This window comes from Vibrio sp. QJM3NY_35 (genome assembly GCF_057785915.1).
In genome coordinates this window covers 862832-978174 of sequence record NZ_CM173508.1, presented here as the reverse complement: position 1 = coordinate 978174, position 115343 = coordinate 862832, and the positions used below count along the sequence as shown (strand labels likewise).

General features: G+C 44.5%; 106 protein-coding genes and 5 pseudogenes (2 of these 111 running past the window's edge). 61 read left to right on the top strand and 50 right to left on the bottom strand.

Translation table 11 applies throughout. The annotated features are described in order from the left end of the window. The 3 genes from glgX to AC3CH3_RS19810 form a co-directional block, all read left to right on the top strand. Positions 1 to 1677, top strand: partial view of a glycogen debranching protein GlgX gene (gene glgX, locus AC3CH3_RS19820; RefSeq protein WP_488538193.1) — the 3' portion only. It extends 297 nt beyond the left edge of the window; 1677 of the gene's 1974 nt are visible here — the last part of the coding sequence; its start codon lies beyond the left edge, outside the window; it ends in the stop codon at positions 1675 to 1677. 241 nt (positions 1678 to 1918) lie between these two features. Next, on the top strand, positions 1919 to 3661 hold the full coding sequence (locus tag AC3CH3_RS19815; protein WP_488538192.1) for a sensor domain-containing diguanylate cyclase: 1743 nt from the start codon (positions 1919 to 1921) through the stop codon (positions 3659 to 3661). 138 nt (positions 3662 to 3799) lie between these two features. Continuing rightward, on the top strand, positions 3800 to 4522 hold the full coding sequence (locus tag AC3CH3_RS19810) for a tRNA (adenine(22)-N(1))-methyltransferase (RefSeq protein ID WP_488538191.1): 723 nt from the start codon (positions 3800 to 3802) through the stop codon (positions 4520 to 4522). 108 nt (positions 4523 to 4630) lie between these two features. Here AC3CH3_RS19810 and yihG read toward each other — a convergent pair whose 3' ends face one another. Then, positions 4631 to 5575: a 1-acylglycerol-3-phosphate O-acyltransferase, YihG family gene (yihG, locus tag AC3CH3_RS19805; protein WP_488538190.1), complete on the bottom strand. Its 945-nt coding sequence runs from the start codon at positions 5573 to 5575 to the stop codon at positions 4631 to 4633. 337 nt (positions 5576 to 5912) lie between these two features. Here yihG and AC3CH3_RS19800 point away from each other — a divergent pair. The 3 genes and pseudogenes from AC3CH3_RS19800 to AC3CH3_RS19790 all read left to right on the top strand — a co-directional run bounded on the left by AC3CH3_RS19800 (position 5913) and on the right by AC3CH3_RS19790 (position 8279). Continuing rightward, positions 5913 to 6663, top strand: a pseudogene (locus AC3CH3_RS19800) (ferredoxin--NADP reductase). 62 nt (positions 6664 to 6725) lie between these two features. Further along, on the top strand, positions 6726 to 7058 hold the full coding sequence (locus tag AC3CH3_RS19795; RefSeq protein WP_019827017.1) for a TehB family protein: 333 nt from the start codon (positions 6726 to 6728) through the stop codon (positions 7056 to 7058). A 225-nt stretch (positions 7059 to 7283) separates the two neighbouring features. After that, positions 7284 to 8279 (top strand): 2-hydroxyacid dehydrogenase, encoded by a 996-nt coding sequence (locus AC3CH3_RS19790; protein WP_019827018.1) that lies wholly within the window; start codon positions 7284 to 7286, stop codon positions 8277 to 8279. A gap of 100 nt (positions 8280 to 8379) precedes the next feature. On the opposite strand, the gene AC3CH3_RS19785 is transcribed toward AC3CH3_RS19790, so the two are convergent. From AC3CH3_RS19785 to AC3CH3_RS19775, 3 genes are all read right to left on the bottom strand, one after another. Then, entirely contained in the window at positions 8380 to 9252 is an 873-nt protein-coding gene (locus AC3CH3_RS19785) for a patatin-like phospholipase family protein (protein ID WP_019827019.1), read from the bottom strand. A 243-nt stretch (positions 9253 to 9495) separates the two neighbouring features. Beyond that, entirely contained in the window at positions 9496 to 10947 is a 1452-nt protein-coding gene (gene katE2 / locus AC3CH3_RS19780) for a catalase KatE2 (RefSeq protein WP_019827020.1), read from the bottom strand. Positions 10948 to 11147: 200 nt separating this feature from the next. Continuing rightward, complete coding sequence (locus tag AC3CH3_RS19775; protein ID WP_488538189.1) at positions 11148 to 12317, bottom strand: glycerate kinase; 1170 nt, start codon at positions 12315 to 12317, stop codon at positions 11148 to 11150. Positions 12318 to 12743: 426 nt separating this feature from the next. Between AC3CH3_RS19775 and yiaK the strand changes: the two genes are divergently transcribed. From yiaK to AC3CH3_RS19710, 13 genes are all read left to right on the top strand, one after another. Continuing rightward, positions 12744 to 13745 (top strand): 3-dehydro-L-gulonate 2-dehydrogenase, encoded by a 1002-nt coding sequence (gene yiaK, locus AC3CH3_RS19770; protein ID WP_017630173.1) that lies wholly within the window; start codon positions 12744 to 12746, stop codon positions 13743 to 13745. Positions 13746 to 13769: 24 nt separating this feature from the next. After that, a complete protein-coding gene (locus AC3CH3_RS19765) occupies positions 13770 to 14258 on the top strand; it encodes a TRAP transporter small permease (RefSeq protein WP_017630172.1) in 489 nt (162 codons plus the stop codon). Next, a complete protein-coding gene (locus AC3CH3_RS19760) occupies positions 14258 to 15538 on the top strand; it encodes a TRAP transporter large permease subunit (protein WP_488538188.1) in 1281 nt (426 codons plus the stop codon). The genes AC3CH3_RS19765 and AC3CH3_RS19760 overlap by 1 nt, the downstream gene beginning before the upstream one ends. A 21-nt stretch (positions 15539 to 15559) precedes the next feature. Continuing rightward, positions 15560 to 16534, top strand: coding sequence for a DctP family TRAP transporter solute-binding subunit (locus tag AC3CH3_RS19755; RefSeq protein WP_265973070.1), 975 nt, complete (start codon positions 15560 to 15562; stop codon positions 16532 to 16534). Positions 16535 to 16628: 94 nt separating this feature from the next. After that, positions 16629 to 17339, top strand: coding sequence for an L-ribulose-5-phosphate 4-epimerase (locus tag AC3CH3_RS19750; protein ID WP_488538187.1), 711 nt, complete (start codon positions 16629 to 16631; stop codon positions 17337 to 17339). 10 nt (positions 17340 to 17349) lie between these two features. Then, positions 17350 to 18192 carry a Cof-type HAD-IIB family hydrolase gene (locus tag AC3CH3_RS19745; RefSeq protein ID WP_488538186.1) on the top strand — a complete coding sequence of 281 codons (843 nt, stop codon included), beginning with the start codon at positions 17350 to 17352 and terminating at the stop codon, positions 18190 to 18192. A gap of 8 nt (positions 18193 to 18200) precedes the next feature. Further along, on the top strand, positions 18201 to 18689 hold the full coding sequence (locus tag AC3CH3_RS19740) for a NanQ anomerase/TabA/YiaL family protein (RefSeq protein ID WP_488538185.1): 489 nt from the start codon (positions 18201 to 18203) through the stop codon (positions 18687 to 18689). Continuing rightward, positions 18689 to 20182, top strand: a complete 1494-nt coding sequence (locus AC3CH3_RS19735; RefSeq protein ID WP_488539074.1) for an FGGY-family carbohydrate kinase — start codon at positions 18689 to 18691, stop codon at positions 20180 to 20182. The genes AC3CH3_RS19740 and AC3CH3_RS19735 overlap by 1 nt, the downstream gene beginning before the upstream one ends. Beyond that, complete coding sequence (locus AC3CH3_RS19730; RefSeq protein ID WP_017630168.1) at positions 20175 to 20819, top strand: 3-keto-L-gulonate-6-phosphate decarboxylase UlaD; 645 nt, start codon at positions 20175 to 20177, stop codon at positions 20817 to 20819. Before AC3CH3_RS19735 ends, AC3CH3_RS19730 begins: the two co-directional genes overlap by 8 nt. A gap of 7 nt (positions 20820 to 20826) precedes the next feature. After that, positions 20827 to 21585: an IclR family transcriptional regulator gene (locus AC3CH3_RS19725; protein ID WP_017058872.1), complete on the top strand. Its 759-nt coding sequence runs from the start codon at positions 20827 to 20829 to the stop codon at positions 21583 to 21585. A 9-nt stretch (positions 21586 to 21594) separates the two neighbouring features. Continuing rightward, positions 21595 to 22464, top strand: a complete 870-nt coding sequence (locus AC3CH3_RS19720) for an L-ribulose-5-phosphate 3-epimerase (protein ID WP_061032100.1) — start codon at positions 21595 to 21597, stop codon at positions 22462 to 22464. A gap of 10 nt (positions 22465 to 22474) precedes the next feature. After that, positions 22475 to 22798: a hypothetical protein gene (locus tag AC3CH3_RS19715; RefSeq protein WP_488539073.1), complete on the top strand. Its 324-nt coding sequence runs from the start codon at positions 22475 to 22477 to the stop codon at positions 22796 to 22798. 90 nt (positions 22799 to 22888) lie between these two features. Further along, positions 22889 to 24088 carry an MFS transporter gene (locus tag AC3CH3_RS19710; protein ID WP_488539072.1) on the top strand — a complete coding sequence of 400 codons (1200 nt, stop codon included), beginning with the start codon at positions 22889 to 22891 and terminating at the stop codon, positions 24086 to 24088. A gap of 211 nt (positions 24089 to 24299) precedes the next feature. On the opposite strand, the gene AC3CH3_RS19705 is transcribed toward AC3CH3_RS19710, so the two are convergent. The 3 genes from AC3CH3_RS19705 to AC3CH3_RS19695 form a co-directional block, all read right to left on the bottom strand. Next, on the bottom strand, positions 24300 to 24437 hold the full coding sequence (locus AC3CH3_RS19705; protein WP_012600138.1) for a hypothetical protein: 138 nt from the start codon (positions 24435 to 24437) through the stop codon (positions 24300 to 24302). 238 nt (positions 24438 to 24675) lie between these two features. Continuing rightward, positions 24676 to 25347 carry a ribulose-phosphate 3-epimerase gene (gene rpe / locus AC3CH3_RS19700; RefSeq protein WP_102492335.1) on the bottom strand — a complete coding sequence of 224 codons (672 nt, stop codon included), beginning with the start codon at positions 25345 to 25347 and terminating at the stop codon, positions 24676 to 24678. Positions 25348 to 25383: 36 nt separating this feature from the next. Then, the gene (locus tag AC3CH3_RS19695; RefSeq protein ID WP_048609861.1) at positions 25384 to 25983 is read right to left on the bottom strand and encodes an HAD family hydrolase; all 600 of its coding nucleotides are present in this window, start codon (positions 25981 to 25983) and stop codon (positions 25384 to 25386) included. A gap of 246 nt (positions 25984 to 26229) precedes the next feature. Here AC3CH3_RS19695 and AC3CH3_RS19690 point away from each other — a divergent pair, with 246 nt between their 5' ends. Next, positions 26230 to 26439 carry a hypothetical protein gene (locus tag AC3CH3_RS19690; RefSeq protein WP_009845895.1) on the top strand — a complete coding sequence of 70 codons (210 nt, stop codon included), beginning with the start codon at positions 26230 to 26232 and terminating at the stop codon, positions 26437 to 26439. Between the two features lie 162 nt (positions 26440 to 26601). Here AC3CH3_RS19690 and AC3CH3_RS19685 read toward each other — a convergent pair whose 3' ends face one another. The 6 genes from AC3CH3_RS19685 to AC3CH3_RS19660 form a co-directional block, all read right to left on the bottom strand. Next, a complete protein-coding gene (locus tag AC3CH3_RS19685) occupies positions 26602 to 27483 on the bottom strand; it encodes an L-ribulose-5-phosphate 3-epimerase (protein ID WP_017096285.1) in 882 nt (293 codons plus the stop codon). Positions 27484 to 27491: 8 nt separating this feature from the next. Then, entirely contained in the window at positions 27492 to 28139 is a 648-nt protein-coding gene (locus AC3CH3_RS19680) for a 3-keto-L-gulonate-6-phosphate decarboxylase UlaD (protein ID WP_009845897.1), read from the bottom strand. Between the two features lie 4 nt (positions 28140 to 28143). Next, entirely contained in the window at positions 28144 to 28965 is an 822-nt protein-coding gene (locus tag AC3CH3_RS19675) for a pyridoxal phosphatase (protein WP_171350649.1), read from the bottom strand. 111 nt (positions 28966 to 29076) lie between these two features. Beyond that, the gene (locus tag AC3CH3_RS19670; RefSeq protein WP_488539071.1) at positions 29077 to 29775 is read right to left on the bottom strand and encodes an L-ribulose-5-phosphate 4-epimerase; all 699 of its coding nucleotides are present in this window, start codon (positions 29773 to 29775) and stop codon (positions 29077 to 29079) included. Positions 29776 to 29785: 10 nt separating this feature from the next. Further along, positions 29786 to 30253 (bottom strand): PTS sugar transporter subunit IIA, encoded by a 468-nt coding sequence (locus AC3CH3_RS19665; RefSeq protein ID WP_102279862.1) that lies wholly within the window; start codon positions 30251 to 30253, stop codon positions 29786 to 29788. 66 nt (positions 30254 to 30319) lie between these two features. After that, entirely contained in the window at positions 30320 to 32158 is a 1839-nt protein-coding gene (locus tag AC3CH3_RS19660; RefSeq protein ID WP_269983038.1) for a PTS ascorbate-specific subunit IIBC, read from the bottom strand. Positions 32159 to 32497: 339 nt separating this feature from the next. Here AC3CH3_RS19660 and ulaR point away from each other — a divergent pair, with 339 nt between their 5' ends. The 4 genes from ulaR (at position 32498) to AC3CH3_RS19640 (ending at position 35438) form a co-directional block, all read left to right on the top strand. Continuing rightward, complete coding sequence (ulaR, locus tag AC3CH3_RS19655; RefSeq protein WP_017064005.1) at positions 32498 to 33253, top strand: HTH-type transcriptional regulator UlaR; 756 nt, start codon at positions 32498 to 32500, stop codon at positions 33251 to 33253. A gap of 120 nt (positions 33254 to 33373) precedes the next feature. Then, a complete protein-coding gene (gene ulaG / locus AC3CH3_RS19650) occupies positions 33374 to 34441 on the top strand; it encodes an L-ascorbate 6-phosphate lactonase (RefSeq protein ID WP_048660966.1) in 1068 nt (355 codons plus the stop codon). Positions 34442 to 34509: 68 nt separating this feature from the next. After that, positions 34510 to 34752 (top strand): hypothetical protein, encoded by a 243-nt coding sequence (locus tag AC3CH3_RS19645; protein ID WP_019827032.1) that lies wholly within the window; start codon positions 34510 to 34512, stop codon positions 34750 to 34752. 206 nt (positions 34753 to 34958) lie between these two features. Further along, positions 34959 to 35438 carry a hypothetical protein gene (locus AC3CH3_RS19640; RefSeq protein ID WP_488539070.1) on the top strand — a complete coding sequence of 160 codons (480 nt, stop codon included), beginning with the start codon at positions 34959 to 34961 and terminating at the stop codon, positions 35436 to 35438. Positions 35439 to 35509: 71 nt separating this feature from the next. Here the strand turns inward: AC3CH3_RS19640 and AC3CH3_RS19635 are convergent, their stop codons facing one another. From AC3CH3_RS19635 to AC3CH3_RS19605, 7 genes and pseudogenes are all read right to left on the bottom strand, one after another. Then, positions 35510 to 37741 (bottom strand): hypothetical protein, encoded by a 2232-nt coding sequence (locus tag AC3CH3_RS19635; protein ID WP_488539069.1) that lies wholly within the window; start codon positions 37739 to 37741, stop codon positions 35510 to 35512. Between the two features lie 431 nt (positions 37742 to 38172). Then, the gene (locus AC3CH3_RS19630) at positions 38173 to 38511 is read right to left on the bottom strand and encodes a Fis family transcriptional regulator (RefSeq protein WP_488539068.1); all 339 of its coding nucleotides are present in this window, start codon (positions 38509 to 38511) and stop codon (positions 38173 to 38175) included. A 199-nt stretch (positions 38512 to 38710) separates the two neighbouring features. Continuing rightward, positions 38711 to 39139, bottom strand: a pseudogene (locus tag AC3CH3_RS19625) (Gfo/Idh/MocA family protein); the annotation flags it as partial. Then, positions 39131 to 39259: pseudogene (locus AC3CH3_RS19620) on the bottom strand (antibiotic biosynthesis monooxygenase); the annotation flags it as partial. The pseudogenes AC3CH3_RS19620 and AC3CH3_RS19625, both read right to left, overlap by 9 nt. Positions 39260 to 39347: 88 nt before the next feature. Beyond that, a complete protein-coding gene (locus AC3CH3_RS19615) occupies positions 39348 to 40541 on the bottom strand; it encodes a winged helix-turn-helix domain-containing protein (RefSeq protein ID WP_488539067.1) in 1194 nt (397 codons plus the stop codon). A gap of 34 nt (positions 40542 to 40575) precedes the next feature. Beyond that, positions 40576 to 41223 (bottom strand): DsbA family oxidoreductase, encoded by a 648-nt coding sequence (locus tag AC3CH3_RS19610; RefSeq protein ID WP_488539066.1) that lies wholly within the window; start codon positions 41221 to 41223, stop codon positions 40576 to 40578. Positions 41224 to 41402: 179 nt separating this feature from the next. Continuing rightward, the gene (locus tag AC3CH3_RS19605; RefSeq protein WP_488539065.1) at positions 41403 to 42200 is read right to left on the bottom strand and encodes a Cof-type HAD-IIB family hydrolase; all 798 of its coding nucleotides are present in this window, start codon (positions 42198 to 42200) and stop codon (positions 41403 to 41405) included. 267 nt (positions 42201 to 42467) lie between these two features. Between AC3CH3_RS19605 and AC3CH3_RS19600 the strand changes: the two genes are divergently transcribed. From AC3CH3_RS19600 to arsB, 5 genes are all read left to right on the top strand, one after another. Then, on the top strand, positions 42468 to 43631 hold the full coding sequence (locus AC3CH3_RS19600) for a glycosyltransferase family 2 protein (RefSeq protein ID WP_029405757.1): 1164 nt from the start codon (positions 42468 to 42470) through the stop codon (positions 43629 to 43631). Continuing rightward, positions 43628 to 44281: an START domain-containing protein gene (locus AC3CH3_RS19595; protein ID WP_488539064.1), complete on the top strand. Its 654-nt coding sequence runs from the start codon at positions 43628 to 43630 to the stop codon at positions 44279 to 44281. The genes AC3CH3_RS19600 and AC3CH3_RS19595 overlap by 4 nt, the downstream gene beginning before the upstream one ends. Positions 44282 to 44315: 34 nt before the next feature. Further along, positions 44316 to 44723 (top strand): glycine zipper family protein, encoded by a 408-nt coding sequence (locus AC3CH3_RS19590; protein ID WP_488539063.1) that lies wholly within the window; start codon positions 44316 to 44318, stop codon positions 44721 to 44723. Positions 44724 to 44919: 196 nt separating this feature from the next. Then, complete coding sequence (locus AC3CH3_RS19585) at positions 44920 to 45261, top strand: ArsR/SmtB family transcription factor (protein WP_488539062.1); 342 nt, start codon at positions 44920 to 44922, stop codon at positions 45259 to 45261. 125 nt (positions 45262 to 45386) lie between these two features. Next, positions 45387 to 46442: an ACR3 family arsenite efflux transporter gene (arsB, locus tag AC3CH3_RS19580; protein WP_488539061.1), complete on the top strand. Its 1056-nt coding sequence runs from the start codon at positions 45387 to 45389 to the stop codon at positions 46440 to 46442. Between the two features lie 101 nt (positions 46443 to 46543). Here the strand turns inward: arsB and AC3CH3_RS19575 are convergent, their stop codons facing one another. After that, the gene (locus AC3CH3_RS19575) at positions 46544 to 47434 is read right to left on the bottom strand and encodes a LysR family transcriptional regulator (RefSeq protein WP_488539060.1); all 891 of its coding nucleotides are present in this window, start codon (positions 47432 to 47434) and stop codon (positions 46544 to 46546) included. Between the two features lie 127 nt (positions 47435 to 47561). Between AC3CH3_RS19575 and AC3CH3_RS19570 the strand changes: the two genes are divergently transcribed. From AC3CH3_RS19570 to glpD, 5 genes are all read left to right on the top strand, one after another. Continuing rightward, entirely contained in the window at positions 47562 to 47993 is a 432-nt protein-coding gene (locus AC3CH3_RS19570; protein ID WP_488539059.1) for a PACE efflux transporter, read from the top strand. 447 nt (positions 47994 to 48440) lie between these two features. Further along, entirely contained in the window at positions 48441 to 49295 is an 855-nt protein-coding gene (locus tag AC3CH3_RS19565) for an MIP/aquaporin family protein (RefSeq protein ID WP_488539058.1), read from the top strand. Positions 49296 to 49354: 59 nt separating this feature from the next. Continuing rightward, complete coding sequence (gene glpK / locus AC3CH3_RS19560) at positions 49355 to 50875, top strand: glycerol kinase GlpK (protein WP_102478795.1); 1521 nt, start codon at positions 49355 to 49357, stop codon at positions 50873 to 50875. A gap of 292 nt (positions 50876 to 51167) precedes the next feature. Beyond that, positions 51168 to 51953, top strand: coding sequence for a DeoR/GlpR family transcriptional regulator (locus tag AC3CH3_RS19555; protein WP_004732237.1), 786 nt, complete (start codon positions 51168 to 51170; stop codon positions 51951 to 51953). Between the two features lie 270 nt (positions 51954 to 52223). After that, complete coding sequence (gene glpD, locus AC3CH3_RS19550) at positions 52224 to 53783, top strand: glycerol-3-phosphate dehydrogenase (protein WP_488539057.1); 1560 nt, start codon at positions 52224 to 52226, stop codon at positions 53781 to 53783. Positions 53784 to 54045: 262 nt separating this feature from the next. On the opposite strand, the gene AC3CH3_RS19545 is transcribed toward glpD, so the two are convergent. From AC3CH3_RS19545 to AC3CH3_RS19505, 9 genes are all read right to left on the bottom strand, one after another. Next, positions 54046 to 54282: an HP1242/YdcH family protein gene (locus tag AC3CH3_RS19545; RefSeq protein WP_017067743.1), complete on the bottom strand. Its 237-nt coding sequence runs from the start codon at positions 54280 to 54282 to the stop codon at positions 54046 to 54048. A gap of 221 nt (positions 54283 to 54503) precedes the next feature. Next, on the bottom strand, positions 54504 to 54626 hold the full coding sequence (locus tag AC3CH3_RS19540; RefSeq protein ID WP_277815630.1) for a hypothetical protein: 123 nt from the start codon (positions 54624 to 54626) through the stop codon (positions 54504 to 54506). Between the two features lie 237 nt (positions 54627 to 54863). Then, positions 54864 to 55559 (bottom strand): aspartate/glutamate racemase family protein, encoded by a 696-nt coding sequence (locus AC3CH3_RS19535; RefSeq protein ID WP_019827052.1) that lies wholly within the window; start codon positions 55557 to 55559, stop codon positions 54864 to 54866. A 161-nt stretch (positions 55560 to 55720) separates the two neighbouring features. After that, complete coding sequence (locus AC3CH3_RS19530) at positions 55721 to 56704, bottom strand: HAD family hydrolase (RefSeq protein ID WP_488539056.1); 984 nt, start codon at positions 56702 to 56704, stop codon at positions 55721 to 55723. Positions 56705 to 56855: 151 nt separating this feature from the next. Further along, positions 56856 to 58100: an NADH:flavin oxidoreductase/NADH oxidase family protein gene (locus AC3CH3_RS19525; protein WP_488539055.1), complete on the bottom strand. Its 1245-nt coding sequence runs from the start codon at positions 58098 to 58100 to the stop codon at positions 56856 to 56858. 175 nt (positions 58101 to 58275) lie between these two features. Then, complete coding sequence (locus AC3CH3_RS19520; RefSeq protein WP_488539054.1) at positions 58276 to 59706, bottom strand: DUF1254 domain-containing protein; 1431 nt, start codon at positions 59704 to 59706, stop codon at positions 58276 to 58278. A 72-nt stretch (positions 59707 to 59778) separates the two neighbouring features. Further along, positions 59779 to 61317, bottom strand: a complete 1539-nt coding sequence (locus AC3CH3_RS19515) for a sulfatase-like hydrolase/transferase (RefSeq protein WP_488539053.1) — start codon at positions 61315 to 61317, stop codon at positions 59779 to 59781. A 186-nt stretch (positions 61318 to 61503) separates the two neighbouring features. Beyond that, positions 61504 to 62400 (bottom strand): LysR family transcriptional regulator, encoded by an 897-nt coding sequence (locus AC3CH3_RS19510; RefSeq protein WP_019827058.1) that lies wholly within the window; start codon positions 62398 to 62400, stop codon positions 61504 to 61506. Between the two features lie 17 nt (positions 62401 to 62417). After that, a complete protein-coding gene (locus tag AC3CH3_RS19505) occupies positions 62418 to 63569 on the bottom strand; it encodes an anaerobic sulfatase maturase (protein ID WP_488539052.1) in 1152 nt (383 codons plus the stop codon). Positions 63570 to 63811: 242 nt separating this feature from the next. On the opposite strand from AC3CH3_RS19505, the gene AC3CH3_RS19500 reads away from it, so the two are divergent. From AC3CH3_RS19500 to nfsA, 3 genes are all read left to right on the top strand, one after another. Continuing rightward, complete coding sequence (locus tag AC3CH3_RS19500; RefSeq protein WP_488539051.1) at positions 63812 to 65212, top strand: DUF1254 domain-containing protein; 1401 nt, start codon at positions 63812 to 63814, stop codon at positions 65210 to 65212. A gap of 132 nt (positions 65213 to 65344) precedes the next feature. Beyond that, positions 65345 to 66457 carry an OmpP1/FadL family transporter gene (locus tag AC3CH3_RS19495; protein ID WP_488539050.1) on the top strand — a complete coding sequence of 371 codons (1113 nt, stop codon included), beginning with the start codon at positions 65345 to 65347 and terminating at the stop codon, positions 66455 to 66457. A gap of 124 nt (positions 66458 to 66581) precedes the next feature. Further along, positions 66582 to 67304 (top strand): oxygen-insensitive NADPH nitroreductase, encoded by a 723-nt coding sequence (gene nfsA, locus AC3CH3_RS19490; protein ID WP_488539049.1) that lies wholly within the window; start codon positions 66582 to 66584, stop codon positions 67302 to 67304. Between the two features lie 81 nt (positions 67305 to 67385). On the opposite strand, the gene AC3CH3_RS19485 is transcribed toward nfsA, so the two are convergent. Further along, positions 67386 to 68915, bottom strand: coding sequence for a phospholipase D family protein (locus AC3CH3_RS19485; protein ID WP_488539048.1), 1530 nt, complete (start codon positions 68913 to 68915; stop codon positions 67386 to 67388). Positions 68916 to 69122: 207 nt separating this feature from the next. After that, positions 69123 to 69692, bottom strand: coding sequence for a TetR/AcrR family transcriptional regulator (locus AC3CH3_RS19480; RefSeq protein ID WP_019827069.1), 570 nt, complete (start codon positions 69690 to 69692; stop codon positions 69123 to 69125). 60 nt (positions 69693 to 69752) lie between these two features. On the opposite strand from AC3CH3_RS19480, the gene AC3CH3_RS19475 reads away from it, so the two are divergent. The 3 genes from AC3CH3_RS19475 (at position 69753) to AC3CH3_RS19465 (ending at position 71097) form a co-directional block, all read left to right on the top strand. Further along, positions 69753 to 70319 (top strand): dihydrofolate reductase family protein, encoded by a 567-nt coding sequence (locus tag AC3CH3_RS19475; protein ID WP_488539047.1) that lies wholly within the window; start codon positions 69753 to 69755, stop codon positions 70317 to 70319. 139 nt (positions 70320 to 70458) lie between these two features. Beyond that, a complete protein-coding gene (locus AC3CH3_RS19470; RefSeq protein WP_488539100.1) occupies positions 70459 to 70599 on the top strand; it encodes a hypothetical protein in 141 nt (46 codons plus the stop codon). A gap of 207 nt (positions 70600 to 70806) precedes the next feature. Beyond that, the gene (locus AC3CH3_RS19465) at positions 70807 to 71097 is read left to right on the top strand and encodes a putative quinol monooxygenase (RefSeq protein WP_017062386.1); all 291 of its coding nucleotides are present in this window, start codon (positions 70807 to 70809) and stop codon (positions 71095 to 71097) included. 120 nt (positions 71098 to 71217) lie between these two features. On the opposite strand, the gene AC3CH3_RS19460 is transcribed toward AC3CH3_RS19465, so the two are convergent. Continuing rightward, entirely contained in the window at positions 71218 to 72099 is an 882-nt protein-coding gene (locus AC3CH3_RS19460) for a LysR substrate-binding domain-containing protein (protein WP_488539046.1), read from the bottom strand. A gap of 281 nt (positions 72100 to 72380) precedes the next feature. Here AC3CH3_RS19460 and AC3CH3_RS19455 point away from each other — a divergent pair, with 281 nt between their 5' ends. After that, complete coding sequence (locus tag AC3CH3_RS19455; protein WP_017062388.1) at positions 72381 to 73568, top strand: MFS transporter; 1188 nt, start codon at positions 72381 to 72383, stop codon at positions 73566 to 73568. 70 nt (positions 73569 to 73638) lie between these two features. On the opposite strand, the gene AC3CH3_RS19450 is transcribed toward AC3CH3_RS19455, so the two are convergent. The 5 genes from AC3CH3_RS19450 to AC3CH3_RS19430 form a co-directional block, all read right to left on the bottom strand. Beyond that, positions 73639 to 74202, bottom strand: coding sequence for a sugar O-acetyltransferase (locus AC3CH3_RS19450; RefSeq protein WP_488539045.1), 564 nt, complete (start codon positions 74200 to 74202; stop codon positions 73639 to 73641). Positions 74203 to 74414: 212 nt separating this feature from the next. Further along, a complete protein-coding gene (locus tag AC3CH3_RS19445; protein ID WP_488539044.1) occupies positions 74415 to 75413 on the bottom strand; it encodes a LacI family DNA-binding transcriptional regulator in 999 nt (332 codons plus the stop codon). Between the two features lie 99 nt (positions 75414 to 75512). After that, complete coding sequence (locus AC3CH3_RS19440) at positions 75513 to 76952, bottom strand: 6-phospho-beta-glucosidase (RefSeq protein WP_488539043.1); 1440 nt, start codon at positions 76950 to 76952, stop codon at positions 75513 to 75515. A gap of 134 nt (positions 76953 to 77086) precedes the next feature. Then, a complete protein-coding gene (locus tag AC3CH3_RS19435; RefSeq protein WP_488539077.1) occupies positions 77087 to 77611 on the bottom strand; it encodes a hypothetical protein in 525 nt (174 codons plus the stop codon). A gap of 51 nt (positions 77612 to 77662) precedes the next feature. Then, positions 77663 to 78052, bottom strand: a complete 390-nt coding sequence (locus AC3CH3_RS19430) for a VOC family protein (RefSeq protein ID WP_065675922.1) — start codon at positions 78050 to 78052, stop codon at positions 77663 to 77665. Positions 78053 to 78249: 197 nt separating this feature from the next. Here AC3CH3_RS19430 and AC3CH3_RS19425 point away from each other — a divergent pair, with 197 nt between their 5' ends. Further along, positions 78250 to 79149: a DMT family transporter gene (locus AC3CH3_RS19425; protein ID WP_488539042.1), complete on the top strand. Its 900-nt coding sequence runs from the start codon at positions 78250 to 78252 to the stop codon at positions 79147 to 79149. On the opposite strand, the gene AC3CH3_RS19420 is transcribed toward AC3CH3_RS19425, so the two are convergent. Continuing rightward, complete coding sequence (locus tag AC3CH3_RS19420) at positions 79146 to 80048, bottom strand: LysR family transcriptional regulator (protein WP_488539041.1); 903 nt, start codon at positions 80046 to 80048, stop codon at positions 79146 to 79148. The genes AC3CH3_RS19425 and AC3CH3_RS19420 overlap by 4 nt on opposite strands. Positions 80049 to 80237: 189 nt before the next feature. On the opposite strand from AC3CH3_RS19420, the gene AC3CH3_RS19415 reads away from it, so the two are divergent. Further along, positions 80238 to 82310 (top strand): alkyl/aryl-sulfatase, encoded by a 2073-nt coding sequence (locus tag AC3CH3_RS19415; protein ID WP_488539040.1) that lies wholly within the window; start codon positions 80238 to 80240, stop codon positions 82308 to 82310. 321 nt (positions 82311 to 82631) lie between these two features. Further along, positions 82632 to 83456: an SDR family NAD(P)-dependent oxidoreductase gene (locus AC3CH3_RS19410; RefSeq protein ID WP_488539039.1), complete on the top strand. Its 825-nt coding sequence runs from the start codon at positions 82632 to 82634 to the stop codon at positions 83454 to 83456. A gap of 19 nt (positions 83457 to 83475) precedes the next feature. Here the strand turns inward: AC3CH3_RS19410 and AC3CH3_RS19405 are convergent, their stop codons facing one another. Then, entirely contained in the window at positions 83476 to 84177 is a 702-nt protein-coding gene (locus AC3CH3_RS19405) for a lipoate--protein ligase family protein (protein WP_029405403.1), read from the bottom strand. 227 nt (positions 84178 to 84404) lie between these two features. Here AC3CH3_RS19405 and AC3CH3_RS19400 point away from each other — a divergent pair, with 227 nt between their 5' ends. The 3 genes from AC3CH3_RS19400 (at position 84405) to AC3CH3_RS19390 (ending at position 87947) form a co-directional block, all read left to right on the top strand. After that, positions 84405 to 85304, top strand: coding sequence for a homocysteine S-methyltransferase family protein (locus tag AC3CH3_RS19400; RefSeq protein WP_488539038.1), 900 nt, complete (start codon positions 84405 to 84407; stop codon positions 85302 to 85304). Positions 85305 to 85417: 113 nt separating this feature from the next. Further along, complete coding sequence (locus AC3CH3_RS19395) at positions 85418 to 86428, top strand: Gfo/Idh/MocA family protein (protein ID WP_488539037.1); 1011 nt, start codon at positions 85418 to 85420, stop codon at positions 86426 to 86428. A gap of 10 nt (positions 86429 to 86438) precedes the next feature. Beyond that, positions 86439 to 87947, top strand: a complete 1509-nt coding sequence (locus tag AC3CH3_RS19390; RefSeq protein WP_488539036.1) for an SgrR family transcriptional regulator — start codon at positions 86439 to 86441, stop codon at positions 87945 to 87947. Between the two features lie 88 nt (positions 87948 to 88035). Here AC3CH3_RS19390 and AC3CH3_RS19385 read toward each other — a convergent pair. From AC3CH3_RS19385 to AC3CH3_RS19360, 6 genes and pseudogenes are all read right to left on the bottom strand, one after another. Continuing rightward, a pseudogene (locus tag AC3CH3_RS19385) lies at positions 88036 to 89131 on the bottom strand (HDOD domain-containing protein). A 235-nt stretch (positions 89132 to 89366) separates the two neighbouring features. Then, complete coding sequence (locus tag AC3CH3_RS19380) at positions 89367 to 90422, bottom strand: alcohol dehydrogenase family protein (RefSeq protein WP_488539035.1); 1056 nt, start codon at positions 90420 to 90422, stop codon at positions 89367 to 89369. Continuing rightward, positions 90419 to 90937 carry a TetR/AcrR family transcriptional regulator gene (locus tag AC3CH3_RS19375; RefSeq protein ID WP_019821681.1) on the bottom strand — a complete coding sequence of 173 codons (519 nt, stop codon included), beginning with the start codon at positions 90935 to 90937 and terminating at the stop codon, positions 90419 to 90421. Before AC3CH3_RS19375 ends, AC3CH3_RS19380 begins: the two co-directional genes overlap by 4 nt. A 178-nt stretch (positions 90938 to 91115) precedes the next feature. Continuing rightward, complete coding sequence (gene uxuA, locus AC3CH3_RS19370) at positions 91116 to 92303, bottom strand: mannonate dehydratase (RefSeq protein WP_488539034.1); 1188 nt, start codon at positions 92301 to 92303, stop codon at positions 91116 to 91118. 207 nt (positions 92304 to 92510) lie between these two features. Then, complete coding sequence (locus AC3CH3_RS19365; protein ID WP_488539033.1) at positions 92511 to 93293, bottom strand: FCD domain-containing protein; 783 nt, start codon at positions 93291 to 93293, stop codon at positions 92511 to 92513. 104 nt (positions 93294 to 93397) lie between these two features. Further along, positions 93398 to 94381, bottom strand: a complete 984-nt coding sequence (locus AC3CH3_RS19360) for a TRAP transporter substrate-binding protein (protein WP_488539076.1) — start codon at positions 94379 to 94381, stop codon at positions 93398 to 93400. A 300-nt stretch (positions 94382 to 94681) separates the two neighbouring features. Between AC3CH3_RS19360 and AC3CH3_RS19355 the strand changes: the two genes are divergently transcribed. From AC3CH3_RS19355 to AC3CH3_RS19315, 9 genes are all read left to right on the top strand, one after another. Then, the gene (locus tag AC3CH3_RS19355) at positions 94682 to 95194 is read left to right on the top strand and encodes a TRAP transporter small permease (RefSeq protein WP_488539032.1); all 513 of its coding nucleotides are present in this window, start codon (positions 94682 to 94684) and stop codon (positions 95192 to 95194) included. A 15-nt stretch (positions 95195 to 95209) separates the two neighbouring features. Next, the gene (locus AC3CH3_RS19350) at positions 95210 to 96517 is read left to right on the top strand and encodes a TRAP transporter large permease (protein WP_488539031.1); all 1308 of its coding nucleotides are present in this window, start codon (positions 95210 to 95212) and stop codon (positions 96515 to 96517) included. A gap of 96 nt (positions 96518 to 96613) precedes the next feature. Further along, positions 96614 to 98077, top strand: coding sequence for a fructuronate reductase (locus AC3CH3_RS19345; RefSeq protein WP_488539030.1), 1464 nt, complete (start codon positions 96614 to 96616; stop codon positions 98075 to 98077). Positions 98078 to 98089: 12 nt separating this feature from the next. Next, positions 98090 to 99502, top strand: coding sequence for a glucuronate isomerase (gene uxaC, locus AC3CH3_RS19340; RefSeq protein WP_488539029.1), 1413 nt, complete (start codon positions 98090 to 98092; stop codon positions 99500 to 99502). Between the two features lie 3 nt (positions 99503 to 99505). Beyond that, on the top strand, positions 99506 to 100498 hold the full coding sequence (locus tag AC3CH3_RS19335) for a sugar kinase (RefSeq protein WP_488539028.1): 993 nt from the start codon (positions 99506 to 99508) through the stop codon (positions 100496 to 100498). Positions 100499 to 100507: 9 nt separating this feature from the next. Beyond that, positions 100508 to 101134 carry a bifunctional 4-hydroxy-2-oxoglutarate aldolase/2-dehydro-3-deoxy-phosphogluconate aldolase gene (locus AC3CH3_RS19330; RefSeq protein ID WP_488539027.1) on the top strand — a complete coding sequence of 209 codons (627 nt, stop codon included), beginning with the start codon at positions 100508 to 100510 and terminating at the stop codon, positions 101132 to 101134. A 130-nt stretch (positions 101135 to 101264) separates the two neighbouring features. Continuing rightward, entirely contained in the window at positions 101265 to 101768 is a 504-nt protein-coding gene (locus AC3CH3_RS19325) for a YgjV family protein (protein WP_488539026.1), read from the top strand. A gap of 272 nt (positions 101769 to 102040) precedes the next feature. After that, on the top strand, positions 102041 to 104089 hold the full coding sequence (locus tag AC3CH3_RS19320; protein WP_488539025.1) for a glycoside hydrolase family 3 protein: 2049 nt from the start codon (positions 102041 to 102043) through the stop codon (positions 104087 to 104089). Between the two features lie 59 nt (positions 104090 to 104148). Continuing rightward, positions 104149 to 104529 (top strand): hypothetical protein, encoded by a 381-nt coding sequence (locus AC3CH3_RS19315; protein WP_019819910.1) that lies wholly within the window; start codon positions 104149 to 104151, stop codon positions 104527 to 104529. Positions 104530 to 104804: 275 nt separating this feature from the next. Here the strand turns inward: AC3CH3_RS19315 and AC3CH3_RS19310 are convergent, their stop codons facing one another. Further along, entirely contained in the window at positions 104805 to 105752 is a 948-nt protein-coding gene (locus AC3CH3_RS19310) for a LysR family transcriptional regulator (protein ID WP_017061092.1), read from the bottom strand. A 126-nt stretch (positions 105753 to 105878) separates the two neighbouring features. Here AC3CH3_RS19310 and add point away from each other — a divergent pair, with 126 nt between their 5' ends. Together add and AC3CH3_RS19300 are read left to right on the top strand one after the other, a co-directional pair. After that, complete coding sequence (gene add, locus AC3CH3_RS19305; RefSeq protein WP_017057784.1) at positions 105879 to 106877, top strand: adenosine deaminase; 999 nt, start codon at positions 105879 to 105881, stop codon at positions 106875 to 106877. Between the two features lie 118 nt (positions 106878 to 106995). Further along, the gene (locus AC3CH3_RS19300; RefSeq protein ID WP_488539024.1) at positions 106996 to 107550 is read left to right on the top strand and encodes a sugar O-acetyltransferase; all 555 of its coding nucleotides are present in this window, start codon (positions 106996 to 106998) and stop codon (positions 107548 to 107550) included. 43 nt (positions 107551 to 107593) lie between these two features. On the opposite strand, the gene AC3CH3_RS19295 is transcribed toward AC3CH3_RS19300, so the two are convergent. Next, complete coding sequence (locus AC3CH3_RS19295; protein ID WP_488539023.1) at positions 107594 to 108529, bottom strand: helix-turn-helix domain-containing protein; 936 nt, start codon at positions 108527 to 108529, stop codon at positions 107594 to 107596. Positions 108530 to 108857: 328 nt separating this feature from the next. On the opposite strand from AC3CH3_RS19295, the pseudogene AC3CH3_RS19290 reads away from it, so the two are divergent. After that, positions 108858 to 110101: pseudogene (locus AC3CH3_RS19290) on the top strand (membrane dipeptidase). 281 nt (positions 110102 to 110382) lie between these two features. Then, positions 110383 to 111090, top strand: coding sequence for a GntR family transcriptional regulator (locus tag AC3CH3_RS19285; protein WP_019819915.1), 708 nt, complete (start codon positions 110383 to 110385; stop codon positions 111088 to 111090). Positions 111091 to 111210: 120 nt separating this feature from the next. Here the strand turns inward: AC3CH3_RS19285 and AC3CH3_RS19280 are convergent, their stop codons facing one another. Both AC3CH3_RS19280 and AC3CH3_RS19275 read right to left on the bottom strand, forming a co-directional pair. After that, positions 111211 to 112305: a carbohydrate porin gene (locus AC3CH3_RS19280; protein ID WP_488539022.1), complete on the bottom strand. Its 1095-nt coding sequence runs from the start codon at positions 112303 to 112305 to the stop codon at positions 111211 to 111213. A gap of 755 nt (positions 112306 to 113060) precedes the next feature. Next, a complete protein-coding gene (locus AC3CH3_RS19275) occupies positions 113061 to 114260 on the bottom strand; it encodes an enolase C-terminal domain-like protein (RefSeq protein WP_488539021.1) in 1200 nt (399 codons plus the stop codon). 260 nt (positions 114261 to 114520) lie between these two features. Here AC3CH3_RS19275 and AC3CH3_RS19270 point away from each other — a divergent pair, with 260 nt between their 5' ends. Continuing rightward, on the top strand, positions 114521 to 115343 hold the 5' portion of the coding sequence (locus AC3CH3_RS19270) for a PTS transporter subunit EIIC (protein ID WP_488539020.1). Its footprint extends 611 nt past the window's final position; the window shows 823 of its 1434 coding nt (coding positions 1–823); it begins with the start codon at positions 114521 to 114523; its stop codon lies off the right edge, out of view.

Sequence of the window (115343 nt, the reverse complement as noted above, 5' to 3'; positions counted from 1 at the left end):
TATACCAATGAAAAAAGCTTTGCTATGGCGAAATGTGTCGTTGTTGATGACACCTTCGATTGGCAAGATGTAGAAAAGCCACACATTAGCCGCGAAGATACCGTTCTTTTTGAAACGCATGTAAAAGGTTTATCTCAACTGCACCCAGAAGTGGCAGCCAATACTAAAGGGCGCTACTTAGGGTTAGTGAGCCCTGAAATGCTTGCGTTCTACAAACAGCAAAATATCAACTCTCTACAGCTTCTACCCGTTGCTGCGTGTATGCATGAACCTCATCTCTTGGACATGGATAAAGTGAACTATTGGGGTTACAACCCATACTTGTTCATGGTGCCAGATCCACGCTACGCAGAAAAAGACGCCGTTAATGAACTCAAAACCGCCATTCGTGAACTTCACCGAAATGGCATCGAAGTCATTCTAGACGTGGTGTACAACCACACGGCAGAAGGTGGCGAAGGTGGTACAACCTTCAATCTCAAAGCGCTAGATAGCCGCTACTACATTAAACATGGCTGTCATTACGCGAATTTTACGGGTTGTGGTAACACCGTTGATCTCACCCACCAGCCAGCACTCAACTTAGTGATGGATACGCTTCGCTACTGGGTAAGTGAATTCCAAGTCGACGGCTTCCGTTTTGATTTGGCTGCAACACTGGGGCGAGAAGGCGATAACTACAATCCTGAGGCTGCTTTCTTCAAAGCCGTTGCTCAAGATCCTGTGCTTAAAGAGACTAAACTCATCGCAGAACCGTGGGATATCGGCCCGAATGGCTACCAAGTGGGTAATTTCCCGCTAGGCTGGAATGAGTGTAACGACAAACTACGAGACATCACACGTAGCTTCTGGCGTGGTGATCAAGGCTACCTAAAAGAGTTTGCAACCCGTTTGATGGGGTCACGTGACATCTACAGTGCTGCGCACTGGCCGTATAAATTAACCGTCAACTACATCACTTATCATGATGGTTTCACCATGCAGGATCTTGTTTCTTACAAGCATAAGCACAACGAAGAGAATGGTGAGAACAACCGCGATGGACACGGTGACAACCGTTCTGAAAACTACGGTGTTGAAGGTGAAACCGAAAACCTGTTAGTTATCGCGACACGTGAAAAGCAGAAACGTAACTTCATGGCGAGCCTGCTGTTTGCTTTTGGTATTCCTCATATTTTGACGGCCGATGTGTTATCTCATACTCAAAAAGGTAACAACAACGCTTACTGCCAAGATGGCGTGACCAGCTGGCTTAACTGGGAAGATTCAGAGCGCAAAACTTACTTCAAGACTTGGTTATCTGAAATGATCTCTGCTCGTCAGCAATACATGGTGCCGTTTATTAAGGCATTCAGTGGCGAAAAGCGTAACTCTAACCGCATCTTCTGGAGCCGTGTCGATGGCACACTTATGGAACATGACGACTGGAACCGCTTAAGCTCAGTAGCTTTGCATTTAGGTATTGGCAAAGAGGGCGACGAGTTAATTTATCTTATCAACCAAACCAACGCCCCTGCACGCTTCGCATTACCTAAGGATCGCGATCAAAACTGGGTGACCATTTGTGATACTAACCTGAGAAATGTAAAACCAGGTCATGCTGAAGGTGAAATGCTGTTATCGCCAACTTCGATGGCTATTTTGCATTATTCGCCAGGTAAGACTGAGTCAAGCTAAGTCAGCTCAATAAAACACCAAAAACCATAAAGGCCAGTTATATTTATAACTGGCCTTTTTGTTAGCTGAATATCACAAAACTCATTCTTTTATATGGAATCATTTGCATTGCTGTGATTAAGAAAACTGTTTAGTATGGCCGTACTATAAAAATGAATCTATTACGTCTTTGGATATCATGGCTTTACCTAAAACATTAATTCGGCTTTTTAAACCATACATTATTTTATTAACTGGAGGGATGCTCTATCTTGCTGTGGCTCAGCTTGAAAAAGTAGAAACAGCAGCAACAGAACAATCATCAACAAACATTCGTATCGCAAGCTCTACCATTCGTTCCAACATCGAAGCCACATTCGGCAAACTCTATTTTTTAGAAACCAGTCTAGGCTTACCTAAAACGGCTCCAATCGGTGATAAAAAATTCAGGGAGTTGAGCGATAATATTCTAAAAAGAACACCAAACTTCTCTGATATCGTTCGTTACCAACCACAATCCCAACAATATATATCAAGTCGTGGATTACCTCTTTCCCATGAACAAATCGACTCCATAAAATGGAACTCAATAGACAGTGTGGTTGAGGATTTCTACATCTCTTCGATTTACCAAAAAGCAGATGGTCGTTGGGTATTCGCAGTTAAACACACGGCGGAAAGATTAAATGAAGAAATATGGATTGAGTTTGACCTTCTACACACCACACAAGGGTTAAGAGACTTAAAAACGCTTAATCACGGCTATGTGTTTGTCGTTGACCGAGCAACAGAACGACTGGTCTTCCATCCAGATCCAAAACGTATCGGATCTAAATCAGTCAGCTATCACGCAGGTATCAGTCACCAACTCTCACAAGGTGAAACCGTTGGTAAACACGAATATTACTATCAAGATAACTTCAAAATATCGGTGTTTGACGCTGACAACAGCTTGAATTGGGTATTCATCGCAGGCACCGATCGCCACGATATCTTAACCAGCTCACACCAGTTTACTTTAACTGGCTTGGTGCTTGGTTCACTGCTTCTATTGTGGATTGGCGCAAACTATTTGGCTTATCGTTTGAACGTGTCCTTATCGCAACTGAATAAAGTCGATGATCTTGTAAGCTTTAAGCGAGAGTTAAAATCCATACTGGACAGCTTCACCTACCAAAAAGGCATTCAATTCTGTCTCTATCAGCCTGAGAACCACGCATTCAGTACCATCGACTATCACGGAAACAAGTCAACGGTACATTGTGACAAAGCCCTTGCAGAGCGATTTACACCGGACACCATGGCTTACCGAAGTGGTAAGTACGCAGACCCATTAGCGTGTAAACTCAAAATACACCAACGTCATTACTGTATTCCTTTGCACTCTCGCAAGCAGTTGATCGCAGTGCTATACGTAAACGCAAACTTACCGATCAGCCAGAGTATTCTGCGAATGATCCGAGATTACACTGAGGTCTCTTTGTCTAACTTACTGCTTCAACATCAATTGAGTAGCAAAGATCTGATGACGCAGTTAGACAATAAGAGCAGTTTCAGTATCGCCATCGAAAACTACGTGAGCGAGCCCGATACCTATGTTGCTCTGCTTGATATCGATAACTTTGACCATGTAAACCGAGCCTACGGTGAAACGGTGGGCGACAAGATGATCAAGCTGACTGCAGAATCAATTCGAAGTTACTTCCCCAAGCCAAAGGGACTTTGCTTGGCACGTGTAGGAGGAAAGGAGTTCGCGGTATTGTTCAAAGCCAATGATGTAAAAGATGCAAAATTCCAGCTAGACCAGTGCAGAGTCGGAATCGCGGAGAAAACCATCGTCACTCCAGATATCACCTTATCACTAGGGGTTAGTGTGGGGTATTCGCAAATAGAAGGCGAAACAGACTCAGCTTTAGCGCTGGCGGAACAAGCAAAGCTTATCGCACAACAACTTGGTAAGAACCGAGTGGAAGGCCATATCAGAGCCGTTGCCAAAGCATCGTAAACCTATACTAACAATTCTGTAGCCATCACACACCGCAAAGCACCTAGGATTCACACCCTAGGTGCTTTTGTTTTTCTAGAAAGTCATTACAATGCGCTTTCGATAAGACAACATCCCTTTTCTAACGACGCGAACCTTATGAAGCTAAGTAACCGACTGCAAACTCTCCACTCCCTTGTCAGCAATGACTACCAACATATTTGGGACTGTTGTTGTGATCATGGCTTTTTGGGTGTTCAACTGTTGTCGGATAATAAAGCGCCTCAGATTCACTTTGTCGATATAGTCCCGTCTCTGATGAATGAATTGGAAGGCAAGCTAACTCGTTACTTTCCCCAAGGTGAAACGGTAGAGCAAAAGGTCACTAGCCAATGGCAAGTTTACTGCTTAGATGTGGCAGCGATTCCATTGGAAAAGCACACTGGCAGACATCTAGTCATTATCGCTGGTGTGGGTGGCGATCTAACTCAGAAATTAGTCGATGATATTCACCGTCAACACCCTGACAAAGCGATCGATTTCTTGCTTTGTCCGGTGCATCAACAATTCGAGCTAAGAAGCCATTTAAAGGCGCTCAATTTTAGTCTTGTTGATGAAGTGTTGATTGAAGAGAACCGTCGTTATTACGAGATTTTATTGGTGAGCAATAACCAAGGCGAGGCAGAAAAGAGCCAAACCATTAGCGAGATATCAAACGTCGGTGACAAGATCTGGACACCAAGCTGTGATGAACAAGTGAAGGTATCACAGCAATACAAAGCCAAAACATTGCAGCACTACTTACGTATCCATCAAGGACAAGAGAAGCAAGGCAAACCGAGCCAAGTGAAGCACATCATTGATGCATACCAAGCTATTTGACGGTAGTAAACACTAACTTTATCGCTTACCCTGACACCGCGATTCAATAAAAAAGCCGATAGTTCAATGAACTATCGGCTTTTTTGATGCTATCTGTTTGATTTGATCTTACTGCTCTTGCTTCTTATGAACCGTATCAAGCCCATCAATCGTTTCAGCCTCACGGAGCGTATCAACCCCATAAACCGTATCAAGATAGGCGTCTTTCTCTTTCCACGTGTTATTCAACCAACTGTAGAAACGGCGCTTAAACGCTTTATCTTCAAAGTAATTACCGTTTACGTTCTCATCCATCGGATGCAATTTAATACGCACCACGACCTTGGTCATTTTGCCTTTTAGCATATCTTCAAACGGATAAGTCTGGTTTTCTGGATAAGCCAGAGTGACATCAACAATGCCATCTAAGATTGGTCCCATTGCCGATAGTGCAAATGCTACACCACCAGTTTTAGGCTTCAATAGGTGTCGGTAAGGGGTTTTCGCTGTCGCCAGTTTCTCGTGATTGGCACGCGTTCCTTCAACAAAGTTAACCAAGGTTGTCGGTGCAAGCTTGAACTTAGTACACGCTTTGTTGATTGCATCGAAATCATCATTACGACGTTCTGGGTTACGCAGCAAAAACTCACGCGAGTGACGTCTCATGAAGGGCATATCTAGCCCCCAACATGCCAACCCAACAAAAGGGACATACAGCAATTCATGCTTAAGGAAGAACTTAGTCATCGGCATCTTATCTTTCAAGATAGAAGACAGAATAACAATATCTGCCCAGCTAAGATGATTCGACATCATCAAATACCACTGTTTAGTCGAGATATCTTCCCCGCCTTCGACTTGCCACTCGATGTCGTTGTTCACGTTCAACATCCAAAGGTTGAGCGAAGCCCAGCACCAAAATGTGAAGTTAGCTAAACGAGTACACGACTTCTGCACAACAGAGATTGGCAGAATCAGTTTGATGAGGCCAAAGAAGCTCACGGTAAACGCAGTCATTGCGGTATTGATGGTCACGAACAATACGTTCAAGGCCATACGAAGATTATCAAGCATAAAACACGGCTATATTGAGATCGAAAGCCGCCATTATACGCATCTACAAATTATTCTCTTTAGTTATTAGTGCAATACTTCAGGGGTCAAACCACTCTGCAGACTTTGCTAAAGCTCGGCTCTAGATCCCCAAAACAACGCACCACGCAGATAACAATTACACATTCGAGTCATTTTGACCAGCTTGTAGAGTGTCTTTTTGACACAATAACAGTTAATTTCATTCGCAAAACCAGTATTGATAAGCATTCTCATTATTGGCATGCTACATGCAACTCCAAAGTGTAAATAGTTGAGTATCCTTAATGAGATAACTTCTCTTCTTAAAGGTGATGATATGACAGATATTCCTCATGGTTTGGTAACCGGAAAAATCCTACACAAGACAGAATGGACAGATCAATTGTTCTCACTCCAAGTCAGTGCTCCTGTCTCCCCTTATCAGGCGGGTCAGTTTACTAAGCTCGGCTTACTCAATAGTGAGGATGAGTTCGTGAGACGTGCTTATTCCATGGTGAATGCGCCGGAACATGAGCAAGGTCATCAGCATCTAGAGTTTTTGATTATTAAGGATCAAAACGGTCAGCTCTCTCCTCAGCTTCATGACATTGGATGAGATCCCAGAGATCGCCGACGATCTATGGATGCTTTCAACCGGAACCGCGGTTGGCCCATTCATCTCAATGCTCGAAAGCATGCAGCTCCAACAACAGAATGGATTGGCTTCAGAAAAAGCCGCGTCATTCAACAACCTTGTATTGGTTCATGCCGTAAGAACAGAACAAGACCTGACTTATCGAGACCGTATCACTCAACTCGTCGATCACTTTCAAGGGAAACTTAAATATGTGCCAATTATTTCTAGAGAATCAGTCACCGGAACTTTGCGCGGACGAATCCCAAGCTTGTTACTTGGAGGCGACCTTGAGCAAGCCGCGTCTGTCGCTTTCAATCAAACCCGCAGTTTCTTCTACCTTTGCGGCAATCCGCAAATGGTTCGTGACACAAGTGAAGCACTAACCAGCTTAGGTTTCGAAAAGCACTTACGTAGAAAGCCTGGTCAATTCAGTAGTGAAAACTATTGGTAAAGATTGCTCACCTACGACAGAGAAGTACCCATTTTAAAGAACAGTCAGATAAGAGGTTTTATATGAGTCATTTACGTATTCCGTCACACTGTAAAATCCAACGTTCAACACCGTTTTTCACCAAAGACAATATACCAGCAGCACTCCTCAACCATCACAACACCGCAGAGGGTGTCTTTGGTCAGATCTGCGTAATGGAAGGTACAGTGACCTTCTATGGTTTTGCTGATATTGAAGCAACAGAACCAGAAAAAGTGATCACAATTGAAGCCGGGCAATTTGCCACCAGTCCACCTCAATATTGGCATCGAGTGGAACTGAGTGACGACGCACAATTCAACATTAATTTCTGGTCAGAAAAAGAGACCAAGAAGATGTTCAACACTCGAAAGTAAGATCCATTCGATATTCATGAACTTATAAGCAAGCTACTTCGTAATGTGATTTTTAATGTTCAATAAGTGGAGATAAAAGACCAAATAACCTTAATAATTACAATGACTAATGGTGATAGACAAGAGAAAAAAACTCTAGCACACTGAACAGAGTTATTAGTTTTAGCCCGATTTTAGATTAATAAAACAGACGGGTTATTTATATTTTAGGTAAGAGAGGAAGCCATGCTCAACATTGCTTTTTTTAGCTCAAAATCATACGACGAAAAATCATTCAACCTTGCGAAAGGCGAACTCAACGCTGAGTTTCATTTCCATGATTTTCGCCTCACTACAACCACGGCAAAAATGGCGCACGACAACGAAGTGGTGTGTGCATTTGTAAACGACGACCTATCGCGAGACGTGCTAGAGATTCTTGCACAAGGCGGCACCAAGCTGATTGCAATGCGCTGTGCGGGTTTTGATAAAGTCGACCTAGGCGCAGCCAAAGAGTTTGGCCTGCAAGTGGTTCGCGTTCCTGCTTATTCACCAGAATCGGTAGCTGAACACACGGTCGGCATGATGATGTGTTTGAACCGTAAACTGCACAAGGCATACCAACGAACTCGTGATGCGAACTTCTCCCTTGAAGGCTTGGTCGGCTTTAACTTCCACGGTAAAACCGTTGGTGTGATTGGTTCAGGTAAGATTGGCTTAGCAACGATGCGCATTCTGAAGGGTTTGGGCATGAACATCCTATGTTATGACCCATATCCAAACCCATTAGCCGTTGAACTAGGTGCTAAATACGTGGAATTGGATGAGCTTTATCAAGAGTCTGATGTGATTTCTCTGCACTGCCCAATGAGCAAAGAGAACTACCATCTTTTGGATGCGACTGCATTTGAGAAAATGAAAGATGGCGTGATGATCGTTAACACCAGCCGCGGTGAACTGTTAGATTCAACCGCAGCAATCGAAGCACTGAAACAGAGTAAGATTGGCGCGCTTGGCCTTGATGTGTATGACAACGAGAAAGAGCTGTTCTTCCAAGACAAGTCTAACGATGTGATTGTGGATGACGTGTTCCGTCGCCTATCTGCTTGCCATAACGTGCTGTTCACAGGTCACCAAGCTTTCTTGACCAAAGATGCACTGTTCAACATTGCCAATACAACCCTAACCAGCGTTGACGCTTTCTTTGCAGACAACACCAGCGGCAACGAACTCGTTCAATAACGAGCTGATTTAAAAACAGACTAGCTCTACAAATACAAAGCCACGCTATTCCTAAGTGAACAGCGTGGCTTTTTGGGTTATCCCAATATAGAAAACAGAACTAGATGCAGAAGTGGCAATCCTCGATGTCTAATCCGTAAGTACCTTTTCGAATAGCCAGATGCTCTTCCCCTGCCTTCACGCCCATCTCATAACCTGCATCCAAGGTACTTTGAACCATAGTCAGTCGCTTAACCGCGAACGTTTCCGGTGGCGCAATCACCTTAATGGTCGCATCTTTTGGAGGGTTACGAATGAACTCCAAAGACTGGTTGTAGTTTTCAGCACGTACCGCCATCGACTCCGCAATGTTTGGGAATTTCTTTAACAGTTTTTTCAGCATCCACTGATACTTCTGCGGCTTCATTCGGTAGCTCAATGGGTGAGATAGAATCACGGTAATATCACGCGCACCACGGCGATAAGCTTCACGAACTGGAATTGAATCGGCTACACCACCATCTGTATAACAGCCGCCAGAGAAGCACGGTGTTTCACGGTAAGCGATAGGTAAGGCCGTTGTTGCTTCAACCACATTAGAAAGGTTTTCTGGCTTAATGTGATAGTAATCGGCACTGCCTGTATCCACATTCGTCACAGCGGCAATCAGTGGGATACTTGAAAACATCTCACCACAATCCAGTGGATAGCGTTGGTTTGATTCATTCCACAACCACTTCACGTCTACCAAGTTACCACCCTTGGCAAAACGAGTTGGGTTGAAGAAGGTTTTATCGGTCGCCATCGTGGTGATCACGTTGTAGCTGCGTTTTGGCGCTTGAGATAAGTAACCAACCAAATTGGATACGCCCGCAGATACGCCAATGGCAAAATCATAAGGACGGAAATCGTCTTCCATAAAGGCGTCTAACACTCCGGCAGCGAAGATGCCTCTCATTGCCCCACCTTCAACGATTAATGCGCTTTTACTCATCTCAAACTCTACTACTTTATAAACTGATAGCCGTAGGATAATCCCGTCCGTCTTATAAAGATAATGGGATAGATTTATCAATTCGATAGGCAAAAGCTATTAATAGAAAAAGCGATAAATTTCAATAAATTGACGTGACTGACACGGTTTTCCTAGTACATACCCCCATTACACAGCGCGATCAAAAAAGGCCATTGAGTAATTCACTCAACGGCCTTTCATTTAACTAATCAAGCTTTTTGATTACGACTTAAATTCGCTTACATCAATTTCAAGCAGTTTACCAATGCCTTCGCCATATGCAGGGTCGGCTTTGTAACAGTGTCTTAGGTGACGCAGTTGAATCTCTTTAGGTACGCCGCCTAGGTTGCGAGCTGTGTTATCAAACAGAATCGCTTGTTTTTCTGGTGTCATTAGGCGGAACAGGTCACCCGGTTGCGAGAAGTAATCTTCATCTTCGCGATGATCCCAGTGTGCTGCTGCACCATCAAGGTTCAATGCTGGTTCTGCAAAATCAGGTTGCTCTGCCCATTGGCCTTCGTTGTTTGGCTCATAGCCTAATGTGCTACCAAAGTTACCGTCAACACGCATCGCACCATCACGGTGGTAGCTGTGTACAGGGCAACGAGGTGCGTTCACTGGGATGTGCTGATGGTTAACACCCAAACGGTAGCGCTGAGCATCACCGTAAGCAAACAGACGACCTTGTAGCATCTTGTCTGGCGAGAAGCTGATACCTGGAACTACGTTAGCAGGGTTGAATGCTGACTGCTCAACTTCAGCGAAGAAGTTCTCAGGGTTGCGGTTAAGCTCTAGCTCACCCACTTCAATCAATGGGTAGTCTGCATGAGGCCAGATCTTAGTAAGATCGAATGGGTTGTAAGGTACTTTCGCTGCGTCCGCTTCTGGCATCACTTGAACTTTAAGTTTCCATTTCGGGAAGTCTTGGTTATCGATGCTTTCTAGCAGATCACGTTGGTGACTTTCACGATCTTCGCCGATCAGCTTCGCTGCTTCAGCATCCGACAAGTTCTTAATACCTTGCTGAGATTTGAAGTGGAATTTAACCCAAAAACGCTCATTATCACTGTTGATAAAGCTAAATGTGTGGCTACCAAAACCGTGCATGTGGCGGTAAGTAGCTGGGATACCACGATCACTCATTACGATAGTGATTTGGTGAAGTGCTTCAGGCAGAGAAGTCCAGAAATCCCAGTTGTTCTTCGCGCTACGCATGTTAGTACGTGGGTCACGTTTCACTGCATGATTTAGATCTGGGAATTTAAGAGGATCGCGTAAGAAGAACACAGGCGTGTTGTTACCCACCATGTCCCAGTTACCTTCTTCGGTATAGAATTTCAATGCAAAACCACGAATATCACGCTCAGCATCAGCTGCGCCACGCTCGCCTGCTACTGTCGTAAAGCGTGCAAAAAGGTCGGTTTTCTTACCAACTTCAGAGAACAGTTTTGCCTTGGTGTATTTGGTAATATCGTGGGTCACGGTAAATGTACCGTAAGCACCTGAGCCTTTTGCGTGCATGCGACGCTCTGGAATCACTTCACGATCAAAGTGAGCCAATTTCTCTAAAAACCAAACATCTTGTAGAAGCTGTGGGCCGCGTTTGCCCGCCGTTTGAACATTCTGATTATGAGCAACAGGACAACCCGCAGCTGTAGTTAGTTTTTTACTCATGGTCTATTCCTTAAGGTAAAAGATATCGCATCGTTGCCATATCTTCGATTTAAGTGGATTCAATACTTTAAAAACCACTAAAATAATATGGATAAAAAATAGACCTGAGTGACCAGAAAATATAATCGTTTATATTTATCGTTGCTATCTATAAAACCTATCGAACAGGTGAGTTAACTAAGCCTTTGTATCACCGAACTTTATTTAAGAATTGCATGACCTAACTTCAGCGTCGAAGCTATATTTCTTGCCGTTCTAGTTAAGTTCAATTCAGCTTCTCGTAGTACTTGCTCGAGTGACTGTGGAGAGCGCACAGTCCCGAACAAACTGCTCATTTCACCGTAAAGCGCTTCGACTTCAGTGCCCAGTGATCCGGCAATACCTATGGTTGGAATACCTTGTAAACTTGCACGCTTGGCAATGCCATAAGGTGTCTTTCCTTGCAAGGTTTGGTTGTCCATTTGTCCTTCGCCCGTAATCACAAGGTCGGCACCTTTCAATATCTCATCAGCTTGTAATACATCAAGTACCATCTCAATACCCGGCTTAATCTGCATGTTGAATAGCAAGCTGAGTCCCATCGGCGTACCACCCGCCGCGCCATAACCAGTGCGCTTGTTAACCGGCTCCTCACCACCGACACAACCCTGCATTTCAGCGATTCGAGCAAAATTCGCTAGCGCCTTATCAAGCATCAAGACTTGTTCAGGTGCTGCTCCTTTTTGTGGGCCGAATATATGGCTAGCACCATTTTCACCACACAGCGGATTATCCACATCGCACGCGACGATCAACTCGATATCCGCGCAGCGTGAATCTAGATCGGTAAGATCAATAGATACTAACTCCGCTAACGCAGCACCACCTCGGCTAAGCTCTTGCCCTGTATCATCTGACAGTGTCCCACCTAACGCTTGTACAATGCCTGCACCACCATCATTGGTAGCACTGCCACCTAATCCAAGAATAATGGTTTGAGCGCCCTGTTCTATCGCTTCTAATATCAGTTGCCCAGTACCGAAAGAAGAGGCAACCAAAGGGTCACGCTGGCCTGGAGTCAGTAGGTCCAATCCAGATGCAGCAGCAATTTCAATCAGTGCGGTTTTGTTTGGGTTGCTATCGGATGGCTTAAGCATCGCCCATTCAGCATTAACCAATGCGCCCAACGGCCCTTCCACTTGATGTGTTTGCTTTTGCCCCGCCAAGCCTTGCAGCAACACATCAACAGTACCTTCACCGCCATCGGCTAAAGGCAAGGTCACATAGTCAGCGTCAGGGAAAATTTCACGAAAGCCCTTTTCAATACACGCCGCCACCGATACCGCCGATAACGATTCTTTAAACGAGTCTGGTGCAATAACAATTTTCATAGAAGTTGGCTCCAAAACTTAACGAGATCTACCAAGAAATAATTCCAAAACAACAAAACCACTATATAGAAGACAGCTCAACTGTGCGTATTTCACTCTCTGAATTTGACCACTCCCTCAGATTTCAGCGCCACTATTTTATATTCAGTAAAGTTACTGTTTGCTCGAATTCCATAATTTGACAAATTTATTCCCGCGAAATTATCGAATTTCATTCGATTTAGTCTTAGAAACCAGATCCTGAACACGCTTTTTGTTTCGCATTGCGGAATTATAAAATCTTTTTGTCCCGTTTTTTAACCGCTTAACACTTATTAGAGAAAAACTTAATAAGGAAATATTTCGCAACTTTGCTCACAGAATATTTTCGGAATAAAAACAATAATTCATTCCGCATTATGGAATATAACTTATCGGAGAGCACTGATGCCTTTAGTATCTACAGAAAAACTACAACAAGAATATGAACGAATCCTTTTGGCTCGCGACATGAAACCAGAGATGGCAACCAAGCTTGCAGCAGGTTTTGTTGAAATGGCAAACGAAGGCACTTACTCACATGGCATCAACCGTTTTCCGGTATTCATTGACCAAGTAGACAAAGGCCAAATCAAATTAAATGCTGAACCAGAATGCGTTAATAGCATGGGTGCATTAGAGCAGTGGGATTGCAACTACGGACCAGGTGTTCTTAACGGTCTTATCTGTGCAGAACGAGCAATGGAATTAGCGCGTGACTACGGTATTGGCATGGTCGGCATGCGTAATTCGAACCACTGGATGCGCGGCGGAGCTTATGTATTAAAAATGGCTCGTGAAGGTTTCGCAGGGATTGCATCAACAAACTCAATCGCAGTAATGCCAGCTTGGGGTGGTAAAGATCACCGTGTTGGTTCGAATCCTCTAATCATGGCAGTAGCTGGCGATCCACCTGTTGTTGTTGATTGCTCAATGACTCAATTCTCTTACGGCCAACTTCAAAACTTCGTCCTTGCTGACAAAGAACTGCCTGTCGTAGGTGGCTTTGATGACAACGGTGAACTCACTAAAGACCCACATGTACTTTGGGAAAATAAACGTCTACTTCCAATGGGCTTTTGGAAAGGGTCATCAATGGCAATCGTGCTAGACATGATGCTAACAGCCATTACTGGCGGCCACTCAGTACCCGCACTAACTGAAGATATGGGTGGTGAGTTTGGTGTGTCTCAATTCCTTATCGCTATCGACCTAAGCAAGACAATGGACGAAAGCACTTACGCACAAGAGATGAAGCGCATTCGTGACTACGTACTTGAATCAGAGCCTGCAGAAACCGGCTCAGTGATGATTGCTGGTTCTGAAATTGAAAACTTCATCAAGAAACACGAAGCAGCTGGCGGCATTGAAATCAACGATGGAATTTGGGAACAGATTACATCTCTGTAATTAGCCAAAGGTAGGGAAAGCTTTATGCAAAGTGTATTTAAGAGTATTTGGAAAAGTATCGATGTCATCATGGCGGTCATTCTGACTTGTATGATTGTTCTCGTATTTACAAACGTAGTTTTACGCTACGGCTTTTCTTCTGGTCTTCGTCCCTCTGTAGAACTATCTCGCCTTGGTCTTGTATGGATTGTCATGCTCGGTGCAGCCGTTGTGCTGCGCCGAGGTGAACACCTCGCGGTTTCGGAATTTTCTGAACGACTATTCCCTAAAGCAGTCCCCGTACTAAGACGTATTTGTTGGGTAATTGTATTGATATCAGTCGGCATGCTTTACGTCGGTTCATACCGTCAAATGATGTCTAACTGGTCAGATATTTCTCAACTAACAGGGCTTCCTTCAGCGTTATTTTACTTAGCTGGCGTGGTGTCAGGCGTGTTAATGGGTGTGATTGCCTTTGTGCGAATCTTCAAACCAGACTGGCAGCTAGATAGCTTAGAAGAGGAGAAAGAATAATGACGTTAGCCATTTTCTTATCGGTATTGATTGTCTCAATCTTACTTGGTCTTCCTGTCGCATTTGCACTGTTGTTGTCTTCAATAGCGTTGATGTTTCATATGGACTTCTTTAGTGCAGACATTCTTGCGCAGTCTTTAATTAATGGTGTCGACAGCTTCACTCTGCTTGCCATCCCATTCTTCCTTATTGCAGGTGAAGTAATGGCATCGGGAGGTTTGTCACAGCGTATTGTTCGACTAGCGACTACGTATGTCGGTCACCGCCAAGGTGGTTTGGGTTACGTAGCCATCATGACTTCGGTATTACTTGCAGGACTTTCTGGCTCAGCGGTAGCAGATGCAGCAGCCTTGGTAAGTATTCTTTACCCAATGATGAAAGCAGCAAAATACCCAGAAGCACCTTCAATGGGTCTCTTGGCATCCGGCGGTATCATCGCACCTGTTATTCCACCTTCAATCCCTCTGATTTTGGTTGGTGTTGCTGGCGGTATCTCAATTAAAAACCTGTTCCTAGGCGGTATTGTTCCAGGCCTATTGATGGGTATGACATTGATGTTTGTTTGGCGTTGGACGGTTCGTAAAGAAAATCTAGCGACGTCAGAAAAAGCGACAAAAGCAGAAAAGCGCGCAGCACTGAAAGATGGTGTTTGGGCATTGATGCTACCAGTCATCATCATAGTTGGTATTCGCTTTGGCATTTTCACGCCAACAGAAGCGGCAGTCGTTGCGGCGGCATACGCAATCTTTATCTCTACGTTTGTGTACAAAGAACTCACCATTAAGAAGTTCTATCACATCGTACTGAACGCAGGTCGTTCGACCGCAATGGTAATGTTCTTAGTAGGTTGTGCAATGGTTGCAGCTTGGCTAATTACTGTTGCTCAACTTCCTCAACAACTCGCAGAAATGTTAGGTCCACTAGTGGATAGCCCTCGTCTACTCATGGCAGTGATTATGTTGCTTGTGCTGTGTGTTGGCATGGTTATGGACTTGAGCCCAACAATTCTGATTCTTGTACCTCTATTAATGCCTGTCATCAAGATGGCTGGGATTGACCCAACGTACTTCGGACTGTTGTTCGTTATTAACTGCTCAATCGGTCTGATTACGCCTCCTGTAGGCACCGTACTGAACGTAGTGTGTGGTGTAGCTAGAGTTCCTATGTCTACGGCTGTGAAAGGTGTATTGCCATTCATCGCTGCGTACATGGCTCTGCTCACACTGTTTGTCATCTTCCCAAGCATTATCACTGTGCCAATGTCGTTTGTCATTGGTTAATCCTCGACGGAGAAAATAATAATGAAAACCCTACTAAAACTTACGTTACTTGCTTCAACGATTGCATTGAGCTCAAACGCGCTTGCAACAACCACTCTAAAACTGGCGCACGCTGCACCAGAGTCAGATTTGCAACAAGATCTATCTTTGTTCTTTAAGAAAGAAGTAGAAGCTCGTTCAAACGGCGAAATCAAGGTAAACGTATACCCACAAGGTCAACTGGGCAGTGATAAGCAGATGATCGATGGCTCACGCGCTGGCATCGTTGATTTAGCGATGGTTGGCCTAAACAACTACAACGGTCTAATGCCTGAATCAGCAGCATTCACACTGCCATTCATGTTTCCAGATCGTCAAACAGCATACAAAGTACTAGACGGCGAACCGGGTAAAGAAGTGCTAGCGAACTTCGAGAAATTCGGGCTTAAAGGTCTTGGTTTCCCAGAAAATGGTTACCGCAACATGACCAACAACGAGAAGCCGATTCGTCTACCTTCAGATGTCAAAGGCCTACAAATGCGTGTTAACGGCTCGAAAGCCCTAAATGACATGTTCAATGAACTAGGGGCTAACCCGCAGCAACTTCCAGTATCTGAACTTTATACAGCACTTGAAACAGGCGTTGTTGACTCTCAAGACCACCCAATTTCTGTAACGCTGTCTTTCAAGTTTGATGAAGTACAAAAGTACCTAAGCCTTACACAACACGCATACTCACCGCTGGTTCTTACTATGAACCTACGTAAGTTCGACAAGCTAACTGAAGAAGAGCAAAAAATCATCGAAGAGGTTTCTGCTGAAGCCGTTGCTATGCAGCGAGAGCTAAGTATCCAGAAAGAAGACAAGATGATTGCTCAGCTAGAAGCGAACGGTATGCAAGTAAACCGTGATGTTGATGGTGCGGCTTTCCAACAGGCGATTCAGCCGGTATGGAGCGCTTACATCGAGAAAAATGGCGATGTCATGATCAACAAGATCAAGCTAGCCGCTAAGTAACGCGATTGAGTGCGATTGCCTAGCGCTCTTTTAGCTAAGAACTTAGCTAGGCAATCAACTCGTACTTCACCTCAATACAATATAGGCAAATACCATGTCTCAAGAACCAAACGCGTATCAAGAATTAAAAGAACGAGTGTTCGCAGCAAACTTACAGCTGCCTAAATATGGCTTAGTTACTTTCACATGGGGCAATGTCTCTGAGATCGACCGCGACCGCGGCGTTATTGCCATCAAACCATCTGGTGTGGAATACGATGTAATGACGGCAGACGACATTGTGGTACTGGATTTAGAAGGCAATCGTATTGAAGGCAAATTAAACCCTTCAAGTGACACAGCAACCCACGTTGAGCTTTACAAAGCCTTCCCAAACATTGGCGGCATTGTTCATACGCATTCTCGTAACGCAACCATTTGGGCACAAGCAGGCCGAGATATTCCAGCGCTAGGCACAACACACGCCGATTACTTCTACGGTGATGTCCCTTGTACTCGATTACTCACTAAATCTGAAATTGAGTCTGAGTACGAGAAAAATACAGGCTTAGTGATCATTGAAGAATTCAACCAACGAGACATCGACCCACAAGCAATGCCAGGCGTGATCATCGCGGGCCATGCGCCATTCACATGGGGCAAAGATGGTTCAGATGCAGTGCACAACGCGGTAGTAATGGAAGAGATTGCAGCTATGGCAACCGCCACTCGCTCAATCAGCCCAGAAGTCGCTATTCAACCAGAACTGCTCGATAAGCACTACAACCGTAAGCACGGTAAGAACTCATACTACGGACAGAAGTAAGGTTTAACACATGGAGCAGCTGTTCACGCATCAGTCGTCTAAGTACAAGCTATTGGCACTCGATCTCGATGGTACCGTTCTTAATTCGCAACACACGATTAGCCAAGAGTTAGTTGAGACGATCAAGCAGATCGCTCAGCACACTCATGTAGTTATCGTTACGGGTCGTCACCATGTTGCTGCTAAACCTTACTACGAACAGTTGGGTTTATCGACGCCGATCATTTGCTGTAACGGTACTTATATCTTTGATTACCAAACCAATACCGTTCTTGAAGAAAATGCCATCGACAAACAGATTGCAGCTGAATTTATCACGCTCTCTCAAACGCATGATCTCAAAATGGTGATGTATGTGCGTGACGCCATGCTCTACTCAAAAAGTCGCCCTATCGAATACATGGAAGCGCTACTTGAATGGTCAGAGACATTTCCACCAGCAAAACGTCCGAACATTCTGAAAGTAGACGACTTCTATCATGAAGCCGCTGTGTCTGAGTACGTTTGGAAATTTGTCGTCGAGGGAGAAGTCGACCAATTCGCCAAGCTTCCATTTGTCCAAGACCACTTTAATGGCGAGCGTTCTTGGATCGATCGCGTCGATTTCGCAGCGAAAGGAAACAGCAAAGGCAATGCGCTTACTCGTTACATTGAGGCACTCGGCATCCTCCTTGAAGAGTGTGTCGCTGTCGGTGATAACCACAATGACATCTCAATGCTGCAAGCCGCAGGTCTCGGCATAGCCATGCACAATGCCGACGACACCGTTAAAAACACCGCAGACCTTGTCACAGACAAAAATAACGATGACAAGACAGGGCTCGCAGAGCTTTTAAGCCGCTTATTTAAATAGAGAATTTTATGCTAGTCGGAAATACTCAACCTTCTAAATTTACCCGAAGCTATCCAATCGCTGTTCAAAATGTGCTTGAGCATATCAACAGCCTAGATACAGATGCTCTAGCTATTGGACACCACACCTTACCTAGTTTTGATGCAGACCAAGCTTGGTTCGTTGTACTGGAATATAAAAAAGAGCCACTCGCATGCTTTAAACCAGAAGTACACAAGCACTACTCAGATCTGCAAATTGTACTTAAAGGTTCAGAGATCATGGCTTGGTCGAAAGACACTGGTGACCACAAGCTCGCAGAACCTTACAACGAACAGAGAGATCTGCAGTTTTATGAGTTCGAAGGTGTTGAACTGAACTTTATTCATGCCAAACCGCAGCAGTTCTATCTCTTCACACCCGATACCGTTCATATCACCAACATTGAAAATGACGACAGCTCGATTGTTAGAAAGTTGGTAGTAAAAATTCACAATGACTTACTGGATGCCAAATAATGAATTACTACATCGGAATTGATTCTGGCGGCACTTTTATGAAAGCCGCGTTGTTTAACGCAAAAGGTGAGCAACAAGGCCTTGCTCGCGTATCGGCGAGCGTCATTAACGAGAAGCAAGGCTGGGTAGAGCGTGACCTCGATGCCTTATGGGGAAACGCGGTCGACGTCATTACACAGCTTCTAGATACCACAAAAGTCGATCCATTAGACATCAAAGGCTTAAGCATTTCTGCCCAAGGCAAAGGCGTTTACCTGCTTGATAAAAAGGGACAAAATCTTGGTCATGGCATTATGTCTTCAGACTCGCGTTCGCTGCCCATTGTTAAAGAGTGGCTAGAACAAGGTAAAGCACAAGAGATCTACCCAACCACACTGCAAACACTTTGGACAGGTCACCCGGTTTCTATCATTCGTTGGATCAAAGACAACGATGCAGAGCGCTATAACGACATTGGCGCAGTGATGATGTCTCACGACTATCTTCGCTATCGTTTAACGGGCGAAGTGGCCGCGGAACTGACCAATATTTCAGAAAGTAACTTTTTCAACTCGATCACTGGTGAGTATGACAAAGCCCTTCTAAAAACATTTGGTATCGAAGAAATTTGGGATGCGCTCCCTCCGGTAGTGAAACCTCAGCAACAAGCAGGGAAAATCACCGCAACAGTCGCAACAGACACTGGCCTTGCACTTGGAACACCAGTATTTGGCGGGTTGTTTGATGTGGTATCAACCGCGATCTGTTCTGGAATCAACTCTTCTGAAGACACTCTGAATTACGTAATGGGCACTTGGGCGGTCACGTCTGGTATCTCAAAACAAGTAACTCAAGAATCGCACAACTTTGTCTATGGCCATTACGCTGTCGATGGTGAATACATCATTCATGAAGCGAGCCCTACCTCTGCGGGCAATTACGAATGGTTCGCCGATTACCTTGGTGACAATGGTCAACTCGACCACCAGCAAAACCAAGCATTAGTTGAAGCATTAGACACGGCATCAAGCAGCCTCTATTTCGTGCCATTTCTTTACGGTTCTAACCAAGGTCTCGGCTTGAAGTCAGGCTTCTACGGGCTGCAATCGCACCATACAAAAGGTCACCTGATTCAAGCGATTTGGGAAGGTATTTTGTTCTGTCACAACATACATCTTGAACGTATGCGCCAGCGTTTTCCGAAAGCAAACGTATTGAAAGTGACCGGCGGCCCTGCGTCTAGTCCTGTATGGATGCAAATGCTGGCTGACCTAACCGGTATGACGGTTGAAATATCAGACGTTGATGAAACTGGCTCATTAGGCGCAGCCATGATGGCGATGGTGGGAGCAGGCGAATTCACATCACTAGAAGAATGCACGCAAGCCATTACCAATTCTGCATCACGTGTTGAACCAAACCCTGAACATTACGACCTATACCAAACAAAATATAAGCACTATCAAAGACTGGTGCAGTTGTTCAAACGATTTGAGGATGAAATGAATGTCTAAGCCCTTATTACAAATGGCACTTGATGCCACTGATATCGACACTGCATTAGCCTCAATAGAGCATGTTGCAGATAAGTTAGATGTGATTGAAATCGGGACGATTTTAGCATTCGCCCACGGCGTAGATAGCGTAAGAATCCTACGAGAAAAATACCCAAGCCACATCATTGTGTGTGATATGAAAATCACCGATGCCAGCGCTATTTTAACGCGTCTAGCAATGGAAGCGGGAGCCAACTGGGTAACCGTGAGTGCAGCGGCTCATATCGAAACAATACGTTCAGCCAAAAAAGTGACTGACGAATTTGGTGGCGAAGTACAAATTGAGCTCTATGGACACTGGACTCTAGACGACGCAAGAGCATGGGTCGACATGGGTATTAAACAAGCAATTTATCACCGCTCACGTGATGCCGAGCTCGCAGGTGTGAGCTGGACCGAAGAAGATTTGATAAAAATGCAGAAATTATCGGATATTGGAATTGAACTATCCATAACTGGTGGTATTGTGCCAGACGATCTGCATTTGTTTAAGAATCTGTCTGCAAAGTCATTTATTGCTGGTCGTGCATTAGCCGGTAGCAATGGCCGTGACATCGCAGAAAACTTCCATACTGAAATAGGTAAACACTGGTAGCACATATATGAGTGAGCAAATTAAATCGTTGTCTAAAGCACTGACCGTATTGGAATTCCTTGGGAACTACCCGAATGGAGTTTCTCTACAAAAAGTGTCTGAAGGGACAGGCTTCAACAAGTCTTCTGTCCACCGTATTTTAGCGACGTTTGAAGCCTCTGGTTATGTTGCTCAAATGTGTTCAGGTAAAGAATATCGCTTAACAATGAAGTTGGTTCAGCTAGGACATGCTGCTATCAACTCTGATGTCACTGGCACGGTTAAGCCATATCTATCTGAACTGCTCGACGATGTGAATGAAACGGTTAACTTTCTCTCTTTTGATGCTGACAACATCATTTTTAAAGACAAGTTCGAACCTGTTAACTCTGCCTTTAGAACTCGAACCTACGTAGGGCTGCATTCACCAATGTACTGCTCTGCTGCAGGTAAATGTTACCTCGCATTCAGCTCAGAGAGCGTTCGAGAGACCTACTGGCAACGCAATGTCAGCACGATGAAACCGTTAACTGAGAATACGATTCTCGATAAGTCTCAGTTTTTTGATGTTCTCGATAAAATCAAAGCGCGTGGTTATGCGCTCGATGATGAAGAGAACGAAGCGGGTATCTCTTGTGTTGCTGTCCCTATTTTTGACAAGAACAAATCTCCTGTATACGCGGTAAGTGTCTCGTCGCTTACGCCCAAAATGAAAGCGCTCGGCTACGAAGAAATTGCTAGCAGAATTCAAGACATTACAACGCGTATAGAACAACAACTCTTTTAAGGAAAAAGAATGTTTGATTCTAAAAACAAATTCAGATTAGGTATTTACGAAAAAGCGATGCCAACTTCCCTTACTTGGGAAGAGCGCCTGATTCACGCGAAAGAAGCGGGCTTCGACTTTGTGGAAATTTCTGTCGATGAAACCGATGAGCGACGCGCTCGTTTGGATTGGTCTGATGAAGAAATCTACGAACTTCGTCGCCTTTGTGAAAAGCACCAAATGCCTTTCCAATCGATGTGTTTAAGCGCGCATCGTAAATTCCCGTTTGGCTCTATGGACGAAGCTATTCGCACGGAATCGCTGATCATCATGGAGAAGGCGATTTCATTAGCATACAAACTGGGTATTCGTTGCATTCAAATGGCGGGCTACGACGTGTATTACGAGCCACAATCGGCTGAAACTCACGCTCGCTTCATTGAAGGTATGCAGCAAGCCACCAAAATGGCAGAGCGCGCAGGCATCATGTTAGGTGTAGAGATCATGGATACGCCTTACCTGAACTCACTGAGCAAGTTTGAAGTGTTAAAGCGTGAGATCCCATCGCCTTACTTCATGGCTTACCCAGATGTCGGTAACATCTCAGGTTGGAATTACGATGTGTGTACCGAGCTAAAACTAAGCCGTGACCACCTAGTACAAGTCCACCTTAAAGACACGCTACGAGTTTCAGAAACCTGTAAAGGTCAGTTCCGAGATCTTGTTATCGGTGAAGGCCAAGTCGACTTCCCTGCTATTTTCAAAACACTCGCTGAAATTGATTACAGCGCACCATTAGTGATTGAAATGTGGGCTCAAAATGACAACTGGTTAGACGATATCAAACAAGCAAAAGCAACGTTGAAATCTATCGCTAACCAATCTGGCTTTGAACTGTAAGGAAACGACCATGACAATTTTTCGCACCGCTTTTTTCGAAGCTGATTTAACTGAAGATCAAAAACAAGACTTCTACCAATACATGGAAAACGAAGTCGCGCCTATTATTCGCACATTTCCGAATAACCAAGGGTTAACGCTGAATAAGCCTGAAGCGATTGAAGCTGAAAGCCATAAGAACCTGCTGCTTATGATGCAACACAGTTACGAAAACGAGTCAGCAATGGCTGCTGCTTTAGATTCTGAGCAACGAATCAAAAGTATGCATGCGACCAAAGTGATTATTGAGAAATACAACATTCATGTTAATCACATCAACTTTGTACGTGATTAACGGCTGAATAGGCAATACACCGTAAAGTCTCAATCGAAAAGCAGAAGATCATCTTCTGCTTTTTTTTATCGCTATTGATAAGGAATCACTATGAAAGTATTCCCGTTAAAAGATGCCCCACTGGTTTTACTGTCTTTGATCTTTTTTATCTGGGGACTCATTACCGTTTCAAGTAACTCTCTCATTCCCTATTACAAAGAAGCTTTCTCTCTCGATTATAAAATGGCGATGCTCTTTCCCATGGCCTTTTTTATTACGCGAATAACAGTGTCGCTTCCAACGTCATTTGTGATGGCGAAAGTGGGATATCGAAGTACATTGAAGTTCTGCTTGATGTGGTGCCTTTTCGGCTGCCTAGCCATGGCATATTTGGTCCGAGGAGAACAACTGATTTCAACCCTACTTGGTATCTTGTTGATGGCTTCAGGAGTATCGGCCATTCAAGTTGTGAGCTCACCTTACGTATCACTACTCTCGACACCTGATAAGAGCGTTATACGTCAAAGTGTGGCGACAGCATCGAACTCGGTTGGCACTGTGCTTGGCCCGTTGGTACTTACCGCTGTGATCCTCGTGGCGACAAGTTTTAACGTTGACAACACCGCCCATCAAGTTTCGTATCTGTTCTTGCTCATCGCTCTGTTCTTTTTCGGCTTGCTGGTATTTTTTAGCAAAATGACGCTTCCAGATATCAAACCAAAACAGATGACTGGCTTTTGGCGAGGATTAACGCATCTAATTAAAAATCAGCAGTTTATGAAGTTAGCGTTGGTGCTGTTGCTGTACATAGGAGTAGAGGTCAGTTTTGGGACCTTTACTATTACATACCTTGCCGACCAGCAATATGGCAGCCTTGGTTTGGTATCCGCAACACAGATCATCGCTCTTTATTGGATATTCATGTTTGTTGGCAGAGTGCTATTCGCAAAGTTCGGCAACACCGTAAACAAACATTACCTATTCTCACTGTCTTGCGTAATTGCAGCTTTGATTAGTGCCATTACGATGTATCAAAATCATGTTTGGATAGGCTATTTAATGCTTTTCATCGGGCTATGTAATTCAGCTCTCTACCCTATCATTTACTCACAAGCGCTACATGCGTCCGGTAAGCAAAGCTCACAAGGGGCAGCGATTCTAATCATGTGTTCAATTGGAGGGGTTATTTTGCCATTCGCACAGGCGAGTTTGATTGATGAGCTTTCGTTGAGCACGAGTTATATTGCGCCCGCATTAGCGTATGTATTAATGATGGTTTTGTACTGGTCTAGTTTAAAGCATCGTGTTTAAACCGTTGATTTAGGCAAGTAACTTGGTTTAGTCAATCACTTGATTCAGTAACTAAGTCGATGACTAAAAAGTCGGCCTGATTGGCCTAGAAGATAGAGAAAGTGAACTGGAGAAAGATAAAGAAATGAATTTGGTGCTGCTGACGTTAGTTTGAATCAGTGAGTGGCTAATCACCACCACTGATCACACTTAACGCGGGTTATTTAAGAAATTAAACCCAAGCAGAAGCAACAAGTAGGATAATTGCACCCATGATAACGGTAGACTTAGCAAAAAATAGAACTTCATTCATTACTGAAGGTTTTGCTAGTGATACGTTGTTTTCATTCGTGATTACTGTAGCGTTCATACTGTGTTCTCATCGTTATGTGATCTGAGGTCAATTTTGCGCCGTTATGTGACCAAAGTCAATAATAACTGTAGTTTTATTACACAATGAAAAATCTATAACTGAAGAGAACTCCAACAACGCAACCTCCCCTGAATCCACATAGTTTTCCATTAAATCAACATCTATTAGATACAAAAAAGCCCGAAGCCTGATACACAGAACACTTCGAGCCTTTATGCAGCAGTCGATACACTACTTAATTCAATTGAGCTAACTCCGCTCGCATTGAATCGATAGCTTGTTGATAATCTTCACTATCAAAAATAGCAGAGCCCGCAACGAACATATCGGCACCCGCTTCAGCAATCTCTTTTATGTTGTTAACTTTCACACCACCGTCGACTTCTAAACGAATATTTCGACCTGATTCATTAATGCGCGTTCTGATTGACCGCAACTTATCGAGCGTGGCAGGAATAAAAGATTGACCACCGAAACCTGGGTTCACCGACATGACTAATATCAGGTCGACTTTATCCATGATGTAGTCAAGGTAACTCAATGGCGTTGCAGGGTTGAGTACCACACCAGCTTGGCAACCGTGCTCTTTAATTAGCTGCAAAGTACGATCGATGTGCTCTGATGCTTCGACATGAAAAGTAATCATAGTCGCACCCGCTTTAGCGAACTCTGGTACCAGTTGATCCACAGGCTTCGCCATTAAATGCACATCTATCGGCGCTGTAATTCCATAATCCCGCAGTGCCTTTAATACTGGCGCACCAAAAGTCAGGTTAGGGACATAGTGGTTATCCATAACATCAAAATGAATAACATCAGCTCCAGCCGCGAGAACGCGTTCTACATCCTCACCAAGACGCGCCAAATCAGCAGAAAGAATCGAAGGCGCGATTAGATATTGTTTCATTTTTTTCCTAGTTATTTTTGTATCGTTAAATTCTATTTAGCTCGCTGGAACAAATTTAGTTATCTGTCCGTTTTCAACCATGTAGCAATCCATGCCTGCCGATGTCGCTGCGTGCTGGCCTATAATCGTATCTTCAAACACCACACAATCGCTCGGTTCAAGCTCTAACTGGCTAGCGACTTTCAGAAAAGTATCCGGGTTAGGTTTGTGATTCTCTACGTCATCTGAAGTCACAATCGTACGTATCATTGATGGGATATCGGTCGTCTTTAAAATCGCCCTTGCATGCTTGGCTTGAGCACCAGTGCCGATGCCTATCTTTTTTAACTGATACTGTTGCTGTAAGAGTGCGTATGTCTCTGGGATAACATCTCCTTTGTGCTCAATAGCCTCAAAGTTAGCGATTTTGTCCGAAGTTATTTGTTGAGCATCAAGAGTTAGATCGTAACGCTTAAGGATCTCTTGAGTCACTTTTCGCGATGGCATCCCACCAAGTTGATCGAGCCACTCTTTGTCGTAGGGAATACCAAACTTCTGACAAGTTTGTTCCCACGCATGAGCATGTGCCACCATAGAATTGACCAGAGTCCCATCGAGATCAAAAATAATTCCTTTATATTTATCTAACTTTGGCATCGTCAATCTCTCATATTGTTTTGAGACTCATACTACTAATCACCATACATAAAACCTATTCATGATCGTCTTAATATGATCTTATTCAACAATCCGACAATTAAACGAATTGATGCGATAAAAGCCGTTGTTTTACTATTGAAATCATATTTTGAGCACATCTCACCCATTTTTACTTAAACCAAGTAGAGTTGCATAAATTGAAGATGATATAGTCCACGAAAATCAAAAACCTTGGACACGACCATGCATTCTAGCGACATCATCAAATTGGCAAATTTAGGCGTTAATATCGAAATTTCAAAAGACTCTTCATTGCATCCTTCTGATGCGTTGGAAGTGGTAAAGATTGTTGCTGAAATCGGTAGCCAAATCGTCATCAAGAAAAAATACCACACGGACTACCTGATTCAGATGGCTGAAGTGGGCCGTGATCATGTGACGATCGCAGTTTAAGAACCGCCACTATTTCGAAATTGACATAACCTCAGCTTCAACAGTTTGGAGCGACATGTTGATATAAAAATGCAGCATATTGGGGGCAATATGCTGCATTTTCTCTTTTCGTTAGGAGCATGAAGAACGCAAAGAGAAACAGGTTAATCATTCTAGGTAGAGTTAGTGGTCAAACAATCTCGGAACACCCGTTTGCACACAAACATCATTCAGTCGTTTTTGTGCCGTGAGAATATTCTCTTTCCAACGTTCATCTTGAGCCCACATCTCGATCACGAGTGGTACAACGCACTCAGTCTCTTTCAACGTTTCAAAAATAGCATTGAAGTCAACTTCGCCATCACCAATCACTAAGTCTCGAAACTGCCCTTTGTACTCGTCAGTCACTTTATAAGTGTCTTTGAGGTGGATCTGAGTGATATGAGGCTTACTCAGTTTTAGCTCAGTCACTATGTCGTAATTCCAACCAGAAATATTACCCACATCCGGATACGCCGTGAAATACGGTGAATTGACTTCGCGACTCAGCACTTCGAACTTACTCAAAGAGTTCAAGTAATCGGTGTCCATAATTTCCACAGCAAGCATTACGCCTGACCTTTCCGCCAACTGCGCCGAAAGCTTCATTCCTTCAATGAACCTCTGGTGAGTCACTTTATCGGCTGGCTCGTAGTAAACGTCATACCCAGCCAATTGGATGGTACGAATACCCAATTTGTAAGCGAGTGAGATCGCTTTTTCCATATGGATAACAGCTTGCTCGCGAATCGCAGGGTCAGCAGATCCAAATGGGAACTTACGATGCGCGCTTAAACACATGGACTGCAGCGGTACGCCGTGCTTTTCACAAAGGTGACGCAAGGCATACACTTCTTCGTCATTCCAATCTAGTCGACTGCGACGCTCGTCTGATTCATCGACCGATATCTCAAGAAAATCAAAGCCGAGTTCTTTGGTTTGCTTAAGTTTATCTTCCCAGCTGAGTTCGTTAGGTAGGGCCTTTTCATAAAGCCCTACACGGTGGCGTAACAGGTTTTGATACATAACGCCTCCTAGTTCCAGTAACGGTCGATCTGAGCTTTTAGCGCTTCTGCTGTCTCTTTACCTTTATCGCCTGCAAGTGCGCGGCCTGCGATAAAGGTTTTCGCCTTAATGCCTTCAAATAGGTATAGGTCTTCAGGCACGATGCCACCTGTGATAGAAAGCTCGATGCCCATTTCAGACAATGCACGCATCTTCACGAGATCTTCTTCAGTCCAGCCCACACCAGCTAATTCAGCGTCACGAGAACGGTGATAGATAGCTTGAGAGATACCTAGGTCGACCCAAGATTGAGCATCGTCCATTGTCCAGTTACCATAAATTTCGATTTGGATTTCACCGTTAAATTCATCAGCGACTTTCTTACATGCACCAATGGTTGCGATGTGTGCAGCAGCAGAAACGGTAATCCAATCAGCGCCCGCTTCGAATGCCATACGAGCCAAAATAGCACCGCCATCGGTGGTTTTCATATCGCATACAAGGATATGGTCTGGGTGGTTTTTACGAAGCGTAGAAACCGCCGTCATGCCTTCTGCGAAAGCCAAAATAGTGCCCACTTCAATCACATCAACGAAGCTTTCAACGTTGTTTGCCACTTCAATGGCAGCAGGAAGATTTGTTTGGTCTAGGGCGATCTGAATCATTGGTTTAGTCATGTTGTTATCCTTTAATTTGTTCACGTATTAGACGGGCTAAGCCATCATGGTTGTTATCTGTTGAGCACACGCATTGAACGTGTGACTTGACGATGTCATCAGCATTGAGCATCGCTACACCGAATCCGGCGTACTTAAGCATGGATATGTCGTTGTGGTTATCACCGACGGCAATGACGTCATCGGCGTGATAACCGAGTTCTGCGATGTATTCAGCAAGGCGTAGGCCCTTACTGTTACCTTTTGCAGCAAAGTCGATTCGGTTTGACCAAGAACGCTCACCATTGAAGTTCTCTTCTATCCATGGGTGTTGCATTAAACGGTCTACTGAGTCTTGGCTACCTTCCACCACAAACTTCCAAACGTGTTCGGCTTGCTGAGCCGTTTCAATGAATGATTCCACTTGGTAAATTTGAGGGCGATGTTGCTCTGGTGCCGTTTCTGCCCAACTTTCCAATGCCAACATGTAGGCAAATGGGTTGTAGTGTGAGTACGTCATGGCATGCGTGATGTACATGACCATTTTGAGCTGAAACTCATCTGCCATATCGATGAAGGTCAGCGCTTTGTCTTTATCTATCGCGTTTTGAGTCAGTACCGTTTCAGTTTGATAGTCATAAACATAAGTGCCGTTACAGCAAATGATTGGCGTATCTAACCCCAATTCGTAGTAATAAGGTCGTGCTGCTGTGTGGTGTCGACCAGTCACAATCACGACATGACAACTTTGTTTGGCTTCTTGGATCGCCTTTTTCAGTTCTGGATGAATCGTGTGATCATCCTTTAACACGGTTCCATCGAGATCTAACGCCAGCACTTTATACATAGAGTCCTCTCACTTATTCCCTGAAGTCGGGCCTAATCAATATTGAAACTACTTAGAGCCGAAGCTCGTTAAACGGTTTACTTAAACAGCCTACTTAAACGAAAAGCCGATTTACTGTTGGCCGTAATAAGCATTTTCACCGTGCTTACGTAAGTAGTGTTTGTCGGATAGTTCTGGCTGAATTTTGATGCCGCTATTCAAGGTGCGCGTTGCCAACGCCATTGCAGAAACTTCTTCTAATACCACCGCGTTGTGAACCGCATCGTTGGCGTCTTTGCCCCAAGAGAAAGGCGCATGCCCTGCAACAATCACGCTTGGAACTGCCATAGGATCAATTCGGCGTTGCTGGAACTCTTCAATGATCACCAAGCCAGTATTTTTCTCGTACTCTTCAGAGATTTCAGAGTGAGATAATCGACGTGTACATGGGATGTCACCGTAGAAATAATCAGCATGAGTGGTGCCCAAGGCTGGAATATCGATGCCGGCTTGCGCCCAAATAGTGGCACTGCGTGAATGCGTGTGAACAATGCCACTGACCTCAGGGAAAGCTTTGTAAAGCTCTAAATGAGTTGCGGTATCACTTGAAGGATTAAGTTTCCCTTCAACAATGTTGCCTTCTAGATCGACGACCACCATATCTTCAGCTGTCATATCGCAGTATTCGACACCTGATGGCTTAATCGCTATCACGCCATTAGTACGGTCAAACTCAGAGACATTGCCCCAAGTGAATGTCACTAAACCATACTTCGGAAGCTGCAAATTGGCATCTAAGACGCGTTGTTTCAGTTGGCTATATTCAGACATAGTTGTCTCCTTACGCTGCTTCCGCTTGCAGTAACGCAGCATCAATTAAACGCGCCACTTCTTCTGGGCTTTTGCATGCGCGAAGTTTTGAGAAGTCTTCATCGAATTCAATCAAGTTCGCCACCTGCATGGTGCCTTCGATGTGCTCCTCTGAATCCTTACCCGCTAGCGTGATCAGTACATCAACAGGCTCATCAACACCTTCAAAAGTAATCGGTGTTTCCAGCACGGTTAACGCAAACCCGGTGCGAATCACACCATCTTCAGGGCGGCAATGAGGCAAAGCGAACGCATCGTGAATACAGATATAAGGGCCTTCTTCACCAATCGCTTTGGTAATCGCGTCGTAGTAACGCTCTTCTGCAATACCCGCTTTCACCAATGCGTCAGTACCTAGCTTGATCGCCGCTTTCCAGTCAGTTGCTTTTGCGTTCAGTAGGATAGAGTTATTCTTGATAAGAGATTCTTTTAAGTTCATGTTATTGCTCACTTATATAATTGTTTTTATTGGCTCAGCAGTGCGATACCACTGAGCCGTTTATCATTATTTGTGGAAGTTATTCTCGATGATGGAAACCAGCTCGTCGCCGAAGGTTTTCACCATAATCATGTTCTTCACTGCTAACTGTTGTTTGCCTTCAGGAAGACCCGTGATCTTCGCTGCAAGAGCAACCGAAGTAACGATGATGTCGAATGAGCCAAGGTGCGATTTGTAATCCGTGATGGCACTGTTGAATGTCGTGCTTGGGATGCCTTTCTTGTCCAAGTACTCTTTGATTTTCTTAGAGCACATCATTGAAGAACCTTGCCCAGAACCACAGCACACTAAGACGCGAACCGGTTTCTGATCAGCTGCTGGCGACACTCGATTTTCTGATGTTGTAGAAGCTGCCGTTGCAGAAGCCGATGGAGCTTCAGCGGTTGCTGTCGATTGTTGTGGTACCGCAACTTCAACCTCAATGCCTTCAGGCGTTACTGCCGTCATTGTTTCAGCAGCAGCTTCTGCGTCTTCTTCAGCTCGTAATTGCTTAGAAGCGAAGTACATGTAGATGCCTGCCAAAGCCAAAATCACAAAGAAGAACATGCTAGAGCTTGAGATACCTTGCATGATTGGTGGGAATACTAAAGCCCAGTCAGCCATACCCATCCAGCCGTTAAATTCAGTACCTGATTGAGCGAAGATATGGATTGCCCATGCAGAGCCAACCACTTCGATGATGCCCATCACGAAACAGATCTTCATCACCGCTTTCCAGCCACCAAAGTGGTTAGCAAACACGCCGATGGTTGCGTTCGAGAAGAACATTGGGATAAAGCCAGGGATGATCATGATTGGCGCGTCGAACGCGAGCATTGCAAGCACTGCCGTAAATTGACCCACTGCACCCCACATGAAACCGAATACCATTGCGTTCGGTGAGTAGGCATAAATAGCCGCACAATCGATTGCTAAAACAGCGTTTGGAATAAGACGTTGTGAGATACCGTTAAATGCCTCAGACAATTCAGCTACGAACATACGAACGCCGGTTACGATAACTTGAATCGCAACTGCGAATTTCAAACCCGTTTCGAAAATGTAGATAAGCCAGTGAGTCTTGCCTGCCATGTCTTGAAGGTTATCAAGACCGAACGAAAGAAGAATAATGCCGAAGAAGCCAGTCATCACTAATGTTGTTGCAGCGATACTGTCGTGGAAAATGTGTAACCATTTAGGCAGTTTTATGTGGTCGACACTGTCGTTCTTGTCGCCAAGCTTCGGTGCAACCTTGGTGGCTACCCATGAAGCAAACTGCTGTTGGTGACCAATCGAGAAACCCGCCCCGCCAGTGACTTCTTGAGTCGGCTTGAACATGATGTTTGACGAAATACCCCAGTACAACGCCATCAATATTGCAGAGTAAATGATGGTTTCCCACATACTTGCGCCAAGCACGAAGTAGAAAACAGCAATAAGGCCAGCTTGCTGGAACATGATATGTCCAGTCAGCATGATGGTTCGGATACCCGTAATACGGCGGAAGGCAACAAGAAGAATGTTCAGCCCAAGTGCCAGTAATACTGCATACCCAACCCAAGAGTAATTGTCGCCCATGGTTTCCATGGTAGACATCATGGAGGTGTACGGGTCAATTACCGATCCCGTTAATCCATGTATTTCACTCATTTTTTCAATAACCGGTTTAAAACCCGCTACCAATGTTCCCGCACCTACCTGCACTATCATGAAACCAACGATGGTTTTAATAGAGCCGGAGATAACAGTTGTTGCGTCACGTTTTAGAAGGATGTAGCCGAGACAAGTAACAAGACCGAGTAGCAACGGTGCTTTGGTCATTACCTGACTGTAAAAAATATAGAAAATATCGTATAAGAATTCCATATCTTTACCCCTGATTAATTTTTAATTTTAATGATTTGTAGGATGTGATGATTCTAGTTTTGCTCACGAACTAGACTTTACCAATCAAAAGTAATCATTCAATGCTCACTTGTGATTACTTTGATTTATATCAATTAACCACACCCAGAATGTGCTTAATTGAGCTTTAGATCACACGCAAAAATAACAAATACAATAAAATCAATAGCTTATAAAAAATTGTGATTAAAATCTGGTTTTTATAGCAATGTGGTTTGACAATCATGATGGTGATTATTAGAATCAAAACAAATCAAAAGTAATCATTAAATTGTCACAACGACAAAAAGAGTGATAAATATGAATGAAGTACAAAGACATAACGGCATCTTGTCGCTGTTAGAAGATATGCAGACAATCAACGTCTCTCATATTATTGATAAATTTAGCGTTTCTCCTGCTACTGCTAGACGCGATATCGCTAAGTTAGATGAAGTTGGCCGACTTAGAAAAATTAGAAATGGTGCGGAACGAGTAGAAACTCAGAAGAGAAAGTGGTCACCACTGAATATCAACAGCACTGAGTTCTATGAAGAGAAATCAGAGATTGCTCAAGCAGCTGCAGGGCTTTGTCAGGCTGGCGATACAGTCGTGATCAACTGTGGTTCGACGGCTTTCCTACTCGGTCAGCAATTATGTGGCGATGACGTTCAAATCGTAACGAACTACTTTCCACTCGCAAGCTACTTGATCAACGAAGATCATGACGATGTCATCATCATTGGTGGTCAATACAACAAAGCGCAGAACATCTTTCTAAACCCTGCCCCTAATTCATTAGGCGGCTATGCGGGAAACTGGATGTTCACCTCAGGTAAAGGCTTAACCGATGCCGGGCTGTACAAAGCCGACATGTTAACGGCCGTAGCCGAACAACAAATGCTCGAACAGGTCGATAAGCTTGTCGTCGTGGTCGATAGCTCAAAAGTTGGACAACGTACCGGAATGCTCTTTTGCAGCACCAAGCAAATAGACATAGTCATCACCGGTAAAGATGCCAATCCCGAAGTCGTAAAACTGATTGAAGCTCAAGGGACGCAAGTCATCCTAGTTTAAATCGCAGGGCTAACTAGCCCACCAATAATAATAAATTTAGCTCAGTGCCTTAATCCAAATTAAGGCGCTCGGTTCCCTACATCCAAAATTAATCAAATTATTGAAATAAAAGGTATTATCATGAGCAATGTAAACGAAATCACTCGCGAGTCTTGGATCCTAAATACATTCCCTGAGTGGGGCACATGGTTAAATGAAGAGATTGAACAAACGGTTGTGCAACCGGGTACGTTTTCTATGTGGTGGCTGGGTTGTACAGGTATTTGGCTAAAATCAGAAGAAGGTGCAAACCTATCAATGGACTTCTGGTGTGGTACTGGTAAAAAAACACAAGCCGTTCAAAAAATGAAAAACCAGCACCAAATGATGCGTATGGGCGGTGTGGAAGCACTTCAACCAAACCTACGTACCGCGATCTTCCCATTGGACCCTTTCGCTATCAAAGAGATCGATGCAGTTATGGCATCTCATGACCACGGCGACCACATCGATATCAACGTTGCAGCGGCGGTTCTACAAAACTGCGGCGACCACGTTAAATTCATTGGTCCTAAAGCGTGTGTTGATTTATGGATGAAATGGGGTGTGCCAGAAGATCGTTGTGTTATCGCGAAAGTTGGCGACGAGATTAAGATCAAAGACGTCAATATTAAGGTTCTTGATGCATTCGACCGTACTGCACTTGTAACACTACCAGAAGGGACTTCTTCTATAGACAAAGAAATTCTAGACGGCATGGATGACCGCGCAGTGAACTACTTGGTAGAAACAACCGGTGGCTCTGTTTACCACTCTGGCGACTCTCACTACTCTAATTACTACGCTAAACACGGTAATGATCACAAGATCGACGTTGCACTGCTTTCTTACGGTGAGAACCCACGTGGCGTAACAGACAAAATGACATCTTCAGACATTCTTCGTGCTGCTGAGTCTTTGAACTGTGAAGTGGTTGTTCCGTTCCACCACGACATTTGGGCGAACTTCCAAAACGACCCCCGTGAAATCGAAATGTTGTGGAACATGAAGAAAGAACGCCTGCAATACGGATTTGCTCCTTTCTTCTGGCAAGTAGGTGGTAAATACACTTACCCTACAGATAAAGGTCGCATGCACTACCAACACTTCCGCGGCTTTGCTGACATCTTCAAAAATGACCCAGAACTGCCATACCGCGCATTCTTGTAATCATTAGTAACCACTTTAACTAGGGAGCGATTCGTTCCCTTTTTTCATCATCGAATAAGGACATTGATATGGTATTACGCGAATTTAAGAATCACTTTACTCGTGGTGATTTGAAAGCAGCCATTGGTGTTGTTTCGCCTTGTGCTAATGGCTATTACTTAATGGTGAAAAGCAATCAGTGGGGTGTGAACAGTTTTCTTGAATCTGATAGAAAGATGCAACCCAGAGTATTTAAGACTCGACAGGCGCTGTTGAATGCGGCAAAAGCGATCGGTTTTCCTTACCACTCGATCGATATCCAACATCTCTAGCCGATAATATTCCGATTAAATTAAGATCGTTGAAAACCGTTATTCCAGCGGAATAAGCAAACCATTCACCTTATGAATAAAACAAAGCAGAAAGCATTTATTAATCCACTCGATAAAAATAATTCTTACAATTAAGCGTGTTTATTCGTTAATAATATTGTTACTCAACGGCATAATAGTGATGAATCCATTCAACGAGTTAGGTTGTGTTCTGCAAGCGCCTTTTGGCATTGGTTTTACCCATTTCTGTTATCTTTTCTATGCACGCTGAAACCTTTGGTGAGCGAATAGAGCGCATCGAGCAAGAAAATGCACTAGCGAAAACAATCAGCGAGACACAAGCAGAGCTCATACAGAAGGTAGTACAAACCAACCACTGCGCCAAAGTGGCATTAGTCCATCACCACCGAATTTTAGGCCAATACAAAAAGCCAACCTCGTCTTCTGAACTATTCGTTAAATGGCGAGAGTTAGGCAAGCAACTAGACAACAAATATGAGACGAATTACCCGGGCTATCCCAAGCATGTATTTCAAGAATACCCAACCGCTTCAAGCAAGGTTGATGGTTATTTATTTGCTCTAATTGACAATGGTTTGAACGAAAAGTCATGGATAGCCAAAGAGTTCAAACAGTGCAAACAGTGCAAACAGTGCAAAAACAATAAGCTAATCTCAAGAACTTAGCTTAAATTCCATGCTCAAGGCTTCCCCGAAAAGAAGCCCATTTAACAAGAACAATCACTTTCAATATCCGCCTAATAAAGTAAGAACAGCCCTTCATAGCCACCGATCTCTATTTGCGTGACATACTCTCCGATGTTGCCGTTTGCATCGACAGGCTTCATTGGAACGTCTAATACAATCGTCAGTTTCTCTGTCTCATAAAAGCTCGCATTCTTACCGTGGAAATCCGTACGGTACAACACTCGCCCCTTATCAAACTCTCTCGCCAACACCATATCTTCCGGACCACCAGCCACAACTAACCGCTCAGACTGATGTAAGAAATAGGTATACGTAGGCAATACGTGAGTCATTGCGTCGGGTAAGTCTGCATGTACCATTTCATGCATCGATGAGTCACCCACAATGGTGTAATCCGTAGGTACCGGTGTACTTGTCGAAAGCATCAAGGGAATGGCTTCGAAGCCTTCAGGAATAAGATTGCTCGGTTCGCCCAAGTCAACGGCCAATAACGAACTTGGTTGGTAGGCGATGTTTTTAGGGACACCACTTTGCCAGAAATTGTCGGCAATCGTGTTGCTACTTCCATAGACGTAGCCATTATTCCACTGATTAAAATAGCTATGCTGAGCATGACGATTAAGATGGTATATCGCTAAAGCTGAATATTGGTCTTGTTTCCAGTTCTCTTCGCTATTTCCAAAATACTGAACTCGTCCGTAACGTGTTGTCGCCTGAAAAATAACACTTTGCCCATTATAGGCGAGCGCTGAGTTATCCCAGAATTTAGATATCCCCGAGTAACCACTAAATCCAGTAGACGGAAAAATATAGTGCTCTCTTAGATACAGAGATCCCGCCTCGCTAAGATGAGACTGCCCATTTCTACCCAGCAAGTTCGCCGTACCAATGTTCAACCCAATAGACGCATCACTTTCTAAAGCAGATAAATCCTTGAGAAAAGCCGAAAATTGTTGCTTGTAGAGGCCATCTGCTTCATTCGAACCCACGACGGCTCCTAACTCTTGAACGTGCCCGCCAGAGTGAACATAGAACTGGTTCGAACCAATCAGCTTATTGGTGTCGTCGTTGTACGCGCCATTCAAACCTTGGCTTGCCCAGCTTTGCTTGTAGTAGCGATGAATGGCGGATAAATAATCCGTGTTTGCAACATTCGTCAACGACCAAGATGAATTCGAGCTCCACATTCGACCGAAGGGCACCACTCTTGATTCCCAACGAAAACGTGCGGTCGCGTTCTTATTAGTTCGATTTCGATATTCGCTTGGCGACAGGTAATTATCACCATCTAGGTCTGCAGACACGTCAAAGCCACGGATTTTTCTCCACTGGCTAATAGCATTGCCATCCGGTGTTGTGGTCGGAGCGTCGGTTAATTTGACGGTTGGAAAACTGTTTTTGAGTTTCACTTCTTTTAAACGTGGTCTGTCGTCGGCGCTCTCGCTTTGCCAACGAACTCTCACAACGTATAAGCGTCCGCCATCTCTCAAAAAGGTTGAGCCAAAGTACTGGCCGCCGCCATAACTCGCCCCGCTCCCATCATGAGTTGTGGCTCTTACCCAGTTATCCGGAAGGTTCCAAATCACCGATTGGTTTTTGATCATATTGAGCGTTTTGTCTTTCTTTACATCAAGCCTTTCCCACTGTGAAACCCTTCCGTGAGAATCAATAGCCGTTGGGTATTCAATCCAAAATTCACCACTGCCAGCAAACTGTGATAACTTAAAGGTCAGCCGTTCGAACTGCTCAGCATGATAGACATACAATGCCCCGCCCTGTTCGTAATTCTCGAACACATCGGCATCCCAAGGAGGGTCTTGATACAGCCAAAAGCCAGCATGGTCTTCACTGGCTGTATAGCCCAAGATCATAGGTTTTCGGTTTAAAAGCGTCTTTTCGCCATGAGTTTTATCAACTTCGGCAATAACAGTATCTTCAGAAAAGTGCAGGAAATAGTCTTCGAAATTGAGGCCTTCTAACTCAGCTTGGTTACGGAGATCGTTCTCCAACCAACCCGAGTTAATCGCCATGACTTGGTTGTACATATAACCAATTGTCGTGGCCCGCTCATTGTCGGCTTTGTCGGCATAAGCTCCGAACACAATATCACTGTTGGAAATTTCCCAATCAATGACGGCATTCGCAGATAGTGGGGAGCCCGAAAGATCAACACCAACTTCATGTTGCCCTGGCAGCACAAGCGCTGTACCAACAGCAAAAGCGTAACCAGCGATTAAACATGACGGTATGAGTGCGAGCAGCCCAGAAATGTAGGTTTTCATGATTCAAATTTCCTAATCGATACTGTCATGCCTTAAATCACAAGACGAAAAGTCAGCCAACTTACGTGTCAATTTAGGAATCAAAATACGAAAAAAGTATCGACTACATGGCTCTATTGTTCAAGTGCTCGTCTGTCTTGTTTCATCGGTGGCAAGTAAAACGAGCAAATGCCGATTCAAAATCAATGTATTAAGGAAAATATAAGTTTTTGTGATTTTAATTTTATTTGGAAACCAAGTATCTCCGGCTAACGAGAAATCAGCTCAGATTTTCTCAAAATGAGAATAATACGGTTTGGAAGATGAGAAGTTATCAGAGCCTAGAACTCAAAATAGGACTTGGATTTGCTGTATCGAATCTCAGTTTGAGCACCACACTATTGAAACTCAATTTGGATAGGCTGCCTAAACAAGAACGATGACAACGCACCTTAAAGCCTCTTGTTCCACTTCCCTTGGTGGTCACGGTCGCAATTTTCTTGTGTATCGTAACTGACGTGTTTATCGATATTCTTCAATGTAATCCCAACCTGACTAAACGCCTTTTGGATAGCAACAGAGACCTCCTGCTGACCTCCACCCTCTAAGAAGTTCGTTCTATCCTGATTGGTGTCGAATACGCAGACGATTTGCAAACTTTGCGGGAATGAAGAGAAATTGACCGTATGAGTCACCCAAAGAAAACCATCGTAGCTTTTCAACGTATCTTCACACACGTCCGTTAACACGTCTCTGATTTGATTTTCGATCTTCTTATCTGATTTGCGCATGAAGCAAACTTCCTATTTAACACCTTAAAAAATAAGGTTTTTCGGTCAATATTGTCTTAACCGACATTGGACACTGTGGCTGTTTCAAATGCAAAGTATTTGTGGGAGATAATTAGCGAGAAGATTTAGAGGAAACGTCTCATGCTTGATCACTGACGAGGCAATCAAACATGGGAAGAATATGGAATTTACGAAGATCTTAGCTCGCCGCTTGTTCCCAATCAGTCAGTAACTTCATGATTACGCGAGAGTCTTGATGAGTTGCCATTGGCGCAGCAAGTTGTGTGTCACCTCGCTCAACTGCTTGGCGAACATTACGCACTTGATAGTGGAAGCCGTCGCCTTGCGCTTCGACTTTCACTTCACGTGTCGACGTCTCATAGATCTCAACCGTGAATGTGTTTTCTTCGGTCGGTAGCCATGGGTTGGTGTCGAGCGTGATGCAGCCTTTGCTACCTAGAATCGTAAAACCATGCTTTAAGCCGTGGTCTTCTGCGGTGTGGATTTGCGCGGTAAAACGCTCGTTGAAATGCATCATCGCCGAAGATTCACAGATATTGCCATCTTGGCCTCGTCGCCCTATTGCTGAGATCTGCACATCATCAAACACACTCTCACCAAATTGCTGATTGATCGCCTCACGGCTTTCATATTGCTCAAGCAGGATCACTCGGTCGCTTTGGTTTTGATCATAGGTTGCAATCGCTTGTAGGCAGCCTGGCTGGCTCTGCATGTCTAAGCAAAACCAAGCAACTGTCATTGAAGAACCGAACCTTTGTCGAGTTCTTGTTAGCCTCTCTACTGAGCAACTCAGATTTCTCTAAACAATAAAGCTGCTAAACTGTTTGCCAATGGTTCATCAAACGTTTTCCAAGATCAGAAGGTGTAGTGTTATGGACGATCATCTCATCACATTGGTTGAACACCATGAAGTGTTTGAGCTCATCACATAAAGCATGAACGAATGATTCATGGTTTTTGATTCGATCTTCAACAACCAAGTTGAGAATATTGAGCAAGCCACGCTTCCTGTCAACCTTACAATCCATTCGTGCCACCAGCTCACCTTGCCACAGTATCGGCAAACTAAAGTAACCAAACTGGCGCTTGGCTTCAGGAACATAACACTCAAGAAGGTAATCAAAGTTAAACAGTGATTGCATTCGCTTACGCTGAATCAACAGATTATCGAACGGAGACAGTATCTTTAACTTAGTTCGGGAAAGAGGCTGGCTCAGCAGTTCAAATGCATTAGGCAACACATAATAATCAATACCTTGAACATCCACCTTCATGACTTGTTTGTCTTCAAGCATCTGTTGGAGTGTCTTCTGTATCAGTGGTTTAGTGTTCTTGAGTAGATAGCTCATCTCCGATGCAATGCCCACACCGTTCGCTTCTAAATAACGAGTGATCAGATGCTCGATATACTCTTGTTCCGTTGGTTTAGAGGTATCAATACCACTCGGTAAAACTCGCTCGGTTAGGTCATACACCTTATGAAAGTTCACTCGGCTTGGCACCATTAAGTCACCTTGCATAAACAAAGTCTCTAGCGCCTGTTTGGCCGGTTTACCGCCCCATCCGCCGGGGTTTGGTTTATCCCCTTCAAAGTCTTTCGCCATCAATGGCCCTTCATTCTCAATTCGCTTGAGAACATGAGCCATCAGTGCGTCATCCTTTTTATACCAATGCTTGAGCTTACCGCTGGCAAACCCATTCTTGCGATGTAGGCTGAATCGGTAATCACGCATGGGTAAATACGCGGCGGCATGCGACCAAAACTCAAACACCTCTCGGCGCTCTAACAGCTTATCTAGATGATCAAGCTGGTAGTCTTGATTACGATTCCACAGCGTATGGTGGTGAGCTCGTTGAATCACAGAGATGGTATCAATTTGCACATACCCAAGGTTTTCAATCGCAGACAGCGTGTTCGCCAAAGCGCCGCCATTGCGTTGCTTTTTAGGTGGCAGATTTTGCGAAAGCAGTACCATTTTTTGCGCCTGAGCGAGTGACAATGATTCCATGAGATTCAGACTCTAATTGATATCAATGATCGGCTTATGATTCAGCAATAAGTTCTTGAAGGATTTGCTTGTACGTTTCTACCGTCTGAGCACCTGTTACCGCACTTTTACGATTGAATACCACTGTTGGCACCGCTGAAATACCCATGCGTTGCCATTCAAACTCTTGCGCTTCAATTTGCTTCAAGTTTTCAGTGTTTTTTAGGCGCTTCAGTGCCTTCGTTGAATCGAGCCCAACCGCTTCCAGTTCTTGCGCGATAACCTCAAGATCAGACAGATCTTTCTGCTCTGAAAAATGCGCAGTGAAGAAGCGTAGCTTTAACTCAGTCTGTTTACCGTGCGCGAGAGCAAAATCAAGCAACACATGTAAGTGGCGTGAATTGACCATTCTCATGCTGTCATAGAAGTTGAAATCGAAACCGACTGCTTTGCCGCGAGCAGCCAACTGTTCACGGGAGCTTTGACTCTCTTCTGCACTAGAACCATATTTTCTCATGATATGATCACGCAGGTTCTCGCCCTCTTGCGGCATATCCGGATTCAGTTCAAACGGCTGCCATTCAAGTTCAATCTGACTTTCTAAACCAAGTTCTGTAACGGCTTGATCCAAGTTTTTGTAACCGACCACGCACCACGGGCACATTACGTCAGAAATAATATCGAGTTGAAGTTTATTGCTCATAATCATTCCAAATATCGTTGCTAAGGCGTATCCAATTCGAAGTGGATACCCATCTTTTTGATTAGACTACAACAAGCTGAACACTCGTTCAAATTTAACTAACTAAACATTAGCGAACAAAAAAGCCAACTCATGTTAGCGAGTTGGCTTTGATAAAAATCGGATTGAGCTTAACCGCGTTACGCTAGCAGCTTCTCTAGCACTTGGAACACACCTGCATCGATGTTACTTGGCGCGCCAAAACGAGCGATCTCTTTCAGCTTTGGATGTGCATTTTCCATCGCATAAGAGTGGTAGCTCTCTTTAAGCATTTCCAAGTCATTGAGGTAGTCACCAAAACTCATGGTCTCCTCGTAAGTGAAGCCGAGTGTGTTTTGTAGATGTTTGATTGCCGCGCCTTTTGATGCCTCAGCGTTCATCACATCTAGCCAGATTTTTGCACTCACAACCACTTGGTAATTCTCACCAAACTTGGTATTAATGCTTGGGTTCACTTTCTCTTGTGAACCGTCGAAGTGACAGATAGCAACCTTGATAAATTCATCTTCTACCGCCAGTAAGTCTTCAACTTGCTCACGACGGTGGTAGTACTTAGAGATCTCCGCTAGAGCACGCTCATCTTTGGTTTCAATGTATGCAGACTTCTTACCACATAGCACCACATGCGCCCCTTCAATCGCTCGAGCTTCTTTGATGATCTCTTTGATGGCATCGGTATCAAGCAAGCAGCTGTATAGCTCTTGCCCTTTATGCATCACCAATGTGCCGTTTTCAGCAATGAACATCATGCGATCTTTAAGTGGAGCAAAGGTTTCCATCAAGCTGTAGTACTGACGACCCGATGCCGCAGCAAAAATAATGTCTTGAGCTTCTAAACGCTCATAAATATTAAAAAATTCTGGGTCTAGCTTTCCGTGTTCATTAAGCAGAGTGCCGTCCATATCAGCAGCGATAAATTTGATGTTCTGTTGTGGCATTTCAGGGCTTACCTATAAGTAAAAATTAAAATGTAAATTATGATTTTCGTTATCTTTTGTAACGGTTCTGCGTTCGATTATATCGCTAGAGTAGCCAGTGAATGCAATGCTTATTTCTGAGCTCTAATAAATCGCTTCAAACGCAAAACTGAGCTAACCGACATGTCGCTTTGAATGATTGAGTCCTACATACCAGAGGTGAACAAAACCCCTCAAGGCTATACGATCCTTAGACCTCTATCACTTTATTTGTTGACCACTGTAATCATGATTCTAGCTATCACTTCGACTTTGTTTTGCATCGTTACCATCAAGTTTTTAATCACACTTGCCAATTTAGCGCGCCATCGCGTTCACATTACGCCTAAAATTTCGTTGAACCGAACCAAGTGGCCAACCGTGTCCATTATTATCCCTGCGAGAAATGAAGAAGATAATATTGAGACCAGCCTCAGTTCGCTAATGAAGCAAAACTACCCAAAAGACAGGTTTGAAATCATCGTGGTTGATGATTTTTCTACTGATTCGACAAGGGCCATTGTTGATACGCTAATCGACGTATCGAGTGTTAACGTTCGCTGCATATCGGGAAGGAAATTACCACCCAATTGGCTAGGGAAAAGTAATGCTTGCATGGTGGGCTCACAGCAAGCAACGGGTGAGTATTTGTATTTTATCGATGCTGATACAAAGTCTGAACCCTTGATGCTACAGAGCGTTATCCATTTCGCCTCAAGACACAAAACGGATTTGCTGTCGTTCAACCCTAGGCAAGCATTCACATCAACCGTTGAGAAAATCACCTTACCCGGCATATTTCTTTCAATCGCGTCTTACATGAACTTCAAGAACGCAAACGACAAGTCAAAAGCAGACGCCATTGCTAACGGCCAAGCCATGCTTTTTACACGAAAGTCATACGATGCGGTAGGTGGGCATACTGCGGTAGCGAATGAGATATCCGAAGACATCGCTTTTGCAAAACTCATGAAGATGTGCGGACTAAAAGCGTTTTGGGCTTTTGCAGACAAGCTCATGAGTACTCATATGTATTCAGACTTTGGTTCAATTTGGGCGGGCTTCTCCAAAAATATGAATCTTATTGTAAATTGCCAATCAAGATTCCAAGTACTTGGTGAATTCATCAAAACGAATATCATTGCATGGGCTGCCCCGGTGATGCTGCTTGTATCAACTCACCATTTCATCGGAGATCCTTCATCAATCAATACCTACTCCTTAGCGATCAATGCTCTGATGTTGCTCGCGTCCATTGTCACTTATCTTATTTTGATCAAAGAACTCTTTATACCAGCTCGTTATGCGCTAACCGTGCCTTTGGGGATTTCATTGCAAAGTTTGTTGATTCTCAACAGTTATCGCTTGTCAAAGAGCAATAAAATCACTTGGAAAGGACGAGCACTGTCGTGATCAGCAAGATTCTAACTTTCATTCTGGTTGCGACGTCTTTTTCAGTGTTAGCGTCGGATGGCAATGAGTGGAAGCTCGTACGTAATAAGCAAGGCATCGAAGTCTACAATCGAAAAGTTGAAGGTAACGACTTTAAGGAGTTTCGGGCAGAAGCTGATATCCAAGCCAATCTTACTTCAATCATCGCTTTGTTTACGGATACTTCAGTAGGCACTCAATGGGTAGAGAACATTGATGAAATGGAAGAAATCAAACATTTTAGCGATGCTCATACTATCACTAAAACCTATACAAAAGCACCTTGGCCTGTCTCAGATCGTGAAGCCATTGTCGAGAACGTAATTAGCCAGGAACCAAACACATTAATAGTCACAATCGAACAACATGGGAAACCGAATTACCTTCCAAACAACAAGAAAGTGATTCGAGTCGCAAAGCTCGAGTCTCGCTGGGTTCTCACACCAATAGATAAAGAAACAACTCATATTTCTTATCAAGTATTGAGTGACCCTGGGGGATCTATCCCATCTTGGTTAATCAATATGGTCGCTGTATCTCAACCTTACAACACGCTCCTAGGGCTATCTAAAATATTGAATTCAAAAGATTATATCGCTCATACTCTTGATTTCATCAAAGACTATAAATAATCAAAACACAACAAACACTCTAGAGGTATACAGTGTGAAAATTAAATTCACTCCTTTTGCTGCGATCTTACTAACGGTATCAAGTGCAGCATTTGCAAATCAAGTCATTGTTGATACTAAAGGCATTGATGAAACGCAATATCATGCAGACATATATGAATGTGAACAGTACGCTAAGCAAGTTAGGCCTGAGGAAGTTGACTCTCTTGGAAAGTATATTGTGGGCTCAACCACCAAGGGAGCTGCGCTTGGTGCGTTAGGTGGAGCGGTGTCTGGCGGGAGTGGTCATGATGGCGCAAAAGCTGGCGCTGGCATCGGTATTATCAGCGGTGCTTTAAAGCACGACGCTCAAAAAAGACAATCCGCCGAGCTATCTGAGCAGCAGAAGTTTCAAGTTAATCGTAACTGCATGATCAATCGAGGCTATACCGTGCTCAACTAGAGCATAATCCAGAAAGTAAAGTGGCATTTAATCGACATTAAACGCCATTTTACTTGGTTGAGCCATCACTAAGTTCAACCACCATAACTAAATCGTCCGTTAAAATCGGACCGAATTGACACCGAGCATTGACCCTTATATAAAATGGGCTTACTATCAATCGTCTTTTAACGATTGTGAAAAGCGAAACATCAATATGAACGAAACTTGCTCTACAACTGGTGGCTGTGCTCTACCAATCGGACATGGTGATACCGAAGCTGAAAAGCAAATGGCAGCTCTAGCCAAAGCGCTCGCTCACCCGGCAAGAGTTCGTATATTGAGTATCCTTTCAACGCTAGAAAAATCGGGCGGCTGTTTGAACAGCGACTTGGTTAGCGAATTAGGTTTAGCTCAATCGACTGTATCAGAGCATCTAAGAATATTGAAAACCTCAGGTTTCATCACTGCTGAATCGATACCACCGAAGATGTGCTACCGCATTAATCGAGATAATATTCAGCAATTTGAGACGCTAATCGACACCATTTTGAAATAGATTTATCGCGCTTAGTTTGTCGAATACGGAATAAACTAAGCGTATTTTTTGCTTTACAATATCGCTTTTCGACGATTGACGATTGACGATTGACGATTGACGATATCAACCAAAGAGAAAATATCATGAAACCAAAGTTAGGTTTTCTAGATCGCTACTTAACACTGTGGATCTTTATTGCCATGGGTCTTGGTGTATTGCTTGGCACCCTATTCCCACAGATCGAACAGTGGAACGAATCTATGTCTGTTGGTACCACCAACATTCCGCTTGCGATTGGCCTTATCTTAATGATGTACCCACCTCTGGCTAAGGTTAACTACAACCTGCTAGGCACCGTGGTAAAAGATAAGAAAGCGATCAAGCTATCTTTGATCATGAACTGGCTTGTTGGCCCAATTCTAATGTTTGTATTGGCACTGACTTTCTTGGGTGACCACCCAGGTTACATGGTCGGCGTGATTCTGATTGGTCTTGCTCGTTGTGTGGCGATGGTGCTGGTTTGGAACGACATCGGTGGCGGTAACAAAGAGTATGGCGCGGCATTGGTTGCTCTAAACAGTGCATTCCAAGTGGTGAGCTACAGCTTTATGGCGTGGTTGTTCATCAGCGTTCTTCCACCAGTATTTGGTTACGAAGGCATGTTGGTTGATATCTCGATGATCGACATTGCACACAGTGTACTTATCTACCTAGGTATCCCATTCCTAGCGGGCTTCCTAAGCCGTAAGATCCTTGTGTCGATTAAAGGCGAGCAGTGGTACAACGATGTGTTTATTCCACGTATCTCTCCAATCACACTGATTGCACTACTGGCAACTATCGTTCTGATGTTCAGCCTAAAAGGCGAGATGATTGTAGAACTGCCAATGGACGTATTGTTGATTGCGGTTCCACTGACTATCTACTTCACAGCGATGTTCTTCATCAGCTTCTTCATTGGTAAGAAGATGGGTATTGAATACGACAAGAACGCATCAATTGCATTCACAGCGACTGGTAACAACTTCGAGCTAGCGATTGCCGTTGCTATCTCAGTATTCGGTATCAACTCAGACCAAGCGTTTGCCGGTGTTATCGGTCCACTGATTGAAGTACCAGTGCTGATTTACCTAGTGAACGTAGCGCTTAAGATGAAAGACAAGTACTACAACGGTCAGACGGTTAAACCTAGCGTCTAGCATCTACGTCTACACCTAGAACTAGAACTAGAACTAGAACTAACAAAAAGCAGCATCACTTTGAACAGAAAGGCTCACACGTAAAACGGTGAGCCTTTTCTTTATTCAGTTTCGTCTAATAGGCCTTTCAATGCTTGTTCAAGCCAAAGTAATGCAGGACCTTTTGAGCGTGTTTTAGACAGAACAAGATCAACGGGCGGTGACCATGTTTTGTGATCGAATGAGACATTAATCTCCACTAAACGCTGCTTATTCAGCTCCTCTTCGACAAGGTGCTTGGGTAAGTATGCCCACCCAATATCGCTGCCGAGCACCATCTCTTTGATAACAATAAAGCTGTTTGACCACCATACCTTTCCGGCAATCAGTGGAAACTGATCCATCACCTTACCTTTGTCTCCCCTCAGCATGAGCTGACGATGCGGGAGTAAATCAGAGAGTTTCGCGACACCTGTTTTTGCGAGTGAATGACTCGGGTGACACACGGCAATAAACGGTAGGTGGCCGATAAAGCATGGCTCAGAACCGACATCAAAAGCCAAATTGGTAAACATTAATCCAATGTCGGCTCTCTCTTCGATAATCAACGGATTGACCTCTGTCGTGGTACACGCAACCAGTTCGACTTCCGTCGCAGGGAACTGTTTACTGAACTGACTAAGGATCTTAGATAGGTTCGGGACCAATAATGAATCATCTAAAGCAATTTTGATGAGCCCCTCTTCACCGCTACCCATCGCACTAACCGTCACATTCAGATCTTCAACCTGCAGCACGATTGCTTTCACTTGTTTAAATAACTGCTCGCCCGCTTTGGTTAGTGAAGGCTTTCGAGTCGAACGGTCAAAAAGTTGAACATTAAAATCTATTTCAAGATTACTGATACCTTGGCTTACCGCCGACTGGACCTTGCCCAACTCACGAGCACTGGCAGAAAATGACCCTAATTCAACGGCATACACAAACATCTTCAGCTGTTCTATGTTGTACATTCGGTATCTCCCAACACTTACTATCACCATATGTGATGCTAACTATCTTTATATTATCACTTAAATAGATATTATCTAGGCAAGTCATTGGCCCATAGAGGCTAGAAAACATAAAGAGAGTAAAAAGATGTCACATAAAGAACGCATGTTACACATGGTGCTATTTGAATTAGCAGCTTTGATTTTGATGGCCGTGGCGGCAACTTACATTGTCGGTGGCGGAACAGTAAAAATGGCAGGCTTGGCGTTATCTTTGTCGCTGATAGCGATGACGTGGAACTACGTCTACAACTACGGCTACGACAAAATTTACGGAACAGACCGAAGCGAAAGAACCACGAAAACACGTATCTTGCACGGATTAGGTTTTGAACTTGGCTTGATGTCAGTGACTCTACCTGTCTTGATGTGGGTTCTACAACTCGACTTCCTAACCGTACTGATCATGGACATCGGCCTAGTGATTTTCTTCGTACTTTACGCGATTGCGTTCAACTGGGCATACGACTCGGTTCGAGATCAATTGGTAGCGAAAGGAAAAGTGGCAGCTCTGGTTTAGAGCCCAAAGTTCGTAGCATAGAACGAGAACATACAACCAAATTAAACTGCCAAACTCCACTATAGTTGGCAGTTTATTCATTTATGCATATAAGCTCATTTATTAACGCCCCTCTAACATAGTAAGAACATCACATAGCACTTCCCAATTAAGTCTAATTATCCACCACTCACGAAGTGGCATCACAAATCTAAACAGAAACTCCTCGTACCAGTTGTGCATCCGTTTACATACAGGTAATTTTAGCGGCCTCGAAACATATCCATCCGAACAATGACGTTCATGCGAGCGTCTTTTCCGAGCAAAAGTGTTCGGATTAACATTTCAAGTGACTTTAATTAACAATTTTATGCTCAAACGCTCACTTTTAATGTTCGTTTATTTTCGAGTTCGCAAATATATGCACAATACACGTGCTAGATAAGCAAAACTAAAAAGGACTCGAACATGACAACAAATAAACACCCTTCTTTATTTGGGCAATGCCTAGCCGAATTTATCGGCACCGGATTGCTCATATTTTTTGGCGTTGGCTGTGTGGCTGCACTGGTATTAACTGGTGCAACATTCGGACAATGGGAAGTGAGTATCATCTGGGGCTTCGGTGTTGCAATCGCAATTTACTGTACCGCTGGCGTTTCAGGTGCACACATCAACCCGGCTGTGACAATCGCTCTGGCAATGTTCCATGGCTTTGATAAAGCAAAAGTACTGCCTTACATCATCTCGCAACTGCTTGGCGCTTTCTGCTCTGCGGCATTGGTTTATAGCCTGTACAGCAACCTATTTACTGACTACGAAATTGCACACAACTTCGTTCGTAGCAGCCAAGACGCACTATCAACTGCTGGTATCTTCTCGACTTACCCACATGCTTCACTCTCTTTCTTCGGCGCTTTTGCTGTGGAATTCGTGATTACTGCAGTGTTAATGTTTGCCATCTTAGCGTTGGGCGACGAGAACAACGGCGCATCTCGCGGTGCGATGAACCCTCTACTAATCGGCGTTCTTATCGCGGTTATTGGTGGCTCTTTAGGTCCACTGACGGGCTTTGCAATGAATCCAGCTCGTGACTTCGGACCAAAACTGTTCGCTTACTTCGCTGGTTGGGATTTCGCACTAACAGGTGCTCGTGATATTCCTTACTTCATCGTTCCAATCCTTGCTCCAATTGCTGGCGCATGTTTTGGTGGTTGGTTGTACCCACGCGTTATCGGTGCTTACCTACCCGTTGAAGGCCAAGGCTGCACCATTCCAAACCAATGTGAAACAGAACAAGAAGCTGAACAAGCTCAAGCTTAATCACTAAGCGCCCCTACATTTACTAAAATATAAATAACAAAAGAAAAAGGATTCTTACCATGACCGAGCAAAAATACATTGTTGCCCTAGACCAAGGCACTACAAGTTCTCGCGCTGTAATCCTCGACCACGATGCAAACATCGTTAGCTCTTCTCAAAGAGAATTCACTCAGATTTACCCGAAAGCGGGTTGGGTTGAGCACGACCCAATGGAAATCTGGGCAACTCAAAGCTCTACATTGGTTGAAGCACTCGCTAAAGCAGGCATTCGCAGCGACGAGCTAGCGGGTATTGGTATCACTAACCAACGTGAAACCACTATTGTTTGGAACAAAGAAACTGGCAAACCGGTTTACAACGCAATCGTATGGCAGTGTCGCCGTACAGCAGATATCTGTGAAGACCTTAAGGCGCGTGGCCTAGAAGACTACGTACGTGACAATACAGGTTTAGTCCTTGACCCGTATTTCTCAGGTACAAAAGTAAAATGGATTCTAGACAACGTTGAAGGCGCTCGCGAAGACGCTGAAGCTGGCAAACTACTGTTCGGTACGGTTGATACTTGGTTGGTTTGGAAGATGACTCAAGGACGTGTTCACGTTACGGATTACACTAACGCGTCACGTACTATGTTGTTCAACATCAACGACCTATGTTGGGATCAAAAGCTCCTTGATGAGATGGGTATCCCGTCATCAATGATGCCAGAAGTGAAGCGTTCTTCTGAGGTTTACGGTCAAACGAACCTTGGTGGTAAAGGCGGTACTCGTATTCCAATCGCGGGTATTGCGGGTGACCAACAAGCGGCACTTTACGGTCAAATGTGTGTAGAAGCAGGCCAAGCTAAGAACACTTACGGCACGGGTTGTTTCCTTCTAATGAACACGGGCCAAGAGAAAGTCACATCGAAAAACGGCCTTCTAACCACACTGGCATGTGGTCCTAAAGGCGAACCTGCATACGCACTGGAAGGTGCAGTATTCATGGGCGGCGCATCAATCCAATGGCTACGTGATGAAATGAAACTACTGGCTGGCGCAGAAGACTCTGAGTACTTCGCAACCAAAGTAGACTCTTCAAACGGCGTTTACGTGGTTCCTGCATTTACTGGCCTAGGCGCGCCATACTGGGATGCTTATGCTCGCGGTACGATTGTCGGCCTAACTCGTGGTGTTAACTCTAACCACATCATCCGTGCAACGCTGGAAGGTATTGCTTACCAAACTCGTGACGTACTAGATGCAATGCAAGCGGACTCGGGCATCAAGCTAGCGAAACTACGTGTTGATGGCGGTGCAGTAGCGAATAACTTCCTAATGCAATTCCAATCAGACGTGCTGGATACTGAAGTTCACCGTCCTGAAGTAACAGAAGTAACGGCTCTGGGTGCCGCTTACCTTGCTGGCCTAGCGGTTGGTTTCTGGGACAGCATTGACGAGCTTCAAGACAAAGCCGTTCTTAACCGCACCTTCATGCCACACCACGACGAAGAGAAACGTAACCGCCGTTACAAAGGCTGGAAGCGTGCAATCAAGTGTGCACAGGTTTGGTCTGAGCTGCACGATGACGACGAAGAGTAATACTGAGTATTCAGCTCATCGTTAATCATTAATCGTTGACCTAGGAACTCGAGCAATCTCATTAATTAGATTGCTCGAACCTCAGTAAACGAAACTAAAAAGAGCACAATTTTGTGCTCTTTTTTGCGTTTCAGGCTCAAATTCCACGTTTTGACCAGCGTTTTTGCGGTTTAGACATGATTCCTTACCATCATTACTTCTCTCTTTTCATCAATTCGAGCACAATAGCGTGAGTTTATATTTTCGATTTTGACGCGCTATAGCCCTTTGCGCGCAGGGAGTGGTAAGTTAAGTGAAGCAGATACCAAGACACCAGCAGATTGTAGATCTGGTAAAAACACAAGGATATGTGAGCACCGAAGAGCTCGTTGAAAAGTTCGATGTCAGCCCACAAACCATCAGACGAGACCTCAATGAACTGGCCGATAGCAACAAGATTCGTCGCTATCATGGTGGTGCAACCATTCCTTTAAGCTCGGAAAACACCTCTTATAACACGCGTAAAGCGCTTAACTTCAACGAAAAAGACGTGATTGCAGACGAACTGGTTAAGCACATCCCAGATGGTGCAACCCTGTTCGTTGATATCGGCACCACGCCAGAATCGGTGGCACGTGCGCTCAATAAAAATCACAAACAATTACGAGTTGTCACCAACAACATTAACGTTGCCAGCATCCTTCTGCCGAACCCAGAGATAAAGGTTATCTTGGCGGGTGGCGAAGTGAGAAACCGTGATGGCGGTATTGTTGGCGAAGCGACACTCGATTTTGTAAAGCAGTTCCGCCTTGATTTCGGTATTTTGGGCATCAGCGGCATCGACTTTGATGGCTCACTGCTCGATTTTGATTACCACGAAGTTCGTGTGAAACAAGCCATCATCGAAAACAGTCGCAGCATCTTCTTAGCCGTCGACCACACTAAGTTTGGCCGTAATGCGATGGTTAAGCTTGGTAACATCTCCCAGGCGCACATGGTGTTTACTAATAAACAACCACCGGAAGAGATTCTCAACATCCTTAAAGATTCAGCAATACCATTAGAAGTGATCGATACCGCTCGTCCTGTGAGCGAATAACTCAACATAAGTGCTCAGTGAAGCCATTTTCTTAAACGAATCACGATTCTTTATAGAAAAGTTAAAAAAGTAAAACTTGCTCACTACCAGTGTCGCTTCTATGCTCGAATTAGATTTATTTGAACCTCTGCTTTCATAAGCAGAGGTTTTTTTATGTCCAAATCACATAAAACGCGCATAAACGAAAATAATAAATGACCGTAAACGAAAGTTAAGATAGGATTCACTTATGTTCTAAAATGCTCGTTCGCTCAGCAAGAGGTCAAAACCATGAGTGCTCAACAAAATAATTCAAACAACAGTACATCTTCCACTTTAGACTTGATCGTGATCGGCGGCGGCATCAATGGTGCTGGCATCGCGGCAGATGCAGCAGGTCGTGGTCTCAACGTTGGCTTATACGAAGCAAATGATTTCGCGTCTGCGACGTCTTCTGCTAGCTCAAAGCTAATCCACGGTGGCTTACGTTACCTTGAACATTACGAATTTCGTTTGGTTTCGGAAGCACTCGCTGAACGCGAAGTCTTGTTAAGAAAAGCGCCTCATGTTGCTCAACCAATGCGTTTCCGTTTACCTCATCGACCATTTTTACGCCCAGCTTGGATGATTCGCTGTGGCCTATTCCTTTACGATAACTTGGGTAAGCGCACCACTCTTCCTGGAAGTAAGACAGTCAACCTAGCGAAATCAGGCCTACTGAAACCAGAAATGAAGACCGGTTTCGAATACTCAGATTGCTGGGTTGATGATGCGCGAATGGTATTGCTCAACGTGTTGGCAGCAAAAGAAAACAACGCAGAAGTACGTAACTACTGCCGTGTTGAGAAAGCCCACCGTGAAGGTGGTATTTGGCACGTAACGATCCTTGATGTGATGACAAACCAACGCTTTGAACGTAAGGCGAAAGCGCTCGTTAACGCAGCTGGCCCTTGGGTTAAGCAGTTCTTCGATGATGGATTAGAGCAGGCTTCGCCTCGTAATATTCGTTTGATCAAAGGTTCACACATTGTTGTGCCACGTATTCACGACGAACCACAAGCGTACATTCTGCAAAACAAAGACAATCGCATTGTGTTCATGATCCCTTACCTAGATAAGTTCTCGATCATCGGTACTACCGACCTTGAATACAAAGGCGACCCTCGTAAAGTGGCCATTGATGATGTCGAAGTGGATTACTTGATTGATATCGTTAACCAACACTTTGTGAAACAACTTGGTCGTGAAGACGTGGTTTGGACATACAGTGGCGTAAGACCACTTTGTGACGATGAATCTGATTCACCACAAGCGATCACTCGTGATTACACGTTGGAATTAGACGCAGAGCTGGATCAAGCACCACTGCTTTCGATCTTCGGTGGCAAACTAACCACTTACCGTAAGCTAGGCGAAGCTGCACTTAAGAAGCTTGAGCCACACCTAAGCAACATGGGCGCACCATGGACAGCCAACGACACACTTCCAGGTGGTAACTTTAGCTGCAGCAGAGAGCAACTTGCGAAGATGATCCACACTAAATACCCATGGGCCTCTGAAGCGTTATTGCTTCGCTATGTGACTCAGTTTGGTACTTACACGTGGAAACTACTGGAAGGCGCAAACAGCGAAGCTGACCTTGGCAACCAATTCTCAAGCGAAGCCCATGGCGTTTATCAAGTTGAAATCGATTACTTGATCAATGAAGAGATGGCGATGACCGACGAAGACATCTTGTGGCGCAGAACCAAGCTTGGCCTGTACATGAGCGAATCAGAGCAGCAAGAAGTGACAAATTACCTGAAAGAGAAGCTACAAAGTAAAGTAGTTAGCTTTTCTCAAGTAGGCTAAATCCAACTAGCGTAAACATGGTTCAAGAACATAGTTAACAATCAAGCTTAGCGTCCCCCGCGCTAAGCTTTTTTTATATCCACCCTATTAACAAAACCTTAGTGCTAATTGAGTTTGCCTATATCTACGGTTTATTGTATCCAAATATTCTTATGCGTTGAGATAGAGACTGGAACGCAGAAACGAAAAAAACTCCCGAAGGAGTTTTTATCGTCTAAATCTGTAAATCGCCATTAAGCTAATCAGCAAAATTACCAGCTCACTAGCCCGTTAAACGAGCGTGCAGTGCATCTTTCAGTACAGAACGATCATGTTTCAGTTGGTGCATCGAGCCGTCATCAATGGGTGAATCTTTCAACTCAAGCTTACGAATCTCTTTATCAAGGTTGTCGTACGTCTTCATGTCTGCTGCAAAGCCATCGTCAGTTTTAACAAGCTCAGCAATTTTATCTTTCATTTCCGGAAATTCGTGAACAAGAGAGTGATTTTCACCTAGCATAGAAACCTCTTAAGTTGAGTAAAGTGATTGGTATTACGCATTCATTATTAACCTTAGCAAGGGAGTCAAATAACAAATAAGATCCAGTACACAGCATAGAACATAAAACAACCAACCTAATATTCACAAGCACATGAACATCAAATCCAATCACCATTTAAGCAATAAAAAAGCTCTGTAAAACTACAGAGCTCGATTAAATACTCACAGGCAAGGTTGAGTTAACTACTACACCCTTGAGTATGAACTCGGTTCATGTCGTCACCGACTTGTGCTTCTTGAGACCCTGTCGACTGGCATCCTGCCAAGAATAATAGCGTTACAGATAAGATAAGCCATTTCATAATAAATCCTCTTTTTGTCATGACTAAAGCATAGTATTTAAAGGCGCAGACACCTCAGCCATTAACTAAAACCTTACCTGCCGATAAAGCCTTGGTTAATGAAAAAGGCACCGCTTCATTAATTAACGACCTGTCTTCGTGCAAAAAACTTTCACTCAACTGAATCAAAATCGCACAAAGTAAAAGAAGAACAGCTGTGGAGCCATGACGAGGATTTAAAAAATGAGTCGCTATAAGCTAGTCACTCGTTGCCAAACGCACTGCCGCTTCTGCATGAATGGCTGTGGTATCAAACAGGGGAACATCAGTGTGTTGTTGCTGAATCAGCAGGGCGATTTCAGTGCATCCCAGAATCACAGCCTCTGCACCTTGGTGAGTTAACTTATCAATAATTTGACGATATACATCTCGAGAGGCTTCTTTTACTTGGCCTCGACACAACTCTTGGTAAATGATGTTGTGCACTTTCTCTCGGTCATCCTCATCCGGGATTACAACATCGATACCGAATTTGTTAGTCAGGCGTCCTTTATAGAAATTTTGTTCCATCGTGAAAGCCGTGCCGAGTAATCCGACTTTCTTCACTCCCTGTTCAAGCAGCTTCTGCGCTGTGGTATCAGCGATGTGCAAGATAGGAATCGTGATCTTCTCTTCGATCTCAGGAACGACCTTATGCATGGTATTGGTACAAATCAGAATGAAATCAGCGCCGCCCTTCTCTACCGACAAAGCCGCGTCCGATAAGATATCTGCAGTCTCCGCCCAACGACCTTGATGTTGAAGCTTTTCTATCTCATCGAAGTTCACGCTGTACATACAAACCTTTGCAGAATTGAGCCCACCAAGGGTCGCTTTAACGCCCTCGTTGATGGACTTGTAGTAACTCACTGTCGACTCCCAACTCATGCCACCAAGCAATCCGATCGTTTTCATTTTTCTATTCCTTCAATTTCTGACTATCCCGATTAAAGCGCCATGCGTTGAAAATTTATAGTACGTTCTTGCTTAAAATGAGACGAAGCCTTCGCTATTTCGCAAAAAAGCTCGAATAAAAATCCGAGCTTTTGTTGTTTTGACTAAGGGTAAGCTAGGCGTTAGTACACCTCGCACCAATCTGATTTCATGTCTATCAGTGTCCAATCCTCTCTGGAATTCGCCTCATCTAGCGCTTTATCAAGCTTGCCAACGTGAGACTCACGATCGTACTGCCACTCGCGCTCAGCATCAGTGTGATGAACAATCATCGCCATTGAGTTGGGTTGGCTCGTTGCCCATTGCATCATAGCTTGGTCACCGTCTGAGTTACCGACCGCTAAAATCGGCTTCTTACCGATAATGTGTTGAATATTGGTGACCTTTCCGGCTTTGTCATCAATGGTCAAAATGGACGAATCTTTGGTAACAGTCGGTTTGCCATCGTTGTAGCTGTACTTGTATTTAAGCGCGCTGCCGATGATCTGTTCTGTAGGAATGTTGTAAGCTTGCGGAGCCCACGCTCTCATGAAATCAACGCCTCCGCCCGACACAATGTAAGTCTTAAAGTCATTCTCTTGCAGGTAGGTCAGCATCTCTTTCATTGGCTGATAAGTAAGGTCTGTGTAGGCTTTATTGAAGCGCTCGTCTTTTGCTGCCGCTAGCCATTGCTCAACGTCTTGCTGGTATTGTTCAACAGTCATACCAGAATGTGTCGCCATGATGATTTTCAATAACCCTTCTTCACCGCTGCCCAAAACGCTCTCAATATCATCTTCAAGCACAAACTTAAACGGTGCTTCTGTTTTCCATTCCGGGTGCTCTGGCGCCATCTCTTTTACACGGTCCAACGCAAATGCCAATTGGAAGTAGTAAGGCTTTTCCGACCAAAGCGTACCGTCGTTATCAAATACGGCAATGCGATCTTGAACCGCTACGAACGTATCAGATTGCGCTTTGGTGGCTTGCCCAACAAAGTCGACGATAGCGGATTTGCTCTCGCTATCTTTCCAAGAGGGCAGCAAATTGGGGTCACAATCTTTAGCAAAAGATGAGAACGAGAGACTAGATAAAATCGCAAAGGACAAAAGGGTTATTTTCTTCATAGCAACTACCATGTTGTTGAATTATTTGTGGGGTTTAATTCAATTCATCCTAGTTGGTCTATTCTGATTTTCCACTTATGGGCACTATAACCAATGTTTATGTTGTCGTTAGATTAGGGCCTCAAAGTTCTGCTTTTTAGTTCGTTACGGCTTACGCTCTGCGCTTTTTGAAAGCGTGCCAGCCAGCGCTGAAAATTGTTTTTAATACCACGCTTAATGCGCTTAATTTTGGGTCGGCATTTTTGCCAGAGGCGATACGCCACATCTGATGTTCATACCAAACCAGCCCAACCATCGCCATCTTGTCTAATGCTGGTTTACCTGTAGTTGGCACAGTTAGCGGCATGCCGTGGCTAGGGTTTTCAATTAACTTGTTGGGGAAATCAGGATCAACCGCCATTGTTCGCGCAATACCAATAAAATCGGTTGCCGAAGTGTTTAAGGCTTCATTCATTGCTTGCGCAGTTCGAAAGCCACCCGTGACCACCAGCGGCGTGCTCACAAGCTTTCTCGCCTTAACCATGTAATCCATAAAATACGCTTCACGTTTTACGGTGCTGGTCTTGATTGGTTCAGTTTTGCTTTTCGACCCCATCATTGATGGGCTTTCATAGGTGCCACCGGAGATCTCAATCAGGTCGATACCGTTATCACTCAGTGTTTGCACAACCTGCATCGACTCTTCTTCAGTGAAGCCACCTTTCATGAAGTCAGCACTGTTGAGCTTAATCCCGACAGGGAAATCGTCACCGACCTCTTTTCGAATCGCGCGATAAACCTCAAGTACAAAACGAAGTCTGTTTTCAAGTGATCCACCCCATTTGTCTTGGCGTTGATTGTGCCTCGAAGATAAAAACTGACTTACAAGATAACCATGAGCACCGTGGATCTGCACACCAGTAAAACCCGCTTGTTTTGAAAGCTTTGCACTCAGCGCGAATTTATCAATGATTGCGATTATTTCCTTCTCAGTCAGAGCTCGTGGCGTATTAAAGCCTTTTTCTAATCCACGCTCTAAAGAGATAGCCGAAGGAGCAACCGGGCTATCGCATAAGAACTTAGGAATTTGCTTACCAGGATGATTCAGTTGCATCCATATCTGAGAGTCATTCTGTGTTCCGGCACTCGCCCACTCACGAAATACGGTTAAGTCACTGTGTTCATCCAACACAACGTTTTTAGGTTCACCAAGTGCGCCTCTATCGACCATCACGTTGCCCGTCATGGATAGGCCAATTCCTCCTTGAGCCCAACGCTGGTAAAGCGTGACTAAACCTTGCTTAGGATTATGGTGTTTATCACCTAGCTGTTCACTCATTGCCGATTTGAACAGGCGATTTTTGATCACTTGGCCATTAGGAAGAGAAAAAGGGTCGTTGAGGCAAATTGGATTCATGCGCGTGGTTACTTTCTTGGTCTATATATTGCGTCCAGTATGCCCTATTTTATCCGACACTTCTGAGCATTTAACGCCTATTTCGAAGCAAGTTTCGTTCAATAAAAAATGCCAGCGGCATAGCAGCTGGCATTAATCGATTATAAACAAAACCTTAAACAGGCAGTTTAAGTCATCACTTTATCGTGGATTTTTTGACCTTAGTAAATGGAGTCGATTTCCATTTATCTGTTCTTACCTCTTCACCGGGCGTGTACATGCGTAACACTGAATACCATTGGTGATCGGGGATAGGTAAAAAGTTAGGCTCATCTTCATGCCCTTTTACATCACTACTCATGTAAATGGTGTAACTCCCATCAGCATTGGGCGTTAACGTTCTGTCTCCACGAGAATGACGATTTAAGTCATTTTGCTCCATCAATCGAGTTTCACCACTGTAGGCAGTGTATGACCAAAAACCACCCTCCTCTAGCGGTGGCGCATCGAAGGTCACCGTGTAATCATATTTTCCGCCATCGAGCGCACCACCTTCACTATCAAAGAAGTCACCGCTATACATAGTGTGCTTCGCAGGCAGCCCCCATTGACCCATTAACGTACCGTAGGCGTGTTGAAAGCTTGGAACCTTTGTCATTTCATCACGAGTACCTAGTACGTCACGTGAATCATCAAAGCCCGCATTAATGATTCGTTCTAGCCCCTCTTTTTGGCCAGACTCGATCATACGAAGCTGCTCTGCCGTAAATGGATTACTGACTTTGCCTAAATCAGAGACACCTAAACCAAGTTGCTTAAATTGCTCAAGAAGCTTTTGATCATGGACCTTCATCGTTCCTTCAGACAAGATAAAATTGGTTCGCTCGACCCAATTAGAGTCTTCAGGATCAGGATATTCGCGAACAACGGGATCTGGACCTTTCTGACCTAAGTATTCCGACAACGTCCTAATATTCCATTGATCCATTAACTTTTGAGCAGTTGCAGAATCGTCACCGCCAAGATCCATGATTCGACCCATCATCTTGACCAGAGGGTGCTCAACATAAATGACTTGGTCGACACTTGCAGGAACTTCACCTTTCCATCCTTCAACCGCATACATGAAACTGCCGCCTTTTGTGCCGCGTTGCGGTGAACCAAATGCAGAGTCGGTGAAGTGTTGCATGTTCATAGTGTGGAAAAGCCAGTATCGATTGTCATCGTGATCTGGGATGGTGATGATCACAGGCTCAGCGCCAAGATCCATCCAACCCATCAAGTGTAATGTGTCATTGTTAATCGTAGGATGTGCAGTGTAAGTGTCGTCAGCAAGTATTCGAATATTTTGGAATCGATTCAATGGGTAGTCTTGCTCAACAACGGTTTTGTAAAAGTATTTGTAGGCTTCATCTATCGAGTACGCGTACTCGTAGGCAAGTTGTGCCAATAGCTGATTATCCTTTTTGAGCGACGCTAAACTCGCCATCTCAACGGGTAGAGTTTCCGTCTTGATCCCAATAGCTGAGCTCGTCGCGTCCACGGATTGGCTAGCTAGTACCGTAGACGGAAGTGCAACCATGAAAGCACAAACCAGTGCTGCCGTAAGTATGTTTTTTTTCATCATTTAATGTCCCAACTAAAAGCAATATGTAAGGTGCGCTTGTTACAGCACACCTTGTATTAGTCGTATTTGGCATTAGTCAGTAGCGACTGACTTGTCTGCCATACCTATACCACCGGCTTTTTGTCTTGGTGGAAACGCTTTTAGAGATTTTTGATACTCCGCCGCCGCTTTTTGCAGCTTTGGTAATACCCAAGATTTCTCTTTCATCCATAGGAACCAACCACGGGTATCAGGGCTACGCTCGTAAGGATCAGCCTTGATGTTGATGAGCATCCCTAGTGGCCACTCTTCAGGAGGCGCAATCCACTCCGTTTTGGTTTTTAGGTGCACTTTCCAATCATCAACACGGAACGCATTCAGGTCTTGTTCGTTGTAGAAGAAGAATTCATGACGCTGGCTTGGCTCGCCTTTGGTCAACATATCCAGTTGGTTGTAGCCATCAAGGTGAGCTTGGTACTGTTGACCATTAAGCTCTTTACCCTTCAGCAGGTCTTGCTTAAGCTCGGTGTCACCCACAGCAGCCATGATGGTTGGTACCCAGTCTTCAGATGTCATGAAGCCATCGGTGTATTCACCTTGAGGAATTTTATCTGGCCAGCTAACCAGCATTGGTACACGGAATCCGCCATCCCAAGTCGTACCCTTTTGTCCTCTGAATGAGGCAGAGCCAGAGTCCGGCCAGTGATCTAGGTTTACGCCATTGTCAGACGTAAAGAGAATGATGGTGTTGTCAATTTCGCCCAAGTCTTCAAGCTTGTCGAGCAGCACACCGATCTGGTCATCAAGTTCGATCAAGCCATCGTAGTAGGTGTTGATTTGGCTCGCGCCTTGATACTCAGGACGCACGTGTGTTTTTTGGTGCATACGCGTTGGGTTGTACCACATGAAGTAAGGTTGTTCGTCTTTCTCAGCTTCATGCTTATCAAGCCAGTTCATGGCAAAGTCTAAGAACTCACCATCGATTGTCTGCATACGCTTCGCACCGAGCGTGCCTTTGTCTTCAATGGTCTGTTTACCGACAACACCAAACCTTGGATCTTCTTTCATATCCGCCGTCTCAGTTGCCACGGTGTGAAGCACATTACGAGGACGACTTCTGAAGTTAGGGTCTTTAGGAAATTCTGGCTGTTCTGGCATTTCCATCACGTTAAGGTGATAAAGGAAACCGAAGAATTCATCAAAGCCGTGCACTGTTGGAAGGTGGCTATTATTGTCGCCTAAGTGACTTTTACCGACGTGGACAGTCGCATAGCCTTTGTCCTTCAACATTTCAGCTAGGGTTGGATCTTCTTTTTGAAGGCCAATGGATGAGCCCGGCTGGCCAACAGACGTTAAGCCCGTTCGGAATGGATATTGCCCCGTGATAAAGGCAGAGCGCCCTGCAGTCGAGCTGCCTTGTGCATAGTAATCACTGATCATCATGCCGCGATCAGCAATTCGGTCAATGTTCGGCGTATCCACCGCCCCTAAGCCACGGTGGTAGGCTGAGAGATCGGTTGGGCTCACATCATCGAGCATGATGGCAACCACATTGGGTTGGCTCGCTGCATGTACATTAACGCTCGCCAGCACAGAGAGCGCCAGAGCGGATTTAACAAAAGACTTATACATTTATAACCCTCATTGACTATGAGTAAATCGCTGAAGTCACATGGGAAATTGTGTCTATCTCAGCGAACCGTTGTTGAAATAAATGGTATAAGAAAGACGCTAAAAATAGCTTGATAGCCACTATTACGATTCTTAATAGTGGCTTGTTAGAAAAGGGCGTTATTTAGAGGAAATAATGCCGTGAAGCTAAGACTGAATGATCGATGTGATTTCTTTCTGCAGCCAATCGGTGAACGGGTTATTGCGGTTTGCTTGATGAGTAAACAGTGCCAATTCTCGACGATACGTGTCTTTCAACAGTTCCGGCGGTAAATCGATACAGCGATAAGAATCATCAAGTAAATAACGACATTTCGACGATGTCACATAGATGAAGTCGCTGTCCTTAACGATCTCTAGCATCAAATTCATATTGTTGCTTCTGAGCCCGATGTGTTTATCTAGGTCGTATTTTTTGATTAACATTTCAGTCTTTGATGGCTGAATGTAACCAGGGATCATATTGATACAGAGCGGGTACTTCAGAATATCTTCAAGGGCATTGCCTTGAACTGGGTGATCAGCCCTTAGCACCAGCATAAACTTATCAAAGCCAACAGGCCGCTCAGTCAGCGTTTTATTGACTTCCATAGGAAGATAACTCACTCCCCAGCACATGCGATTGGTCTCTAGAGACTGGACGCCATTGCCTAACCAAGGTGAACATTGGAAAGTGACTTGCGGTGCTTCTTTGGTGAGCTTTTTGATTAATGGCACACCCACTGGAATCAACAATGGAGAAGGCAACATGATTTGAACCTCCCCTCTTAAATCTTCCAAGCCCCACTCATCATTGGGTATGTAAAGGTTATCTAGCTGCTCTAATAACAGAGGCAAGGTTTCGATGAGCTTCAAGCATTTTGGGGTGGGTTCAAGCCTTGCTTTATCTCTAACAAACAATTCATCATCAAATTGTTCTCTGAGCTTACGAAGCATGACACTGATCGTCGGCTGACTTACGTTTAAGGCTTTTGCTGCGCTTACCGTTTGGCGAGTTTCATTGAGCACCAAAATAAGCCGCAGTAAGTTTAGATCTCTGGTCATGCCCGACTCCAAGTTATTTAGAAAAGTGGGAAGTACGCTGGCGAATACCCTTTTTTCATCGCTTCTACCATTGGCAATAATTTGGGTAATGCGTGACGAAAAAACATCTCATACCCTTGGCACAAATGATTCATCGCGCTGCCATCTTCGGTTGTTGCTATTCTATTCTTAGGGCAGCCACCTTGGCAAAGCTCAACAAAATCACAACCTCGACAAGTGCTGTTCAGTTCATGATATTTGTTGGTGCCAAACGCTATTTGTTCAGGTGAACTCGCCATGGTTGCAAGCTTATCACTATTCACAGTACCCAGTTGATGATCTTGGTACCCATAATGGTCACAACTGTAAACATTGCCGTCATGCTCAACCATTAATTGCTGTCCACAAGTCGCGCTGTGATGACACATTTGGCTTTGGTAACCCATCAACACCATTAAACAATTTTCAAAAAACTGGATATACACTTTACCGACATCATTGGCGCTCCAAGCATCAAACAAATCACAAAGAAACTGTCCCCATTGCTCACCGGTTAGCGACCAGTCGTGCCCTGTTCGCCTGTCCAATTCATGATCGATACAAGGCTGAAATTGCATATAACCACTGCCATTTTCAACCAAAAATTGATAGATCGTTTTGCCGTGTTTGTAGGTTTTATTATTCACGACCGTTAACGTATTAAACTCAACGTTGTGCTTTTTTAGATAAGACATCCCACGCATTGTGCGTTCAAAAGACGACTGACCATTTTTATCGATCCGAGCGATATCATTCAGAATGTTGGGGCCATCGATACTGATGCCCATCATGAAATTGTGTTTAGCAAAGAAGTTCGCCCAGCGATCGTTAATCATGGTTCCATTGGTCTGCATCGTATTCACGACACGCTTTTCCGTCGCTTTGCTTGCCTGTGCTTTCATTGCCGTTTCATAGAAATCGAGCCCTCTTAACATGGGCTCGCCACCATGCCAGATAAAGTCCACTTGCTGAGCTTTCATTGGCTGCGCGTCGATATGAGCACCGACAACTTGCTCCATCATGTCCAGAGACATCGAAGACCTTTTGTCGCCATCTTGTCTATTGAGGTAATAGCAGTAGCTACAATCCAGATTGCACTGAGCCCCTTCGGCTTTAATGAATAAGCTAAAAGGATGAGTTGATGTATTCATATTGATTCCCGTACTTTTTTGTCAACATATCAACCGCAAATCAATCAAACAATAGCGCCTCAGTCGCCCTATTAACACACGCTATACAAGCGCCTTTCTACTTCAAAAAAACATCAAACAAAGCAATGAGTTAAATAACAAAAATAGCGTATTAACATCCTTAATATCGGCTATTACACTCCTTAATCTCACTTACTCATATGATAAATGCCTAACTCTGTTCCTACGATCTAAGGTGTTCCATGAGAAAGCTGCTCTATAAGAAAAGTGTACTGACCAGTTTAGTGTGTTCTTTGTCCAGTATTATCGCGATGCCATCCCTTGCCCAACAATCTATTAATCCTGAAGAAGAGCTCGCTTACAACTTAGGTGTTCAAGCGTTTATCTACGGTACGGGTCCATTAACCGTGGCGGCGGTTAGGCAAACAACCACATCGGTTGACGCGCCGATGGACAACGCCATGGCACCATTGAATGAGATGGGTAAAACACGTGTTCTATCTGGGCCTCAGGATAGAATTGTGCCTACTGTCAACAACGATACGCTCTACTCACAAGCTCACTACGATCTCGATTTATCTGGCCCGATGGTGATTGATATTCCTCGCACCGATAACCGTTACTACATTGTTCAGTTATTAGATGCGTACTCTGATTCAATTGAAGATCTGCACGTGAAGAATGTCGGAGACCAAGGTTCAAAAGTGCTTTTGGTCAACAAAGGATGGGCTGGTGAAGTGCCTGAAGGAATTGATCGTGTCGTGGAGTCTCGAACTCCTATGGTTTGGTTAATTCAACGAACAGGCGTGTTTGGCGAACAAGATCTTAATGACGCGTTGGTTACTCACGATAAATTCCTCAGCTACCCACTCGATCAACTCGGCGCAGAGCATGACATCGTAGAACTCAAAGCTTCGACAGGTCGCATCCCACCCATGGCTAGGCCTGAAGGGTTAGAGTGGTATTCGCTAATTGACCGTGAACTACGTAAAAATCCAATTCCAGAAGATGCCGCCATCGTTGATCAATTCCAACAAATTGGTATTGGAGGATCGACCCCCTTTGACCCTGAAGCGCTAACTTCAGCACAGAAAAAAGGGCTAATGCGCGCGATTGAGTCTTCACAACAGATCATTCAATACGCAGGTCGAAGCATCGGTGATGTCAATAATGGCTGGTCGATGATGTACGAGGGAGGCCGTTACGGAAATGATTATCTAAGCCGAGCGAGCATCAATATGCGTGCGGCTGGTTTGAATGTGCCAGAGCGAGCTCTTTATCCAAACCGATACACGGACTCAAATGGCAAGCAACTGTCGGGACACAATCAATATCGAATGACCATGCCTGCCGATGCACCCGCTGACGCCTTTTGGTCATTGACTATGTACGATGCTGAAAACTTGTTCATGGTTGAGAACTTCATTCAACGCTACTCCATTTCAACCAATCGTAAGGATGAACTGAAATACGCAGAAGACGGCACCTTGCCAATATGCATTCAATACGCAAAACCAACCGATCCTACGTGTAACTGGCTGCCTGCACCTCAAGATGACTTCTATCTTCACATGCGTCTGTATGAACCGACTCAAGCCGTTCTCGACAATAAATATCCGCTTCCACAAGTTGAAAAACTCTAGCCTCAATTAGGGTTAATTAAGTCAATTGCCACTGTGTTCTTAGTGTCCACTCGTGGCAATTCATTCCGTCCCTAAATACATAACTCAAACTGCTAGCAACATAACTCATACACTGAAAATAAGGTTCTATTCTTGAAAACACCTTTCATCACACTGTCTTTTTTAGTAACAGGGATAGTCAGCTCTCTTGCTCACGCGGGAGGGTTAAATCTATCTCAGATTGCGACTACCAAAAGCGTTGGCACAGCAGGCGCAGGAAACGTAACCGCGAACGATGCATCCGCAGTGATCACCAACGCTGCGGGGTTATCGGCCATTGAAGAAAGCGCTTGGATTCTCGGTGTTCAATACCTCGATGTTGAAACCACTTTTGTCCGTGACGATAACTCGGCTTCGACCACAGGAAGCAGCGCGGATGTTCTCCCTCACCTGTCTTACGCATCAAGGCTCAATGACCAATGGGTCGTTGGCGCAGCATTGCACGCAGCTGGCGGCACTGGCGTTGAATACTCACACGGCGTTGGCGCGCACCCTGCTTTATTGATCAAAGAAAATAGCATTTCCGCACTCAACTTAACGTCCTCATTGTCGTATCAAGTTAGCGAACAACTGTCTCTTGGTGGTTCTTTGATATTGCAGCACGCAGCACTTGAAACTCAAGCTTTGAACGGGCGCGAACTTCAAGGAGATAGCCTTGACCTAGGGTTCGGCCTGAGTCTCAATCACCACATCAGTGACAACACACAATTGGGTGTCAGTTATCAGGGCCAATTTGATCACGACCTTTCCCTTGATAACGCCAACGCTTTTGGAATTAGCTCCGAACTGACATGGGTTCGAAGCTTAAACTTAGGGTTGAAGCATTCATTAAATGAAGACTTAAACCTTCTACTCAGCTCCAACATCGAAACATGGCAAGATTATGATGACAAATACTCAACCACCTATTCTCTTGGGGTTGGTGTGGAATACACATATGAGGATTGGTTGCTGTACAGTGGATTGAGCGGTGACACGAGCCCTGTAAGCAGTCAAAACAGGGATGTGTTACTCCCGATCGATAAACAGTGGCGTATCGGATTCGGCGCTGAGAAGAAGATATCCAATGACTTACATCTAGGGTTGAGTTACCAATACCAAGATTTAGGTCATGGTGAAATTAATGCTGACTCAGGACTATTTCAGCCTTCTGGCAGCTACTCGACCAACAGAGTTCACTTCATCACTTTATCTCTTCGCCATTAATGCGAACTTTTGATTCCAGGAATATCATACCGCTAAACAGAAAGGCTCTAACACCCTTTACGCTTATGGCAATTGTCGTTATTGTGATTCTCTACGTCATCATCACAAGGACTGCCTGAGACTTATGAACAGCACGATTGAAACCATTCTGGGGCACCGCTCCATTCGTCAATATACAAATCAACCGATTGAAAAAGCACAACTTGATATAATTATTCAGGCTGGTCTCGCGGCTTCATCATCGAGCTTACTGCAGGCTGTTTCTATTGTGAGAGTGACAGACACAGAGAAGCGCAAGTTGCTAGCTGAATACGCAGGCAATCAAGCTTACGTTGAGAACGCGGCAGAATTTTTGGTGTTCTGTATCGACTATCAACGTCATGCTCAGATTAACCCTGAAGTAAAAACCGACTTTACCGAGCTGACTCTGATTGGCGCAGTTGATTCTGGCATCATGGCGCAAAACTGCATGCTGGCTGCTGAGTCATTAGACTTAGGTGGCGTATACATTGGCGGGCTGCGTAACAGCGCACAACAAGTCGATGAACTATTAGAACTACCGCAACACACCGCCGTGTTATTCGGAATGTGCTTAGGTCACCCGGCACAACAACCAGAAGTTAAGCCTCGCCTTCCTGCTCACGTAGTAATGCACGAAAACCAATATCAACCGCTGAGCCTAGATGAAATTGCCAGCTACGACGATTCAATGCAAAGCTACTACGCGAACCGCTCAAGTAATCAAAAGCAGAGCAGTTGGTCACAACAGATCACACAGAAGTTGTCTGGCGAATCTCGCCCACACATTCTGCCTTACTTGAACAGTAAACAACTGACCAAGCGTTAAGCGATTACAGAAAACAGCAGCACAAACAAAAATGTCAGCGTACGATACGCTGACATTTTTGTTTATCCGGAGCCAATTTGCTTACAGATATTTCTCGATCGGCAACAACTGTAGGAAACCTGACTGCATTCGTTCCCATTTACCTGTTTCAGGTTCACTGTCCCAACTTTGTTCACCGGAATACCAATACACATCACCGTCTTGAAGCTCTAAGCGCCAACTGTTGTCTTCGCTCATCGCTTGTTCGATGGTTTCAGCCAGTGTTTCAGCAATCTCTTTATTCTCGATGATCAAAACTGATTCTGTATTGAGGTAGGTAGAACGTAAGTTAAAGTTAAATGAGCCTATGCTTGCAATGCTACGGTCAAATACGACTGACTTTGCATGCAAGCCGTAGGCAGTCTCAGGCGCACATTTAGACACATCATGAGTCGATGCTTCACAAAGCTTCGATTCTGGTTTTAGCTCAAACAAGTCGATGCCGTGATCCAACATATCGTAACGTCTACCTGCATAAGCAGAGTGGTTGGTCACCAAATCATTAGAGGCCATTGAATTGGTCAGTGCCTTTATCTCAACACCCTTGTTATTCAATACTTGCCACTCATCAAACTGACCATCATCGAATACAAGGTAAGCCGATTCCAACAAGATCTCTTGTTTCGATTCGCTGGCTAGTTGCCCTAACAGAACGGCCGTTGCTTTGGGTTCATTGGTATTGTCTGAATCGACAGGCACAGGGCGATCGTACGCGAAACTGGCATTAACCCAAGTCATCTCACTGAGTGCCTTTTTCAACAGGCTATCTGCTGCTTCACTATTTAATGGTAATTCAGGGTAGTTTTTGTATTGTGGAACGGTGATATCATCAATATTTGAAAGATCCGGTTGTTCTTCGTCACCCAACATATCGACAGGGTAAGACCAACGGCTGTCCCAATATTCAATAAAACTGGTTTGGATCGTGGTAACGACAGTGCCCATCACCAACACGTCACGATCTCGGAAGTTGATCTCGTCAGAAAGGTCGAAATATTCATCACCTATATTACGCCCGCCAACTACAGACAAGGTACCATCTACAGTAAACGACTTGTTATGCATACGGCGGTTTAAGCGAGAGAAGTCGCCAAGGAAACTTAGCCATTTACTGAAGCCACGGCGTGTAGGTGTTGGATTGAATATTCTAATCTCAACATTCGGGTGTGCATCCAATGCCGATAATAACCCTTCACGCTCATTGAGGTTGATATCATCTAGCATCACCCGCACCTTAACGCCGCGATCAGCCGCTGCTAATAAACGGCTGGCTAGGTATCTGCCCGATTCGTCAGAGTTCCAAATGTAGTATTGAATATCAATGGTGTGCTCTGCACTTTCAACTAATGCCAATCGCTGCGCTAAAGCATCCCAACCGGATTCTTGTAAACGAACAGCGCTAGTCGCTTGCTCTGATACGGGTTGATATTCGTCCGCTAAAACCGATAAAGTGCTTGGTCCATAAGAGGGGTAAGGTTCTGCGGGATGGTCGATGCCTTCAGGTAGCGAAGAACAGCCGCCAAGAATAGCGACGAATAATAAGGTTAAGCTGATGCGTTGGAGCACAGGCATGTGTCTGACTTCCTTTTCACGATAACGTCTTTAGAAACTCTCCCGACAGCTTTGCGACTCACAAGCTGTTCAGGGCTATTCATTGATTATTACTGCTAAAGCCTGAGATTTATAGGTAATTATCCAGTATAAGCAAAACTTAGCGACTTCATCGTAGGGAACAGAGCACCAAAGTCCCCAATTTACACATCAATCTTTGCTACAAGATCACGATGATTTCAATTGCTCGATAGCCAAACAATAGAGAGCTAGCGGCTTTCTCACCATATCAACCGTAATCTCTGTTCTGTCTGGGTTACAGTTCAATGCAAGTGCATAACCGTGTAAATAGTCCACCAGTAAATGAAGCGCATCTTCGGTTTGTTCTGATGTGATATTCAGCGGATTCACTACCGCGGCAAAGCGCTCACCAAACACCTCGACAGGCCCAAGCGATTTCATCGTCAGCAAAGTTTCTAATAGCCCACGGTAGTCGTTCAACACCGACAGGTAGCTCACGCTAAGCTGATAAAGGTTCTCTTGCCACACTTGGTTATGCTCAGGCAGTGCCACTTCACCTACTAATGAAACAGTGATCGACTCCAATAGATCATTTTTGTTTTTGAAGTAATGGTATATCGCCATCGCATCGACGCCGAGCTCTGTGGCTAACCCTCTGATACTCGGCACTTTACCACGTTCCCGCATCATGCTCTTTGCCGTATCTAAGATCTTTTCTGCACTTAGTTGGCTTGATCCACTCTTTGGTCGACCTCGCTTTTGATCCTTGACAGTCATAACACCACCTCTTAAACTTAATTTCTACACTGTAGAATATTTTAATTTAATACAACGTAAATGCCAAGTTCCAGTTCAATTTCGGAGTTAACAATGTCAAATATTGTCTTTATCGGTACTAGTCTTGATGGTTTTATTGCAGACAAACAAGGTGGTCTCGATTGGCTACAAGCCATCCCAAATCCAGAGGGTGATGACATGGGGTACAACGCCCATATCGACCGTATTGATGCTTTGGTAATGGGCCGAAATACAATGGAAGTGGTGCTGAGCTTCGGTATTGATTGGCCTTACACAAAACCTGTTTATGTATTGAGCAACACGTTGACGGAAGTACCTAAAGAGGTTGAAGGTAAAGTGTTCTTGATAAAGGGTGAACTCACCCAGATCATCGAAGACCTCAACAGCAAAGGCCTCAAAAATCTGTATATTGATGGCGGCGTGACCATTCAAAACTTCCTGAAAGAAGACTTGATTGATGAGCTGATCATCTCGACGATTCCGATCGTTCTTGGTGGTGGTTCTCCATTATTTGGTGACTTAGTCTCTCCTCTCAGCTTTACACTGAAAGGTGTCACGACTTACCTTGATCAAATCGTAACTACTCATTATTTACGTAAGCGTTAAACTAATCTCCATATAAAGGGAATGTAACGATCAACACTGAAAACAATGTTCACGCTGCATAACCTTTATAGCCCCTACTAAAAACTCCACTAAAGTAGTACCATTTATCGTATCTCATTCTTAATGGTATCTAGGTCTTATGAAGCTTTTAGTCGATCGCACTGGTGAACAGTTTTTAGAAATTCTGGAAGAATCAGGAGACAAACTGACGGTTCAGTTCATTACCAAGGAAGAGCTCGATAACATTGACGATTTTGATGCGTGGGCGGGCGGTTTTTAAACACTCTTTACCTACGCCGAGTAGCACATAATTCCTAAGTTATTATCAATTATTTTTTGAAAATAATTCAAATGTAGCACTGTTTATCGTTTCAAATATTCCTACTATTATTTATCCATCGACACAGACTGCAGCTCAATGAACAAAGAGTGGCGCTGTATACACAGACAAATCACCATTTCGGTGAAAAATAATATAGGTACGAACATGACGCAACTAACTATCGTCGCAAACATCGTCGCTAACGAAGACAAAATTGAATTGGTTAAAGCAGAGCTGCTAAAGCTGATTGATATTACTCGCGCTGAAGAAGGTTGCATCAACTACGACCTTCACCAAGATAATGAAAACCCAGCACATTTCACTTTCTACGAAAACTGGACGTCTCGTGAACTTTGGCAAACACACATGGGTAATACTCACCTTGCTGAATACATGGCAGCTACCGAAGGCAGTGTTACGTCATTTACACTTAACGAGATGACTAAGATCGCTTAAGTACAGTTTCATAGTCTGTTACTAGAAATCACACTGACAAGCTATCGAATTCGATTTCAAAGCCCCGCTGCACGTCAGCGGAGCTTTTTCATTTAAGCGGATATCGTCAGTCTGCCTTAGTTAGAGCTTCAAACGGGGCTGAATAAAGTCAATAAACGCCGAGATACGTTTAGAGACCGATGACGACTTGTAGTAAACCGCATTCACTCGCTCTCGGTCTGTGTTGGCAAGTTTGTCTTGTTCCAGAATAGGGATTAGCCGACCCGCAGCCATATCTTCCTGCACCATAAACCCCGATAAACAAGCTATCCCATTTCCAGCTAATACCAGTTGACGCACCGTTTCACCATTGCTGGCTGTCACAGTCGGCGCGACATCACTTTGGTTTGGTAAAGGCCAATGGTTAAGCACTTTGTTACCCGCAAATCCCACAATTTGATGCGAGCTCAAATCTTCAGGTTTGGTGGGTAGCCCACGCTTAGCGAGATAATCAGGTGACGCCACAATATGGAGTAAGCTTTTGCCTAACGGGCGAGCGTGCAGTGTTGAATCGGACAGCTTACCGATTCGAATCGCAACATCAGTTCTCTTTTCCAGAAGATCAACGAAGCCTTCGTTGGAAGTGAGTTCCAATTCAATGTCTGGGTAAGCCTCTTTGAATGACTGCACCAACGGCACTAACTGGTGAAATACGAATGGACTGGCGGCATCGACTCTTAAACGACCTTTTGGCAACTCACCGCGCGACACGATTTCTTCTTCCGCGCTCTGGATTATCTGTAATCCCACCCTGACTGAATCGACAAACTGCCGCCCTTCCTCCGTCAATTCCACGCGTCTCGTTGTTCGGTTGAATATTGAGACACCGAGTTGCGACTCAACCTTACTCACCGAACGAGATACCTTGGCGACCTGCACATCCAACGCCTCTGCCGCCGCAGAAAAACCACCAGCATCGACCACGGTGAGTACCATTTCTAAATCATCTGAACGGGTTAACATGAGGCTCCTTCGCTATCTTCATTTTGTTTAATGTCATCTCGCTTGTGCTCATCACAGCTCAAATCATCTATGTCTTTTCGATCTCATCAGCTTAATCCAATGATCGGTTAACTCTTCAATTATTGCATATTTAACAAAGGTTATTTGTTAATAGCGTTATTTATCGCAAATATATATTGCTAGATAATCCTCGCAATCAAACGAAGCGCTCCTATTGCAGTCGCAAGCTGCCCCATTTTATCGCGCTCGGTATTTAACAAAGAACAGTAAGAGAGATGATTATGCCATTAGCATTACTTGCATTGACGCTCAGCGCCTTTGCCATCGGAACCACAGAATTTGTCATCGTAGGCTTGATTCCTACCATGGCGAGCGACTTGAATGTATCTCTGCCATCGGCAGGCCTATTAGTCAGTTTATACGCACTTGGCGTTGCTATTGGCGCACCAGTATTAACGGCATTAACCGGAAAGTGGAATCGTAAAGCGGTATTGCTAACCGTGATGGCATTGTTTGTCATTGGTAACTTATTGGCGTGGCAAGCTCCAGGCTATAACACGCTGATCGCCGCACGAATTTTGACCGGCCTCGCCCATGGTGTGTTCTTCTCGATTGGATCGACCATCGCGACAGGTTTGGTTTCAAAAGATAAAGCAGCCAGTGCCATTGCGATCATGTTTACGGGTTTAACGGTTGCATTGGTAACTGGAGTACCACTGGGCACTTATATCGGCCAAACCTTTGGATGGCAAGCGACCTTCTTGATCGTTGCTCTGCTTGGTCTTATTGCTCTTATCGGTAGCGCTATCTTGGTTCCAAGCAACCTTAAGCAACCACCTGCGGCGAAGATTTCGGCACAACTAAAGGTTCTAACTCAACCACGTTTGCTGTTGGTTTACGCCATCACGGCGCTTGGTTATGGCGGAACATTCACAGCGTTTACCTTCCTTGCTCCAATACTGGAAAACGTATCAGGGTTTGATTCGAGCTCAATCAGCTTAATCATGTTGGTTTACGGTGTGTCAGTTGCGGTCGGTAACATCTGGGGCGGAAAAATGGCCGACAAGATGGGCCCAATTAAAGCACTGACCGTTATCTTCTCTGGTTTAGCCGCGGTACTGGTGGTATTCAACTTTACCGCAGTAAACCCTTACGCAGCTGTTGCTACCATTTTGGTTTGGGGTGCATTTGCATTCGGTAACGTTCCGGGGCTACAAGTGTATGTTGTGAAACTGGCTGAGAAATACACACCAGACGCAGTCGATGTCGCTTCTGGGTTGAACATTGCAGCCTTCAACGTCGGTATTGCATTGGGATCATGGGGCGGTGGTTTGATTGTCGCAAAATCTGGATTAATGAACACCCCTTGGGTAGGTGCTGTGATCGTTCTGATCGCTCTTGTTCTGACTCGATTCAGTGGTGCGTTAGATAAGAAGCAAGCACAACAAGCTGTTCCATCTAGCATCTAGCATCTAGCATCTAGCAAGGATAGAAAAAACAAAGCCCGAACCTAGGTTCGGGCTTTGTCATTTAATCTGATTATTGTCCGTTATCGATCGATTTCAGCACTTTACATGGGTTACCGACGGCAACCACATTGGCTGGGATGTCTTTGGTTACCACACTGCCAGCGCCAATCACGCTGTTTTCGCCAATGGTCACGCCAGGGCAGATGATTACACCACCACCAAGCCAAACATTGTCGCCAACGTTAATCGGTGTGCCAAATTCGACGCCTTCTTCAACTCGGCCTTTCACATCGAGTGGATGGCCTGCGGTAAGAATTTGAACGTTCGGACCAAGCAGTACATTGTCACCAATGGTCACTTCAGCGACATCCAGAATCACGCAATTGAAGTTAGCGTAGAAGTTCTTACCCAGCTTGATGTTCGAGCCGTAGTCACAACGAAATGGGGGTTCTAAATGCGCGTTCTCACAGCCAGGAATAAGCTCTTGCGTTGCTGCTTCCCATTCAGATGTGTCAGGAATACTGTTATTGAGTTTTTGAAGCACCTTGCGACATTCGATACGAGCTGAATAAAGCTCTTTATCCCAAGCCTGATAAGGTTCGCCTGCGAGCATTTTTTGTTTTTCTGTTTTCACATTACTTACCTGTTCTCACATTACTGAGCTATTTTCACATTACTAAACTGATTTCACACAACTTAACTAATGGTGGTCAATTCATCGACCAAAAACGCAATATCGCATATCTAAACAACAGTGAATAAGAAGTGTTTGAGCTTGGTTGAAGAGCTGCGCAGCTCGTCACTTTTTGTAGGTGAAATATGAAACTCAATCGCGGTTAACTAAGCCTAGACACGCGGGGTAACCGAGTCGCGAATAACCAAGCTGCCAGTGGTATTGATAGTGGTCGCTTGCTCTGTTTCACCGACAATTTGCAGGATTACCTTTTGAATCATTTGTTCCAATGGCACACTCACAGACGTGAGGCTTGGCGTTAAAAACGCACCCACCTTACTATTATCAAAACCAACGATAGAAACATCTTTAGGTAATGAGTAACCAAGTTCAGTTAGCGCTTTAATCGCACCAATCGCCATGTCATCGTTTTCAGATAAGATAGCAGTGAACGTTGCTTTGCTTTTTACCAAGGCTTGAACGGCATGATAACCGCTCTCCATCGTCCAATCACCTTGAACGACTTTAGATTCATCCAATGCAATATCGTGCTTGGTTAGCACATCTTGATAGGCTTTATAACGCTGTTCATCGGTCGAAGACCCGGCTTTACCACGAATCGCCGCAATGTCTGTATGGCCTTGCTCGATGATGTATTCAACCATCAAACAAGCACTTTGATAATGATCGGTAGTAATAGCATGCTCAGGCTTCGACGGCATTTCTCGGTTGAGTACCAAAATCGGTGTGTCAGTGCTTTCGATGATCTTTGCAATCTCGCTTTCGGTTAAGCATTGCGGATAGATGATGATGCCCGCGCACTTCATATCCAGCAGGAAGTTGATCGCCTTTCTTTCGTCTTCAGCGCTGTGTTTGCCATCGGTGATCACCAACTGGTGATTCGACTTTTCGCTATAAGAAGCCGCGTGATACATCAAGGAAGAAAAATAAGGGCCATTGAACAACTCATTGGTGATTACAAAGCCGATGAAATTGGTCTTCTTGGTCGCCAATTGCTGAGCCAACAGGTTTGGTCGATAGCCTGTTTCTTGAATCGCATCGAATACCTTTTTCACCACATCTGGGCGCACGATGTTCTTGCCATTTAAGACACGAGAAACGGTCGATTTAGATACGCCTGCGCGGTTCGCGACATCAAGCATGGTTATCATTCGCTTCTTTTCCTTTATAAAAAATTAGCCGACATAGGCCGACTAATTCATTGCAAAATGACAGCTCACAGTTCACATAACTGCGCTGGGAAATGCATTCTAAATAGTGGCACCGTTAGATGCAATCACGCCTTTATACCACTCGAACGACTTCTTACGTTTGCGATCTAAAGTACCGGATTGATCGTTGTGCTTGTCTACATAAATGAAGCCATAACGCTTTTTCATCTCCCCGGTGGTGAACGACACCAAATCGATACAGCCCCAAGGGGTGTAGCCCATCAAATCAACACCGTCGATCGCAACGGCTTTTTTCATCTCTTTGATGTGGTCGCCAAGGTAAGCAATGCGGTAGTCATCATTAATGCTGCCATCTTCTTCAATGGTATCAACAGCGCCAAAACCATTCTCAACGATGAACAATGGCACTTCATAACGTTCATACAGAGACGCTAAACAGAAACGTAAACCAGTTGGATCAATTGGCCAGCCCCAATCACTAGACTGGATGAACGGGTTATCGACCGAGTTCTCATGACCGCCGTCCATCGCTTCTTCTGTAGATTGGTGAGAAGAAGAATCCAAGGTATTCGACATGTAGTAGCTAAAACCTAAGTAATCGGCCTTACCCTCTTTTAGGATCTGCTCATCTTCAGGCTGCATCTCAATGTTAAAGCCTTTGGTTGCCCAGTCACGCTTAGCGTAATTTGGGTAATGACCACGCACCATCACATCCGAGAAGAAATAACGGTCACGCATCGCTTTCTGCGCCACCATGATGTCTTCTGGCTTTGAAGAGCGAGGGTAGAAAGGCACCATCGCACACATTGCGCCGATTTGAAGATCTGGGTTGATCTCGTGACCTTTCTTAACCACCAAAGCACTTGCCACAAACTGGTGGTGAACCGCTTGATACATGGCTTCTTGTGGCTTTTCACATTGTGGGTACTTCACTCCAGAGCACAACCAACCGAAGATGTCTGCCGAAGTGTTCATCTGGTTGTTGATCTCGTTAAACGTCATCCAGTATTTCACTTTGTGCTGGTAACGCTCCATCACCGTGGTTGAGTACTTAACGAAGAAGTCGATCACTTTACGGTTCATCCAACCGCCGTATTCTTTGGCTAGGTGGTAAGGCATTTCAAAGTGGCTCAATGTTACCACCGGCTGAATGTCGTATTTCAACAGCTCGTCAAACAGATCATCGTAAAATGCTAAACCCGCTTCACATGGCTCAGCTTCATCGCCATTTGGGAAGATACGTGTCCAAGCAATACTGGTACGGAAACACTTAAAGCCCATCTCAGCAAATAACTTAATGTCTTCTTTGTAGCGATGGTAGAAATCCACTGCGACTTGGTTTGGATAGTTTTCGCCATCGATCACGCCATCAGTGATTCGACGCTGTACACCATGAGCGCCCGCTGTTAATACATCAACAACACTGACACCTTTACCATTCGCATCCCAGCCGCCTTCTAACTGATGCGCTGCAACAGCACCACCCCATAAAAAATCGTTCGGAAATTCGTTGTTCATACCATTACTCGCTACAAGTTATTCGTGACAAGATCAGGATTAGAGAGCCTATTGCAACTCTGAAACCGGTTTCAACAATAAGTAAAAGATCTTTTTTGATCGAACTACAGACTAATCAAAAGCCTGCATTACGATCAATGCTGCTCAAAATACTGGTCGTGTTGTGATTTAGCTGATTGGTCTTGAGTGCCAGGATAGAACTGGACGAGGGTCTGATCGGCTAGTGTGAGGTGAATCCAACCCTCTTTGACTTTCAGCCAATTGGTACCGTTGGTCTCATAGACAGCAGGAAAGCTGCCCCAGCCAGACTCTGATACCTGCAGCTCTTGAAAGCGGTTAATCGGGGTTAGCTTATTGCTGTCGAAGTTTGCGTCGGCATAAACTGATAAAGGCTCAATGGCATCGTTTGGCTTGAACGTATAACAGCTCACTGCGGCTGAAGTGCGATCAAACCATTGGTAAGGCTGCGCGCCGGTTAAATCATAAACGGTGCAGTCATTGAACTTAATGGCCCACTCTTGGTGAGCTTTAAAGCCGAGATAGCCTATTGGCTGTGATGGTTCAGGCTGAAAGTCAGTCTCTGGCTCATAGACCGGTTCTGAGGTAGCACATCCCATAAGCCCAAGACTAAAAAGGAAAGTCACAGCAAGCTTCATCATTGTCATACCTCAGTTCCGTTAGTAGATGAGTAACTCAATTAAGTCTCTACATTAAACGGTAAGTTCCAAACGATTACCATCCGGATCGAGTACACAGCTCTCATAATAGCCATCACCTGTTCTTCTTGGGCCATCTAAGCGTTCATAGCCGTCTTCGACCAAGCGTTGAGTCAGTTGATCGACCGCTTGTTCCGACCCTAATGAAATCGCCATATGAATGAAGCCTGTGAACTGGTCATAAATGTCATCTTTCGATTCAGGCACAGAATCCATTTCCATGATCTCTAAACGACTTCCCGTTTCAAACGAGAGGAAGTATGAAGAAAACCCTTTAGTTGGGTTGTGATATTTTGAGTTCGATGTCGCGCCGAAATAATCTTCATAAAATCGCTTCAGCACGTCGAGTTTTTTGGTCCAAATTGCGATGTGTTCAATCTTCATTTTGTTTGCCTAAGTTTGATGTCTAACGCTAGATTACTCATCAAATAAAGAACAATAAACAGAACGAAATTCATCGAAATTGTTCCTGATTAACGGGCTCGATTTTATGTCCATAACTGCACAGTATTGGCATCTATGTTTGTGTAATAGTTATCTTTCCTCCATAGTCAGGTTTTACACAATCTGAGATTCAAACTGTGAGCTTTTTAAAACTGATACTACTTGCGGCTATATGGGGAGGCTCGTTTCTTTTCATGAGAATGGCCGCTAATCCCTTGGGCCCAGCGGTTTTGATTGAAGCGAGAGTGCTATTTGCTGCCATCACTCTATTATTGGTCTCTTTCTATTTGAGAAAGAAATTGTCGTTCAATTCACATGCTAAGCACTTCTTTATTCTTGGGTTGTTCAATACTGCGGTTCCCTTTTTACTTTTCGCTTATGCCGCACAAACACTGAACGCCTCGACACTCGCCATCTTGAACTCCACCGCGCCAATATGGGCAGCAATCATTGGTGCGATATGGACCAAAACAGCACTCGAAGCGCGAGTTCTATTGGGGCTTGGAATTGGGGGCACGGGAGTTGGTGTGTTAGTCGGCTGGGATGCGATGAACATTGGTCGTGAGGCTGTACTTCCTATTTTTGCTGCGGTGATGGCGGCCTTTAGTTACGGAATCGCATCGAACTATACAAAACAAGCACCTAAAGTTGAGGCCTTCAACAATGCTCATGGCAGCATGTGGGCGGCCGTATTCATCGTGTTGCCATTTGTCTTTTTTATACCGATGAGAGAAGCTCCGGACCTGACCATCACCACATCGGTGATCTTACTAGGCGCAGTATGTACAGGGCTTGCTTACCTGCTTTACTTCAATCTCGTATCGGAATTGGGTGCGCCTTCGGCTCTGTCTGTCACCTTTTTGATTCCAGTGTTTGGCATCTTGTGGGGCAACCTATTCTTAGGCGAAGTCATTGGCCTGAACACCATTTTTGGCTCTGTTCTGGTTATTACCGGCACCATGTTAGTGACAAGCATGACGCCAACTAAAATGATAGAGAGCGCCAAACAGAAACGAGCAGCAAGAGCGGCTCGTTAATCGGTCATGTATTGTTGAATCTTGTTTCGCAACCACTGGTGGGCCGGGTTTAAATCGGTTCTCTTATGCCAGATCATGTACTGCTGTATCGGTAAGATTTCAAAGGGCTGATCAAGTACTTGAAGCTGGAAAGGTTCAGCAAATTTATTGGCAAAATCACGCGACGTACTGCCGACACAATCTGAGCCCGATACCAGCACACACATGGTCATCAGCGAGTCACACTCTGCACTCACTTTTCTCTGTTTCAGTGGCGATTTGGTAAAATAATCTGCCGTGTATAAACGAGTTCGTCGCATCCTAAAAGTAATATGCTTTTCATTGTAATATTGCTCTTCGGTCACAGAGCCATTGATTCTCGGATGCCCCTTTCGAGCTATCAGCACCAACTCATCTTCAATCATCGGCTGCTTCATATATCCATTCACTTGCGGGTAATGGATATCAATCGCTAGATCAGCTTGCTGCATGCTTAAACTCTGAAGAAGCTCTTCTTCGTTGTTCGGCACCATATTGAACTCAATAGAGATATTTCCTAACGTTTCATCTTGTTCAACAAGGGGTTGAAGCTTGGTTAGGCCTATCTCATTCACCAAAATTCGAAACACATGATGCTGCTGATTATCAAACTGCTTTAAGGTGCTGACGGCACTGGTTATGCCTTCTAATGCGGGCTCAACTCGATTTGCCAGTTGCACCGCTGCGTTAGTCGGAGTAATCCCGCGCCCTTCACGAATAAACAGGTCGGTATCAAGCTGAGATTGCAATCGCTTCAATGCCCCGCTAACCCCAGGCTGAGTCATACCAAGCGATTCAGATGCTAAGGTGATCGACTGCAGTCGGTACACTTCCAAAAATACGCTCAGTAAATTTAGATCTAACTTTTCAACATCACTCACGGTCACTCTCCATGTTTAGGTGCACTCGCATTGGGTATACGACAAGCTTTTCGCTTCAATCTGCTACTTTTAAGCATACAACACATAACAGTTCGTGATGTGTTAAATAAAGCTTACTTTATTTTTTGCTATATGTCTTATTCCTATAATCGCCTCAACGAAACAAAATTCTGAAATGAAGAGGCTCTTATGAAAACTTCTCGCACGTTCAAAAATGCATCACTGTTCCTAGCTATCTCGCTGGCATTCCCTGCAGTTGCAGCTAACCATGACCACGCACACTTCAGCGAAATTGGCGATCAAGGTGGTAAAAGCGCAACCGAGATGACCACTAAAGCAAACCAAGAGTTCGCAAAAACACTTAACTTTTCCGACACTCGCGCTTTCGACAATAACAACAAGGGTCTGATTGCTAGCTTTGATCAAGAGACGGGCGACATCATTCGTAATAGCTTTAACTTCATCGACCCGAGTGTGACGAATGCAGACCAAGCACCAGATTCAGTAAACCCTTCACTGTGGCGCCAAGCGGTATTGAACCAAGCAGCAGAAGGCTTATATGAAGTTGTTCCGGGTAAAGTTTACCAAGTTCGAGGGGCAGATTTAGCGTCTATCTCTTTCATTCGTAGTGACAACGGTTGGATCGCTTACGACGTTCTTCTTACCAAAGAAGCAGCCGCTAAATCACTCAAATTCTTCAAGAACAATGTGCCTGATGGCGGCGAACTGCCAGTCGTTGCAATGATTTACTCTCACTCACATGCTGATCACTTTGGTGGCGCAAGAGCAATCAAAGACGCGTACCCAGATGTAAAAGTGTACGGTTCGAAAAACATTACTAAAGAAATCGTCGACGAAAACGTATTGGCGGGTAATGCCATGTCTCGTCGTACTGCTTATCAATATGGCGCAACCCTGAACCGACACGAACACGGTATTGTTGATGCGGCACTGTCGAAAGGTCTATCAACCGGTAGCATTACTTACGTACTGCCAGACTACGAACTGAACCATAACGAAGAGATTGAAACTCTGGTTATTGACGGCTTAGAAATGCAATTCATGGATGCTTCAGGTACCGAAGCGGCCTCTGAAATGGTGACGTATATCCCGAGCATGAAAGCACTTTGGACTGGCGAACTGACCTACCAAGGCATGCATAACCTGTACACGCTGCGTGGCGCTAAAGTACGTGACGGCTTGAAATGGTCTAAGAAGATCAACGAGATGTTAGTCACTTGGGGTGAAGATACTGAGGTGCTGTTTGCGTCTCATTCATCGCCAATTTGGGGCGAACAAGAGATCTCTGATTACCTAAAAATGCAGCGTGACGCTTACGGTTTTACTCATAACCAAACGCTTCGCTTAGCCAATAACGGTGTGGTTCTGCAAGATATCGGGGACGAGATTTACAAGGTAATGCCAGACAGCATTCAACAGTCTTGGCACACCAACGGTTACCACGGCACTTACTCTCACAACGCTCGCGCGGTGTACAACATGTACCTTGGTTACTTCGACATGAACCCAGCTAACTTAAACCCATTACCAATCAAGCCAGAATCAGTGAAGTTTGTTGAGTACATGGGCGGCAGCGACGCTGTGATTGAAAAAGCACAGCAAGACTTCCAAGAAGGTGAATACCGCTTCGTTGCAACAGCACTGAATAAGGTGATTCAAGCAGAACCAGAAAACAAAGTTGCACGCGGCTTATTGGCTGATACTTACGAGCAATTGGGTTATCAATCAGAAGGTGCTGGTTGGAGAAACATCTATCTAACGGGTGCTCAAGAGCTCCGTATTGGCACACAACCGGGCGCACCAAAGACTGCATCTCCGGATGTGTTAGCGAACATGACCATTGAAAACCTACTCGATTACTTAGCAGTAAAAGTGGATTCGCTAAAAGCGCAAGAAACACCATTTACATTGAATATTCAGCTACCAGATGTACAAGAGTTTTACTACGTTGAAATGTCTAACGGTAACCTGAACAACATTCAAGTGAACGAGCTGCAAGATGCAGATACAACACTGATCATCAATAAGTCTGACGTGTCTGACATCGTGCTTAAGAAAACAAGCCTTGGAAAACTGTTAGAAGACGGACAAGCAGGCGTGAAAGGTGATAAGACATCACTTAACAAACTGCTGTCTTCATTGACAGAAGCTGACACCTCTTTTGAGATTGTACCGCGTCCAAACAAAGGCGAAGAAGTTGATGCAGAGCTATACCAAGATTCAGCTGTGCACGCTCATTAATCTCTAAAAAATAACAACGTCAACATTGGCTGACACAAGGCTACTAACGACCAAGCCTCAACTAATTAATTTAGTTGAGGCTTTTTCTTGCAAGAGTATTCCACCAGCAGGCTAAAGCTTTCCATTACAAACCACCCCCCAATAGCTTTAGAAAAGTTGCAGTATAATATCCGGCTACCCTATCCGATTCAGTATTGTCATAATTCTCATTTACAGCACATTTTCTAACCGTTGCTCCTCCCATCATGTGAACTAGTATGAATTTTGTGCACCGAATCTTTGTTATAAAAGTTACACGGGTAATGTTTCAAAGGAAGAAAAATGCACAAAACAATCCTCATCACTGGTGCGACGGATGGTATTGGTTTAGAAACGGCAAGGATGTTGGCTCAACAAGGCCACCATATCCTGATTCATGGACGCAACCCGGCGAAGTTGAACAAGGTTAAAACGGGACTATCTAGACTGTGTAAAAATGCGGTGATCGAAAGCTACATCGCAGACTTATCTTCCCTCGCAGAAGTGAAGACTCTCGCACAACAAATCAGAGACAAGCACCTACAACTTGATGTACTGATCAACAATGCTGGGGTCTATAAGGTATCCGAGATTACCACTGCAGAGAACTTAGACGTTCGATTCGTCGTTAACACCATCGCCCCTTATCTACTCACGCAAATGCTGCTACCTCTTTTTGATGCGACAGGTCGTATCGTCAACCTATCTTCAGCAGCCCAATCAACCGTAGATTTAGAAGCGCTTATCAGTCCGAACGCAGGCGAATTAGATGGTCCAGTTTACGCGCAAAGTAAGCTCGCGCTGACGATGTGGTCTATCAACTTAGCTCATCAACTCGGGTCTAACGGTCCATCTATAATTCCCGTCAATCCGGCTTCATTTCTTGGCAGTAAATTGGTTAAAGACGCATATGGGTTAGATGGCAATGACTTAGGAATTGGTGCTGATATTTTATGTCGAGCATCACTGTCTGATGAGTTTGCCAACGCATCAGGAAAGTATTTTGATAATGATTCGGGGTTATTCAAAGACCCTCATGCCGATGCATTGAATCCCGCTAAAAACTGTAAACTGGTGGAAGTTATCGAGCAGCTGTTACAAGAAAAATTGCCCGCCGAACACCATTGAACATGGCAGACACATAGCATTATGCATGCTTAATAAAAGCTTGGCTCAACTGTTGAAAGAGTGAATCTACGTTGGGCATGGGCGTCACATGTTCAGATAAAAGCGTATGAACATGTGGCTCTACAACGGTTGGATTGGCGCAAATCTGATTGTAAAAGTTCACAGGGGCAACGATATGCTCTAAGTCAGCATCTAACAAGATACAGGCTTGCGAAAGTACGATCTGACCGCCCCCGCGTTTCAGCAAAACACGCTGAGCCGTTCCCACTATTTTTTGCTTATTGATGTTGAGATTGTAATCGCCATCGCAATAAGAACCGGGGGTTGCGTGCACATCGACATCAACGCCTAACTCTTTAAAAAATTGAGTTAAAACATCACATAAATGCAGATACGCTTTTTGAATATTATACGCTTCGTCAGAAGGCCAATGATAAATGTGCGATAGGTTAATGACTCCCGGTAACTGGGGAACAGGAGCACCACCCGTTTTACGCGAAGAGAGTTGCCAACCTTGTGCCTCAAGTTGCTTTCTAGACTCCAACGTCACTGGCCACTTTTTCCCTGCAGGCAAAACAAGTGTCGGCGTTTTGGCTTGCCACAACATTAAAGCTTGTCCAATCTCACCATTCTGTATCTGCTGCAATAGTTCATCTTCTTTTTCAAACGCACGCTCAACATCAATGTGCGGGTAACGTACGAGTTTATTCGTTAACTTCAATGCACTTTCCTCTACAGATTGTTGAGTTCGAATTAATCACTGGCTCTAGATTAATAATATATCCCCCAAATCCAATACAACATAGCGCCAGAGGTGCAATATTTTATTATTCCTATCTATGCAGTATCGGCTTAGTTAAAAAGCTCGTGCTTGGACAGCTTTAGTCAAGCAAAGTTGTCTGATATGGTGGCGGCAGAACTTCAGCAATTGTTTAGATAGTATTGAATATGAAAACACTAACCATACTTGATGGCGGCATGGGCCGAGAACTCAAAGAAATTGGCGCGCCATTCTCACAGCCTCTTTGGAGCGCTCAAGCGCTGATTGAAGCTCCCGACTTTGTTAGCCAAGCGCATCAAAACTTTGTCGATGCTGGTGCTGAAATCCTGATCATCAATAGCTACGCCTGTGTACCTTTTCATTTGGGTGAAGAGCTGTTCAAACAACAAGGTTTTGAATTAGCAGCGCTATCTGGCGAACTGGCTAAGGCAGTTGCTGACAATGCCCCTCACACAGTGAAAGTAGCAGGCGCGATTCCACCGCCATTTGGCAGCTACCGACCAGACTTGTTTAAGGTCGAAGAAGCAGCCCCTATCATTCAAACCCTTTATGATGCCCAAGCTCCAAACATCGACCTTTGGATAGCGGAAACGATTTGTAGCCTGCAAGAATTCGAATCCATTCATGCGGTACTCAAGCAGTCAGATAAGCCGTGTTACTACGCGTTCAGTTTGGAAGACACCAAGGGTGATTCTGCCAATATTCGTTCTGGCGAGAGCGTAACAGACGCCATCAAACTTGCCTGCCAATCGAACGCGAAAGGCATTATGTTTAACTGTTCAGTGCCTGAAGTGATGGATCAAGCCATTATCGATGCTAAGAAAGTGATCGATGAGCTAGGCCGTGATTTAGACATTGGTGTCTATGCCAATAACTTTGCACCTATCAGCAGCGAACATGAAGCGAATGATATGTTTCAGGAGATGCGTGAACTGGATGGCCAAGGTTACTTAACTTACGCTAAACGTTGGCACGCACTGGGCGCGAATATCGTCGGTGGCTGTTGTGGCATCGGGCCAAAGCACATTAAAGCCCTAGCCGATTGGAAACACTCAATACAGAGCTGATCCTGAGCTTCAACTAGAATAAAATAAATAGAGAACAGGTTGAGAAATCTGTTCTCTATTTGTATGTGGCGTCTCTGAGTACACTGATACAAAACAACGATTTGGAGCAACTGATGAGCGACACGCAACGCAAAATTAAATGGGGCATCGCAGGGCTAGGTAATATCGCCAATCGATTCGCAACCGCAGTCACAGAGCATTCTCTGCATGGTGAGCTTTATACGGTTGCCGCAAGAGATCACTCACGCGCAACCACGTTCGCCAATAAGTTTGGTTGCGACAAGGCTTATGGCTCTTATGAAGAGATGGCGAATGACCCAGGAGTTGAAGCGGTTTACATCGCTACGGTTCACCCATACCACCAGCCACTTGCCGAACTGTTTTTAAAGAATAAAAAACATGTATTGGTGGAGAAGCCGGCTTTTACCAACATTGCTGACTGGCTTGAGATGAAAGCCCTCGCCAAGCAAAATGGCGTGATGCTGTTAGAAGCGATGAAAACCGTGGTGTTTCCCGCGTATCGTGAGCTCCAATCATTCTTGGTCGACAACAATATTCAGATAGATTCCATCGAAGCCAGCTTTGGTAACCATCACGACTATGAGCCCGATTTGTTTATCTTCAATCCGGATTTGTCAGGCGGAGCAACGCTCGATGTTGGGGTCTATGGGCTTTGGTTCTTCTACGACCTGTGTCGAACACTGGGTGTGAACCCTTCAAAACCTCAGGTAGAAATGTTGTGTCTTTATGAGGGAGCGAATGTTGATACCAATGCATGCTTTACCTTCTCTGGTGATATAAGCGGTAAGATATCGGCATCAACAGTGCAAAACCTTCCCCGAACAGCACACTTAAGTGGGCCCGAAACCAAGATCTCCATTCACGAAAAATGGTGGAATCCGGCCTTTATTGAGATTGAGCATCAAGGCAAAAAGTCGACCATCAACTACCGAGTGACAGGGAATGGGTTCGAGTTTGAAATCGACCATTTTTCAGAGTTAGTCCTTCAAGGCAAAACTGAATCGAATATCCTAAGCTCAGAGATAACCTCTCGAGTTCTCGATACGATGGAAAAAGCACTCATTGATTCTGGCTATCCACATTTAACTCAACCTCGTCGTTAGGAAAAGCACATTGGGCAACCTTAAGCGCAAGCTTGAACTGTATGAAAAGATATTTCAGGCTTTTGGGCCTAAAGTATCACATTGTCAGGTCAACCAACTGGCCACACTACTGCACGTGAGTGAACGTCACGTTCAGACCTTGCTCAAAGCGATGACAACGCAAGGTTGGATTGAGTGGCAAGCCAGTTCAGGCCGCAGCAAGAAGGCACAACTCACGTGTCTGGTTGAGCCTATTGAGGCGTGTTACCAATACGCACAAACCCAAGCTGACGCAGGCAACATAGAACAGGTATTTAGCACCTTGAGCTTCAACGGCCGCAATGCTGGCGCTGAGTTACAAGCCTTTCTAAGCAATACCAATCCGCCGGCGCAAAATATCGCGTACATCCCCTTTCACCGAGAACTCGAAGCGCTTCATCCTCAACGTGTGCTTAGACGCACCGAACGTTTCTTAGTGATGCAAGTTTGCCAACGCCTAACCTCAGTTAAGCACGGCAAACTCAGCGGCGATCTGGCTTATCATTGGCAGCCTAATCTAGATGCGACACAGTGGCACTTTCAAATTCGCAATGGTGTTCACTTTCATAACGGTCGAACACTCGAACCTCAAGACATAGCACGCAACCTTAACTCGCTCTGCCAAAGCAAAATATGGCGTCGCTGTTATCAGCATATTGATGAGGTCTCTGTCTCGGCAGGCAATGTGGTTGTCGTAAAGTTGAATCAACCTGATTGGCATTTACCGCGCCTACTTGCTAGGGCTGAAGCCTCCGTATTCGATCACTCATCACCGACTGATAGGCTGATTGGATCTGGCGCGTTCTCATTAGACATCTTCTCAAGCAAGATGTTGAGATTGAGCCGCAATAGCGCCTATTCACACAGCACGCCGATTCTCAATCGAGTCGAGTTGTGGGTCTATCCGGAATGGGCACAGAGCAAAGCCTGCGCTCAAAATCAGGTGTGCGTGAAACTGCCCGAGAAGACGACCACCGTGCGTGGGGATGGCCATGCTTCCCAACCGGATTTCGGCTCAACCTTCTTTAAGATTCAAAACCCGATGTTGTCGAAAACCGTTCGTGAGTTCACCGTTGAAGACACCTCTGAATGCCAAGCCCTTTTCGATCAGTTATCAGTATCCGGCGACAAAAAAAACAGCGTGGAATATGGGCACTACCTAACTACCAAAGACGTCGTGTTGTGCAGCATTATTGATGAGAACGACGCCTTCACTTCGTGGTTAAGCTTTTTCACTCGCTTCCCGTTTGAGGATTTATATCTACCTGCCGAGATGCTAAAAACAATAGAACAAGGCTTAGTCTCAATAAGAAACCAGCCCAACGTTAAGTTAGCGATGAATACACTGTTGGAACTCAAGCATTGGTTGAATGACTCTGGGGTTGTGGTTGAGCTCAAGCAAGAGGCGTTCAACTTGGAAGTTTCTGAAAAGATACACGGCGCGCAAGTGAATGGTTTCGGTTGGTGCGAACTCGATCAGTTGTGGATTAGCCATTTGTAAGCGTATTTCGTAGCTGAACTGTATTTCACAACCAAGCTGCAACCAATCATTATGTTCAGTCACAGCGCAGGTCGAATAGGCTAAGGGGTTAGCTCACTAGCGATAACTCAGACTCTTTATAGATACGGTTAGCCACTTTGTATGCCGCCGGAGACATCAGTGTCTCTTTGCATCTGCGCTTAAATTGCTCGACTTCAATCGTTTGTTCTTCCAGTAAATAGCACAATTCACTCAAGTAGTTAGCTTCAAACACAGCTTGACCAAGTGGTGTGCATTCGTATCGGCTCGACTCTTGGTAACCAATTGCGGTCAACACAGATTCTGGCAGCTCCCAGAACTTAGCAATAGTGTAAGTCAGGCGAATAGAGTAGCTGTTCATCAGGCGCTTCAATGCTAACGAGTTAGGCGGAACAGAAGGATCAAGATGCTTGTAAGGCTTCTACCATCATTTGGAAAATGATCATCTTACCTAGATTACGGATCAACCCAACAAAATATGCGGTAGCTTGGTCTTCTTGAGATGGCGACTCTTTCATTAACTCCTTAGAAAAAGAAGCAGTTTGAACACTGTGATTCCAAATTTTCTCACCGAAATGACGCCAGTAAATATTATTGCCCGGCGTAAAGTTCTTCATGTAAGAATTCACCACCCCCTCAACAAGGCCTTGAGAGCCCATATTTAGGAATGCTGTTTTTAGGTCGGTAACCTGCTTTTCACCACGTTTATAGAAAGCACTGTTAGCCAGTTTAATCACATCGGCAGCCATACTCGGCTCGCGCTCAATCACTCTTAACAATGCATCGACATCAAACTCATCGTTCTGCAATTCACCCATTAATGTAGTGACAGAAGCGGGCATAACAGGCAACTCATTAAGCAGCACTTTCGGAGAACGAATCAAGCGTTCGATTTGGCAAGCCACAAAGTCGCTAAATGGGTCTGACTCCGTTCGAAGGCGAGATTCTCCAAACAGACAATCAAGGAACTGACCATCGTGAAGGCTAAGCGTCTTATCGACGATTAATGATGGTGGCTGAGCGGACGAAGGCGGAACAAAGATTGAAGACTGAACGGAATCAGTAGCAACGGTTTGTTGTTGCTCTTGTTGGGCTGGCTCTGCAGAGGGTTTGTTTTTTGAATCAACAAAAGGTGAGAATAATACCTGCAATACCCTTTTAAACATCAATACGGCTCCTAGATGATTATCAAACAGTTCGGGATATATAACGGCGGTGATTATCGCACAGTTAATTCATAAACCACACAGTGACAAATGAATCATTAATTTCTCAGCTGTATAGGATCTGATACTCAACGGGCTGCGAGACTGAGCCTACCAGCACTCACTAGAAACAAAAAAGCGAGCACATAACGCTTGCTCGCTCTTCCGTAAATCTAAACCGTGAAGCTGACTAAAACTAGCGTTCTGCCACTTCCAACACGATCTTACCAACATGCTTTTTCTTTAAGAACTTATCTTGCGCTTTATGGATATCGGCTAGCGGATAAGACTCCGCGACAATCGCGCCGATCTGCTGTTTCTCAATGCGGTTAATCAGATTTTGGAAGACTTGTGGTTCTAAAACCGTGCAACCAAAAAAGCTGAGATCCTTGAGATACAAAGTACGAACATCAAGCTCAACCATAGCGCCACCAATTGCGCCAGAGACCGCATAACGACCGTGTGGTTTCAGTACTTCAAGGAATTCAGGCCACTTGTCACCGGCAACCAAGTCGATAACCACATGCACACTGTTTACACCTAATGCTTTGACCAAATCCGCATCACGAGCAATCACTTCATCAACACCTAATTCAAGTAACTGTTCATTCTTGCTTGGGCTAGTAATTGCAATTACGTAAGCACCGCGCGCTTTCGCCAATTGAATCGCCGCCGAACCGACACCGCCCGATGCGCCAGAGATAAGCACGCGATCACCTTCAACCACATTCGCGCGAGTCAGCATGTTCTCTGCTGTCGAGTAAGAACATGGGAAAGACGCTAGCTCAACATCCGACATAGTGCTATTCACCGCATAAGCGTGCTTAGCTGCGACTTTGGTGTATTCAGCAAAACCACCATCGCACTCAGAACCGAAATACCATGGCTGTGGCAGATTTCGTCCGTACACTTCCGTTAAGCAAGGTTCGATAAGAACACGCTCACCAATACGATCAGCAGAGACTTCATTGCCGACTGCAACGATGAAACCACACACGTCAGCACCTTGGATACGAGGGAACTTCAACGCTTCTCCCGACCAGCTTGCGTCGTCTGAATCGTCGCTTTTTGAATACCAGCCGATTCGTGTGTTGATATCCGTATTGTTAACGCCTGCTGCCATCACTTTGATCAGCACTTCATTAGGTTCGATTTGAGGAACCGCGATATCTTCGCGGTAGCCAAGCATTTCTGCTCCACCGTGACCCAACATCTCTACGCCTTTCATCGTCTTTGGTAGTTCGAATTTCATCGTGTTTCCTCGAGTAATTTTGTAACCATATTCTGTGCTGATGCCACCGCTTCTTCGCCTAAGACCGGCCACGCGCTTGATACGCCTTCATGAAGTAAAAACAGTGGGGTCGCGAGATCATCTCGCAGGCTCTGCTTTCCCATAAGCAAACGAACTTGTTCTTTATGTTGCGTAACCGCTTGGTTGATAAGCTCATTATCTGGGAACGCAGCAATCGCATTCATCGACATGCAACCATGCGGCGCATACTCTTCTAACCATTGTTGGAGCTTGTTGAAGATATGAGTGACAGACTCCAACCCGGCCTCTGGCGACGCCTCCAGTAAAAAATCGAGATAGCGTTGGTGTCGGTATTCCAATGCACCAACAATCATCACTTCTTTTGAAGGGAAGTGTTTATACAGGGTTCTTAGGCTTACATCGCACGCTGTTTTCAGCTGTGCAACGCTCGGCTCAGCAAAACCTTGCTGGCTGAACGCTACTTCAAGGCTTGCTGCAATCTGTTCTCTCAACATAATGCTCTCTCAATACCCGACAAGGGGTAGAATGATTGCTCTACTTACAGGGTAGAACGATCACTCTACCCATGTCAATAGTGAGATTCATGGACACAATCTTTAAGAGGACCAGATACAAAAAAACCAGAACATAAGTTCTGGTTTTAACAGGGAATTTTAAAGCGAGGTATAGTTGTTATTTAGTGTAGAAAGCACGTTTCAATGCCATCTCTAAACCGCGCACTTCAGCCAAGCCTTTCAATCGACCAATTGCCGAATAACCTGGGTTAGTGGTTTTCTTCAAGTCATCCAACATTTGATGACCGTGGTCCGGACGCATTGGAATCAGGCGGTGATCGCCCACTTCTGCACGACGATTTTCTTCATCCAAAATAGCCATCACAACGTTGTACATATCCACATCACCATCAAGGTGGGCCGCTTCGTGGAATGTCATTGGGTTGCTCTCTTCACGCTTGGTTGAACGCAGGTGCGTGAAGTAAATTCGGTCACCGTGCTTTTTGATCATGTTAACCAAGTCGTTGTCGCCACGCACACCGTATGACCCTGTACACATCGTCAAGCCATTCATTTTGCTTGGTACATTTTCGGTCAACCAATCAATGTCTTCGATCGTAGAAACGATGCGAGGCAAGCCTAGAATTGGACGCGGTGGATCGTCTGGGTGAACCGCCATCTTCAAACCGCTCGCATCACAGATAGGCATCAGCTCCGCAAGGAAGTAGGACATGTGCTCACGTAGTTTATCTTTATCGATGCCCGCATAGCGGTCTAACTGTGCTTGAAACGCTTCAGGTGTGTAGCCTTCTTCAGCGCCCGGCAGACCCGCGATGATGTTGTTGGTCAGCTGTTGGATTTGCTCTGGCGTCATGTTATTGAAGTAATCCAACGCTTGCGCTTGCTCTGATTCTGAATAGTCCGATTCTGCACCCGGGCGCTTCAAGATATGCAGCTCAAATGCCGCAAATGCGATTTGGTCAAAACGCAGTGCGCGAGAACCATCAGGCATTTCAAATTCTAAATCGGTACGCGTCCAGTCCAACACTGGCATGAAGTTATAACAAACCGTGTCAATGCCGCACTCAGCAAGGTTAGACAGAGTTTGTTTATAGTTATCAATCCACTGCTGGTAGTTACCAGTTTGAGTTTTGATCTCTTCGTGCACAGGCACACTTTCGACTACCGACCACGTTAAGCCTTTCTCTTCGATAATGGCTTTGCGTTTCAAGATTTCTTCTTTTGTCCAAACTTCACCATTTGGAATATGATGCAATGCATTCACAATACCAGTTGCGCCCGCTTGACGAATATCATCTAGCGAAACTTGATCATTAGGGCCGTACCAACGCCACGTTTGTTCCATGAGACTTACCTTTCTTTAAGACGCACTTAGCCGGCTCGAATTAATCAAGCTAAATGCAATAACGACTTCTTAATGACAGCAATGAAAATTACTGCCGAGATAGCACCGGTCTACGCCGGTCTAAAGACGATGACTTATTTGCAACCGAGTGAATTAATCAGCTTCCCAAAAGAGTTGTGAAACTGAATTCAACGTTAGCTTTCAGAACTAACTTTCAGTACTCAGCAGCACCACTGGGTTTGAACTAAATAAGTAACCGTCAAAGTTTGGGTCATCAATGTCTGACAGCGCTAACAAACGCTGTTTAACATTCTCAAGGTGTTGCCACATTGCGTTCTTAGCAGCGACAGGGTCTTTGCGCTGTAAGGCGGCGAGGATACGAGCATGATCATCTAACCATTCTTCACGGTAATCTTGACCACTGATGTGAGAGTGGAGTTTATTCCACATTGGACTCTTTTCGCGTCGATCCCAGGACTGTTTCAACATATCTACTAGCACAGAGTTTTGAGTAGCCTCTGCAATACACATGTGAAATTTTTCATCTCCGCTGCAATCAGTAGTACCGCTTGCAAGCTCTTCGCGCTCGAGTTCGAGTGCAGAGCGCATCTTAATGATGTCGCCCGGAGTGACCTGAGTTGCCGCAAACTCCGCGATATTACTTTCCAGTAATTGGCGGGCCTGCAGCATCTCGAATGGACCAGCGTCATCGCTGACCACATTCTCGCGAGAATGAGTAGGAATGTTCAGGACATAAACACCTGACCCTTTTTTCACCTCAACTAAGTTTTCAAGCTCCAGCATGATGATCGCTTCACGCACCACAGTGCGGCTTACATCTAGACGATCAGCAATATCGCGTTCTGGAGGCAACCTATCTCCGACCTTATACAGGCCTTCAATCAGTTCTCTTCTTAGTACTAACCCTATCTCCTGATAAGGTCTTTTCGGTTCGAAAGGCATCATGATGATATTGTCACTTCTTTCCATTATATTTCTCTCGCCATCATAATGACCAAATATAATTGGTCAACCTCTATATCCCAAAATGTAATAACACTTTGTTTTTATGTCACTATTTTTGGACAGACTTGTTACTTAACAGACTGAATACGGTCAATCAGCGCACTCAATTCAGGGTTCGATGTTTCTAAAGCGTCGTACATTGGTTGAACGGCTAGTGCGAACGCAGCTTTATCTGGCTCAACGAACGTTACGCCCATTTTCTCAGCTTTAGCACGCTCTTTTGCTTCCGATTCAGCCCATAGTTTCTTCATCAACTCCGACGAATCACTTGCCGCTTTCATCAACGCATCTTGTTGTTCTGTAGTCAGTTTGTCGTATGTTTTTGTTGAGATAACCAACACATCCGGAACCATCGTATGCTCATCTAAACTGAAGTATTTAGACACTTCGCTGTGACGGCTCAAACTGAAAGAAGGAATGTTATTTTCAGCCGCATCCACTACGCCTTGTTGCAGTGCTGTATACAGCTCACCGTAAGCTAATGGCGTTGGGTTACCCCCTAGCGCTTTCACCATAGCAATTGCTGATGGACTTGGTTGAACACGAACTTTCAAACCTTTCAGGTCTTCCGGCGTGTTAATTGGCTTGCTGGTATAGAAGCTACGCGCACCTGCATCGTAATACGTCACACCAATAAAGCCGCTATCACGAGAAGAGTTAAGAATGTCACGGCCTACTTCACCATCAGTCACGCTGTAGTAGTGCGCTTGATCGCGGAATAAGTAAGGCATGTTGAATGATGAATAAGCAGGAGAAAAAGCTTCTAATTCAGCAGCATTACTTTTCACCATATCTAAAGCGCCGTTCTGCATTAGCTCCATAGATTCGCGTTGTGTACCCAGTTGAGCATCAGGGTAAATACGAATACGCACTTCGCCATCAGTCATTTCTCGTACTTCTTTTGCCATAAACGTCATCGCTTCATGCACCGCATGGTCACGTGGGTGGTTATGGCTCAGTTTTAATGTTGTTGCTGCATAAGCAGAAGCTGTTGCGCCGAAAGCGAAAGTAGCACCAACAACCGCACTAATCAGAGTTTTACGCGTCATCATCATTCTTATTCTCCGTGGATTGGTTATCCAATGTGTAGGGTATTTATTGTTCTGAGGCCATATTGGCGATCAAAAAACCAACCGTCAAAGCTGAAATTAGAATTGATTGACCAATATCACAATAAAAACCCACAAATTGGTCAACCAAAATAATTTGTGAAGTTGTTCACGCCAACCAAAGAATGAATGGCTTATGATTCGACCAGATTTTTGAACATCCCTACCCCTACATAGAAATAATTTCTTACATTGGTAAACCAATTGTTATGAGATACGCAATTTTGTTGAAAGGAAATAAACATGAATAAATTGGTCAGTTACATAAATAAAGGGTTGGCCGCCTTTACAGTGTCTCTATCGTCTTTCTTAGTGCTGTGTGTGATATGGCAGGTTCTATCCCGCTATGTTATTGGCAAACCAAGTACTGTTACCGACGAGCTCGCTCGTTACCTCTTTATGTGGGTAGCCCTTATTGGTGCTGCCTACACAACAGGTCTGAAACGCCACCTTGCCATTGACCTATTAACAATGAAGCTGACTGGCAAACGTAAATTAATCAACGAAATCGTTATCCAAATCGCCATTGCAACCTTCTCTTATATCGTTCTAGTACACGGTGGAAGTAAGCTTGCAGCTAAAACGCTAGCTATGGGGCAACTGACTCCCGCACTCGGTTTAGAGATGGGTTACATCTACTTCTGCTTACCAATTAGCGGCGCGTTGATGATTTTTTACTCCGCCGTATTTACCTACGAGCGCGTTAAACAATTAATGTCAGGTGACGATTTGATCACCCACTCACAACTTGATTGATAGAAGGATTTCACAATGGAATGGCAAGTAATACTGACCTTATTCGGTAGTTTCGCTGTACTGCTTACAATCGGTGTACCAGTCTCGTTTGCGATTGGCTTATCGTCATTAGCAACAATTCTAATGAGCTTACCGCTCGAGCCAGCAATAGCCGTGGTTGCTCAACGTATGGCTGCTGGCCTTGATAACTTTGCGCTACTGGCAATCCCGTTCTTCATTTTGGCGGGCAACATCATGAACCAAGGCGGAATCGCGCTACGTCTGATCAACTTCGCGAAAGTGTTGGGTGGTCGTCTACCGGGTTCATTGGCACACGTAAACGTGATGGCAAACATGATGTTTGGTTCGATCTCAGGTTCAGCGGTTGCATCGGCGGCTGCAGTTGGTGGCACCATGTCTCCTCTGCAAAAGAAAGATGGCTACGACGAAAACTTCTCAGCGGCGGTAAACATCACTTCGTGTCCTACCGGTCTTTTGATTCCGCCAAGTAACACGCTGATCGTTTTCTCATTAGTTTCTGGTGGTACTTCAATTGCGGCGCTGTTCTTAGCGGGCTACATCCCAGGTCTAATCATGGGACTCAGCATCATGATTGTGGCGGGTATCATTGCAAAACGTCGTGGCTACCCACTTGCAGAACGTCCTTCAATGTCTGTGGTATGGGACACCTTCTTAAAAGCTGCACCTTCTTTAGCGCTAATCGGCATCATCATGGGTGGCATCATTGGCGGTATCTTTACTGCAACTGAAGCTTCTGCAATTGCTGTGGTATACACCTTCGTTCTCGCGGTGCTTATCTATGGTGAAGTGAAATGGCGTGAGATTCCAAAGATCATCCTTGAGTCTGCAGTAACGACATCTATCGTATTGTTGCTCGTTGGTGCATCAATGGGCATGTCTTGGGCGATGGCGAACGCCGATGTGCCTTACATGATTGCTGATGCATTACTAGCGGTTTCTGATAACCCGCTAATGATTCTATTGATCATCAACATCATCCTGCTGATTGTGGGTATCTTCATGGATATGACACCAGCGGTACTGATCTTCACACCAATCTTCTTACCAATCGCATTGGATCTAGGCATCGACCCAGTTCACTTCGGCATCATGATGACCTTCAACCTAGCGATCGGTATCTGTACGCCGCCAGTAGGTAGTGCGCTATTCATCGGTTGTTCGGTTGCTAACATCGCCATCGACAAAGTCATCAAGCCGTTGTTGCCATTCTATGTAGCACTGATTGCAGCGTTGATGGCCGTTACTTTTATCCCTGAGCTGAGCTTGTTCCTACCTGAATTGGTACTGGGCTACGGTTCGTAATTTCGTCACAGATACACTTTTAGACTGCTAAACACTCAAACGCTTTATCAAATAATAAAATCCCGCTGGTTCGCTGGCGGGAAAAGGAACTGAATAATGAAGACTGTTGCTAACTCGACGCTGCCAAACACTGTATTACGACCTGACTACGACCGTTCAGCGCTCCAAAGCCGTATTGTACACCTTGGTTTTGGTGCCTTTCATCGTGCGCACCAAGCTCTATTCACCAATGAGATGCTCAGCAAAACCAGCACTGATTGGGGTATTTGCGAGATTAACCTATTCGGCGGCGAAGATTTGATTGAATCACTTCGTACGCAAGACCATCTTTACACCGTTGCTGAAAAAGGCGCGGAATCTACTGATATAAAATTAATCGGTTCAGTGACTGAATCACTGCATCCAAACCTAGACGGCGTTGACGCGGTTTTAGAAAAAATGGCTGAGCCTCAAGTGGCTATCGTGTCGATGACGATCACTGAGAAAGGCTACTGCGCGGATCCTGCAACCGGTAAGCTTGATAAAAACAATGCTCTAGTTATCGCTGATTTAGCGAACCCAACGCAGCCAAAATCGGCGCTTGGCTACATTGTCCAAGCGCTAAAGATACGCCGTGACCGCAACATTCCTCCATTCACGGTCATGTCTTGCGACAACGTGCAAGAGAACGGTCATGTAGCAAAAGCAGCGATCATTGAGTTTGCTCAACTGCTTGACCCTGAACTGCATGATTGGATTGAAACCAATGTCACTTTCCCATGCACTATGGTTGACCGCATCGTACCCGCAGCAACCGAAGAAACACTGACAGAAATTGCAGACCTGCTTGGTTGTGAAGACCCATGTGGCATCGCCTGTGAACCCTTCCGCCAATGGGTAATTGAAGATAACTTTGTGGCAGGCCGTCCAGACTGGAATGTTGCCGGTGCAGAGTTCGTAGAAGATGTGGTGCCTTACGAAGAGATGAAACTGCGCATGCTCAATGGCAGTCACTCTTTCCTTGCTTACCTTGGATACCTTGGTGGCTACGCCCATATTTCCGACACCATGACAGATGCTGGTTACCGCAAAGCCGCTTTTGACATGATGATGAAATCACAAGCACCTTCGTTAACCATGCCTGAAGGAACAGATTTAGAAGGTTACGCAACCTTACTTATCAACCGCTTCACCAACCCAAGTTTGAAACATAAGACTTGGCAGATTGCGATGGATGGTAGCCAGAAGATCCCTCAACGTATGGGTGGCAGCTTACGATTCCATTTAGAGCAAGGCTCAGATTTATCGTGGCTTGCAACCGCCATCGCAGGCTGGATGCGTTATGTATCGGGTGTAGATGAAAAAGGCAACGAAATAGATGTTCGCGATCCAATGGTTGATACACTTCGCCAAATCTGCGACCAGCATGGATTGAATGTTTCTGTGGTTCCGGCATTGCTTGCTGTCGAAGCAATTTTCCCAGCGGATCTAGGCCAAAACCCGCAGGTCATTGATGCGGTAAGTTCAGCGTACCAATCATTAATTGAACACGGTGCCGTTGCTACCGTGACGGCGTTATAAGGGGCATAAACAATGAAGAATTTCTTATGTGAAGACTTTTTACTGTCGAATGAGACTGCACGCCGTTTGTACCATGAACACGCAAGCCACCAGCCGATTTATGACTATCACTGCCACCTAAACCCGGCAGAAGTGGCTCAAGATCGTCAGTTCGAAAACATGTCTAAGATTTGGCTTGAAGGTGACCACTATAAGTGGCGTGGCATGCGTTCAGCGGGGATTGATGAACGTCTGATTACTGGAGGTGCTAGCGATTATGATAAGTTCATGGCATGGGCTAGAACCGTCCCTCAAACCTTAGGTAACCCACTCTACCACTGGACTCATTTAGAACTACGCCGCCCATTTGGTATTACTGGCACTCTATTTGGCCCAGAGACAGCCGACCAAATTTGGCATGAAGGCAACGAGCTATTAGCGACACCTGAATTTAGTGCTCGTGGCATCATGAAGCAAATGAATGTGGTGATGGCAGGTACGACAGACGATCCGGTTGATTCTCTTGAACACCATAAAACGATCGCTCAAGACAGTTCATTTGATGTGAAGGTTCTACCAAGCTGGCGCCCAGATAAAGCGTTCAAAATTGAACTTGATGGCTTTGCTGGTTACCTACAAAAATTAAGCATGGTTGCTGACGTTGAGATCACTCGCTTCCATCACCTATTGAGTGCTTTAGACAGCCGCTTAGCACATTTCAACGACCATGGCTGCCGTGCAGCAGACCACGGTATTGAAGTGGTTCGCTACGCACCTATTCCATCAGAATCCGAACTGGATGCTCTGTTAGCTCGACGCCTCAACGGCGAAACGCTTACAGATTTAGAATGTGCACAGTTCTCAACAGCCGTTCAAGTGTGGTTAGGCAAGCGCTACGCAGCAATGGGTTGGGTAATGCAACTTCACATTGGTGCTCAACGCAATAACAACACGCGTATGTTCCAACTGTTAGGCGCAGATGCTGGGTTTGATTCGATCAGCGACAAGACGTTTGCCTTCGAGCTGGCTCATCTTCTGGACGAAATGGACCAAAGCAATGAATTACCTCGCACCATCCTTTACTGCTTAAATCCTCGCGACAACGAGATGATGGCAACCATGATTGGTAACTTCCAAGGTGGCGGTATCGCGGGCAAAGTTCAGTTTGGTTCTGGTTGGTGGTTCAACGATCAGAAAGACGGCATGCAACGTCAAATGGAGCAGTTATCTCAGCTTGGTCTGCTTAGCCAGTTTGTCGGAATGCTGACTGACTCTCGCAGCTTCTTGTCTTACACACGCCACGAATACTTCCGCAGAATTCTGTGTGACATGCTTGGTCGTTGGGCTGAAAACGGCGAGGTGCCAAACGACATGTCACTGCTTGGGCCTATGGTCGAGGACATCTGTTTTGGTAACGCAAAACGCTACTTCGAAGAGAGGGCATAACCCATGAAACATATCGCCATTATTGGTGAGTGCATGATCGAGCTTAACGGCAAACCGTTCGACTCAATGCATCAAACGTTTGGGGGAGATACACTCAATGCTGCGGTCTATCTAAGCCGCGGCTGCGAAGCGAACCTCAATCCAAATGACATCAAAGTGTCCTACGTCACGGCTTTAGGCGCAGACCCGATTAGCAAGGGAATGTTAGAACGCTGGCAACAAGAAGGGGTGTCGACTGACCTTGTTCTACAAGACAGCCAACGAACTCCAGGCCTGTACCTAATTCAGCTTGATGACGCAGGTGAGCGTACCTTTCTGTATTGGAGAAATCAGTCAGCAGCACGTTACTTATTGCAGCACCCAGATTTCAATCAAATAAAGCAAGCTCTACGTAATGTCGATATGGTCTTTCTCAGCGGCATCACATTAGCGATTCTGCCTGAGCAAGATCGTATCGAGTTATTGAACATCTTGGTCGAGTTGAAGACACAAGGCGTTGAAATCGCCTTCGACAGTAACTTCCGCCCTGCGCTTTGGCCACAGGACGAAAACCAAACCGTTAAGAACAGCTACCAAGCCATGTATACGCTTACAGATCTAGCTTTAGTCACGTTCGATGATGAACAATTGATTTGGGGAGATGCTTCACCTGAACAAACCATTGAACGTCTAACGGTGCTGGGTATTAAGCGATGCATCGTCAAACTGGGTGCAGATGGTTGTCTCATTCAAGATACCACAATTCAAAGTGACATAAATCCAGATTCTGGTACCGCTTCGGCTCCACGGGCGGTGCCGACCCTACCTGTTGAGCATGTCGTTGATACGACCTCAGCAGGAGACTCATTCAATGGCGGATTTTTATCTGCTTACCTTGCGGGCGAAGACTTAACAAAGTCATGCCAGCGCGGCAATACCATGGCAGGCGTCGTAATCCAACATCGCGGTGCCATTATTGCAAAAGAACTAACTCAAGCGGCCATCACAGCCATTTAAGGAATACCAATGTCTAACATCAAACAACAACTGAAAACACTGAAAGTTATCCCTGTGATCGCTATCGACAACGCTGAAGACATCATCCCTCTGGGAAAAGTGTTAGCTGAAAATGGTTTACCTGCAGCAGAAATTACGTTCCGTTCTGAAGCGGCTGTCGAAGCTATTCGTCTACTTCGTGAATCACAACCAGATATGTTGATCGGCGCAGGAACAGTATTAAACAAAGAGCAAGCTATCGCAGCCAAAGAAGCGGGCGCAACGTTCGTCGTCTCTCCTGGCTTTAATCCAAACACTGTCCGAGCATGTCAGGAAATTGGTATTGATATCATTCCAGGAGTCAACAACCCAAGCACAGTCGAAGCAGCTCTAGAAATGGGATTAACCACATTGAAATTCTTCCCAGCGGAAGCATCAGGTGGCATCAACATGGTTAAGTCACTTCTTGCGCCTTACACGGATATTGAGATCATGCCGACAGGTGGCATTAACCCAAATAACATTAAAGACTACCTAGCGATACCTCGAGTACTCGCATGTGGTGGCACTTGGATGGTGGATAAGAAGCTGATTGAAGAAGGGAATTGGGAAGAACTGGCTCATTTAACTCGTGAGGCCGTTAAGTTAGTCAATTAACCCTAATGCAATAGTAACTTCAATATTATATCTAACCCTCCTTTTGGAGGGTTATTTTATGGTTAGGGTTTATTAATTAAAAACTAATATTCAATCGTATTATATAGCATCTAAAAAATAGAGGATAAATATGGAAAACGGGATAGCACAAGGAGTTGGCGGGCTGGCTTTTTGTATCGGTGTCATGGCGTTCTGGCAAAAAGATGATATGCGTTTTCGCTATCAAATGATGATATTTTGTTTTGTCATGAGTATTCATTTCATATTAATGGGTGCAATAGTAGCTGCTATTGGTGTAATTATTAATGCTATTCGAAGCTACGTATCAATAAAAACTCAATCACGCAAAGTGATGTGGTTCTTTATCGGGTTAATGTGGTGCATGACTTTGCCTAACATGAACCATTTCTTTGAGTTTATTACGGTTGTTGGTTCATCCGTTGCAACATGGGCACTCTTTTCAAAGCACGGCATCGCCCTGAGATCATTGATCTTATTCAATTCCTTCTGTTGGGCTAGCCATAATATTTGGATTGGTTCGATTGGAGGAGCCTTTGTCGAAATCACGTTTATTATCACCAACCTGGTCACTATCTGTCGCTTACATCAACACAAGTTGTTAACTATAAAATAGGCAACACATTTTTAATGTAACATTTAAAATATGGAAGTAATACACCACTAATTAAGCAAGGTAATAATTGGACATCAAAAAAACAATCCTAGATAAATTTACGTTCTTTAAATTTCGTCAATATATTTACAATGCTAAATTGAATTAAATCACCAATTAAATTTATATGGTGATCCAAATCTTTAGTTTGATTTATTTTGGTTAACCAATAGTCCGTTAATTATTAAAATTGGTCATGTACTTATTATTATACAAACAATAGGACCGTGACCATGAAGCGTCTTACCCTGACACCTATAGCAATCGCGTTGCTTCTTGCAGGATGCAACTCATCTGATAGTGACAATAACCTCCAGCAACCCCAAGTTCACTCTCGTGTTCATGATGTATTGAACATTGAGGGTTACCAGTTCCGAGACTCTAACGGCAATGGAACACTGGAACCCTTTGAAGACTGGCGATTATCTCCAGAAGAACGAGCAGCAGATTTGGTAAGCCGAATGACGCTAGATGAGAAGGCCGGCATGATGCTCATTGATACCTTAAATTCAGCCGAAGGTGGACTTGTTAGTAGTACTGGCCAAGACATGATTGCCGATGCCCAAATGACCCGCTTTATCTTTCGTAACAGCGTAGTTGAAACCCCAACTAACACACCAGATTGTGATGCTGGCCGTTCAGGCTGTCAGATAACCCCAGCAGAAGCTGCCCAGTTCATGAATAGTGTTCAAGAACTGCGTGAACAGACGCGAATGGGTATCCCCGCTCTATTCAAATCCAATGCCCGTAACCATATTGATCCATCAGCAAAAGCAGGGATCAACGTTTCTTCAGGAGCATTTTCTGCTTGGCCTAAAGAGGCAGGTTTAGCAGCCACTCGTGACATGGATTTGATCACTGAATTTGCTGGCATCATGAATGACGAATGGTCTTCAATTGGCCTACGCAGTATGTACGGATACATGATGGATTTGGCGACAGAACCTCGCTGGTACCGAGTGCACGAAACCTTTACCGAAGATGCAGATTTAGCGTCTGACATTATGCGCTCACTGATCAAAGGGTTGCAGGATGGCGGTGAGGTCAACGAAGACAGTATCGCGCTAACCATCAAACACTTTCCTGGCGGCGGTCCACAAGAAAACGGCGGTGATCCACACTATGACTTCGGTAAGAACCAAGTCTATCCAAAGAACAATTTTGATTACCACCTAAAACCGTTTATTGCCGCAATTGAGGCAGGCGCTTCTTCAATCATGCCTTACTACGGCATCCCTGTAGATCAAAAGTGGATGCCAAATGATGTTGGTATGTCCTTTTCAAAAGGCATTGTCACCGATTTGCTCAGAGACGAATTAGGCTACACAGGTAACGTGAACTCAGATACCGGTATTATTGGCGATCGAGCATGGGGTGTGGAACACAAAACAATTGATGAACAGGTTGCAATGGCGGTCGAAGCTGGAGTCGATGTGCTTTCAGGTTTCCATGATAAAGAAGTCATCGTGAAACTGGTCGAAAAGGATCTGCTCACCGAAGAGCGTGTCGACCTATCAGTCACACGCTTACTTGAAGAACAATTCAAGCTTGGCCTTTTCGAAAACACTTACGTTGATGAGAAAAAAGCCCAAGAGATTTTAGGCAACGAAAAATACCAAGAACGCGCGGATTACGCACAGAAAAAATCTGTCGTCTTACTTCAAAATACCAATAAGACTTTACCTTTAGCTGAATCAACCGCACAAGCTCCTGTTGCTTTGTATGTCATGGGAATGGACGAAAACATTGCAGGAGACGACAAGTACAACTTTGCCGTGACTTCTGGTGATTACGAAACGGGAGAAACACGTCCACCAGTTCCAGCCGATACGGACTATGCGGTTATTCGTGTTCGCGTATCTAACGAAGGTTCAGATCCTGATCTTATCTTTGGTGGTGCTAACCCAGATGAGCTCGACATTCTCGCCTTCAGTCAAATGGCCACTGCCGCGTCTTGGCATATTGAACCAAGCCTAAGCGACATCAACGCCGTTATGAACGAAGTGGGCGCTGACAAAACGGTATTGTCCATCAACTTTAGACAACCATTCGTATTGGACGATCAAAGTAATCTTAAGCAGGCAGGGGCCGTGATAGCGACATTTGGCGTCTCGGACAGCAACCTAATGGAAGTGCTTTCAGGCAACTTTGCTCCTCAAGGAAAACTGCCATTTGCTTTAGCGAACAGTGCCCAAGCGATTCAAAACCAAGACTCAGATTACCCTGGGTATGATCAAGCCGACACCCTTTACCCGTTCGGACATGGTTTAAGTTACGAATAATATTTGAGCTAATTCAGGCAGTGTTGTGCACTGCCTTCTTAGATACCAAGGACAAAGTCATGGAACATATCTTACAACTAAGTTGGGATGACCATTCTATTCCGCATAAGATCTGGGTAGAACAATACTACGATGGATGTCGTATCTGCTTGAAAGTCGTAAAAGACGTTGAGCCAGAAATGCTCTCATTGATTGTTCCAAATATTGATGTGCAAACCACTCATAAAGCGTGGCAAGGCAAAGCGACGAACATTACACCGGCCTATGATGACGGCGTGTTGTTCACTCAAACTCGCTCGCTATTCAATTTGCCTCACGGCTGCGTGATTTGGGCGGTAACACATATCCAGATGCAAAACGGCTTAAAAATGTCGGCAGACAAATTGTGCTTCGTACCAAAATACAGCAATCAAGATTCTTGTTTTAAGGTTCCGGCATAACGTAACAACAAGCCGAGTCGCTTATCCAACTTGGCGCTAATCTGCGAAGAACCATAAAAAAGGCCAGCGTATACACGTTGGCCTTACTTCTGTCTGTCTGTCATCAGGATTAAGCACTAATCAATCAACACCAACGAATCGATGGCATTGGATTCATTTAGATATCTCATTCTTGGCGGGCATTTGGCACCCGAAATAAGACGATGCTCATGCTAAAAAGACGAAATAAATTTAAAAAAACTTATTTCGCCGTTTTGATTATCGTAGCTCGCGGTTTACAGCTGAGGTTCTTGGGTCTTATTGACTATGAGGTCGCGAAGCCATTTGTGGCTTGGTTCAGAATCAAAGTAACGGTGCCAAAGCAAAAACAAACCACCGGGAACCAACTCAATAGGAATCGGCTTCATCACCAGTTCGCCACTCTCAATATAGTCACGAACCGAGTTGTACGGATAACACATCAGCAAATCGCTTTGTTTGCACAGCTTTACTGCGCTGGTGATGTCCGACACGTTGGCGGCTTTGTTAATTTGAAGCTGTTTGGCTTGCAAGATTTCCAGTAGCAACCAGTCGCCAACGCCACCGGTCACCAACTGAATATGACGGTATTTAAGGAAGGCTTGCAGATTCCACTCTTCTTGAAGTACTGGGTGATCATTTCGCATCAAACACACAGAGTAATCTTGCAGCAACTCGACGTGGTTTAGCTCGGCAGGGATATTTTGAATGTGGGTGCTAGCCCTTTCATCGAGCTCAAAAATTCCAATCCCGAAATCGACCTCACGCTTTAGTAAGCGCTTAAAGGTTTCGCTGCTCCAAGTAGTGCTGTTTACCGTAATGTTCGGCGCATCTGCTAGCGCGTTAGGCATAAATTTAGGGTAAATCGCGGTATAAGCGGTTTCAACAAGATCGATATTAAAAGTACGTTCGCTGTCTTTCGGCTCAAAAATGTCCGGCACGGTTAGCTGTTCAACTTGCAGAAGGATTTGATGAATTTTAGGCGCTAAAGAGGTGGCTTTCGGTGTTGGAAACAGGCCTTTTGACTCACGTTCAAACAAAGGGTCGTCAAACAAAGAACGCAGCTTAGTGAGTTGTTTACTCACCGCAGACTGACTAAGGAACAATCGCTCTGCCGTTTTGCTCACGCTGCGCTCTTCAAGCAACACGTGTAAACACAGCAGTAAATTCATATCACATTTGAGTAAGCTTTTAACATCTACCATGATATTCCTTAGATTCAGATTAATGATGACTTTATGTCACTTTAAATCATATCACAAACTTGTTAATTTAAGCCCATGTAACCTATGAGTTAATAACTCAAAAAATAATAGACCTAAGGAATACTCATGAACTTTCTAGCACTCCCTAAGATTGATCTGCACTGCCACCTAGACGGAAGCGTTCGTCCAGACACCATTATTGATTTGGCGAAACAGTACGGAATCGAACTTCCAGAAGACCGTGAAGCGGTAGTAAAGTCTCTAACAGTGCCTGAAGATTGCAAAAACCTTGATGAGTACCTAGCTTGCTTTAGCCTGCCACTGCAAGTGATGCAAACGGAAGAAGCGATTGAGCGTATCTCTTTTGAGCTTTACGAAGACGCAGCACTAGAGAACGTTAAATACCTAGAAGTTCGTTTTGCACCGATTCTTCACGTAAACAAGGGCTTGTCTCTTGATGCAATCATCGCAAGTGCGGTTAAAGGCATGAAGCGTGCAGAAGAGAAATACGACATTAAGGGCAACTACATCATGTCTGTACTTCGTATGTTCCCGAAAGACTCAATCAAAGATGTAATCGACGCTGGTAAACCATACCTTGGTAAAGGCGTGGTTGCGTTTGATATTGCAGGCGGTGAAAAGCCGGGCTTCTGCGCTGAATTCCCTGAGTACACGCAATACGCTATTGAACAAGGCTACCGTGTGACGGTTCACGCAGGTGAGCAATGGCATGGTCAGAACGTTTACGATGCAGTGACAATGCTTGACGCTGAGCGTATCGGCCACGGTGTTCACATCCAAGGTAACGAAGACGCATACAACATCGTTAAAGAGAAGCAGGTTGCGCTTGAAACTTGCCCAACAAGTAACGTGCAAACTAAGTGTATTCACAAATTCAGCGACCACCCAATTGCTGAATTCAAGAAAGACGGCATCGTTGTAACGATCAATACAGACAACCGTACTGTGTCGAACACAACCATGACTAACGAAGTGAAGCGTGTATGTGAAACGTTCGGTCTAACACAAGAAGACTACGCAGAGATCTACAAGTACTCTGTAGAGAGCGCTTTTGCTTCAGATGAAGTGAAACAGCACCTGATGGGTTTTGTTGAGCAAATCTAATTTGAGCAATCTTGATTGCTAAGTAGAAAAACAGGAAGAGAAAGGCTTAGGCTTTTCTCTTTTTTTATGTCCAATTATCCGTATTCTAATATCGATGTTGACGAATGGGATGCAAACAATGAAAACAGAACTCGAGAAAATGCTGTCCGGCGAGATTTTTGATGGCGCAGACCATGAAATAGACCACATGCGCACTCACGCCAGTAAGGCGTTGTCAGACTTCAATCAATGTTCTGACGATACTCAGCAACCAAGCCTGCAAGTTAATCTGTTTGGTAAAGTAGGAAACAGCGTTGTCCGTCCTCCTTTTCATTGCGAGTTTGGCAAAACCATCGAGATCGGTAACGACACCTTTATCAACATGAACGTGGTGATGCTTGATGGCGCGAATATCAAAATTGGCAACAATGTATTGATAGGGCCAAGTGCCCAGTTTTACACGGCCTCCCACTCACTGGATTATCTCAGCCGCCGTAAGTGGGAAACTTTCTGCCTACCTATCACAGTCGAAGACGATGTGTGGATTGGTGGAAACTCAGTCATCAACCAAGGCGTTACGATTGGCGCACGCTCTGTTATCGCAGCGAACTCAGTGGTTAACAGTGATGTACCACCAGACTGCTTATACGGTGGCACGCCAGCCAAGCTGATTCGACATTTGAATACTGAGTAACAAAGCGACTAGTTCAGAAGCAATCTAAGAAAGGCCATGTTTATCACTCAACATGGCCTTTCTTCCATTGATAAGGTGTAATCCCATTTGCTCGCTTAAACGCTCTTATAAATTGTGAGGCATCTGCGTATCCCAAGTGAAGTGCAATATCTGAGATCGAATAACCTTGCTCAGTCATCACGCGCTTGGCGAATTCAAAAGACAGAGCCTCTTTAATGGTTCGAAAGGTCGTCCCCTCTTCACTAAGCGCTCTTTGGATTGTGCGCTTACCCATTCGGTTTATTTGACCAAACATCACCAAATCTACATCGACTCGACCAATATAAGGAAGTAATGCTTGTGTCACTTTGAAGGTGGAAGTAGTAGCCGTTGATACCGCTTTGATTGAGCAATCTCGATCAATGGGGTTATACGAAATGCACGTCTCATTTTGACCTATGAACTGTGGCGTTTCCGTTTGTATTCTCAACTCACTTAGCGCACTCGCCGACACCGAAACTAAGTCGTAACGAACCGGCTTATTAATATCAGTCTGTTGAGATTTAAAGTAGGCGTGGCTATACACGATCAAAAACAGCTCGGCTTCGATACCATTGAGCGAGCTATTAGATACTAGAAATGAAAGCTTTAATAACTGTGAAGACGATTCGACTGACCATTGTTCAAACGGAAAAAGGGCGAGAAAATCTTGATCTGAAAGGTTGGGTAAATCGAGTGCGAGAGCGGCTCGTTGAGCACTTCCTAATAACGCAGAAACAAACACCTCAGATGGTAATACCTTCCTCAAAACCTGTAAGAACTGAGTAAACACATTGAACGAGACATATTGAGCAGATGAAGTATCCATTGAAAATGGCATGCTCACTTGAACAGCGAGCGCTTCTATCGCGGCATGATATGGAGCTAATGACTTATCTTCTCGCACACACTGCTGAAAATGACTCACTACACTCTTCGCAATCAACGGTAACTCAAGCATCAGTTCAAAATTCCTTTGTCTTATTCACAACAGGTTAAATCCACAACTCAATCCAAAATCGACATAATTTCTGCATCAATACTAGCTCTAAGCTCTGTGACACAAAATGCACATTTTACTTTTCTAGCTTAGTTACTATTACCTTAAGTTAACAAGAGGCGCTTTAAGTTTTTAGCATTAAGGCGAAATCACAATTCAGGACGTAACGCTTTGATTACAAAGTATGACAGGGTTATCAATTTTAAATAACTCGACGATACCGTCAGGGTCTACTATTAAATCTAGGCATAAATATAAATGGACTTAAGCCCGTAATTGAGAGGTTTTCATGTTTAAAAAGATAACGTTAGTAGCAGCAAGCATTGCAATGAGTGTTAGTGTTGCACAGGCAAGTGTTGAGAGTAAGACCTGGCCTGCAACAGACAAGGCTAAGACATTTGTCCAAGACACCATTGTCATTGGTATGCTCGCGAGCCCTTATGGTGCAGGTTGGCAAGATGAGCAACAACTTTTGGACTACTTCCAAGGTGCACGTGATGCAGGTATTACAGGGCATGAATACACGATTACCGCTGCTGATCATAACTTTGATGACTTCTTGTTTCACCATCATAAACACCGCTCTGCGATGGCAAAGCAACCTGACAATTTCATCATCGCGCATTCCAATAATGACATTGAAAAAGCGCACACTGAAGGCAAAACCGCCGTGCTTTGGAACAGCCAAACTGCAACGATTTTGGAAGAAAATGTTACTAAGATGGCGATTCTAAAAGACATGGGCTTAAAAAGCATGATCTTGGCGTATAACGACATTTTTAGAACAGGTTCAGGACAATTGGCCGCATTTAACGGTAGAGATATTGGCCTAACACCTTGGGGAGAATCGGTTATTGACTCTAGGTCGAATACCAGGTCATTCTCGACCTGAGCCACACAGGTTCGAAAACCGCTAATGATGCGATGACTTATATGGAGAAAAAACACCCGGGCGTACCGTTTGTGTACACGCACTCAGTACCGGCAGGGCTATACAAAAGCGAACCGGATGCGACACCAACAGGTTGTTACCGTGCCATTCCGGATGATGAAGCGTTACGTGCAGCTAAATCTGGTGGCTACGTTGCACCCACCTTTACCGAGTGGATGATGGATGGTGTGTGGCCTGAAGACATTTCGCCAGTTCAAGCCGCAGATATGATCGATTACTACGTGAAGTTGGTAGGTGTTGACCACGTGGGCATCGCGACAGACGATATGTTCTCTACAGCAATGGTTGTAGATTTCGCCACCAAGAACGCGAAAATGTACGACGATGGCGGCTACATGATTGAAGCGTTCAACAAAGGTGCTACTGGCAATGGTGAGCTGTCGAAAATCCTAGCGGCGATTACTGATGAACTGTGGGAACGTGGTTACAGCAACGATGATCTTGCTAAGCTCTACGGCGGCAACAAGATGCGAGTGTATGCTCAAGTATCTGAAGGCGCAGACCCTGACGAATTCCAAAAAGAGTATGCAAAACGCCTTAAAGAACTCACCAAGTTAAGAAATGAAAACTTAGCTATGTAGGTCGCTACTAACAAAGCTCAAAGACTCGAAGCACGTCCTATTGGCCGTGCTTTTTTTATTATCTGCTTGTAGGTGACCTCGCCTTTACGTTTATCTAATCAAGAAAGAGAATGAAGTCACACACCCAGAAGTAATGCTCGAATTCGCCCTCCAAAACACCCTATTTCTCATCATCTAAATGGCCTTCTATGTTAGAATTATCGGCTAGTTCGGAATGCGCTGAGTATCTGATTTAGTTAACTATAATTTAATCACCATGAGTGCTTTTTTAAGTTTTTAGAATGAAAAAATATGAATTAGTTGTTCAAGATATTGTGAGCAAAATTTGCCAAAACAGTATCAGCCATAAGCTTCCTGCTGAAAGAGAACTGTCTGAAATATATGGATTATCTCGTTTCACGATTCGTAAAGCACTAGCCAAGCTAGAGGCTATTGGCATGGTGAAATCTAAAGTGGGTTCTGGTTACTTCGTCAACACTTCTCTCATTGGTACACCACTGGTGTACAACTCCATCACTGAAAACAGTTTTGAAGAGATCTCTTATAAAAAACTCCAGCTGAATAAAGCGCTACCCGATAACCACGAACAGCAGATTTTTTCTTTAGACGACAATGACTACATTTGGAAAATTAGACGGCTTCGATTGATTAACAACAAAGTCGTTCAGATAGAAGAAGCCAAGATACCAGTCAGCATCTTTCCTGAAATGAATGCCGAGATCATTGAAAGCTCAATCCAGAAACATGCGCTAGCGAAAGGCCTTCAGATCGATAGTTACTTAACAACGTATCAAGCGATCAACGTATCTAAAGAAGATGCGGAGTTGCTCGGCTGCAAAAAAAATGCCGCCGCGATGAATATCACCAACCGAGGTTTCTTAGCATCGGGGGAGCTGTTCATCGTCAGCGATATCATCGACATCAACTACCAATGCACCTACCACACGCCTTTTAACAGTGAGAGCATGAGCTTTCGAGACAAAAAGTAACGATTTGATTTGTATTCAGCTACTTTGTCTTCCCATGTTTAATTTCTCTAGTTTCCGTTTCTCCCTAAAAACAACAACCCGCACAGTGGCGGGTTGTCAGTAGAATTGAATCAAATGTTATTAGAATTCGTAGTACAAACGTACGCGAGCACCAAAATCATCGTCTTCAGAGAACGCAGATGTATTGGTCGTTTTGTTGTCGACCGTCGTGTAGTAAGTACCAAGAAGAACAGAGAAGTCTTGTACTTCGAGCACATTCTGGAACTCATAAGATGCGTAACCCGTGTTAACCGTCACATCACCTTTCGCCCATGTGGAATCATATTCGTTCGCACCATAGACGTAACCGATACCGAAGTTGTTATAAAGCGCGTTCAAACCCGCGGTTGCGTTGGTCTCATCTACCGCATCTAAGTAAGCAAAGTTAGCGTTAACGCTCCAAGAATCATTAGACCAATTACCTGTTAGACCGTAGCCAGTTCGGTCAGAGATATCTTTACCCGAGGTATCGACAACGGCATCGCTAACTAAGTTAGTTTCCATTGAGGCTGCAACAGTAAAGTCACCCATTTTATATGACACAACCGGGCGAACAAGGAACGCGTCTTTGGCGTTGTCGTGGTCTACGTCCACACCATGGTAGCTATCAGAGAACAAGTCAGAGCGGTCACCGATCATTGTACCAACCTCGACATACAGATCTCCAAAACTTTGGCTATACATCAACTGACCATCAGAACCACGACCGCGAGCTTCTTTCATCTGGTACACATAAGCGCTGCCGCCCGTATAAAGTTCATTTGAGGTATCACCTGAATACTCTAGGAAAACATCAAGGCCGACAGGGAACATATCGTAGGCTTCAAAACGACCCGCTTTGATCGCCCACCCGTCTTTTTTGCCGAACTCAAAGTAGGCATCATCGAGTGCGACATTGCCTGTGCTTTCAAATAAAGGCTGCGCTTTAACCCCAACATAGTGACCATTACTGGTGTACTTTTCGCCAGCGAATTCAATCAGAACTCGACCATCTTGGTTGAACTCTGCGTCACCGTTATCATTCGATTCTCTATCTTGGTAGTTGAAGTTCAGCTCAACGTTACCACCAACAGAGAAGTTGCCTTCTTCTGTATCAACAATGGCAATGCCTGCATGAGCTCCCATGGCAGAAGTAACTAAAACAGCAGCTAAAGACAGTTTGAATGTGCTTTTCATATAAACCCTAATATTATTTTATTGTTATTAGTTGCATAGCAACTTTTTGATCTTCAAGTTGAAATATATGGACAGTATTCGACTCGATTTCTAGGGCGTATATTTACTAATTAACTCCTCACTCACAATATTATCCATCTGGAATTGCAGACCTAAATCACTGTTTTATATTTATAAAAATACCCTTTAAATTCAACACTTTAAATGTAAATCACAAAATTAAAAACTAAAATAATCTCTATTACACAACACAGGTTAAATAACAATAAAAACTTGGGTAGTTTTATAGCAATACGCTAAACCACTTAATTGAATTATATTAAACTGTTTTAATAATCATCAGATTTTTCATTGGAATTTAAATTAATCAAAGGTTAATGAAGCAGTATTAAAAATATTAATAGTGATAATTAATGTACATCATTAATTTTTTATGAGCCATTTAAATAAAATTAGTTCATATTAAAAGGATAAACTTTGAAAGTGGATGAATTAATTATCGAAATTATAGTGGAGCGTTTTTTCATTAAAGTCAGTCTGTTATTACTGAACTATTTAAAGTTAGTTAATTGAAGGTATATGAGAGGTAATACTAATAGTTTGGATATGAAAATTCTGATTACTTGCTGATTGATTAGCTAGTTAAGCAACAGCAACAAATTGAGAACGAAGACTGACAAAGAAGCTAAAACGAACGGTAATTTTCAGACAAAAAAATGGCCGCTATCTGCGGCCATTTTGGTTAACTCAATGAGTTATGGAGTGTGAATCGCGCCATCAGGAAGGCGACTTTGAGTCCACTCGTGGGGGCGATACATAACAGGGAACTCGGCTGCAACCTCTCGGTCGATTTCAACACCAATACCTGCGATTTCAGAAGCGTATAAGTAACCATTAATTGGCTCTGCAGCGTTCGGGAATGCCTTGTGTGTATTCTCGTTGTACTCGACATGTTCTTGAACGGCGGCATTGTGTAAATGCACATTCAAATGCGTGTTTACCGCAGCACCAATTGGCGTCATATCTGGCGGGCAATGCCATGCAATACGAACACCGAAGTTCTGACATAGATGACCTAGTTTCAGAGCCGGAGTAATGCCACCAATCTGTGAAACATGACAGCGAATGAAATCAATACGGCGGTTAGCAATCAAAGACTTCCACTCTTCAGGGTTATTAAATAACTCCCCTAAACCCAATGAAACCGAACTTTGGCTACGAATATTATCCAGCCATTCCGTTTGATTTGGCGGCAGAATATCTTCAATGAAGTAAGGCTTATATTGCTCAACTTCTTTGGCAAATTGTATTGCTTGGTTCGGGAATAGGCGCTCATGAACATCATGAAGAATATGGAATTTATTACCGTATTTCTCCCTAAGCGACTTAAACATCGTTAGTGTATTGTCCATGTACTGATCTTGGTCGTAGTACGAGCCTTCAGTCGGATTTTGAGTGGTATGCAAATCGGTTGGAACACCGCCATAGAAACCAAGCTGACAACGAATGTGCTTGTAGCCTTTGTCTAGGAAAGATTCCACCAGCTCATAAATACCTTCCATCGTATCGCTAGTCGCGTGTGTGTATACAGGAATAGCATCACGAGACTTACCACCAAATAATTGATGTAATGGCATACCCGCTAATTTGGCTTTAATATCCCACAGTGCCATATCAACACCGGAAATTGCATTATTGATAACAGGGCCATTTCGCCAATAAGCATTGACCATCATCATTTGCCATAAGTCTTCAATATTATTGGCGTTTTTACCAATAAGAATAGGTTTTAAATATTCATCGACCATTGTTTTTACAGCAAGCGGTCGTTGTTGGAATGTCGCACAACCAAACCCAGTCACGCCTTCATTCGTTTCAACTACCACGGTAATGAGATTGTGTCTGTCTGGTTTAGTAATAATACAATGGATATCAGATATAATAGTTTCTTTCACAATTAAATAACCTAAACTTAAGTCAACTCCTATTATCTAACCGCGTTAAAAACCACATTTCAAGCGCTAATTTTCGGTAAAAATAATTGGTACGTTAAGTGTTTTTTTTTGATAAACAAAACATACCAATTGGCCAAAAATGGTGAAAAAATAATTTTTCGAATTTCAAGTGTGATTGAGATCTCTTTTTATTGCGTTGGAATTAAATTGGTTGTCGTTATGATTACTCGAGTTAAATATATTCCAATAACAGGTGTAGTATGCAAATGGTAGAAAAGAGTGATGCCGTTATTAATAACTCGAAGTCATCATCGAAAAATAAAAATTCCAACGAAAATATACAGTTATTAGTCACCGCTGTTGGTGGTGAAGACAATATCGTGAGTATCACGCACTGTATGACAAGGTTGCGCTTCAAATTAGCAGACGAATCGCTGGTAGACGAAGAAGCGATCAAGCAGATCGCAGACGTGAAAGGTGTGGTCCTTCAACAAGGCCAAACCCAAGTCATCATCGGTGTAGAGGTAGAAAAATGGTTCAACGCTCTGTCAAATACTCAACAAGCTGACGCGACTCCGGCCGATGAGCTAGAGAAAGGCAAGCTATTCCAAGGCGTGATGCGTATTGTCGCGGGTATCTTCGGCCCTGTAGTTCCTGCGATTGCCGGTGCAGGTATGTTGATGGGCTTACTTTCTGGCCTTATCGCAACCAATGTTATCTCTGAAACCTCTGACACGGTTTATTTCTTCCGCTCTATCTCTGTTGCTGTGTTCTTCTTCTTGCCTATGCTGGTCTCTTTCTCTGCAGCCAAAGTATTTAAGGTGAACGAATACATTGCGCTTGCTGTTTCCTCTGCAATGTTAGCCCCCAAGCTAGTAGATAAAGCGGTGATGCTAAAAGATGCTGGCGCAGCACCTGAACTGACGGTGCTAGGCGTGGTTCCTATTGAGCTGCTTAACTACGGCGGCGCGATTGTTCCTGCGATTCTAGCAATCTGGTTATTGTCTAAAGTGACTCCGTTAGTTGACCGTCTAGTTCCTTCTTCTGCGAAGCCTGTATTTACACCACTGCTTGCCTTTACGG

Excerpts from the sequence above, each read along its gene's own strand:
- AC3CH3_RS19815 (WP_488538192.1), top strand. The coding sequence starts at position 1,919 with ATGCTCTATCTTGCTGTGGCTCAGCTTGAAAAAGTAGAAACAGCAGCA.
- AC3CH3_RS19810 (WP_488538191.1), top strand. The coding sequence starts at position 3,800 with ATGAAGCTAAGTAACCGACTGCAAACTCTCCACTCCCTTGTCAGCAAT.
- yihG (WP_488538190.1), bottom strand. The coding sequence starts at position 5,575 with ATGCTTGATAATCTTCGTATGGCCTTGAACGTATTGTTCGTGACCATC.
- AC3CH3_RS19795 (WP_019827017.1), top strand. The coding sequence starts at position 6,726 with ATGAGTCATTTACGTATTCCGTCACACTGTAAAATCCAACGTTCAACA.
- AC3CH3_RS19790 (WP_019827018.1), top strand. The coding sequence starts at position 7,284 with ATGCTCAACATTGCTTTTTTTAGCTCAAAATCATACGACGAAAAATCA.
- AC3CH3_RS19785 (WP_019827019.1), bottom strand. The coding sequence starts at position 9,252 with ATGAGTAAAAGCGCATTAATCGTTGAAGGTGGGGCAATGAGAGGCATC.
- katE2 (WP_019827020.1), bottom strand. The coding sequence starts at position 10,947 with ATGAGTAAAAAACTAACTACAGCTGCGGGTTGTCCTGTTGCTCATAAT.
- AC3CH3_RS19775 (WP_488538189.1), bottom strand. The coding sequence starts at position 12,317 with ATGAAAATTGTTATTGCACCAGACTCGTTTAAAGAATCGTTATCGGCG.
- yiaK (WP_017630173.1), top strand. The coding sequence starts at position 12,744 with ATGCCTTTAGTATCTACAGAAAAACTACAACAAGAATATGAACGAATC.
- AC3CH3_RS19765 (WP_017630172.1), top strand. The coding sequence starts at position 13,770 with ATGCAAAGTGTATTTAAGAGTATTTGGAAAAGTATCGATGTCATCATG.
- AC3CH3_RS19760 (WP_488538188.1), top strand. The coding sequence starts at position 14,258 with ATGACGTTAGCCATTTTCTTATCGGTATTGATTGTCTCAATCTTACTT.
- AC3CH3_RS19755 (WP_265973070.1), top strand. The coding sequence starts at position 15,560 with ATGAAAACCCTACTAAAACTTACGTTACTTGCTTCAACGATTGCATTG.
- AC3CH3_RS19750 (WP_488538187.1), top strand. The coding sequence starts at position 16,629 with ATGTCTCAAGAACCAAACGCGTATCAAGAATTAAAAGAACGAGTGTTC.
- AC3CH3_RS19745 (WP_488538186.1), top strand. The coding sequence starts at position 17,350 with ATGGAGCAGCTGTTCACGCATCAGTCGTCTAAGTACAAGCTATTGGCA.
- AC3CH3_RS19740 (WP_488538185.1), top strand. The coding sequence starts at position 18,201 with ATGCTAGTCGGAAATACTCAACCTTCTAAATTTACCCGAAGCTATCCA.
- AC3CH3_RS19735 (WP_488539074.1), top strand. The coding sequence starts at position 18,689 with ATGAATTACTACATCGGAATTGATTCTGGCGGCACTTTTATGAAAGCC.
- AC3CH3_RS19730 (WP_017630168.1), top strand. The coding sequence starts at position 20,175 with ATGTCTAAGCCCTTATTACAAATGGCACTTGATGCCACTGATATCGAC.
- AC3CH3_RS19725 (WP_017058872.1), top strand. The coding sequence starts at position 20,827 with ATGAGTGAGCAAATTAAATCGTTGTCTAAAGCACTGACCGTATTGGAA.
- AC3CH3_RS19720 (WP_061032100.1), top strand. The coding sequence starts at position 21,595 with ATGTTTGATTCTAAAAACAAATTCAGATTAGGTATTTACGAAAAAGCG.
- AC3CH3_RS19715 (WP_488539073.1), top strand. The coding sequence starts at position 22,475 with ATGACAATTTTTCGCACCGCTTTTTTCGAAGCTGATTTAACTGAAGAT.
- AC3CH3_RS19710 (WP_488539072.1), top strand. The coding sequence starts at position 22,889 with ATGAAAGTATTCCCGTTAAAAGATGCCCCACTGGTTTTACTGTCTTTG.
- AC3CH3_RS19705 (WP_012600138.1), bottom strand. The coding sequence starts at position 24,437 with ATGAACGCTACAGTAATCACGAATGAAAACAACGTATCACTAGCAAAA.
- rpe (WP_102492335.1), bottom strand. The coding sequence starts at position 25,347 with ATGAAACAATATCTAATCGCGCCTTCGATTCTTTCTGCTGATTTGGCG.
- AC3CH3_RS19695 (WP_048609861.1), bottom strand. The coding sequence starts at position 25,983 with ATGCCAAAGTTAGATAAATATAAAGGAATTATTTTTGATCTCGATGGG.
- AC3CH3_RS19690 (WP_009845895.1), top strand. The coding sequence starts at position 26,230 with ATGCATTCTAGCGACATCATCAAATTGGCAAATTTAGGCGTTAATATC.
- AC3CH3_RS19685 (WP_017096285.1), bottom strand. The coding sequence starts at position 27,483 with ATGTATCAAAACCTGTTACGCCACCGTGTAGGGCTTTATGAAAAGGCC.
- AC3CH3_RS19680 (WP_009845897.1), bottom strand. The coding sequence starts at position 28,139 with ATGACTAAACCAATGATTCAGATCGCCCTAGACCAAACAAATCTTCCT.
- AC3CH3_RS19675 (WP_171350649.1), bottom strand. The coding sequence starts at position 28,965 with ATGTATAAAGTGCTGGCGTTAGATCTCGATGGAACCGTGTTAAAGGAT.
- AC3CH3_RS19670 (WP_488539071.1), bottom strand. The coding sequence starts at position 29,775 with ATGTCTGAATATAGCCAACTGAAACAACGCGTCTTAGATGCCAATTTG.
- AC3CH3_RS19665 (WP_102279862.1), bottom strand. The coding sequence starts at position 30,253 with ATGAACTTAAAAGAATCTCTTATCAAGAATAACTCTATCCTACTGAAC.
- AC3CH3_RS19660 (WP_269983038.1), bottom strand. The coding sequence starts at position 32,158 with ATGGAATTCTTATACGATATTTTCTATATTTTTTACAGTCAGGTAATG.
- ulaR (WP_017064005.1), top strand. The coding sequence starts at position 32,498 with ATGAATGAAGTACAAAGACATAACGGCATCTTGTCGCTGTTAGAAGAT.
- ulaG (WP_048660966.1), top strand. The coding sequence starts at position 33,374 with ATGAGCAATGTAAACGAAATCACTCGCGAGTCTTGGATCCTAAATACA.
- AC3CH3_RS19645 (WP_019827032.1), top strand. The coding sequence starts at position 34,510 with ATGGTATTACGCGAATTTAAGAATCACTTTACTCGTGGTGATTTGAAA.
- AC3CH3_RS19635 (WP_488539069.1), bottom strand. The coding sequence starts at position 37,741 with ATGAAAACCTACATTTCTGGGCTGCTCGCACTCATACCGTCATGTTTA.
- AC3CH3_RS19630 (WP_488539068.1), bottom strand. The coding sequence starts at position 38,511 with ATGCGCAAATCAGATAAGAAGATCGAAAATCAAATCAGAGACGTGTTA.
- AC3CH3_RS19615 (WP_488539067.1), bottom strand. The coding sequence starts at position 40,541 with ATGGAATCATTGTCACTCGCTCAGGCGCAAAAAATGGTACTGCTTTCG.
- AC3CH3_RS19610 (WP_488539066.1), bottom strand. The coding sequence starts at position 41,223 with ATGAGCAATAAACTTCAACTCGATATTATTTCTGACGTAATGTGCCCG.
- AC3CH3_RS19605 (WP_488539065.1), bottom strand. The coding sequence starts at position 42,200 with ATGCCACAACAGAACATCAAATTTATCGCTGCTGATATGGACGGCACT.
- AC3CH3_RS19600 (WP_029405757.1), top strand. The coding sequence starts at position 42,468 with ATGATTCTAGCTATCACTTCGACTTTGTTTTGCATCGTTACCATCAAG.
- AC3CH3_RS19585 (WP_488539062.1), top strand. The coding sequence starts at position 44,920 with ATGAACGAAACTTGCTCTACAACTGGTGGCTGTGCTCTACCAATCGGA.
- arsB (WP_488539061.1), top strand. The coding sequence starts at position 45,387 with ATGAAACCAAAGTTAGGTTTTCTAGATCGCTACTTAACACTGTGGATC.
- AC3CH3_RS19575 (WP_488539060.1), bottom strand. The coding sequence starts at position 47,434 with ATGTACAACATAGAACAGCTGAAGATGTTTGTGTATGCCGTTGAATTA.
- AC3CH3_RS19570 (WP_488539059.1), top strand. The coding sequence starts at position 47,562 with ATGTCACATAAAGAACGCATGTTACACATGGTGCTATTTGAATTAGCA.
- AC3CH3_RS19565 (WP_488539058.1), top strand. The coding sequence starts at position 48,441 with ATGACAACAAATAAACACCCTTCTTTATTTGGGCAATGCCTAGCCGAA.
- glpK (WP_102478795.1), top strand. The coding sequence starts at position 49,355 with ATGACCGAGCAAAAATACATTGTTGCCCTAGACCAAGGCACTACAAGT.
- glpD (WP_488539057.1), top strand. The coding sequence starts at position 52,224 with ATGAGTGCTCAACAAAATAATTCAAACAACAGTACATCTTCCACTTTA.
- AC3CH3_RS19545 (WP_017067743.1), bottom strand. The coding sequence starts at position 54,282 with ATGCTAGGTGAAAATCACTCTCTTGTTCACGAATTTCCGGAAATGAAA.
- AC3CH3_RS19540 (WP_277815630.1), bottom strand. The coding sequence starts at position 54,626 with ATGAAATGGCTTATCTTATCTGTAACGCTATTATTCTTGGCAGGATGC.
- AC3CH3_RS19535 (WP_019827052.1), bottom strand. The coding sequence starts at position 55,559 with ATGAAAACGATCGGATTGCTTGGTGGCATGAGTTGGGAGTCGACAGTG.
- AC3CH3_RS19530 (WP_488539056.1), bottom strand. The coding sequence starts at position 56,704 with ATGAAGAAAATAACCCTTTTGTCCTTTGCGATTTTATCTAGTCTCTCG.
- AC3CH3_RS19525 (WP_488539055.1), bottom strand. The coding sequence starts at position 58,100 with ATGAATCCAATTTGCCTCAACGACCCTTTTTCTCTTCCTAATGGCCAA.
- AC3CH3_RS19520 (WP_488539054.1), bottom strand. The coding sequence starts at position 59,706 with ATGATGAAAAAAAACATACTTACGGCAGCACTGGTTTGTGCTTTCATG.
- AC3CH3_RS19515 (WP_488539053.1), bottom strand. The coding sequence starts at position 61,317 with ATGTATAAGTCTTTTGTTAAATCCGCTCTGGCGCTCTCTGTGCTGGCG.
- AC3CH3_RS19510 (WP_019827058.1), bottom strand. The coding sequence starts at position 62,400 with ATGACCAGAGATCTAAACTTACTGCGGCTTATTTTGGTGCTCAATGAA.
- AC3CH3_RS19505 (WP_488539052.1), bottom strand. The coding sequence starts at position 63,569 with ATGAATACATCAACTCATCCTTTTAGCTTATTCATTAAAGCCGAAGGG.
- AC3CH3_RS19500 (WP_488539051.1), top strand. The coding sequence starts at position 63,812 with ATGAGAAAGCTGCTCTATAAGAAAAGTGTACTGACCAGTTTAGTGTGT.
- nfsA (WP_488539049.1), top strand. The coding sequence starts at position 66,582 with ATGAACAGCACGATTGAAACCATTCTGGGGCACCGCTCCATTCGTCAA.
- AC3CH3_RS19485 (WP_488539048.1), bottom strand. The coding sequence starts at position 68,915 with ATGCCTGTGCTCCAACGCATCAGCTTAACCTTATTATTCGTCGCTATT.
- AC3CH3_RS19480 (WP_019827069.1), bottom strand. The coding sequence starts at position 69,692 with ATGACTGTCAAGGATCAAAAGCGAGGTCGACCAAAGAGTGGATCAAGC.
- AC3CH3_RS19475 (WP_488539047.1), top strand. The coding sequence starts at position 69,753 with ATGCCAAGTTCCAGTTCAATTTCGGAGTTAACAATGTCAAATATTGTC.
- AC3CH3_RS19470 (WP_488539100.1), top strand. The coding sequence starts at position 70,459 with ATGAAGCTTTTAGTCGATCGCACTGGTGAACAGTTTTTAGAAATTCTG.
- AC3CH3_RS19465 (WP_017062386.1), top strand. The coding sequence starts at position 70,807 with ATGACGCAACTAACTATCGTCGCAAACATCGTCGCTAACGAAGACAAA.
- AC3CH3_RS19460 (WP_488539046.1), bottom strand. The coding sequence starts at position 72,099 with ATGTTAACCCGTTCAGATGATTTAGAAATGGTACTCACCGTGGTCGAT.
- AC3CH3_RS19455 (WP_017062388.1), top strand. The coding sequence starts at position 72,381 with ATGCCATTAGCATTACTTGCATTGACGCTCAGCGCCTTTGCCATCGGA.
- AC3CH3_RS19445 (WP_488539044.1), bottom strand. The coding sequence starts at position 75,413 with ATGATAACCATGCTTGATGTCGCGAACCGCGCAGGCGTATCTAAATCG.
- AC3CH3_RS19440 (WP_488539043.1), bottom strand. The coding sequence starts at position 76,952 with ATGAACAACGAATTTCCGAACGATTTTTTATGGGGTGGTGCTGTTGCA.
- AC3CH3_RS19435 (WP_488539077.1), bottom strand. The coding sequence starts at position 77,611 with ATGATGAAGCTTGCTGTGACTTTCCTTTTTAGTCTTGGGCTTATGGGA.
- AC3CH3_RS19430 (WP_065675922.1), bottom strand. The coding sequence starts at position 78,052 with ATGAAGATTGAACACATCGCAATTTGGACCAAAAAACTCGACGTGCTG.
- AC3CH3_RS19415 (WP_488539040.1), top strand. The coding sequence starts at position 80,238 with ATGAAAACTTCTCGCACGTTCAAAAATGCATCACTGTTCCTAGCTATC.
- AC3CH3_RS19410 (WP_488539039.1), top strand. The coding sequence starts at position 82,632 with ATGCACAAAACAATCCTCATCACTGGTGCGACGGATGGTATTGGTTTA.
- AC3CH3_RS19400 (WP_488539038.1), top strand. The coding sequence starts at position 84,405 with ATGAAAACACTAACCATACTTGATGGCGGCATGGGCCGAGAACTCAAA.
- AC3CH3_RS19395 (WP_488539037.1), top strand. The coding sequence starts at position 85,418 with ATGAGCGACACGCAACGCAAAATTAAATGGGGCATCGCAGGGCTAGGT.
- AC3CH3_RS19380 (WP_488539035.1), bottom strand. The coding sequence starts at position 90,422 with ATGAAATTCGAACTACCAAAGACGATGAAAGGCGTAGAGATGTTGGGT.
- AC3CH3_RS19375 (WP_019821681.1), bottom strand. The coding sequence starts at position 90,937 with ATGTTGAGAGAACAGATTGCAGCAAGCCTTGAAGTAGCGTTCAGCCAG.
- uxuA (WP_488539034.1), bottom strand. The coding sequence starts at position 92,303 with ATGGAACAAACGTGGCGTTGGTACGGCCCTAATGATCAAGTTTCGCTA.
- AC3CH3_RS19365 (WP_488539033.1), bottom strand. The coding sequence starts at position 93,293 with ATGGAAAGAAGTGACAATATCATCATGATGCCTTTCGAACCGAAAAGA.
- AC3CH3_RS19360 (WP_488539076.1), bottom strand. The coding sequence starts at position 94,381 with ATGATGACGCGTAAAACTCTGATTAGTGCGGTTGTTGGTGCTACTTTC.
- AC3CH3_RS19355 (WP_488539032.1), top strand. The coding sequence starts at position 94,682 with ATGAATAAATTGGTCAGTTACATAAATAAAGGGTTGGCCGCCTTTACA.
- AC3CH3_RS19350 (WP_488539031.1), top strand. The coding sequence starts at position 95,210 with ATGGAATGGCAAGTAATACTGACCTTATTCGGTAGTTTCGCTGTACTG.
- AC3CH3_RS19345 (WP_488539030.1), top strand. The coding sequence starts at position 96,614 with ATGAAGACTGTTGCTAACTCGACGCTGCCAAACACTGTATTACGACCT.
- uxaC (WP_488539029.1), top strand. The coding sequence starts at position 98,090 with ATGAAGAATTTCTTATGTGAAGACTTTTTACTGTCGAATGAGACTGCA.
- AC3CH3_RS19335 (WP_488539028.1), top strand. The coding sequence starts at position 99,506 with ATGAAACATATCGCCATTATTGGTGAGTGCATGATCGAGCTTAACGGC.
- AC3CH3_RS19330 (WP_488539027.1), top strand. The coding sequence starts at position 100,508 with ATGTCTAACATCAAACAACAACTGAAAACACTGAAAGTTATCCCTGTG.
- AC3CH3_RS19325 (WP_488539026.1), top strand. The coding sequence starts at position 101,265 with ATGGAAAACGGGATAGCACAAGGAGTTGGCGGGCTGGCTTTTTGTATC.
- AC3CH3_RS19320 (WP_488539025.1), top strand. The coding sequence starts at position 102,041 with ATGAAGCGTCTTACCCTGACACCTATAGCAATCGCGTTGCTTCTTGCA.
- AC3CH3_RS19315 (WP_019819910.1), top strand. The coding sequence starts at position 104,149 with ATGGAACATATCTTACAACTAAGTTGGGATGACCATTCTATTCCGCAT.
- AC3CH3_RS19310 (WP_017061092.1), bottom strand. The coding sequence starts at position 105,752 with ATGGTAGATGTTAAAAGCTTACTCAAATGTGATATGAATTTACTGCTG.
- add (WP_017057784.1), top strand. The coding sequence starts at position 105,879 with ATGAACTTTCTAGCACTCCCTAAGATTGATCTGCACTGCCACCTAGAC.
- AC3CH3_RS19300 (WP_488539024.1), top strand. The coding sequence starts at position 106,996 with ATGAAAACAGAACTCGAGAAAATGCTGTCCGGCGAGATTTTTGATGGC.
- AC3CH3_RS19295 (WP_488539023.1), bottom strand. The coding sequence starts at position 108,529 with ATGCTTGAGTTACCGTTGATTGCGAAGAGTGTAGTGAGTCATTTTCAG.
- AC3CH3_RS19285 (WP_019819915.1), top strand. The coding sequence starts at position 110,383 with ATGAAAAAATATGAATTAGTTGTTCAAGATATTGTGAGCAAAATTTGC.
- AC3CH3_RS19280 (WP_488539022.1), bottom strand. The coding sequence starts at position 112,305 with ATGAAAAGCACATTCAAACTGTCTTTAGCTGCTGTTTTAGTTACTTCT.